Below are 115,343 nucleotides of genomic sequence, written 5' to 3'. Positions count from 1 at the left end.
GGACTTGCCCGGCGACGTGATCGCCACGGTGACGGAGCCGGTCTATGACACAGCCTCCGGGCGCTTCCTGCTGATTCCGCAGGGTTCGCGCATCCTGGGCAAATACAACAGCCAGGTCAGCTACGGGCAGAGCCGCGTTCAAGTCGTCTGGAACCGGATCATCCTGCCGGACACGTCTTCGCTCACGCTCGACAACCTGGCCGGCACCGACCCAGCCGGCTATGCCGGGCTGGAGGACGATGTGGACTACCACTGGGGCCGCATCTTTGCCGGTGCGGCACTCACCACGCTGCTGGGCGTCGGTGCCGAGCTGGCCGCGCCGGAGAACCGGCAGGATGGTGATCGCGTCATCATCGCTGGGCGCGACAGCGCGCAGGACAGCATCAATCAGGTCGGCCAGGAGATGACCCGGCGCAACCTCAACATCCAGCCGACCTTAACGCAACGGCCGGGCCTGCCGGTTCGCATCATCGTCAACCGGGATCTGGTGCTGCGGCGGTACCAGCCGCTGTTCTTCAACCGGGGGACTTCACGATGAGCACGACCAAGAAGCTGCGGCTCGGCCCGCTGCCGAAGACCGAGAGCACCAAGCTGACTTTCGTTTGCCCGACCAGCTTGAAAGCCGACCTCGACCGCTACGCCGCGCTACACGCGCAGGCGTATGGCGAGGCCGTTGATGCGGCGACGCTGATCCCGCATATGCTGGAAGCGTTCATGGCGGGGGATCGAGGATTCAGGAAGGGCACGGCGACCCGCAGCACACCACCGAAGCCGCCATGATTGCACCGCATGCTATTCAACGGCATCCATCGAACGCGCAGCCCAGGCTGCGCGTTCTTCATTCTGGATGCCGCCGAGCCTGTTGGGCTATGATGATGCGACAGGCCCGCCGTTCCTCGGCAATCCAGCACTACACAGTGCGATGCGGCTTTCTCTCCCAACGCTCCTATGTCGCTCCTAGCCGACAACGCCGCTCTTCTTCTAAGCGGCCCCGAAAGGAGCTAACCTACTGTCCCATATACGGTTTCAAGTCCTTCTTGATTTGCGCGAAAGACTTGACACCGGCACTTTTTTGTGCCTGCTATTTACCGCCCGAGGTGCGGCGCTGAAGCTGATCGCGCAGATTCGGCGGCGTACCTTTAATGGTCAGCGTATCGGTGGCCGGATCCCAGAAGATACGTTCCCCCAGCAGCATCGCATCAAAGTTGATGGTTAACCCGCCGCCGCTGCCGGCAAACTTGGTTAACTGACGCAGCGTGCTGCGATCCGCCGGGAAGCTCTCTTCAAGCTCATAGCCCTTCTCTGCGGTAAATTCCTGGAAGCTGACTTCGCTGACGCCCGCCAGCTCTTTTGACAGCGACTCCAGCTCAATCTCTTCCCCAGCCTGCAGCTGTTCGTTGCAGTAGCTGTAAACCTGCTGGCGCACCGTCTGGCGCTCAGATTTATCAAGCTGCGCTTCGGCTGTGAAATCGTCAACCGCCTGGAGCAGCCCTTTGTTCTGCGCTTTGGCGTTAAGCCCTTCACTGGCACCGAGGAAGTCCATGAAGAAATCCGCCACTTTGCGGCCCACGCGTCCCTTCAGGAAAGTCAGGTAGCGGGTCGACTCCGGGTTGGTTTCCCACTCGGTCAAATCAATACGCGCCACGATATCCGCATGGTTGATATCCAGATAATGCGTCGAGCTGATATCCAGCTGCTCGTTCACGCGCATGCTGCTTAAGTTATTCAGCACGGTAACCAGCAGGTACTCGACCGCCAGATAGCGGTAGTGGCAGAACAGCACGATCCCGCCGTCGGCGAACGGATATTTCGCCAGCTCATCGCGCAGACGCCCGGTTGCCGCACGGCTAAACGCCAGGAAATCCTCTTCACCCTGGCGCTGCAGGCGCAGGCTATCGGCCAGTTCACTCTCTTCGCTGAACAGCCCATAGGCTTTATTTTTGGCGCTGTAGACGCGATGCAGCTCTGCCATCATCTCCACAACGGTCGCCGTGGGTTCCAGTAACGAATCGCGCAGCACCACTTCAAGGGTTTGCTCATCGCGCTTGATAAGCTGGTGCAGGGCAATCTGGTTGATTTCCAGACTCATGATAAACTCTCCTTTTAGACCGGGCGGTATTCAACCACCACCAGGACATGTGTGCAACAACAGATAAAAAAGGGGAAAAAAAGCTGTTGCTACGGTAATATGTTGCCCTTTCATCAACAAACTGATTTTGATTTATGCCACAACATTCCCGCTACAGTGATGAACACGTTGAACAACTGCTCAGTGAGCTGGTCAACGTACTGGAAAAACATAAAACGCCGACCGATCTCTCCCTGATGGTTTTGGGAAATATGGTCACCAACCTGATTAACACCAGCGTTGCTCCGGCTCAGCGTCAGGCGATCGCAAAATCTTTCGCCCAGGCTTTACAGTCGTCCGTCAGCAACGACCCGGCCCATTAAGGGATACGAACAACAGTTTATGGTGACGAATCGTCAGCGCTACCGTGAAAAAGTCTCCCAGATGGTCAGCTGGGGGCACTGGTTTGCCCTGTTCAACATTCTGCTGGCGACGGTCATTGGCTGTCGTTATCTGTTTGTCGCAGACTGGCCAACAACGCTCACCGGGCGTATCTACTCCTGGATAAGCGTTGTCGGTCACTTTAGCTTTTTGGTTTTCGCCACCTATCTGCTGATCCTGTTCCCCCTGACGTTTATCGTCATGTCGCAGCGTCTGATGCGATTCTTGTCCGCCATCCTTGCGACGGTGGGGATGACGCTGCTGCTTATCGACAGTGAAGTGTTCACCCGCTTCCACCTGCATCTCAACCCCATCGTCTGGGAGCTGGTGATTAACCCCGACCAGAACGAAACGGCCCGCGACTGGCAGCTGATGTTTATCAGCGTCCCGGTGATCCTGTTGATTGAGATGCTGTTTGCCACCTGGAGCTGGCAAAAACTGCGTAGCCTGACCCGCCGACGCCACTACGCGAAGCCCGTCGCCGCGCTCTTCTTCGTCTCCTTTATCAGTTCGCACATCATGTATATCTGGGCGGATGCGAACTTCTATCGTCCTATTACTATGCAGCGCGCGAACCTGCCGCTCTCGTACCCGATGACGGCCCGTCGCTTCCTCGAGAAACATGGCCTGCTTGATGCGCAGGAATACCAGCGCCGCCTTATCGAGCAGGGTAACCCGGAAGCCGTCAGCGTGCAGTATCCGCTGAGCGACCTGCGCTATCGCGATATGGGCCGCGGGCAAAACGTCCTGCTCATCACCGTCGACGGCCTGAACTATTCCCGTTATGAGAAGCAGATGCCAGCTCTGGCCAATTTCGCGAGTCAAAACGTCACGTTTACTCAGCACATGAGCTCCGGTAACACAACCGACGCGGGCATCTTTGGCCTCTTCTATGGCATTTCAGCCGGATATATGGACGGCGTACTCTCTACCCGCACGCCTGCGGCGCTGATCACCGGGCTGAATCAGCAGGGCTATCAGTTAGGGTTGTTCTCATCCGATGGCTTTAACAGCCCGCTCTACCGCCAGGCGCTGCTGTCTGATTTCTCACTGCCGGCGGCACAGAATCAGTCCGATGCGCAGACCGCCAGCCAATGGATAAACTGGCTGCAGCGCTATGCCCAGGAAGATAACCGCTGGTTCTCATGGGTTGCCTTTAACGGCACAACGCTTGCTAACAGCAATAAGAGTGATTTCGCGCGCCGCTACGGCCGCGCGGCGGGTGATGTTGATGCGCAGATTGCACGCGTGCTTGACGCGCTACGTGAGTCCGGCAAGCTGGACAACACCGTGGTGATCGTGACGGCAGGCCATGGCGTCCCGTTAGGTGACGAGACGAAGAGCATGAGCTGGTCACGCCCTAACCTGCAGGTTCCGCTGGTCATTCACTGGCCGGGCACCCCGGCGCAGCGCATCACTATGCTTACCGAGCATAAAGATGTGATGACCACCCTGATGCAACGCCTGCTGCACGTCAGCACGCCAGCAAACGAGTATTCGCAGGGCCAGGATCTCTTCAGCGCCGCGCGCCGCCATAACTGGGTTACGGCGGCAGGGAATAATACGCTGGTGGTGACCACGCCGAAGCTGACGCTGGTGCTGAACAGCAACGGGAATTATCAGACGTATAACCTGCAGGGTGAGCGGCTGAAAGACCAGAAACCGCAGCTGAGCCTGCTGCTGCAGGTCCTGACGGATGAGAAGCGTTTTGTCGCTAACTGATTAATAATAAACCAGTTAGCGACGGATTTCCTTGCATTCAAAACGGAATCGAGTAGTATTCTTTCTATGCGTCGGCACGTAGCGCAGCCTGGTAGCGCACCGTCATGGGGTGTCGGGGGTCGGAGGTTCAAATCCTCTCGTGCCGACCAAAAACACATTGAAAACCAGCCTCTTATGGCTGGTTTTTTATTTCGCCTCGTCCGGCGTTTTGCGCAGGTATACAAGCGTTACCAGACAAATCACCGCCCCGGCATAAAACGTATATTCCGCCCCAAACGTTTCCCAGATGGCTCCTGCCCCCAGACTGGCGACTAACAATCCCACGCCGCTGACCAGACTAAAAATGCCGTAGGCGGTACCGCGCAGATCCGCAGGCGCCGTTTTTGCGATCATTGCCGCCAGCAGCCCCTGCGTCATACCCATATGCACTCCCCAAAGCGCAACGCCCAGAAGCATTCCAGCCCAGTGGGTGCTCAGCGCCAGCACAATATCTGCTCCAATCAGCATCACCAGACCCCACTGCAGTAGCCGGGTGTGGCTCATCCGGTCCGATAACTTGCCAAACGGATAGGCAGAGAGGAAATAGAGCAGATTCATGGCCACCATCACCAGCGGGATCAGCGCCAGCGGCACCCCCGACTGCTGTGCGCGCAGGACAAGAAAGGCTTCACTGAAGCGTGCGAGCGTAAAGATGGCCCCCAGACCAATCACCCACCAGCAGCCTTTCCCGAGACGCCTGAGGTTCTCTTTTTTGATGGGGTTCGTGCGTTTATGTTCGACGGGCGCTTTCGGCTCATGCAGGCCGAAGAAAAGCAGCGCCACGGCGAGCACGCCGGGGATCACCGCGATCCAGAAAATCGTGCGAAAATCATCGTTCCACAGCAGCATCAATCCTACTGCCAGCAGCGGCCCGAGAAATGCGCCGATGGTGTCCATCGACTGACGCAGCCCAAAGGCCGCGCCGCGAAGTTCCGGCGGCGTAACGTCAGCAACCAGCGCATCGCGCGGCGCTCCCCGGATCCCCTTCCCGACCCGGTCGATTAAGCGTGCCCCCAGAATCATGCCTGAAGAAGAGGCGATAGCGAACAACGGTTTACTCAACGCGCCAAGACCGTAGCCCAGAACCGCCAGCCCTTTACGCTTGCCCAGATAGTCACTGATGGCGCCGGAAAACACCTTGATAAACAGCGCAGTGGCCTCAGCCAGGCCTTCAATCAAACCAATGAAAATCACGCTGGCGCCCAGCGTCGTGACCATAAACAATGGCAGCAGGCTGTGAATGATCTCCGAAGAGATATCCATCAACATACTTACTCCACCGACCACCCAGACACCTTTTGGGATCTGGCGGAGCGTGGCAAACCGGGATTGCATTAAGCCTCTCCTGCTTTCTGTAAACAAAGGTGCTCTCAACAGAATATCCTGGAAAGGCGAATAAAAATTATCAGGCATAAAAAAAGCCACCCCGCAGGATGGCTCAGTTATCGCAAATCGGTGCTTAGTGCTTCTCACGTCCGCCCAGGAAAAAAATACCCAGCGGTATAGCCAGCAGAACGGTGAATACCAGGCTGTAGACAAAGATCATCGCCGATTGCAGGACATACATGCTGGTTGTCCAGGCAGAGAGAGGAATGTTGTACTGTTCGATGACGCCAACAATCGTGGCCCGCCCCACGCACGCGGCAGCAATCATAAACACGACCAGCAGCGCCAGGAGGAACTTGCGGCCTTCAGGCGTTTTCAGTTTTGCACGAACCATCTCTCTTCCCTTTTACAGATGAATAACATTATATAGCGTCTAAAATAACACAAACGCCTGCCAGACTCCACGCCAGTACAAACACCTGCATAAATAACAAATAGCTGGTTTATTACGCTGTATATATTGAAAATGTAAGTAAATAACACCAATCATTCACGGTCGCTATGTTAACCTGTGCAAGATCGTTTTGACATAAAGGAATGACAATGAAAAACGCACCTAAATTTGCCATCGCACTCATCGCCGCCGCGTGTGTCAGCACCAGCGCTTTCGCCAGCGAAACACCTAAAGAGCAGCCGCTGGAAAAAGTCGCCCCGTATCCGAAAGCGGATAAAGGGATGACGCGTCAGGTGATTCAGCTCCCGGTTCAGCAGGATGAAGCGAACTACAAAGTGGAGCTGTTGATTGGCAAGACGCTGGAAGTGGACTGCAACCAGCATCGTCTGGGTGGTCAGCTGGAAAGCAAAACGCTGGAAGGCTGGGGTTACGACTATTACGTCTTTGATAAAGTCACCTCTCCAGTCTCCACCATGATGGCCTGCCCGGATGGCAAGAAAGAGAAGAAATTTGTGACCGCCTATCTGGGCGACAACAGCCTGCTGCGCTACAACAGCAAGTTGCCGATCGTGGTCTATACGCCTGAAAATGTGGAAGTGAAGTATCGCGTGTGGAAGGCTGAAGAGAAGATTGAGCAGGCTGTCGTACGTTGAAATTAAGTCGGGTGGCGGCTTCGCCTTACCCGACCTACAAAACAACACCGAACATAGGCCGGGTAGGCGTCAGCGCCACCCGGCTTTTTTACCTTACAGCGCGATATCCGCAACCGGTTTGTTTTCCGGCTGAGGCTTCAGCTCCGCTTTTGGCGCAGCATCCGCAGCCTGCGGTTTGATGTACTGCAGCTGCAGTACGCGGCTGGTGTATTCCAGCTCCTGCTCCGTCGCGCTCACGTTACCGTTCAGCTTCGTGCCGTAGGATGGAATAATGGTCTTCAGCTTCGCCTGCCATTCCGGACTGGCGACTTTATCTTTAAACACTTTTTCCATCAGGTGCAGCATGATTGGCGCAGCGGTAGACGCACCCGGTGACGCACCCAGCAGCGCGGCGATGGTGCCGTCCTTATCGCTCACCACTTCGGTGCCCAGACGCAGCACGCCACCCTCTTTCGGATCGCGCTTGATGATCTGCACGCGCTGACCCGCCTGCCACAGACGCCAGTCTTCTTTCTTCGCCTCAGGATAGTACTCTTTCAGCGCTTCGAAACGGTCGTCGTCAGAGAGCATCACCTGGCTAATCAGGTATTTCACCAGATCGAAGTTATCCAGCCCCACGTCCATCATCGGCTTGACGTTAGAGGTGGTGGTTGCGCTCAGCAGATCCCACAGGGAGCCGTTTTTCAGGAATTTAGTGGAGAAGGTCGCGAACGGGCCAAACAGCACCACGCGTTTGCCGTCAAGCATACGGGTATCGATGTGCGGAACAGACATTGGCGGTGCGCCCACGGAAGCCTGACCGTACACTTTTGCCAGATGACGATTCACCACTTCCGGGTTATCGGACACCAGGAACTGACCGCCCACCGGGAAGCCCGCGTAGTCATCCGCTTCCGGAATACCGGACTCCTGCAGCAGTTTCAGCGCGGCACCGCCCGCACCGATAAAGACAAACTTCGCCTTGATGACGTGCTCGGCTTCGTTGTTTTTCAGATCGGCAACGGTCACGCTCCAGCTGTTATCCGCGTTGCGCTTGAAACCGCGCACTTCGGTGCTGAGCTGCAGGTTGAAGTTCTCTTTTTTCTTCAGTGACGTCACCAGCTGACGGGTAATTTCACCGTAGTTGACGTCGGTACCAATTTCGGTACGGGTCGCCGCCACTTTCTGGTTCGGGTCACGACCTTCCATGACCAGCGGAGCCCACTCTTTAATCTGCGCGTGGTCTTCAGAGTATTTCATCCCGCGGAACAGCGTGCTCTGCTGCAGTGCGGCGTAGCGCGCGCGCAGGAAGTTGACGTTCTGCTCGCCCCACACAAAGCTCATGTGCGGTACGGTGTTGATGAAAGAGTGCGGGTCGTGCAGTACGCCGCTGTTGACCTGGTGAGACCAGAACTGGCGAGAAACCTGGAACGCCTCGTTGATCTCTACCGCCTTCTCGATACTAATGGAACCGTCCTTTTTCTGCGGCGTATAGTTCAGTTCCATGAGTGCCGAATGGCCGGTACCGGCGTTGTTCCAGCCGTTCGAACTCTCCTGCGCCACGCCATCAAGGCGCTCGACCATGGTCATTGACCAGTCCGGCTGCAGTTCTTGCAGATAGGTTCCCAGCGTGGCGCTCATGATACCGCCACCGATTAAAAGGACGTCCGTTTCCTGCTCTTTTGGTGCTTCAGCTTTCGCCGCCATAGAGACGGTGTTAAGCCCCACGGCCAGAGAAAAGAGCATGGCAGTCATTTTTTTCATAATTTATGCCTTAGTGTAAAAGTGCTTGATGCGTGGAAATTGCAGGTGAAACAAGCTGCGGGGGCACGGTAACAACTTTTAAATATTGTTTAAAGGTTACGAAATTATTGTAATTGTGAAATTTAATAATGGATTGTTTGTGAGGAATTATCGAAGCGTCTGGTAAAGGGCGGTTTAACTGGCTAGTATGTTGCGTTTTGTGATCGCGCGCACGGAAGCCTGCCCTAACCAGCGAAACGTTATGTCCCTACCCCATTCTGCTGTCTCTCCTGAAAACCGTGTCGCCAGCGTGCTGCGTTCCCCTAAGCAGCTGACGCGTGAAACGCTGGCTGGCGTGATTACCGCCCTGGCGCTGATCCCCGAGGTCATCTCATTTTCGGTGGTGGCGGGCGTTGACCCGAAGGTCAGCCTGATCGCTTCCGTGGTGCTGTGTCTTGCCCTGTCTGTACTGGGTGGTCGCCCGGCGATGGTCACGGCCGCGGCCGGTTCCGTGGCGCTGGTTATTGGACCCATGGTGCATCAGCACGGCGTACAGTACATTCTTCCCGCCGTGCTCATGGCTGGCGTAATTCAGATTTTGTTTGGCCTCCTCGGCATGGCCAGACTGATGCGCTTTATTCCCCAGTCGGTCATGACCGGGTTTGTTAACGCCCTCGGGATATTGATTTTCTTTGCGCAGGTTCCGCATTTCTGGAGCCGAAGCCCGCTGATTGTAGGCCTGTTCGTGCTGACGGTGCTGATCGTGCTGTGGGTGCCGCGCTATATCAAAAGCATCCCTTCCCCGCTGATTGCGATTGTGCTGTTAACCTTGTTTACCGTTTCAACCGGGCAAAACCTGCCGACCGTGGGCGATGAAGGCGCCATGAGCGGCGGCTTGCCGGGTCTTAGCGAACTTCTGGTCCCCCTCAATTTACAGACGCTGAGCATAATCTGGCCGTGCGCGTTGAGCATCGCGTTTGTCGGCCTGCTGGAATCTCTGCTGACCGCAAAGCTGGTGGATGAGCTGACCGCGACGCCGTCAAGTAAACGCCGCGAAAGCATTGGATTAGGCGTCGGCAATATCCTGGCCGGATTTTACGGTGGTATTGCGGGCTGCGCGATGATCGGACAAACCATCGTTAACGTGGAGATGGGGAAAGGCCGAAGCCGCATTTCAACCTTCGCTGCGGGCATCGTGCTGCTGATCCTGGTGACGGCGCTCAGCGACGTGATGGCCAACATCCCGATGGCGGTGCTGGCGGGCATTATGGCCATCGTCGCCGTTAAAACCTTCAGCTGGCACAGCCTTCAGCCGGCCAGGCTGAAAACGGCCCCGATTGCAGAAACGGTCGTCATGCTGGTGACCGTTGCCGCCACGGTATCAACCGGCAATCTGGCGATTGGCGTGCTGGGCGGGATTATCGTCATGGTGCTGCTTCCCGCCCGCATTAAGCGTCGGCTTAAAGCAGAAAAATCGTCGCCAGCCCAAGAAAAATAAAGAAACCGCCGGTATCGGTGATGGCGGTGATCATCACGCTCGACCCCACCGCGGGGTCGCGCCCCAGTTTGGTCATGGTCAACGGGATAATAACGCCCATCATCGATGCCACGAGCAGATTCAGCACCATCGCCAGCATCATCACACCGCCTAGCGCCATATCGTCATACAGCCACCAGGTGATGCCGCCCATAATGCCGCCCCACACCAGGCCGTTGATCAGCGCCACGCCCATCTCTCTGAAGATCAGAAAGGCGAAGTTGCCGGGCTGAATATTTTCCAGCGCCAGCGCGCGGACGATCATGGTAATGGTCTGGTTTCCGGTGTTGCCGCCAATCCCGGCCACAATCGGCATCAGCGAGGCCAGCGCCACCAGCTGCGAAATGGTGTGTTCAAAGCCGTCAATCACGCGGGAGGCGATGAACGCGGTACAGAGGTTAATGGCCAGCCACGCCCAGCGCGTTTTCACCGCCTTGCCGACGGAAGCATGGACGTCATCTTCCGCGCTGATCCCCCCCAGCGCACGCAGATCGTTATCGGTTTCTTCATAAACGACGTCAAGGATCTCGTCGATGGTCAGACGCCCCATCAGTTTGCCGACGGAGTCCACGACGGCGGCACTCACGAGGTCATCACGTTCGAAGGTACGCGCCGCTTTTTCCGCATCGTCCTCCGGGGAGAAGACCATCGGCTCGTTTTCCATCACCTCGCTCACCTTCCGCTGGGTGCTGTTGAGCAGGATGGTTTTCAGCTCCAGTTCGCCGAGGAGGGTTTTATCCCGGGAGGTGACAAACAGCTTATCGGTGTTATCCGGCATTTTGCCCAGGCGGCGCAAATAGCGCTGCACGGTGCCGAGCGTCACGTCCGGGCGCACCGTGATAACGCCGAACTCCATAATCGCGCCGACGCTGTTTTTCTCGTAATGCATCACCTGACGCACGCGCGCGCGTTCATCGGCAGGCAGTGACGCCAGCAGGCGGCCGGTCAGGTTTCGCGGCAGGTGTTGAACCAGGTAAATCTGTTCGTCGATATCCAGCGTTTGCAGGGCGTCGAGGATGTCCCGATCGCTCATCTCGTCGATCAGGTCGTCCCAGACGTTTTCCGAGGCCTCAAGCAGCACCTGTCCGCGCTCGTGATCCTGCACCAGCCGCCACAGGGCGTGACGCTCTTCCGAGGGAAGCGCTTCCAGGGTGTCCGCCAGATCCGGCGGCGGGAGATGAGCAACCAGCGCACCTACCTCAGCAATATCGTCGGCTAACGTGCCGACATCATATTGCTCAGCCAGGGTCAGTTTGCCTAATAGCGTAGACGTGACCGCTTTATCGGTCGTGAGAAGCCAGATCAGTCGCGCACGTTCCTGGTCACGCTGCCTGGCGCTGTTTTTCTTTAATACCGACATCAATCATAAATCCATGAAATAAGTTGGTATTAAGCATAGCGCGAGGATATGTAAATAAGAATAAACAACGGGCCGGGAAGGAGAAAAAAGCGGCATATCGTGCAAATCATCGTGCCCGGCGGCGCTACGCTTGCACGGGCCTACAAAATCCCAGGCCGGGTAAGGCGAAGCCGCCACCCGGCACACGGGCATCAGGCCGTGCGCGCCACCGCGTCACGCGAGGCCGCATCGCGCGCTTCACCGGTCAGCTCGCTCAGCCTGCCGTCGCGCATCTCCAGCAAGCGGTCAGCGTGAATAAAGTAATGATCGTCGTGGCTGATGGCGAAAATGGTTTTGCCCATCTCCTGCATCAGCGGCAGCAGCACCTGATAAAACTCGCGGCGGAAGTGCGGGTCCTGATCCGCCGCCCACTCGTCGAGCAGAATGATGTCACGCTCTTCCGCCAGCGCCAGCAGCAGCGCCACGCGTTTTTTCTGCCCTTTGGAGAGTTTGAGGTTAAGGATCTTGCCGTCCTGAAGTTCCAGCTTGTGCGACATCTGCAGGTGCGCCAGCCATTTTTCCACCAGCGCAGGATTGGCCTGCTGCCCTTCCGGCCCCAGCAGCCGATCAAACAGCCAGACGTCGGTGAACACTGCCGAGAAAAGCTTGCGGTAATCCTCGGGCTTCTCCGCGCTCAGCGCTCTGCCATCCAGTAAAATCTCGCCCGACTGAGGCTGGTAAAGGCCAGTGAGCAGCATCGCCAGCGTCGATTTACCGCTGCCGTTGCCGCCAATCAGGAACAGCAGCTCGCCGCGGCGGATCGTCAGATTGAGCGGCCCCACGGAGAAGGCGCTGTCCTGATAACGGAACGTGACGTTACGCAGCTCGAGCGTCTGCCAGTTCGGGAAGGCCTGCGGGCGCGGGAATTCGGCCTTAAACGGCGCGAGATCGAATTTTTTGAGTTTATTAAAGGCCACCTGCGCACTCAGCAAGGTGGGCAATGCGCCGACCGCCGAGAGCAGCGGCGTGCGCAAAAACAGCAGCGTCAGTGAGTAGGTTGCCGCGACGTTGGTATCCGCCCAGCCCAGGCTGTTCGCCATCCAGAACACCAGGCCAATGGCGCCCAGCATCATAATGTTTGACCAGTTCACCGCGCTCAGGTGGAAGGTATCGGCGCGAATGATATGGTGCCGGTATTCGCGCGCGTCCGGAATATAGAGATGGTTAAAGATATACTCGGCGCGCTCGCGGTTCAGGGTGAGTTCTTTGCGCCCTTCCAGTACCGTCTGGTAATCGTTATAGAGCTTATCTTCAGTTTCGCGCAGGACCGCCATGTGTTTATAGACGCGGGACACCAGCACAAAACCGCCCCAGATGGTGATGGCAATCCACAGCGCAGTCACCGCCAGCATTTTGCTGGAGAGCCAGGCGAGATAGGCCGCCGAGCCGAAGGTCAGAATGATCCCCTGCACCAGCTCCGGCAGACGAACGAATGCGATAGTAATGGCGCGAACGTCGCTGGTCAGCCCCGCCAGCAGGGAGGCGCTGCCGAGCTGCTCGACGCGCTCGACCTGAGTGTCCAGGATGCGCTTGATAAACTCGCTGCGCAAGCGAAAAACGAAATGGTGGCCGAGCGCAGTCAGTGCCAGCTGGGAGCCGAGCGTAACCGCCATCAACAAAAGCAGCAGGCCGAGAAACTCCGGCAATACGGAGAGCGAGGTGTCGACCATTTCAATCAACCGCACGTTAATAAACGCGATCAGGCCAATACCCAGCGCGGCGCTGGCCAGGCTTAACGCCATGACGGCGATGAAGGGCCAGCGGTACTGACGCCAGACGAGGAGAAGTAGTTGCATGCAGGCAATCCGGACAATAAAAATCAGCCAGCAGTGTAAACTGCCCTGCGCGGACATCAAGAATAATTCTTATTTTAGTTTACGCATCCCCGCCTGACGGAAGGTCAGATTAAAGCGGTACTCGCCCGTGAGGGGGTGAACGCCGGGTTTCAGCGGCTGAATGCCGTGATAGTAAAGCCGCGATTCCCTGCCCCACACCACCACATCGCCATGTTCCAGCATGATGCGTTTGAGCGGATCGTTGCGGCGTAATCCTCCAAACTGAAAGACGGCGGGCAGGCCTAACGATACCGAAACGATAGGCGCGCGCAGATCGGGCTCATCCTTGTCCTGATGCAGCGAGAGCTTCGCCCCGACGGCGTAGCGGTTGATCAGACAGGCGTCAGGACGGAAGTCAGGATAATCCGCCGCCACGGCAGCCTCGTGACAAAGTGCCTGGAAAACCGCAGGCATGGGAGGCCACGGCCGACCTGTCGTGGGATCGTTCGGAGCATACACATACCCACGTTCGTTTGTCGCCCAGCCCAGTTCGCCGCAGTTGGTCATGGCCACCGACATGGTGTAGCCGCCCGGCGTCACCATATGGCGAAACGGTGAAGCCGCTGTGACCTCTTCAATACCGGCAAGCAGCGCCTCCGCACGGGAGAGAGCAAAGCGACGCAGGATCGCTGCCCCCGGCGCAAGCGGCTCCTGCCAGGGTTCAGCATCCGCAAAAAGATCGAGCATTATCCCTCCCGGCGTTTCGCCTCACGTTTTAGCAATAGCGCTTTTCGCGCCGCCCCCCAGCGATAGCCCGACAGTGCGCCGTCGTTGCGAACCACGCGATGACAGGGGATCACAATCGCCAGCGTGTTGGCCGCACAGGCTCCGGCGACGGCGCGTACCGCACTGGGCTGACCAATCGCCTGCGCCACCTGCTGGTAACTTGCCGTTTCACCGCAGGGAATTGCGCGAAGGGCCTGCCAGACGCGCTGCTGGAACGCGGTACCGCGAATATCCAGCGGCAGCGCAAGCGGTACGTCGCGGTTATCAATACTGGCAATGACCTGGTGGATCCGCTGTACGAAGGCGTCGTCCCGCGGCGCGTGCGTCGCTTTTGGAAATTGCGTGGCAAGCTCTGCGGTTAATTCAGCATCGGTGTCACCCAGCAGAATCGCGCAGATCCCCCGCTCGCTTTCGGCGACCAGACAGCGTCCTAACGAACAGTCATCGATGGCATACCGAACGGCCACCTCTCCTTTACGGTACTGCTTCGCCGTCATGCCCAACGCATCGTTGGCTTTACGATAATAGCTGCTGCTGTCGGGAAATCCCGCTGCCAGCACGGCATCGGTAATTTTGTCTCCCTGCGCAAGCGCGGTGCGCAGACGCTGACCCCGCGCCGCCTGCTGCCAGGCTTTTGGCGTCATGCCGGTCACGGATTTAAACAGGCGGTGGAAATGGAAAGGACTCATGGCAACCTGCTCCGCCAGCCTCTCCAGAGTTAGCGCAGGATCCTGCTCCAGAAGCCGGCAGGCGTGTTCCACTTTTGCCAGCTTCTGCGCCTGCGGATCGCGCTTGTCCGGCATGCAGCGCTTGCACGGACGAAAGCCCGCCTGAGCGGCGTGCCGGGCATCGGGATAAAAGCGGACATTTTTACGCAGCGCGTGGCGGGCGCGGCATGACGGACGGCAGAAAATACCGGTCGTCTGCACGGCGAAGACAAACTGATCGTCAGCGAGCGGATCGCGGGCCAGCACGGCCTGCCAGCGATCCTCATCGGTAGTGAAGGTTGGGTTTTTCATGATCGGCTCCTCGTATAAGCATACATAGAGCGTGCCTGAGCGCCACCGATAAAAAACCCGCAACCTTGCTTTTTAATTTTTGTCGCTGACCAGGAAACTGTTGAACTGCGGCGAGCTCCAGGTTTTAAACCCGTCGCCCTCTTTGGTGATCATATAAACCGCCAGCCCTTCCTGACGAACCACCTCTTTGGCTTTCTCCGGGCCAAGAACCATTAATCCGGTATCCCAGGCATCCGCTTCCAGCGCGGTGGGGGCAATGACCGTTACCGAGACCAGGTTATGCGTGATGGGGCGGCCGGTCTGCGGATCAATCACGTGCGAAATACGCTTCCCGTCAAGCTCATAATAGTTGCGATAGCTTCCGGAGGTGCTGATGCCATGTCCGTTGATATCCACTATCGCCTGCACGGCATTTTGCCGATCCGTCGGTTTTTGAATCGCCACGCGCCACGGTTTATCGCTGGCGTTCATGCCCCGACTGACCAACGCGCCGCCCACGGAGACCAGATAACGGGAAATCCCCTCCTGCGCCATCAGTGCAGCAAGATGATCCGCCGCATAGCCTTCCCCGACCGTCGACAGATCGACAAACAGATCGGGAATATCTTTCTGCAGGTACTGCTGCCCGTACTGGTTGATGACGGTCAGATGCTGTAGCCCGGTCCGGGCGCGGGCGTCATCAATGGCCGCCTGTTCGGGCGTCTTCACCGGCTGTTTATTCGGGCCAAATCCCCAGAGGTTCACCAGAGGGCCGACGGTGACATCCATCGCCCCGTTGGTTTTATAACCTACGCGCATTGCCTCGGTCACGATATCGGCCATCGCCTCGCTCACCGGCCACAGAGAGGTGCTGGTTGAGAGGTTAAAGCGCATCAGCGCCGAGTCATTTTTATAGGTCGACAGCAGCTGATCGTCGGCGTCCAGCTGTGCCTGGATTTTGCCGCGAAGCTCATCCGTGCGCGTTTTATCGAGGTTCATCACGCTGACGCGCCAGAAGGTGCCCATCGTTTTGCCTTCGAGCACCGTCGCGGCAGGTGCGTCGGTTTTCGCCACGGGCGCGGGATCGTTACACGCGGTCAGGAAAAAAAGCATAGCCAGAAAGCTGGCGCGTAAAAAAGTCATGTCCATTCATTATTATCCTCATGCCAGGGCGGCAAGAGTACACCAAAACGGGTGAGTTGTGAGAATCAGAAAGGCACAAAAAAGGGGCCATCAGGCCCCTTACGTCACACTATGGCGCGATTAGAACTGGTAAACCAGGCCCAGCGCGACGATATCGTCAGTACCGATACCCGCCTGACGGGTGAATTCATTTTCATCAACCAGGTTGATTTTGTAATCCACGTAGGTGGACATGTTTTTGTTGAAGTAGTAAGTCGCACCCACATCAACATATTTCAGCAGATCCTGATCGCCGAAGTTTTCGATGTCTTTGCCTTTAGACTGCAGGTAAGCCACGGATGGACGCAGGCCGAAGTCGAACTGGTACTGAGCAACCACTTCGAAGTTCTGCGCTTTGTTAGCAAAGCCGTAAGCGGTAGTTGGGTTGCTGCCGTTAGAGGTACCAAAACGGGTTGCGTTGTAGGTCTGAGAGTACTGTGCTGCCAGATAGATGTTGTTGGCATCGTACTTCAGGCCACCAGAATAGACTTCTGCGTGATCCCCTTTACCGTATACGCCCAGTGCGTTCTGATCGGCGGTACGTTTGGAGGAGGACATCGCACCACCCACGCTGAAACCTTCGCCCAGGTTATAGGTCACGGATGCACCGTAGCCATCGCCGTTCTGGTTCAGCAGGCTGCGACCGTCGGTGTTTTCACCGCTTACGCTGCCGTTTTTGCCCTGATACTGCAGAGCAAAGTTCAGGCCATCAACCAGACCAAAGAAGTCCTGGTTACGGTAGGTTGCCACGCCGTTAGCACGAGACTGGAGGAAGTTGTCGGCACCGTAGGTGTCACCGCCGAATTCTGGCAGAACGTCGGTCCAGGAGGTCACGTCGTAAATCACGCCGTAGTTACGACCGTAATCGAATGAACCTGCTTCCGCGAACTTCAGACCTGCAAACGCCACACGCGTCCAGGACTGGTTGTCGCCTTCGTCCTTGTTGCCCTGAATCTGGTATTCCCACTGGCCATAACCGGTCAGCTGATCGTTAACCTGAGTTTCACCTTTGAAGCCAAGACGCATGTAGGTCTTGTCGCCGTCGTTACCCTTGTCGTCAGAGAAATAATGCAGACCATCGACTTTGCCGTACAGATCTAATTTGTTGCCATCTTTGTTATAAATTTCGGCCGCATTTGCTGCGCCTGCCACCAGGAGTGCTGGTACCAGGAGGGACAGTACTTTAACTTTCATTTTATTAACCCTCTGTTATATGCCTTATAATTGCCACTGCTTACTGGTTAACCCTCATTAACCAGTCGGCAATTTCATTCTCCGCAAAATTACAGAATAATCCAATGCGAATATGATACGAAAACTTTGAAGATGTTTCATTTGTCCATCAAGATGTTTCAAAATGTAAATATCAAGGAACTTTTACAAAGCACAAATAGCTTATAAATTTAGCACTTATAATCAAAAGAAAAATCATACATATAGTAATCAATAACTTATAATAAAAATCGTTACAGCACTGAATGACAAAACAAGATCGCGGCTAATCTCTAAAATATCTCTCGCTATCATCATTAACTTTATTTATTACCGTCATTCAGTTTTGAATGTCTGTTTATCCCTAATTGAGCCGGATGCTTCGCATTCGGTTTTTTTTTACCTTTCTTTACGCAACGCCTCATTTTTTTGTGCTACCGCACCGAAATTGTAACGACTATTAACTAAATTCTCCCCGGCGATCGCTCGCTAACACACAATTGATGTAAAACTTAATTTCTTGTTAATTCGTGCTATTTGCTGGCGAGGCGCACTTTTTATTTATACGCGCAGGACGAGTTTGTACATGTTTACCGCGCCACCCGCCGCCGGTATTGTCCGTTGAAAAAGTCGCCTGTTCCCGGACGGTGGCGCTGGAAATTCAGTTATTACCCTTTATACTGCCCTATCGCCACAGAGCATGACCATGACGGGTTAAAGATATCAATGAGTCAGACTGAAACCACCGCCCCGAGCAAATTCTCCCTCCTCCCCGGGAGCATCACCCGTTTCTTTCTTCTTTTGATCGTTGTGCTGTTAGTGACCATGGGGGTGATGGTACAAAGCGCGGTTAACGCCTGGCTGAAGGATAAGAGCTATCAGGTCGTCGATATCACCCACGCCGTGCATAAGCGCATCGATACCTGGCGCTACGCCACCTGGCAGATTTACGACAATATTGCGGCCGCCCCGGCCTCCTCATCCGGAGATGGACTTCAGGAGACGCGGCTTAAGCAGGATGTCTATTACCTCGAAAAACCGCAGCGTAAGACTGAGGCGCTCATTTTTGGCTCTCACGACAGCGCAACGCTCGAGATGACACAGCGTATTTCGACCTATCTGGATACCCTCTGGGGGGCCGAAACGGTGCCGTGGTCGATGTACTATCTGAACGGTCAGGACAACAGTATGATCCTGATCTCAACGCTGCCGTTAAAAGATCTCTCTTCCGGGTTTAAAGAGACCACCGTGGGCAGCATCGTCGACTCCCGCCGGGCAGAGATGCTGCAGCAGGCGAATGCCCTTGATGAACGTGAGAGCTTCTCTTCCCTGCGTCGTCTGGCCTGGCAAAACGGTCATTATTTTACCCTGCGCACCACCTTCAACCAGCCAGGGCATCTGGCGACGGTAGTGGCCTTCGATTTACCGATTAACGATTTAATCCCGCCGGACATGCCGCTCGACAGCTTCCGTCTGGAGCCCGACAACAGCACCCAGAACATGCGTGCGGCGTCTGACAAAGAAGCCGCAGAGAGCGTCTCGATCTCCTTTAACGGCTCAAAAATCGAAATTGCCTCATCCCTGAACTCGACCGGTATGCGTCTGGTGTGGCAGGTGCCGTTTGGCACGCTGCTGCTCGACACGCTGCAAAATATCCTGCTGCCTCTGCTGCTGAATATCGGTCTGCTGGCGCTGGCGCTGTTTGGCTACAGCACCTTCCGTTTCCAGCCGGGGCGTCAGAGCGACGCCTCTGCGGTCCCGGCAGGCACCAGCAATGAACTGCGCGTGTTACGTGCGCTAAATGAAGAGATTATTTCCGTGCTGCCGCTTGGGGTCTTAGTTCACGATCAGGAAGCGAATCGTACGGTAATGAGCAATAAAATTGCCGACCATCTGCTGCCGCATCTTAACCTGCAGAACATCACCACCATGGCGGATCAGCACCAGGGGGTGATCCAGGCCACCATCAACAATGAGCTGTACGAGATCCGTCAGTTCCGCAGCCAGGTCGCCTCCCGCACGCAAATTTTCATCATTCGCGATCAGGATCGCGAGGTGCTGGTGAATAAAAAGCTCAAGCAGGCACAAAGGCTGTATGAGAAAAACCAGCAGGGGCGCGCCGCATTTATGCAGAACATTGGCGATGCCTTCAAGCAGCCGTTAAAAACGCTGGCGACCCAGGCGGCGGCGTTAAATACGTCAGAAAGCCACCAGCTTGCCTGTCAGGCCGACTCGCTGGTCAGAATGGTTGACGAGATCCAGCTGGCGAACATGCTGGAGAATGATTTCTGGAAAGGAACACCAACCCTCTTCTCTATTCAGGACCTGATCGATGAAGTCGTTCCGGAAGTCCTGCCCGTGATTAAGCGTAAAGGGTTGCAGCTGCTGATCAATAACAATCTTCCGGCAAATGACGAGCGCCACGGCGATCGTGAAGCGCTGCGCCGCATACTGTTGATGATCATTCAGTACGCGGTGACGACCACGCAGATCGGCAAGATCACCCTCGAAGTCAGTACGGAGGAGTCGGCAGAAGACCGCCTGACGTTCCGCATCCTCGACACCGGGGAAGGCGTCACCACGAGTGAAATTGATAATCTCCACTTCCCGTTCCTGAACGACACGCAAAGCGATCGCTACGGCAAGGCCAATGCCCTCACCTTCTGGCTGTGCGATCAGCTGGCGCGTAAGCTCGGCGGCCATCTGAATATCAAAGCCCGTGAATCCCTCGGCACCCGCTATTCTCTGCACGTGAAAATGGCGGCCAATCCGCAGGAAGAAGATGAAGAACGTCTGCTGGATGATGTCGTGGTGATGGTCGATGTGACCTCGAACGAGATCCGCAATATTGTCGTTCGTCAGTTAGAAAACTGGGGGGCGGCCTGCATCACGCCGGATGAAAGACTTGCAAGTCAAGAATTTGATCTGTTTTTAACTGATAATCCGTCTAATCTTACTGCCTCCGGCTTGCTTTTAAGCGATGATGAGTCAGGCGTGCGGAAAATCGGCCCTGGCCAGCTGCGCGTCAACTTTAATATAAGCAATGCGATGCAGGAAGCTGTACTACAACTAATAGAAGAGCAGCTGGCGCAGGAAGAGATAGCGGAATCCCCGCTTGGCGGTAATGAAAATGCCGAGCTTCACGCCAGCGGATACTATTCACTCTTTGTTGATACAGTACCAGATGATGTTAAGCGGTTGTATACTGAGTCCGCTGCGAATGATTTTGCAGCGCTGGCACAGACAGCACACCGGCTTAAAGGGGTGTTTGCCATGCTTAATCTGGTTCCCGGCAAGCAGTTATGTGAAACGCTGGAACATCTAATTCGTGAGAAAGATGCCTCTGGCATTGAAAAATACATCAGCGACATTGACGCCTACGTCAAAAGCTTGCTGTAGCAAGGTAGCCTTATACATGAACAATATGAACGTAATTATTGCCGATGACCATCCGATTGTACTGTTCGGTATTCGCAAATCACTTGAACAGATCGAGTGGGTGAATGTAGTCGGTGAATTTGAAGACTCTACAGCACTGATCAATAACCTCCCAAAGCTTGATGCACACGTGCTCATTACCGATCTCTCCATGCCCGGAGACAAATACGGTGATGGGATCACGCTCATCAAATATATTAAACGTCACTTCCCGGATATCTCGATCATTGTTCTGACCATGAACAACAACCCGGCGATCCTGAGCGCGGTACTGGATCTGGATATCGAAGGGATTGTGCTGAAACAGGGCGCACCGACCGATCTGCCTAAAGCGCTTGCGGCGCTGCAGAAAGGCAAGAAGTTCACGCCTGAAAGCGTTTCTCGTCTGCTGGAAAAAATCAGCGCGGGTGGCTACGGTGACAAACGTCTGTCGCCGAAAGAGAGTGAAGTTCTGCGCCTGTTCGCAGAAGGTTTCCTGGTGACCGAGATTGCCAAGAAGCTGAACCGCAGTATTAAAACCATCAGCAGCCAGAAGAAATCAGCGATGATGAAGCTGGGTGTGGACAACGATATTGCTCTGCTGAACTATCTCTCCTCCGTGACGCTGAGCGCAACGGATAAGGATTGATCTCCACTGTAAATGCCGGGTGGCGCTGGCGCTTACCCGGCCTACAAAACCCGTAGGCCCGCGCAAGCGCAGCGCCGCCGGGCAAATAAAAAGGCCCTTGCGGGCCTTTTTTATTGTCTCGTTTTCCTTACCCGATCCGCATAGACGGACAACGTCTGCTTCAGCACGTCCAGCGTCACCGGTTTCGACAGACAGCTGTCCATGCCTGACTCCAGACAGCGCTGCTTCTCTTCCGCCAGCGCGTTCGCCGTTACGCCCACCACCGGCAGCGTCAGGCCAAGCTGCCGGATGCGCTGCGTCAGACGGTAGCCGTCCATGTTAGGCATGTTGACGTCGCTCAGCACGATATCAATATGATTCTTACTCAGTACGTTCAGCGCATCCACGCCGTCATTGGCGGTTTTGCACTGGTAGCCCAGCGATCCAAGCTGGTCAGCCAGCAGGCGGCGGTTAATCGGATGGTCATCCACCACCAGAATCATCATATCGTCATTCACCGACGCCAGAGACTCCGGTGACGGCAATCCGCCCGCGCCGTCGCGCTCTTCCAGCTCCACTTTGTAGATGCGTGCCAGCAGGCTCAACAGCTCGTGCGGCGTCGCAACACTGTGTACCCATTCCCCAGGCGCTCGCTCGACGGGAATGCCGATGTGGCGACGGCAGAAGAGCACCGACCCTCTCCCCTGCCACGGCTGCTCCTGCATCTCGTCGGCGATCAGCACATCGTCAACGTCCGGTGTTTGACCTTCATAGCGGCACACCCTCACGCCGCAGTGGGTCAGCAGCGCCGTCAGATAGTCATTCAGCGAGGCGTTATGCACCGCCAGCCAGCAGCGCTTATCGCTCAGGCCGTCTACCGTGGTTTTTGCCGGATATTGCGCCGAATAAAGCGGAATGCGGATGGTGAACTGGCTGCCCATGCCGGGCTCGGTATCCACGGAGATATCGCCGTCCATCATGCTGACGAGCTTCTCACAAATCGCAAGCCCCAGTCCGGTGCCCTGGAAGTTACGCTGCACGCCGGTACCGACCTGGAAGAACGGATCGAACAGGCGAACCACCTCCTTCGCCGGGATGCCAACCCCCGTGTCGCGCACGCGAATGCTCAGGTAATCCCCTGCCCGGCAGACGTGCAGCACAATACAGCCGGTATCGGTAAATTTGATGGCGTTGCTGAGCAGGTTAGAGATGACCTGCTGCAGGCGCATCGGATCGCCGTGCAGCGTCAGCGGCACGTCCGGTTCGATAAAGCAGTAGAGCCCCAGCTGTTTACGCACCACCAGCGGCAGATAGTTGGCGCTAATGTGGTTCATCACCTCGCGCGGTGAAAACTCGCGCGGCTCGATTTTCAGCTGCTCGGACTCAATTTTAGAGAAGTCGAGAATATCGCTGATGATTTTCAGCAGCAGGCTGGAGGAGTTGTTCATCGCCGTCACCAGCCGGTCGACGCCTTTCGGCAGCTCTTTAGTCTGCAGCAGGTCGAGGTTACCGATGATCCCGTACAGCGGCGTACGCAGCTCGTGGCTGACGGTCGCAAGGAACATGGATTTTGACTGGCTGGCCTGCTCCGCCGCCTGCGCCATCTCCTGCAACGACTCTTCCATCTTCACGCGCGCGGAGACATCCACCAGCACGCAAATCGCCACGTTTTCATTGCGATAGCGGGAATGGACAAAGCTGATCTGCAGGTTGGTGTGCGTACTGGTGAGCACGTCAACGAAGTTAACCTGCTGACCGCAGATAATCTGCGTCAGCCTCTGCCGGTCTTCGTGCGTCAGCATGTTCAGGTAGTTATGCGCCAGTTCGTTACTCAGGATGTTGGTCCCGTCCTGGGTACGCAGGATACAGATCCCCACCGGCGCCGAGGCAACAATCTTGCGGTTAAACTGCTCGTGTTCCTCCAGGCGCTGGGCGTCGCTTTCGGCGGGAATAAAGATTTTCCGCTCATACATGCGTGCCAGCGTAAACAGCGCCCCCCCCGCCAGCAGGTTGAGCAGAATCGCATTCATGATAAGAATGCGTATCCGCTCAAGTACCATATCCACCGGCAGCGAATAGACGATACTCAGCGACGAAGGCGGCAGGCTCTTCTTCAGCACCAGCTCGCGGAAGCCCGATGTATAGCCAAACCACGACCGCTCCTGCATCCAGTGCGGTTCGACGTTCAGCCGGTTATCGGGCCCGGCAAGCGAGATCAGCTGATGGCCGTTTTCATCCAGAATGGTCACCCCCATGGGCAGGCTGCCAGGGGTGAAGAAGTTTTCCATGCGGATGGTCTGCTCAATCCCCATCAGCGCCTGCAGGCGATTACCGAGATAAACCGGCGTCAGGGCATAGAAATAGCCCACGCCGGGGCGCGGGCCCTGGCTCACCCAGAAGATGTTATTCCCGCGCTCGTCCTGTGGTGCATTGCGGTATTTCACAATACGTTCATGCAGGCTTTTCAGCGCATTGTCACGTTCAACGGGCACGTCGCGCAGGCCAAAGTCAGCCATGCAGAGATTTTCGCTGCCAATCAGGAAGACGCGGTTCAGGTCATAGGCGGCGGAGAAGTTGTCGCGCCAGTAGCGCATAAACCAGGCTAGCGATTCCAGCGACCCGCGCCAGGTATTGCTCATGGTGGAGCAATCGGAATCCGGGAACAGCGGCTGGAAGTCCGGAACTTCAGTTTTGTCGTTACGCCCGCGGAGCGCAAGAATACCGTTTTCCGCCGTCAGACGATTCTCGGCAATATACTTCAGCTCCTTCATGACGTCAGACGTTCGCTGAATGTAGCGCTGGGCCTGGTCGGAGCTTAAGTTAAACTCCTGGCGGATCTCCGCTTCTTTCTGATGCAGCGCATTAACGATGTAAAACACCGAGAACAAGGCCACCAGAAGCCAAAGCAGGAGCGCCAGCGCTCTAAACAGATAGCGAGAGACTTTCAGCGTAGTACGAAAGGAGACGAGGTATTTCAAGGGGGCGAGGCTCCGCCGTCGGGGTCAAAAGAATGTGGTTAAGGTAGCGGTAAACGCGCCAGGTCGCAACGTTGACTTATCTGCTTCTGCAAAAGAAAAGGGCCGGAATCCGGCCCTTTTTTGCATCAGGAGACATTACTCGTCAGCGTCATCCGCTACGTCATCGTCAGTGTCGGCTTCTGGCGCGATGTCCTCATCGCCTTCCGCGACGCTACCGTCGATGGAGTCGAGCTCTTCGTCATCCACCGGCTCGGCAACGCGCTGCAGACCCACCACGTTTTCATCTTCCGCTGTACGGATGAGGATCACGCCCTGGGTGTTACGACCCACCACGCTGATCTCAGACACGCGGGTACGCACCAGCGTACCGGCATCGGTGATCATCATGATCTGGTCGGCATCGTCTACCTGCACCGCGCCGACAACGGAACCGTTGCGCTCGGTCACCTTGATGGAGATAACGCCCTGCGTGCCGCGAGACTTGGTTGGGTATTCCCCTTCCGCCGTACGTTTACCGTAACCATTCTGCGTGACGGTCAGGATAGCCCCTTCACCGCGCGGAATAATCAGAGAAACAACGCTGTCTTCGCCAGCCAGTTTAATACCACGTACGCCCGTCGCGGTACGGCCCATTGCACGGACGGCGTCTTCTTTGAAGCGCACCACTTTACCGGCCGCAGAGAAGAGCATGACTTCATCGGAACCGGAGGTCAGATCCACGCCAATCAGCTCGTCGCCTTCGTTCAGGTTCACGGCGATAATACCGGCAGAACGCGGACGGCTGAATTCGGTCAGCGCGGTTTTCTTCACGGTACCGCTGGCGGTCGCCATAAAGACGTTCACGCCCTCTTCGTATTCGCGTACCGGCAGAATGGCGGTGATACGTTCGTTCGCTTCCAGCGGCAGCAGGTTAACGATTGGACGACCACGTGCGCCACGGCTTGCTTCCGGCAGCTGATAGACTTTCATCCAGTACAGACGACCGCGGCTGGAGAAGCAGAGGATCGTGTCATGGGTGTTCGCCACCAGCAGGCGGTCAATAAAGTCTTCTTCTTTAATACGTGCTGCAGATTTACCTTTACCGCCACGACGCTGTGCTTCGTAGTCCGTTAACGGCTGATACTTCACGTAGCCCTGGTGAGACAGGGTCACCACAACGTCTTCCTGGTTGATCAGGTCTTCGATGTTGATGTCCGCGCTGTTGGCGGTGATTTCGGTGCGGCGCTCGTCGCCGAACTGATCGCGGACCAGCTCCAGCTCTTCGCGGATCACTTCCATCAGGCGCTCTGCGCTGCCCAGGATATGCAGCAGCTCAGCAATCTGTTCCAGCAGCTCTTTGTATTCGTCGAGCAGTTTTTCATGCTCAAGGCCGGTCAGTTTCTGCAGACGCAGATCCAGAATCGCCTGGGCCTGCTGTTCAGTCAGGTAGTATTGACCGTCACGCACGCCGAACTCAGGTTCCAGCCATTCAGGACGCGCCGCGTCATCGCCCGCACGTTCCAGCATCGCGGCGACGTTGCCCAGATCCCACGGACGGGAAACCAGCGCGGTTTTCGCTTCCGCCGGGGTTGGCGCACGACGGATCAGCTCGATGATCGGGTCGATGTTGGCCAGCGCAACCGCCAGCGCTTCAAGGATGTGTGCACGGTCGCGCGCTTTGCGCAGTTCGAAGATGGTACGACGGGTCACCACTTCACGGCGGTGACGGACGAACGCGCTCAGGATCTCTTTCAGGTTCATGATCTTCGGCTGACCATGGTGCAGCGCAACCATGTTGATACCGAAGGAGACCTGAAGCTGCGTCTGGGAGTACAGGTTATTCAGGACAACCTCACCCACCGCGTCGCGTTTGATCTCAATCACGATGCGCATACCGTCTTTATCAGACTCGTCACGCAGCGCGCTGATGCCTTCAACGCGTTTTTCTTTTACCAGCTCGGCGATTTTTTCAATCAGACGCGCTTTGTTCACCTGATACGGGATCTCGTGAACAATAATGGTTTCACGGCCGGTTTTGGCGTCCGCTTCTACTTCAGCGCGGGCACGGATGTAAATCTTGCCGCGGCCGGTACGGTACGCTTCTTCAATGCCGCGACGACCGTTGATGATCGCCGCTGTCGGGAAGTCCGGGCCCGGGATGTGTGCCATCAGCCCTTCAATGCTGATATCTTCATCGTCGATATAAGCCAGACAGCCGTTGATCACCTCGGTGATATTGTGCGGCGGAATGTTGGTTGCCATACCGACCGCGATACCGGACGAACCGTTCACTAACAGGTTCGGGATCTTGGTGGGCATCACATCAGGGATGCGCTCGGTGCCGTCGTAGTTATCGACGAAATCAACGGTCTCTTTTTCCAGGTCGGCCATCAGCTCATGAGCGATTTTCGACATACGGATTTCCGTATAACGCATCGCCGCAGCGGAGTCGCCGTCGACTGAACCAAAGTTACCCTGACCATCTACCAGCATGTAGCGCAAGGAGAATGGCTGCGCCATACGAACGATGGTGTCATAAACGGCGATATCACCATGCGGGTGATATTTACCGATGACGTCACCGACGACGCGGGCAGATTTTTTATAGGCTTTATTCCAGTCATTGCCCAATACGTTCATGGCGTATAGTACGCGACGGTGTACCGGCTTAAGGCCATCGCGGACGTCCGGCAGCGCACGGCCAACAATGACCGACATCGCATAGTCCAGATAGGAGCTCTTCAGCTCTTCCTCGATGTTAACCGGTGTAATTTCTCTCGCAAGGTCGCTCATCTAACCGCTATCCCTCTACTGTATCCCGGATTCAAAGGTCGCAAATTATAACACAGCCGAGGTGATTGAGGTAAACCTATACGCTTTATTCACAGGGATTGCCTGATATACTCATTCGTCTTGCTAAATAAGGAGTAAAAGCGCCCATGAATGCCGAAAAATCCCCGGTGGCTCACAACGTTGACCACGAAGAGATTGCCAAATTTGAAGCGGTGGCGTCCCGCTGGTGGGATCTCGAAGGCGAGTTCAAACCGCTGCACCGTATTAACCCGCTGCGTCTGGGCTATATCGCGGAGCGTGCCGGCGGTCTGTTCGGTAAAAAAGTGCTCGATGTCGGCTGCGGTGGCGGTATCCTGGCGGAAAGCATGGCGCGCGAAGGGGCGAACGTCACGGGCCTGGATATGGGCTTTGAACCGCTGCAGGTTGCTCGTCTTCATGCGCTGGAGTCTGGCATACAGGTGGACTACGTGCAGGAAACCGTGGAAGAACACGCGGCAAAACATGCCCATCAGTACGATGTGGTAACCTGCATGGAGATGCTGGAACACGTTCCCGATCCGCAGTCCGTGGTGCACGCCTGTGCAAAACTGGTGAAACCGGGTGGACAGGTCTTCTTCTCGACCATCAACCGCAACGGTAAAGCCTGGCTGATGGCCGTCGTTGGCGCGGAGTATGTGCTGCGCATGGTGCCGAAAGGCACGCATGACGTGAAGAAATTCATCAAGCCTGCGGAACTGTTAGGCTGGGTCGACCAGACGTGGCTCAAGGAGCAGCACATCACCGGTCTGCACTACAATCCGCTGACCAATAAATTCAAACTCGCACCGGGCGTTGATGTTAACTATATGTTGCATACAACCGCCAAAAACGACTAACGTCATTCGTTATTCTTATAAAGATTGCGCGACATCATGTTGCGCAATTCTGACCGCCCGTTGAAGAAATCAGCACTCGATCAAATTTTGAATTTTTTTTCTTAATTATTGACATGTCTTCCAGGCCTTACGGTACGAGGACTTAGCCTTTTTTACCCTTTCACAACCTCAATTTAACGTCAAAATCAACCCTTGTACTGAAAAGAATCCTTACTAGAATACTCACCATATAGCGTTTTTCTTATCGCAAACCCCCTATATGTAGTATTTATCCACAGAGTTAGTCACAAGACGGTTCTGTGGATAAGCGGGGGATATTTTTTTATTTCACGGACAGGTAAACCCCACATGAATCAGAGTCTGCTGGTGACAAAGCGCGACGGTACTACCGAGCGTATCAATCTGGACAAAATCCATCGAGTTCTCGACTGGGCAGCAGAAGGACTGAACAACGTATCTATCTCCCAGGTTGAACTGCGTTCACACATCCAGTTCTACGACGGCATCAAAACGTCTGATATCCACGAAACGATCATTAAAGCGGCGGCGGACCTCATCTCCCGCGAAGCACCGGATTATCAGTACCTCGCTGCACGTCTGGCGATTTTCCACCTGCGTAAAAAAGCCTACGGCCAGTTTGAGCCGCCGAAGCTTTACGATCACGTGGTGAAAATGGTTGAGCTGGGCAAATACGACACGCATCTGCTGGAAGACTATACGGAAGAAGAGTTCGAGCAGATGAACGGGTTTATCGATCACTGGCGCGACATGAACTTCTCCTACGCGGCGGTGAAGCAGCTCGAAGGCAAATACCTGGTTCAGAACCGTGTAACCGGTGAGATCTACGAAAGCGCCCAGTTCCTCTATATTCTGGTGGCTGCCTGCCTGTTCTCTAACTATCCGCGTGACACCCGTCTGGATTACGTGAAGCGTTTCTACGATGCGGTATCGACGTTCAAGATTTCACTGCCGACGCCAATCATGTCTGGCGTGCGCACCCCAACCCGTCAGTTCAGCTCCTGCGTACTGATCGAGTGCGGTGATAGCCTGGACTCCATCAACGCCACGTCCAGCGCCATTGTGAAATACGTTTCCCAGCGCGCCGGTATCGGCATCAACGCCGGCCGCATTCGTGCGCTGGGCAGCCCGATTCGCGGCGGTGAAGCGTTCCACACCGGCTGTATCCCGTTCTATAAGCACTTCCAGACGGCCGTAAAATCCTGCTCTCAGGGCGGCGTGCGCGGCGGTGCTGCGACCCTGTTCTACCCTATGTGGCACCTGGAAGTGGAAAGCCTGCTGGTCCTGAAAAACAACCGTGGTGTTGAAGGCAACCGCGTGCGTCACATGGACTACGGCGTGCAGATCAACAAGCTGATGTACACCCGCCTGCTGAAGGGCGAAGAGATCACCCTGTTCAGCCCGTCCGACGTCCCGGGCCTGTACGACGCGTTCTTCGCCGATCAGGACGAATTCGAGCGTCTGTACACCAAATACGAAAAGGACGACAGCATCCGCAAGCAGCGCGTGAAGGCGGTGGACCTGTTCTCCCTGATGATGCAGGAACGTGCCTCTACCGGCCGTATCTACATCCAGAACGTTGACCATTGCAACACCCACAGCCCGTTTGATCCGGTGGTTGCACCAGTGCGCCAGTCTAACCTGTGCCTGGAGATCGCCCTGCCGACCAAACCGCTGGAAGACGTGAACGACGAAAACGGTGAAATTGCGCTGTGTACGCTGTCCGCGTTCAACCTGGGTGCCATCAAGAGCCTGGACGAGCTGGAAGAGCTGGCCGTGCTGGCGGTTCGTGCGCTCGACGCCCTGCTGGACTACCAGGATTACCCAATCCCGGCCGCGAAACGCGGTGCGATGGGACGTCGTACCCTGGGTATCGGCGTGATCAACTTCGCCTACTGGCTGGCGAAAAACGGCAAGCGTTACTCCGACGGCAGCGCCAACAACCTGACGCACCAGACGTTCGAAGCGATTCAGTACTACCTGATGAAAGCGTCCAACGAGCTGGCGAAAGAGCAAGGCGCGTGCCCGTGGTTCAACGAAACCACCTACGCGAAAGGCATTCTGCCAATCGACACTTACAAGAAAGACCTGGATGCGATCGTCAGCGAGCCGCTGCACCTCGACTGGGAAGGCCTGCGCGAGTCCATCAAGACTCACGGCCTGCGTAACTCCACGCTCTCTGCCCTGATGCCGTCCGAGACCTCTTCGCAGATCTCTAACGCCACCAACGGTATTGAGCCGCCGCGCGGCCACGTCAGCATCAAAGCCTCGAAAGATGGCGTGCTGCGTCAGGTGGTGCCGGATTACGAGACGCTGGGTGACAACTACGAGCTGCTGTGGGAAATGCCAAACAACGACGGCTACCTGCAGCTGGTGGGTATCATGCAGAAGTTTATCGACCAGTCGATCTCTGCCAATACCAACTATGACCCGACGCGCTTCCCGTCCGGCAAGGTGCCGATGCAGCAGCTGTTGAAAGACCTGCTGACCGCCTATAAATTTGGCGTGAAAACGCTGTACTATCACAACACCCGTGACGGTGCGGAAGACGCGCAGGACGACCTGGTTCCGTCAATTCAGGACGATGGCTGCGAAAGCGGCGCATGTAAGATCTAATGTAAATGCCGGGTGGCGCTACGCTTACCCGGCCTACGTTTTTAGGACACACTCATGGCATATACCACCTTTTCACAGACGAAAAACGACCAGCTCAAAGAGCCGATGTTCTTCGGCCAGCCGGTCAACGTGGCACGCTACGATCAGCAAAAATATGACATCTTCGAAAAGCTGATTGAAAAGCAACTCTCCTTCTTCTGGCGTCCGGAAGAAGTGGACGTCTCCCGCGACCGTATTGACTACCAGTCTCTGCCGGATCACGAAAAACATATCTTCATCAGCAACCTGAAGTACCAGACGCTGCTGGACTCCATTCAGGGCCGTAGCCCGAACGTGGCGCTGCTGCCGCTGATCTCGATTCCTGAGCTGGAAACCTGGGTGGAAACCTGGGCGTTCTCTGAGACGATCCACTCCCGCTCTTACACCCACATCATCCGCAACATCGTGAACGATCCGGCGGTGGTGTTTGACGATATCGTCACCAACGAGCAGATCCAGAAGCGCGCGGAAGGCATTGCCCATTACTACGACGAGCTGATCGAGATGACCAGCTACTGGCACCTGCTGGGCGAAGGCACTCACCATGTGAACGGTAAAACCATCACCGTTAACCTGCGCGCGCTGAAAAAACAGCTGTACCTGTGCCTGATGAGCGTTAACGCGCTGGAAGCGATCCGCTTTTACGTCAGCTTCGCCTGCTCCTTCGCCTTTGCCGAGCGCAAGCTGATGGAAGGCAACGCCAAAATCATCCGTCTGATTGCCCGCGATGAAGCCCTGCACCTGACCGGTACCCAGCACATGCTGAACCTGCTGCGCAGCGGCACGGACGATCCGGAGATGGCGGAAATCGCCGAAGAGTGCAAGCAGGAGTGCTACGACCTGTTCGTGCTGGCGGCTCAGCAGGAGAAAGAGTGGGCAGACTACCTGTTCCGCGACGGCTCCATGATTGGCCTGAACAAAGACATCCTGTGCCAGTACGTTGAGTACATCACCAACATCCGCATGCAGGCGGTCGGTCTCGACCTGCCGTTCCAGACGCGCTCTAACCCTATCCCGTGGATCAACACCTGGCTGGTGTCCGATAACGTGCAGGTTGCGCCGCAGGAAGTGGAAGTGAGTTCTTATCTGGTCGGTCAGATTGATTCTGAAGTCAACACCGACGACCTGAGCGACTTCCAGCTCTGATGTCACGCGTCACGTTAAGTCTTTCCGGCACTGAGGTACTGTGTCGGGAAGAGCACCCTTCTCTGCTGGTGGCGCTTGAGGCGCATCAGGTCGAAGTAGAGTACCAGTGTCGTTCCGGCTACTGCGGCTCTTGCCGCTGCCGTCTGGTCGCCGGCCAGGTGGACTGGCTGACCGAACCACTGGCCTTTATCAACGAAGGGGAAATTTTGCCCTGCTGCTGCCGGGCAAAAGGCGATATCGAGATCGAGATGTGATGGTGTCGGGTGGCGCTTCGCTTACCCGACCTACAAAACCGCAGTTCGTAGGCCGGGTAAGGCGCAGCCGCCACCCGGCAATTTCAGCGTTAATCCTTCAGGAAGCTGACCGCTTTATCCGGGAAATCCGTAAACAGTCCGTCCACGCCCGCCTGGTTATATAACACCTCATAAAGCTGATTCACATCCGTGGCATACGGCGGCAGCTGGTCTGCACGCACGGTGTACGGATGCACCTGCATCTTGCTGGCATGCGCCTCTTTCACCATCGCCGTCAGCTTCACGTGTCCCGGCGTTGAGCCTTCCGCCACCAGCATGTGGTAATCCGGCCCGATGCCGTCGGCGTACTGCGCAATCTGCTTCATCGCGCCCGGCTTAAACATCCAGTCGTAGCTGTAGTTCACCCACTTGCCGTCCGGCTGCTTCTCCTGGGTTTCATTCCAGTCGGTATAGGCAATCAGCTGCACCAGATTGAGATCCATCCCCATCTTCGGCTCCAGCTCGGTTTTGATGCGCTTCAGCTCGGCGGCGTCAAAACACTGCAGGTAGACTTTGTCCTGCTTGCTGGTGTAGCCGTACTGTTTGAGCACCTCCAGCGTCTTCGCGGCAATGTCTTTCCCTTCCTGATGGTGGAACCATGGGGCTTTGATTTCCGGGTAGATGCCGATGTTTTTACCGGTGGAGTGGTTCAGTCCCTGAACAAACTCAATCTCTTCCTGGAAGGTCTGGATCCGGAAGTCAGATTTGCCCATCGGGAAACGTCCCGGATAGACCTGCACCTTCTTGCCGTTTTCAATCTCGAAGCCTTCGGTGAACTTCAGGGAGCGGATCTCCGCCAGCGTGAAGTCAATGGCGTAGAAGCGGCCATCTTTGCGGGCGCGATCCGGGAAACGCTCTGCTACGTCCGTCACGCGGTCAAGATAATGGTCGTGCAGGACGACAAGCTGGTCGTCCTTCGTCATCACCAGATCCTGCTCCAGGTAATCCGCCCCCTGCGCATAGGCCATCGCTTTTGCCGGCAGCGTATGCTCTGGCAGATAGCCGCTCGCACCGCGGTGGGCAATAACGATTTTATCCACCGCCAGCGCGGAGCCTGTCATCAGGCCCGCCAGCAGCAGGCCGGTTGCTAACTGAGTTAATTTCATCGCAAAGCTCCTTATTGACGACGCGCCAGCACTTCCGCGTGGTGACGTTTTTCACCGATCATCACAACAACCAGCAGCAGTACCGCCAGCACGCTGCCGCCGATCATCACCATAAAGCCGCCGTCCCAGCCGAAGAAGTCAACGGTATAGCCCACGATGGCGCTCGCCGCGACCGAACCGCCGAGGTAGCCGAACAGGCCCGTAAAGCCCGCCGCCGTTCCCGCCGCTTTCTTCGGCGCCAGCTCCAGGGCGTGCAGACCGATCAGCATCACCGGACCGTAAATCAGGAAGCCGATGACGATCATACAGGCCATATCCACACCCGGATTTCCCGGCGGGTTGAGCCAGTACACTACCGTCGCGATGGTCACCAGGGTCATAAAGAAGACGCCCGTCGCACCGCGGTTGCCCTTAAACACCTTGTCCGACATCCAGCCGCAAATCAGGGTGCCCGGGATACCGGCGTATTCATACAGGAAGTATGCCCAGGAGGATTTATCCAGCGCGAAGTGCTTCACCTCTTTCAGGTAGGTCGGGGACCAGTCCAGAATGCCGTAGCGCAGGAGATAAACGAACACGTTGGCGACCGCGATGTACCACAGCAGCTTGTTCGGCAGGACGTACTTCATGAAGATTTGCTTCGCGGTCAGCTCTTCTTCGTGCTTCTCGCTGTAATCATCCGGATAGTCATTTTTGTACTCTTCAATCGGCGGCAGGCCGCAGGACTGCGGCGTATCGCGCATCAGGGCGAAAGCAATAATCGCCACCAGAATGGCACCAAAGGCAGGCATATAGAGCGCCGCGTGCCAGTCGTTGAACCAGGCCATCCCCAGCAGGAACAGCAGCGGCGGAATACCGCCGCCCACGTTATGGGCGCAGTTCCACACCGACACGATGCCGCCGCGCTCTTTCTGCGACCACCAGTGCACCATGGTGCGTCCGCACGGCGGCCACCCCATTCCCTGGAACCAGCCGCAGAGGAACAGCAGCACGAACATGATGGCAATGCTGGAGGTTGCCCATGGCACAAAGCCCATAAACAGCATCACCGCTGCCGCCAGGATCAGACCGGCAGGCAGGAACACGCGCGGATTCGAGCGATCCGACACGGAACCCATGATGAATTTGGAAAAACCGTAGGCGATGGATATCCCCGACAGCGCGAACCCCAGATCGCCGCGGGAGAAGCCCTGCTCCACCAGATACGGCATGGCGAGCGCGAAGTTTTTACGTACAAGGTAGTACGCCGCATACCCGAAGAAGATCCCCAGGAAGATTTGCCAACGCAGACGGCGATAGAGCGGATCTATTTCTGCCTCTGGCAGACGCGCCCTGTGGGGCGCAGGTTTGAAGATACTGAGCATAACAGCCTCCGTGGCCTTGAAATGAATGAGCAGGTGGCTCGCACCTGAATTCCAGAGGCGGGGATGTTAAAAATCACGGTGATTGTTACTGTGAATCAACGCACAGATTGTTACAGAAATATGACAGAATGCGCAAAAAAGCGCATGAAATCACGTTTCACTTTCGAATTCCGCGCGTTTATGTTCGAAATCAAACAAACCACAAAATTACTATGGCTAAATGATAAAAAACGAACATAGAGGGTAAACAATGACCAGTCACGATCCTCGTTATAGTGATGTGATAATCATTGGTGGTGGCGCAACCGGCGCCGGGATCGCGCGCGATTGCGCCCTTCGCGGCTTAAGCGTTACGCTTCTGGAACGCCATGATATCGCCACGGGCGCAACCGGACGGAACCACGGCCTGCTGCACAGCGGCGCCCGGTATGCGGTCACCGACGCGGAATCCGCGCGCGAATGTATTGCTGAAAACCAGATTCTCAAGCGTATCGCCCGCCACTGCATTGAGCCGACCGACGGCCTCTTTATTACCCTTCCCGAAGATGACCTCGCCTTTCAGGACACCTTTATTACCGCCTGCACTGCCGCGGGCATTCAGGCGGAGGCCATGGATCCGGCGCTGGCGCGGCGGCTGGAACCGTCGGTCAACCCGGCGCTTATCGGCGCGGTGAAAGTCCCTGACGGTACCGTCGATCCGTTCCGCCTGACCGCCGCCAACATGCTGGACGCCCGTGAGCATGGCGCACGCATTCTGACCGGACATGAAGTGACCGGGCTTATTCGCGAAGGTCATCGCATCTGTGGGGTGCGGGTGTTTGATACGCAGTACAACGAGCACGGCGAGCTGTATGCCGCCGTAGTGGTTAACGCGGCGGGGATCTGGGGCCAGCGTATAGCGGAATATGCGGACCTGTCGGTGCGCATGTTCCCGGCGAAAGGCTCGCTGCTGATCCTCGACCACCGCATCAATAACCACGTGATTAACCGCTGCCGCAAGCCGTCTGACGCCGATATCCTCGTTCCGGGCGACACCATTTCGTTAATCGGGACGACTTCAACGCACGTGGACTACAGCGAGATTGATTACAACCGCGTCACCGCTGAAGAGGTAGATATCCTGCTGCGGGAAGGGGAAAAACTGGCCCCGGTGATGGCGCAGACGCGGATTCTGCGCGCCTACGCGGGCGTGCGTCCGCTGGTCGCCAGCGACAACGACCCGAGCGGACGGAACGTCAGCCGGGGCATCGTGCTGCTCGATCACGCCGCGCGCGACGGCATGGACGGGTTTATCACCATCACCGGCGGCAAGCTGATGACCTATCGCCTGATGGCCGAGTGGGCGACCGATGCCGTCTGCCGCAAGCTCGGAAATACCGAGCCGTGCGTCACGGCAGAACAGCCGCTGCCGGGATCGCGTCAGTCCACCGAAAAAACGCTGCAGAAAATCATCTCCCTGCCCGCGCCGCTGCGCGGGTCCGCGGTATACCGCCACGGCGACAGAACGCCACCGTGGCTTGGTGAAGGAAGATTGAGCCGCAGCCTGGTGTGCGAGTGCGAAGCCGTGACGGCCGGTGAAGTGCAGTACGCGGTGGAGAACCTGACGGTCAACAGCCTGCTCGATCTCCGCCGCCGCACCCGCGTCGGAATGGGGACCTGTCAGGGCGAACTGTGCGCCTGCCGAGCTGCGGGGCTGTTGCAGCGTTTTCATACCACCACCGCCACCCAGTCGCTCGATCAGCTCAGCGCGTTTTTAAACGAGCGCTGGAAAGGCATTCAGCCTGTCGCCTGGGGCGATGCCCTGCGTGAAAGTGAATTTACCCGCTGGGTCTACCAGGGGCTTTGCGGTCTTGAGAAGGAGCAACACGATGAAATTTGATACCGTGATTGTCGGCGGCGGGCTGGCGGGCCTGCTCTGCGGCATTAAGCTCACGAAGCAGGGGCTGCGCTGCGCCATTATCACCCGGGGGCAGAGCGCCCTGCACTTCTCGTCGGGCTCGCTGGATCTGGTGGACGAAGCGTACCGCGATAAGCTGCCGCCGGAGCACCCGTATCACCTGGTTGGTGCACAGCATATTGACCGCTTTGCGCTGGAAACCGAAGCGCTGCTGGCGGAGTGCGGCGCGCGTCTGCAGGGCAGCGCCAGGTTCAATCACCAGCGCGTTACGCCGCTAGGCACCCTGCGTTCCGCCTGGCTCAGCCCGGAGGAAGTGCCCGTTGCCCCCATTCACGCGGGACGCGTGCGGGTGGTAGGGATTAGCGGCTTTCTGGATTTTCAGCCCCATCTCGCGGCGGCGTCACTTTGTCGCCAGGGCGTTAACGCCGAAACGGCAGAGATAGAGCTGCCTGAGCTTGATGTCCTGCGCGAGAACCCGAGCGAATTTCGCGCGGTGAATATCGCCCGTTTTCTGGATAACGAGGACAAATGGCCGCTGCTGTATGAGGCGCTCAGCCCGCTTGCGGAAGGATGCGATGCGCTATTGATGCCCGCGTGCTTTGGCCTGAACGATAACCGACTCTGGCGCTGGCTCTCAGACTGTCTGCCCTGCACGCTCGGTTTGTTGCCCACGCTGCCCCCGTCTGTCCCCGGTATTCGCCTGCATACCCAGCTCCAGCGTAAGTTTGTTGCGCAGGGTGGCGTCTGGATGGCCGGTGATGAAGTGAAAAAAATCACCCTGACAGACGGCGCGGTGAGCGAAATCTGGACGCGCAGCCACGACGATATTCCGCTTCGCGCCCGCTATACGGTGCTGGCAAGCGGCAGCTTCTTCAGCAACGGGCTGCTGAGCAGCCGGGAGGGCATCCGGGAAGCCATTATGGGGCTGGATGTTCGCCAGCGAGCCTCCCGCGCGGACTGGTATCAGAGTGATTTCTTCTCGCCGCAGCCCTGGCAGCAGTTCGGCGTGATTGTCGATAACCACCTGCATCCGCAGCTTGCCGGTAAGCCCGTCAGTAATCTCTTTGCCATCGGCTCGCTGCTGGGCGGGTACGATCCCATTACCCAGGGATGCGGTGGCGGAGTCTGCGCCGTCACGGCGCTGTATGTGGCAGAGCAGATTAGCCAGCGCACGGAGGCTGAACAATGAACGATACCCGTTTTGAAAGCTGCATCAAATGCACGGTGTGTACCACCGTCTGCCCGGTCAGCGGCGTGAACCCACGCTATCCCGGGCCAAAGCAGGCCGGGCCGGACGGCGAGCGTCTGCGCCTGAAGGACGGCAAGCTGTACGATGAAGCGCTGAAATACTGCATTAACTGCAAACGCTGCGAAGTCGCCTGCCCGTCGGATGTGAAAATCGGCGATATTATCCAGCGCGCCCGGGCGCGCTACAGCACGCAAAAGCCGTCTCTGCGGGACGCGATTCTGAGCCACACCGATCTGATGGGCAGCGTCTCGACGCCGTTTGCCCCGCTGGTGAATGCCGCGACCGCTCTCAAACCGGTGCGCCAGCTGCTGGATGCCACGCTGAAGATAGACCATCACCGCAGCCTGCCGAAATATTCTCACGGCACCTTCCGCCGCTGGTATAAATCCGTGGCGGCGGAGCAGGCGCAGTACGCCGAGCAGGTGGCTTTTTTCCACGGCTGCTACGTGAATTACAACCACCCGCAGCTGGGTAAAGATCTGCTGAAGGTGCTGAACGCCATGGGAACGGGCGTTCAGCTACTGAATAAAGAAAAGTGCTGCGGCGTGCCGCTGATTGCTAACGGGTTTACCGATAAAGCACGCAGGCAGGCTCAAAGCAATGTCACCTCCCTGCGCGAGGCGATTGTCGAGAAAGGCATACCGGTATTGGCGACCTCATCCACCTGTACCTTCACCCTGCGCGACGAGTATCCGCATCTGCTGGACGTGGACAACACCGGCCTGCGCGAGCACATCGAGCTGGCGACGCGCTTCCTGTGGCGCAAGCTGGACAGCGGACAGACGTTGCCGCTGGGGAAATTGCCGCTGAAAGTGGTGTACCACACGCCGTGTCATATGGAGAAAATGGGCTGGTCGCTCTATACGCTGGAGCTGCTGCGGTTAATTCCGGGGCTGGAGCTGACGGTGCTGGATTCACGCTGCTGCGGGATTGCGGGAACCTACGGCTTTAAGCGTGAAAACTATGACACGTCGCAGGCGATCGGCGCCCCGCTGTTCCGTCAGATTGAGGAGAGCGGCGCGGATATCGTGGTGACGGACTGCGAAACCTGCAAGTGGCAGATTGAGATGTCCACCAGCAAGCGCTGCGAGCATCCGATTACGCTGCTGGCAAAGGCGCTCGGGTGAACATGGCCGGGGCGAAAGGCCCCGGCACAGGCGTTACTCCACGAACAGCGATTCAACCACGTTAATCCAGCCGTGCTCGCTGGCCACCTCTTTGCCATTCAGCCAGCGGCGCAGCATGTTCAGCGCCATCATGGCGCACACCTCCTGACGCACCGCCAGGCTGTGGCGGGTAATGCTCATTTTTACCCGCAGGGCGTGGGTGCCCTCGGGCGTCGCCAGCGCGAAGTTGAGGTATTCCTCATCCAGCCCGCCGACAAACAGCGCCAGACCGGCAAAATGCTTCACCCTTCTCTCGGACGCCCAGCGGGCGGTTTGCGCGAGAGTCTCCTGCTGGAACGGCACCACTTCGCTGGCCAGCAGCGGCGCGTTGACGCGCGACAGCTGAAGTGCCAGCAGGCCACCGGTGAACTGCTCGCTTAAGGTCACGCTCAGCTGACGCGACTGCAGATGCTTCGCAATCTGCGCCGGTAGCCCTTCCGTGCCTTCAAAGATCAGGCTTTCACCCGCTACGCGCTGCACCTCAGGCCACAGCGCCAGCATCGCCTCTTTCTGGGTGGCCGGTCCGGTCAGCTTAAGCTCAATGATCGGCATGGAGGAGCGATAGCCCATAGACACGCCCGGCGGGAGTGAGAGGTGATCGAGGCTCTGAGCCAGATCGCTTTCCGAACGGCCAAAAGTGGTCAGACGCAGGCACAGCGGGGGTTCCGGCAGGGTAAAACGCTGGCGAAGGCGCGGCAGGATCTGCTGCTCGACCATCACTTTAAATTCTGAGGGCACGCCCGGCGTAAAGAACATCAGGCAGCGGTTCAGCTGCATGGCAAACCCGCACGCGGTACCGACCGGGTTATCGACCAGTTCAGCACTGGCGGGAATTTCAGCCTGTTTGCGGTTGCTGGGGGCCATGACGCGGCCACGTTCGGAGAAAAAGCGCGCCATCTGCGAGAGCCACGCCTCATGCAGCACCAGCCCTTCGCCTTTTGCGGTCGCGGCGGCCAGGGCACTGAGATCGTCACTGGTGGGGCCGAGCCCGCCGTTCACAATCAGCACGTCGCACTGTTCACTGCGCTCGCGCAGAACAGCGACCAGTGATTCAAGATTGTCGCCCACCGTATTGCGGCGCGTTAACGGTAATCCTTGCTCAAAGAAAAGATCGGCAAGCCAGGCAGCATTGGTATCAATAATTTGTCCATGCAGCACTTCGTCGCCGGTGGATAACATCTCCACGTTAATCATTGTGTTCTCCCGCTTATTTGGTCAAAACACTATAGCGCAAACGCGGGGTGGAGAAGAGGAGAAACTGGCGCGACAGCATGCCGCGCCGGAGAGATTAGAAGCCTGCGCTCACGCCCACGTACGGACCGTCGGCCAGCGCGTTGTCGCGGTTGCCGTCTTTACCGGCCAGGTTCAGATAGCGATAGCCTGCTTCGATGGTGATTGGACGCATGATGGTCCAGCGCGCGCCGGCGTTGGCTTCCTCATAGCTGTCGATACCGCTTGAGAGGGAATCAGGAGAGTAGTAGTACTCGCCAAACAGGCCGAAGCTGTCGCCAATTTTCCACTGCAGGCCGCCGCCCACTGCCGCCGCATATCCTTCGTCACCGTCATTTGGGTTGGTATAGATACCTTTACCGCCGACAGTCGCCAGGAACGGGCCCAGAGGAATGTTGAGGCCCAGGCCGAGGCTTGCCGCGTCGCCGTCGTCATCGTTATGCGTCCAGCCGCCGGTCATCGCCAGACCGGATGTCTCGGTCCCCATGCCGAAGCCCAGGTGGGTATAATCCTGACCCGCCGAGCCGTTAATGCTAATGGCGTTCGCCGCCGCAGATACAACCATCAGGCCGAAGCCCAGTAATGCCACTTTTTTCATTGTCGTGATCCCGCACAATTTTTATAGAGAAGTCCCAAAACCGCGAGATTTTAACCTGGGTCTTCCGGGGATCAAGCACTCTGCGTGCGGCAGGCCAGTAGATTGTAACTATTTGAAACGGCTATTATCCCTTCAGCGTTGCGTTCACCCACTCCTGCAGCGCGCGGCGCGAAACTTTAATGCCGCCATTTTTGAGTTCGGTCGGCAAAAGCAGCCAGCGGACGGGTTGCTCAAAACGCGCCACCTTGTCCCTGACCCAGTCGGGTAAAGTGGTGATATCCGTTCCCGGCTCGCACTCCACCACCGCCACCGGACGTTGCCCGAACTCAGCGTCGTCCAGCGGAACGATAAACACCTGGTTAACCTGCGGGTGCGTGGCGATAACGCGCTCGAGCGATTCCGGCTGGATCCCTTCTCCGCCGCTAAAAAAGAGGTTATCCATGCGGCCGAGGATCGTCAGACGGCCGTCATGCCATTCGCCGCGATCGCGGGTGGCGAACCATCCCTGCGCGTTGGTCAGCGGAATCAGTTCGCCATCCCGCCAGTAGCCTGAGGCCATGCTTTGCGCTCTGATCCAGACTTCACCGTTAACGACCTGCACCTCTCTGCCCGGCAGCGCACGGCCCACGTCCGGCTCGCCATCCGCCTCTTTCGCACAGACGGTAGAGGCAAACTCGGTCAGACCGTAGCCGCAGAAGGTGCGTATATCCTGCTCTCGCGCCTGTTCGGTCAATTCCACAGGGATGGCCGCCCCGCCCAGCAGCACCGCTTTCAGTGCGACAGGCTGGTGGGCATTAAGCAGACGCCAGAGCTGGGTTGGCACCAGCGAGGCGTGGGTGCAGCCGCACAGCGCCTGCTCCAGAGGCTGTTTCTCGCGCACGGTTAACCGCGCGCCAGCCTGCAGCCAGCGCCATAAAATCCCCTGGCCGGAAACGTGAAACAGCGGCAGCGAAAGCAGCCAGTCGTCATCTTCACCGTAGGGCATCAGCGCCAAAACGCCGCGCGCGCTGGCAAGATGGGCCTCGCAGGTATGGACCGCCGCTTTCGGCAGTCCTGTGGAGCCTGAGGTCAGCGTCATGGAGGCCAGCCGCGCCGGTTGCCACGCAGCGCAATACGCATCGGCGGTCTCGCGCATGCTCAGGGCAGGAAGGCCGTCGTAGCTGCCGTCCAGCACCAGCGCAAAGCGCAGCGTCATCTGCGGGAGCAGCACGTCCAGCAGCGGGCGCGGCAGCTGCGGATTAACGGGAAGAATACGCGCCCCGCACTGGAGCAGAGCCAGCCACGCCAGCAGGGTGTGCGGGTGGTTATGGGCCAGCAGCAGCACGCCGTCGCCCTCCTCCACGCCCTGACGGTGAAAGCCCGCCGCAAGGCTGTCGATGCGCGCGCACAGCTGTTGCCAGCTGAGCACCTCGTCGTTCAGCCTCAGAGCCGGTTTATCGGCAAATTGCGCACGCCAGTGCCGCCACGGCCAGTCGGTAAAACTCATCGCAACGGCTCCAGCGCCGCGACGTCGAGGCACGGCAGCGCGCTGTCCGGCCACGGGCGAAGAAGCTGAGCCTGCATCAGGTTCAGCGTGTCGAGGCCGGGGACCGTGTCAGGCGTTAACCAGGCGGCAATGCGCGCCAGCTGGGTTAGCCCAAGGCTGGACTCAATCGACGAGCTGATGACCGCCGTCAGCCCTAAGGCGTGCGCCGCCGCGACCTGCTCGCGCACTTTCGCCAGGCTGCCGGTCAACGTCGGTTTAATCACTACCGCGCTGACGCCGGGCTCTGCAGCAAATTCAAAATCGGCCTCGCGCAGGCTTTCATCCCAGGCGATGGCAATCCCCGTTTCGCGGGCGAACGCGCGCGAATCCTCGCGGGTTTTGCACGGCTCTTCGAGGAAGGCAATGCGGCTGCGGTACGCCGGATTGACGTACTTTGCAAACTGCTGCGCCTTAAGCGGCGTCCAGGCGCGGTTGGCGTCCAGACGCAGATGCAGATCGGGGATCGCCTCCAGCAGCAGGTTGGCGACCATGCCGTCACGCACCGCTTCATAAAGCCCGACTTTGATTTTCGCGACCTTCTCGCCCGGCATGGCGGAGAGCTGCGCGAACAGCTCGTCCGGATCGCCCGTACAGAGCGGCGCCGCGCGGTAATTCCCCGCTTCCGGCAGGCTGCCGTACAGCTCCGCCAGCGCACAGCTGATACCAAAGGCCGCGGAAGGGACGTCCGGCAGCGCCGGATCCGCCCCCTCGCGCCACGCGTCCGCCCACGCCAGCAAGGCCGCCCGCGCGTCATCCAGCGACTCGAGGCTAAAGCCCGGCAGAGGCGAAATCTCGCCCCAGCCTTCCCGCTCGTCCTGCTGCAGATGCACGAAGAAACCGTCACGGGTTTTTAACCGCCGTTCACGCAGCACCACGCCCGCGTCCATCGGTATCTGCCAGCGGTAAACCTGCGCGCGACGCATTACGGGTTCCGTTTGTATTTGCTGAAGTCTGGCTGGCGTTTTTCGTTAAACGCGTTGCGCCCTTCCTGACCCTCTTCGGTCATGTAGAACAGCATGGTGGCGTTACCCGCCAGCTCCTGCAGACCCGCCTGACCGTCGCAGTCGGCGTTGAGTGCCGCTTTCAGGCAGCGCAGCGCCATCGGGCTGTTTTGCAGCATTTCGCGACACCAGCGCACGGTCTCTTTTTCGAGATTGGCAAGCGGCACCACGGTATTCACCAGGCCCATATCCAGCGCTTCCTGCGCGTTGTACTGACGGCACAGGAACCAGATTTCACGGGCTTTTTTCTGCCCGACGATGCGCGCCATGTAGGAGGCACCCCAGCCGCCGTCGAAAGATCCCACTTTCGGGCCGGTCTGGCCGAAGATGGCGTTTTCAGCGGCAATGGTCAGGTCGCACATCATGTGCAGCACGTGGCCGCCACCGATGGAGTAGCCCGCCACCATCGCCACCACCGGTTTTGGACAGGTGCGGATCTGACGCTGGAAATCGAGGACGTTCAGGTGGTGCGTACCCGCATCGTCCTGGTATCCGCCGTAGTCGCCGCGCACTTTCTGATCGCCACCGGAGCAGAACGCTTTCTCGCCTTCGCCGGTCAGGACAATCACGCCGATATTGTCGTCATAGCGCGCATCCGCCAGGGCCTGAATCATCTCTTTCACGGTCAGCGGACGGAAGGCGTTACGCACCTGCGGGCGGTTGATGGTGATTTTGGCAATACCGTCGGTGGATTTGTGGTAACGAATGTCGGTGTAGCCTTCGGAGCAGTCCTGCCATTCAACCGGGGCGTAAAGCATGTGTTCATCAGGATAGATCATAGAGTGTCCTTTATTCGAAGACGCAGTATCTGAGCCAGACTCGCGGCAACCGCGTCGGGGTTTTCCCGGTGGGCGTTGTGTCCGGCGTTGGGAATTGCATGGCAGACGGCGCTCAGCTCCGCAGCAAGGGCCGCAAACTTCTCATCACGTTCGCCATAGAGATAATCAAAAGTGAAATCACGTGCGCTGAGCGCGGTACGCAGGTCGGGCTGCACGGCCAGCGACGTCGCCTCGAGCATCATCGCCAGCGCCGCGCCGTTGTTCTGGCTGCGCAGGGTAATCAGCGCGTCGCGCTGGGCGTCCGTCAGGGAGGCAAACACGGGCTGTTGGTACCAGTCAGCGAACACCTTTTCCAGCGGTTCGCTGCGAAAACGCGTCGCCCAGCGGCGGTCTGATGCCAGCCGCGCCTGTCGCGCATCGGCATCCTGCAGGCCCGGATGGCCGCCTTCTACCGTCACGCCCAACAGCCCCTTCGGCTGCTGGCAGGCATGGAACATCGCAATGCGGCCGCCGAGGGAGTACCCGACGAGCCAGAATTTCAGTATGTTGTAACTAATCAAAGTTCGGGTAAGCAACGCGCTCATCTCGTCGAAGCCCGTCACGCCCAGATTCCGGGATCCGCCGTGTCCCGGCAGATCCAGATACAGCCTGGGGTAATCGCAAAGCCGCTCACCAACACCCTGCCACTCGCGGCAATCGCCGGAAAAACCGTGCAAAAAGACCAGCCAGGGATAGCCTGGTTTTCCAGCCTGCTGCACGCCCGAGAGGATCACAGCTGGCTCACCTGCGCCAGCAGGCTTTGCAGGGCCTGCGCACCGTCAGCCTCGTTAACTACCAGCTCAATCAGCGTCGCGCCGGGCTGCTTCCAGGCGGAGCTTAGCGCCGCATCCAGCTGTTCCCAGCTTTCCGGGCGATGATATTTCAGGCTGAACATCGCCGCGGCGTGTTCGAACTGCACGTTCTGCGGCATCAGATAGAAGCGCTCGCGCTCGCTCTGCGGCGTGGGCAGCAGGGAGAAAATCTGCCCGCCGTTGTTGTTAACCACGATCAGCACAAACGGGGCAGACGCCTGACGCAGCAGCGCCAGCGCGTTGAGATCGTAAAGCGCGGAGAGATCCCCCACGATGGCCAGCGTCGATTTTGCGCTGGCGCGCTGCACGCCCGCCGCCGTAGAGATCAGCCCGTCGATGCCGCTGGCGCCACGGTTGCTGTACACCGGGTAGCCCGCTGGCAGCTGCGAAAAGGCGTCAATCAGCCGCACGACCAGGCTGTTGCCGACAAACAGCTGCCCCTGCTCGGGCAGGTACTGGCGAATACGGTGCGCCAGCCCGGCCTCGCTGAACGCTTCACAGCGCGCATGGGTCAATTCCCACGCCTGGCGCGACAGGTCCGGGAGGGTAGCCGCCCAGGGTTTGCGTTTTTCAGCCGGATGGAGCGCCAGCCAGGCGTCGATACGGCTGACCAGACGACGACCGCGGTGGTGCGCCGGATCAAGACGCCCTTCCAGCGCGTCCACCAGCCAGTATTCGTCCGGTGTGCAGGTGGCCTGCCACTGCAGTAACCGCTTGCCGGTTAAACTCGATCCAAGCTGGACCACAATCTGCGCCTGCGACAGCTCGGTGACCGCTTTGGCATTACCCAGCCAGAGATCCGCGCACGGCAGCGGCTGACCGGTCTGGGAAAGCACGTCGCCGATCAGCGGCCAGCCCAGGGTTTGCGCCCATTCGGCGACCAGCTTGCCTTCGGCAGGGCTCATGCGCCCGGCGATAACCACGCCGCGCTTCTGCCGCCAGAAGAACCAGTCGCGCTGTTTCGCGCTCTCAAGGTGCGTCTGCTCGCGCAGCCACGGTTTCTCACTCCCCCACCAGTCACCGAGAGACTGCTGCCAGTCAAGACCCGTGTCGTCCAGCTCGCCGTACAGCGGCTCGGCAAACGGGCAGTTGATATGCAGCGCCCCGCCGCGCAGCGTCTCCATGGCGTGATCGACGGTGGAGACCAGCCAGCTCGCCGGAATATCCTGGGTGGGACGCGACAGCGAAATCGTCTGCGAAGGATGCGAAGAAAAGAGCCCCGGCTGACGGATGGCCTGATTGGCGCCGCAGTCGATAAGCTCAGGGGGACGATCGGCCGTCAGCAGAATCAGCTTTTCACCGGTTAACCCGGCTTCAATCAGGGCCGGATAGAGGTTCGCCACGGCAGTACCGGAAGTGACAATCACCGCCACGGGTTCTTTGCTGACCTTCGCCAGACCCAGCGCGAGATGCCCGAGGCCACGCTCATCAAAGTGGGTGTGGTGAATCAACGCCCGGTTTTCGGCGGCCGCCAGCGTCAGCGGCGTTGAGCGAGAACCCGGTGCAATACACACGTGCCTGACGCCATGGCGCGTCAGGGCTTCAAGGATCACCGCCGCCCAGCGTCGGTTAAAAGAACTTACTGACATGAGATTGTCCGGTATCAAGAATGCGACACAGTATAAATAATAGAAAAAATTGGAATTTTGATGTGAATCGGGATTGCGCGATTCAGTATTAATCCCTTAGGAGCAGAGAGCGCAATCCGGCCGCTTTGTTTTCAATCTCCTGCCACTCCTGCTCCGGGTCAGATCCGCTGACAATACCGGCGCCGGCGTAGAGCCGCAGCGAGTCCTCATGGACGCGGGCTGAACGCAGCGCCACGCAGAACTCACTCTGGTCAGGCGATAAATATCCGGCCGAACCGGCGTACCACTCGCGGTTAAAGGGCTCAACCTTCTGGATAAACTCACGCGCTGGCTGTCGCGGCAAACCGGCAACGGCCGCCGTCGGCTGTAGCATATGCAGGCACTGCTCGTCGTCGGCCTGTTTGAGCTCAGTCCAGATACAGCGGCGCAAATGCTGCACTTTACGCAGGTGCACCACCTGGGCGGGCAGTACCTCAAGCGTCCGCGTGTAGTGCTGAAGACGCTGACAGATATCCTCCACGACCAGCATATTTTCGCGCTGGTTTTTATCGTCGTTCAGCAGCCACTCACCGAGACGCTGCGCCTTTTTATCATCAGTATGGCTGGCGACGGTGCCCGCCAGCGCTTCGGTGCGCAGCAGCGTGCCGCGTCGCCGCCAGAGACGCTCGGGCGTCGAGCCGAGAAACGCGTTGCTGGCGTCGAATACCATGCAGAAGTGATAGCAATGTAAATTGAGGGCGCGGCTGGCCGCCATCAGCGCGACGGGGTTAATGCGCTGTGTAAACTGAAGATCGGTGGCCCTCGCAAGGACAACCTTTTCAAAATCACCGCGCGCGATGGTTTCGGTCGCCCTGCGGACAAGTCTCAGCCATTCGGCCCGTTGAGGCTGATGGTTTTCGTGCTCAACCTGAACGGCCAGCGGACGGATAGGCCTGGCTGGCTGGAGCTGCTGTAAAAAATCCCGCGCGGCATGGGCATCTTCCTGAAGTGAATAATCGCTCCACAGCTGCAGGCGCAGCGTAGCGGTGCCGGCGGTACGTCGCCAGAGCAGTCGCGGTAAAAAGAGGCTGCCCTGCTCCGGATTAAAGGCGTTCAGGCCGCAGATGCGGGTATCACCTGCCGCGTTTTGCTCGCGTAAAAACTGCGTGGCTAACGCCAGAGAGGAAAAGGTGATAACCGCCCCCAGCGCGGCCAGCTCTTCATCGCCGTTACGCTGCTGCCAGTAAAACTGCGGATAGCACTGCTGCGCCCCAAGCCAGGCGAGAGGGTCGAAGGCGTCGTTTAACGGGAAAGAGACGTCGAAATGACGTATGCCGGGCGTTGCGGGTAACGCTTGCGAAAGCTGGGTACGCAATTGCTCCAGCGCGAGGAAAATCGAATTCACGCGAACCTCTCCCTGTTAAAACCTCGTATTATACGGGGTACTGACCATAAATAGCAGTACCCACGTATAGGGAGTGGTTAAGCGGCTTAACGACGGGCTAAGAGCAGCCCCAGCACCAGGCCTACGGCAGCACCTACTCCAATGCCCTGCCACGGTTTTTCATGCACGTAATCATCGGCACGATACACCGCTTTTTTGGCGCGGTAGTAGTAGGTATCAGACGCATGGCTGACGCGGTTTTTCACTTCATGCAGCGCCTGTTCGGCACGGGCTTTTAGCTCAATATATTTCTGATCGGCAGGGTCGCCCGAGGAACGTAACACCTCTTCCAGCGTTTCGCTCAGTAAGGCCAGGTCGTCGTCGATACGGGTATCCCAGGATTGAAATGACATATTTTTCTCCATGTTAGTACACCAGTTCGTTAACTATAGCCAACGACTCGCCATTACGCCTGCTTCGCTTCCCGCGCCATGCCGACGTGGGGAATGCCGTCTTCGTCGTATACTTCGGTGACCGGCACGAAACCAAAGTGGCCGTAGAAGGACTGCAGGTGCGCCTGTGCGCCCAGGTATAACGCCTTGTTTGGCCACTGTTTCTGGCATGCCTCCAGCGTTTTCTCCATCAGCTGATAGCCCAGTTTTTCACCGCGCGCTTTGCCGCTGATGATGACCCGACCAATCACGACAGGCTCGAATTCGTCCTCGCTTTTCAGAATCCTCGCATACGCCACCAGCTCGTTATCCCGCCAGCCAAGAATATGGCGGTTCTCGCCGACGAGATCGTCGCCGTCGATGTCCTGATACGGGCAGGTCTGTTCAACCACGAACACTTCGCAGCGCAGTTTCAGCAGGGCGTAAAGTGAATGAACGGTGAGGTCACTATGGTGTAAATCTTGCCACTGGATCATGTCAGTCTCCTTCCTGGGGTTCATCACGTTATACTAAACCCCTCCCCGTTCAGCAAAGGGCTGATTGCGTTATGGAACTGATTTTTCTGGGTACGTCCGCGGGCGTGCCAACCCGCTCACGAAATGTGACGGCGATACTGCTGGATCTTAAACACCCCACCCGCGGCGGGCTGTGGCTGTTTGACTGTGGTGAAGGGACGCAGCATCAGCTCCTACACACCGCTTATCACCCCGGCAAGCTGGATAAAATTTTTATCACCCATCTGCATGGCGACCATCTGTTTGGCCTTCCCGGCCTGCTGTGCAGCCGCTCGATGGCCGGTAACGCCAACCCGCTGACGATTTACGGGCCTGCGGGTATTCGTGAATTTGTTGAAACCACGCTGCGCCTGAGCGGGTCGTGGACCGATTATCCGCTGGAGGTCGTTGAAATTAGCGAAGGCCTGGTTTTCGATGACGGTGATTATAAGGTGAGCGCTCAGCCGCTGAATCATCCCGTTGAGTGCTATGGCTATCGCATTGAAGCGCATGACAAACCCGGCGCGCTGGATGCCGCCGCGCTGATGGCCGCTGGCGTAAAACCCGGGCCGCTGTTCCAGCGCCTGAAGCACGGCGAGACCGTCACGCTGGAGGACGGGCGCATCATCAATGGGCAGGATTATCTCGCCGCACCGCAGCCCGGCAAGAAGCTGGCGATCTTTGGCGACACGGCCCCGTGCCGGGCGGCGCTCACGCTTGCCCAGGACGTAGACGTGATGGTACATGAAGCGACGCTTGAAACGGCGATGGAAGAGAAAGCCAACGGCCGGGGTCATAGCTCCACGCGTCAGGCGGCGCAGCTAGCCCGTGACGCGGGCGTCGGGAGGCTCATCATCACCCACGTCAGCTCGCGCTACGACGCGCGGGGCTGTGAAAAGCTGCTGGAAGAGTGCCGCGCGCTGTTCCCGGAATGTGAGCTGGCCGAAGATTTCGCTCAGGTCAGCGTTTAGTCCTTCATTTTTCCCTCAGGATGCCGATAACGATTAAAAGGTCAGCATTTCTCTCGAGGGTAGAATGGATAATTTCCAGAAAGATATTGATGACAGGGCGAATCTGACCCTGTCGAACCGTTTTGAACTGTTGCTGTTCCGTCTTGGCACCTCTCTTAACGAAAATAAATCTGAGCTGTTTGGCATTAACGTCTTTAAGCTGCGTGAAATTGTGCCGATGCCGGAGTTCACGAAACCCGCCGGGATGAAATCACCGCTGATGGGAATGGTGAATATCCGCGATCAGGTGATCCCGGTGATTGACCTGGCCGCCGTGGCGGGCTGTAAGCCCACCACCGGGCTGAATATCCTGCTGATCACCGAATATGCACGCAGCGTGCAGGCGTTTGCCGTGGAGTCGGTTGAGAACATCATGCGTCTGGACTGGAAGCAGGTGCACGCGGCGGAAACCGCCGTCAGCGGTCGCTATATCACCAGCATTGCCTGCCTGGATGAGAAAACGGATACCAACGATCTGGCGATGGTGCTGGACGTTGAGCAGATCCTGTATGACATCACCCCGGCCAACCACGATCTGCACGCCACCAATCTGAAGACCACCAAATTCCATATCAAGCCGGGCGCGGTCGCGATTGTGGCGGAAGATTCCAAAGTGGCGCGTTCGATGCTGGAGAAAGGTCTGCAGGCGATGGAGATCCCAGCGCAGCTGCACATCACCGGCAAAGACGCGTGGGAAAAAATTGGCGTGCTGGCCGCACAGGCGCAGGCTGAGGGCGTGCCGATCACCGATAAGATCGCGCTGGTGCTGACCGACCTCGAAATGCCGGAGATGGACGGTTTTACGCTGACGCGCAAAATCAAAACCGACCCGGTTCTGAAGGATATTCCGGTAGTGATCCACTCCTCCCTTTCCGGCAACGCCAACGAAGACCACATTCGCAAGGTGAAGGCGGATGGCTACGTCGCGAAGTTTGAGCTGAACGAGCTGTCGTCGGTGATTGAGGAAGTGCTGGACCGCTCGATGAAGAAGATTGACGGGCCGTTGATTAGCCGTAAACAGCTGGCTTAGTCGGGTGGCGCTACGCTTACCCGACCTACAAAACCCGTAGGCCCTGCAAGCGTAGCGACGCTGGGCAATAAAAAACCCGCCGAGGCGGGTTTTTTGTTTTTACATCAGCGGCATTGCGCGCTGCACGATATCAATCAGCGGTTGCGGATAGATACCGAAGATCAGCACCAGCAGCGCGGAGATGAGTACCACGATGCCACCAGCGCTGTACTGCCAGTTGCCTGGAGCATCACGATTGAGCTGCTGAGGTGCGCTCAGGTACAGGCTCACGGCCACGCGCAGGTAGTAGTACAGACCAATCGCGGAGCCGATCACCACGCCCGCGGTCAGCCACCACAGGTGCGCCTGCACACCGACGGCCAGCACGTAGAACTTACCGATAAAGCCAAGCGTCATCGGAATACCGGCCAGAGAGAGCATCATCACGGTCATTACGGCGGACAGGATCGGACGGTGCCAGAACAGACCACGGTAAGAGAACAGTGAATCGGCATCCGGACCACGGTACGGGCTGGACATCAGGCTCACCACGCCGAAGGCGCCGAGGCTGCTGAACAGGTAACCGGCCAGATAGACGCCCACGGCTTCCATCGACATCTCACCGCTCTGCAGCGCAATCAGCGCCACCATCAGGTAGCCCAGATGAGAGATAGACGAGTAGCCCAGCAGACGCTTGATGTTGGTCTGGCTCAGCGCCATCAGGTTACCGAAGATGATGGAGACGAACGCGATGATGCCCAGCACCACGCGAACCGCTTCGCTGTCACCCACCGGCGCGTACAGGAACAGACGCATCACCACCCCGAAGATGGCGATTTTGCTCGCCGTCGCCAGGAAGGTCGACACCGGAGCCGGTGCCCCCTGGTAGACGTCTGGCGTCCACAGGTGGAACGGGACCAGAGAGAGTTTGAAGCCAAGGCCAACAATCATCATGCCCAGACCCGCCAGCAGCAGCGGCTCATGCAGCATGCCGTCACCGAGGCTCTTGCCGAGCGCCATAAAGGAGAGGTTACCGGACTGTGCGTACACCAGCGCAATACCAAACAGCAGGAACGAGGACGCTGCCGCAGACAGGATGGTGTACTTGATGCTTGCTTCCAGCGAGCGCTTCTGGCGGAAGGCGTAACCAATCAGACCGAACAGCGGCAGAGAGATCAGCTCAATGCCGAGGAACAGCGCGGCCAGGTGGTTCGCATTCGCCAGCAGAATGCCGCCCAGCGCGGCAATCAGAACCAGCAGGTAAAACTCTTCTTTGTTGTCGTTGTAGCCTTCGAGCCACGGGTACGCAAAGGTACAGGTTGCCAGGCTCGCCAGCAGCACCAGACCGGTATACAGCATGGCGTAACCGTCAACGCGCATCAGCGGGGTGACGTCCATCGCCCCACCCTGGCCAACAAACCAGAGTGAGACTAACGCGGCGTTCAGGCCGATGACCGACAGCGTGGCATTCAGGAAGTGATTGCGTCGCCACGCAATGGAGAGCATCACAACCACCACCGTCAATCCGACGATCAGCAGCGGTAGCAGCGCGATCAGTTGTTGTGGAGTTATTGTCATGGCGAATTACGGCCTTGTAGTAGAAACAGAATTAACAAACCACTGCTGGATATTGCCCATCGCGCTGTGCGAGGTATCCAGAATCGGCTGCGGGAAGAAGCCCAGCAGCACCAGCAGTACGACCAGCAGCAGGATGATGAACAGCTCACGCAGCGACATCCCCGGCAGTTCTTGTGCAGCAATTTCGCTCTTCGCTTTACCGAAGTAAGCGCGGTGCAGCATCGCCAGCGAGTAGACGGAAGCGAACACCAGACCAAAGGTGGAGATCACGGTAATCACCGGTACCACTTTGAAGCTGCCGAACAGAATCATAAATTCGCCGACGAAGTTACCGGTGCCCGGCATCCCCAGAGTCGCCACCGCGAAGAACATGGAGAGCGCTGGCAGCCACTTAATTTTGCTCCACAGACCGCCCATCATACGCATGTCGCGGGTGTGCAGACGTTCGTACAGCTGGCCGCACAGGATGAAGAGACCGGCTGCGGACAGACCGTGCGCAATCATCTGGATCACCGCCCCCTGGTACGCCAGCTGGCTACCGGTGTAGATAGCAATCAGCACGAAGCCCATGTGGGAAACGGAGGTGTAGGCAATCAGACGCTTGATGTCGTACTGGGTGAAGGCCATCCAGGCACCGTAGAAGATACCGATCACACCCAGCCACATGGCAATCGGTGCGAACTCTGCGGAGGCGTTCGGGAACAGCGGCAGTGCAAAGCGCAGCAGACCGTAGGCCGCGGTTTTCAGCAAGATGCCCGCCAGGTCCACGGAACCCGCCGTTGGCGCCTGAGAGTGCGCGTCTGGCAGCCAGCCGTGCAGCGGAACCACCGGCATTTTCACCGCGAAGGCGATGAAGAAGCCCAGCATCAGCAGGTATTCTACGCCGTGCGACATTGGGGTCTTCAGCAGGTCTTCATAGTTGAAGGTCCAGGTGCCGGTCGCGTTGTGGTGAACAAACACCAGCGCCAGAATGGCAATCAACATCACCAGACCACTCGCCTGGGTATAGATGAAGAACTTGGTTGCCGCCGTGATACGCGTTTTACCGTCGGACGCCTTGTGGCCCCACAGCGCGATCAGGAAGTACATCGGCACCAGCATCATCTCCCAGAAGAAGAAGAACAGGAACATGTCGATGGCAAGGAACACGCCGATTACGCCGCCCAGGATCCACATCAGGTTCAGGTGGAAGAAGCCCTGGTATTTTTCGATTTCTCGCCAGGAGCAAAGTACCGCCAGAACGCCGAGCAGGCCGGTCAGCACTACCATCAGCAGCGACAGGCCGTCAATCGCCAGGTGGATCGTAATGCCGAAACGTGGGATCCACGGCAGGATGAACTCAGACTGCCACTGCGGAATGCCCGCAGACTGGGTCAGTGAGTAACCGCCCTGCAACCACAGTTGCAGGCCAAGCGCGAGCGTCAATCCCATGGTGATCAGCGCGATCCAGCGCGGCATCTTCACGCCAAAGCGTTCAGTCTGCCAGCACAGGAAGCCGCCGATGAAGGGAATTAATATTAGCCAGGGTAGTAACATGGCGATTTACATTCCTTTTTAAGGCCCCCAGCAGGGGCCTGATTTTCAACGAATTCGAATAAAATTCACTTAACGATCAACGCAACACCATCAGCAGCGCCAGCACGACAACCGCACCGATGCTCATGGACGCCACATACCAGCGCAGGTAACCGTTCTCGCTGTACAGCAGGCCTTTGCCTGCAAAGCGGGAAAGGATCGCCGGGATATTCATCAGGCTGTTCAGCGGGTCGCGCTTCAGCAGCCACGCGATGCCCAGGAACGGCTTAACGAAGATCATGTCGTACAGCCAGTCGAAGCCCCACGCGTTGTACCACCAGGTGCCCAGCAGACGGCCCGGCGCACTGTTGGCCACGGCAGTGACCAGCGTACGTTTGCCCAGCCACAGCCATGCTGCGATCAGGATGCCCGCGATAGCGACCACACCGGAGGTGATTTCAAGCGTCAGAACGCGACCGTGCTCAAGCTCGGTTGTCGCCGGCAGCACGCCCTGCAGCGGAGGCACAATCATCGCGCCAACGAAGGTGGACAGTACCAGCAGCACAATCAGCGGCAGGTGATGGGTAATCCCCTTCCCTGCGTGAGCGTGAATTTGTTCTTTACCGTGGAATACGATGAAAATCATACGGAAGGTATACAGGGAGGTCATGAACGCACCGACCAGACCCGCAACCATCAGATTGATATGACCATTCGCCATGGCACCCGCAAGGATTTCGTCCTTACTGAAGAAGCCCGCGGTGATCAGCGGCAGTGCCGCCAGCGCCGCGCCGCCCACCAGGAAGCAGACATAGACCAGCGGGATGGACTTACGCAGTCCGCCCATTTTGAAGATGTTCTGCTCGTGATGGCAGGCCAGAATCACCGAACCGGATGAGAGGAACAGCAGCGCTTTAAAGAACGCGTGCGTCATCAGGTGGAAAATGGCCGCGTCCCACGCCTGAACGCCCAGCGCGAGGAACATGTAACCAATCTGACTCATGGTGGAATACGCAAGTACGCGCTTGATGTCGGTCTGCACCAGCGCGGCAAAGCCTGCCAGCACCAGCGTGACCGCACCGACGATACCCACCAGATGCAGAATTTCCGGGGTCATCAGGAACAGGCCATGGGTACGCGCAATCAGGTAGACACCGGCGGTGACCATGGTCGCAGCGTGGATCAGCGCGGAGACAGGGGTTGGACCCGCCATCGCGTCGGCCAGCCATGTCTGCAACGGCAGCTGCGCGGATTTACCCACGGCACCACCCAGCAGCATCAGCGTTGCCCACCACAGCATATTGTTTCCTGCGGCGAAGTGCGCTGGCGCCAGTTCCACCATTTCGCGGAAGTTCAGCGTGCCCAGTTCGTTGTAAAGAATGAACAGCGCGAAAGCGAGGAAGACGTCACCCACGCGGGTCACGACGAACGCTTTCATGGCCGCTGCGCCATTCTTCGGATCGGTATAGTAGAAACCGATCAGCAGGTAAGAACACAGACCCACGCCTTCCCAGCCCAGATACATCAGCAGCAGGTTATCGGCCAGGACCAGAACCACCATGCTGGCGATAAACAGGTTGGTGTAGGCGAAGAAGCGGGAGTAACCCTCTTCACCGCGCATATACCAGGAGGCGAACATGTGGATCAGGAAGCCGACGCCGGTGACCACGGAGAGCATAGTCAGGGAGAGACCATCCAGCACCAGGTTGAAACCGATGTTGAAATCACCGACCGACATCCAGGTCCACAGCGGCACGCTGAAAGGCTGACGCCCGTTGTTAAAGAAGTCGATACCCGCATACGCTGTCACCAGCGCGGCCAGGCCAACAGAGCCCATGCCGACGGTTGCAGACAGATTCTCAGACCAGCGGCCGCGAGAAAACGCCAGCAGCACGAAGCCAATCAGCGGAAAAATAATGGTTAAGGCAAGCATGTTCATCCACGCAACTCACTTACTGAATCGATGTTCAGATTCTGGCGGCGACGATGGAGCTGCAGCAACAGCGCCAGGCCAATACTCGCTTCGGCAGCCGCAAGGCTGATGGCGAGAATGTACATCACCTGACCATCGGTCTGGCCCCAGTAGCTTCCGGCGACCACGAAGGCCAGCGCGGAGGCGTTAATCATGATTTCCAGCCCGATCAGCATAAACAGCAGATTGCGGCGGATAACCAGACCAGTCAGACCCAGAACGAATAAAATCGCAGCGAGGATCAGTCCATGTGTTAAGGGGATCATGCGCGCTCCTCCGTTTTTCTTTTCGCGCGGTCGTCAGTGCGGTTGCTCAGCACCTCGCCAGCACGCTCTTCGCGGCCAACGTGGAAGGCCACAACCAGACCTGCCAGCAGCAGCATGGAGGCCAGTTCAACCGCCAGAACGTATGGGCCAAAGAGCGTAATACCAACCTCTTTAGCGCCGATCGGCGTGCCGTCGATGCCCTGATCGTTAACGCCCAGAATGGCGTACACGATCACCACCAGCATGATGGCCGACAAAATTGCCGGGCCGATCCACACCTGCGGTTTTAACCACTGACGTTCCTGCTCGATTTCAGAGCCGCCCAGGTTCAGCATCATCACGACGAACACGAACAGCACCATGATGGCCCCGGCGTAGACGATGATTTCCAGCGCACCGGCGAAGTGCGCGCCCAGTGCGAAGAACACCCCGGAAATGGCCAGCAGCGAGATGATTAAATACAGCAGCGCATGCACCGGATTGGTGTGCGTGATCACTCGCAGCGTAGCCAGGATGGCGATAAGGCCACAGATATAAAAAGCGAATTCCATTGCCCTCTCCTTACGGTAACAGGCTCTTGACGTCGATAGGCTTGGCTTCGTTCTCTGCTTCGCCCTTATCTTTGCCGTCGATTGCCATACCCGCCATCCGGTAGAAGTTATATTCCGGGTATTTGCCCGGACCGGAAATCAGCAGATCCTCTTTCTCGTACACCAGGTCCTGACGCTTGTACTCACCCAGCTCGAAGTCTGGAGTCAGCTGAATCGCCGTGGTTGGGCACGCTTCTTCACACAGACCGCAGAAAATGCAGCGTGAGAAGTTGATGCGGAAGAACTCAGGGTACCAGCGGCCGTCTACCGTCTCGGCTTTCTGCAGAGAGATACAGCCAACCGGACACGCAACCGCACACAGGTTACAGGCAACGCAGCGCTCGGAACCGTCCGGGTCGCGCGTCAGCACGATACGGCCACGGTAGCGCGGCGGCAGATATACCGGCTCTTCCGGGTACATCCGGGTTTCGCGTTTGGCAAACGCGTGCAGGCCGATCATCCAGATACTGCGTACCTGGGTCCCGAAGCCTACCAGTAATTCTTTTAAGGTCATGGTCTATAGCCCCTTATGGCTGCTGCCAGAGAATGACAGCGGCCGTTACCAACAAGTTGACGAGCGTCAGCGGCAGGCACACTTTCCAGCCGAAGGACATTACCTGGTCATAACGCGGACGCGGTAACGCTGCGCGAATCAAAATGAACATCATCATGAAGAACGCGGTTTTCAGCGCGAACCAGATGAACGGCGGTAAGAACGGGCCATGCCAGCCACCGAAGAACAGCGTTACCATCAACGCGGAAATGGTGACGATACCGATGTACTCGCCCACGAAGAACAGACCGAATTTCATACCGGAATATTCGATGTGGTAACCGTCGGCCAGTTCCTGTTCGGCTTCTGGCTGGTCAAACGGGTGACGGTGACACACCGCCACGCCCGCGATGGCAAAGGTAATAAACCCAAAGAACTGCGGAATCACGTTCCAGATGTCGGCCTGGTTGTTGACGATGTCGGTCATGTTAAATGAACCGGCCTGCGCCACCACGCCCATCAGGGAGAGACCCAGGAACACTTCGTAGCTTAGGGTCTGCGCGGAAGCACGCATCGCACCCAGCAGCGAGTATTTGTTGTTACTGGACCAGCCTGCGAACAGCACCGCGTAAACCGCGAGGCCTGCCATCATCAGGAAGAACAGAATGCCGATGTTCAGGTCAGCGACCACCCAGGTCGGGCTGACCGGAACGATAGCAAACGCCAGCAGCAGCGAGGTGAAGGCGATCATCGGTGCCAGAGTAAAGATCACGCGATCCGAGAAGCGCGGGATCCAGTCCTCTTTAAAGAACATCTTGATCATGTCCGCGACCAGCTGGAGTGAACCACCCCAGCCCACGCGGTTCGGTCCGTAACGGTTCTGGAACAGACCGAGCAGACGACGTTCACCAAAGCTCATGAACGCGCCGCAGGTGACCACCACCAGCAGGATAACAATCGCTTTCAGAATGCTCAGCAGGATGTCGATAAGATCCGGCGTTAACCAACTCATGCTTTTGCCTCCTGCAGATTATCAAGACGCGCACCCGCCAGAACCGGCGCGATGCCAGGCATACCCATCGGCAGACCGACCTGCCCTGCTGTCAGACTTTCAGAAATAATCAGCGGCAGGCTGATGGTCTGGCCGTCATAGCTAAAGGCAATGTTCGCGCCCGCGTTAACGCCAAGCTTCGCAGCGTCCGCCGGGTTGAGCTTGATGTACGGCTGCGGCATGCGGGTCTGGAAGACCGGTGAACGCTGGGACAGCTCGTCGCTACCGAACAGGTGGTAGTACGGGGCAATACGCCAGCTACCGTCCTGCGCCTGGAAACTCGCCGGTACGGTGGTGAAGAAGTCCAGACCGGTTTCGGAGGCTTCAATCAGACGCACGCCCGGATCGCCGTGGCGCAGGGAGCCGCCCACTTCAGCCTGGAACTTGTTCCATGCCTGCGGGGAGTTCCAGCCCGGTGCCCATGCGAACGGGATTTGCGAACGCGGCGCAGACGGCTGGTTGTTCCCTTCCATGGAGAAGGCGAACATGGTGTCTTTATCCTGCGGCTGGCGCGGTTCGTGCACGCTGATATTGGCGCGCATTGCGGTACGGCCACTGTAACGGTGCGGTTCACGCGCCAGTTTCTGGCCGCGAATACGGAAGCTCGCTTCAGGCGCGGCATCTTTAATGCCCGCCAGCTGAGGCAGTTTTTCGACTACCGCATCGATAACGTGGTCGAGCTGCGTCCAGTCCACTTCACGGCTCTGCACGGTGCTGTGCAGGGAGTGCAGCCAGCGCCAGCTTTCCAGCATCACGGTGTTGCTGTCGTAGTACGCCGGGTCATAAACCTGGAAGAAACGCTGTGCGCGGCCTTCGTTGTTGATAACCGTACCGTCGCTTTCTGCGAAGCTTGCCGCAGAGAGCACCAGGTGCGCTTTGTCCATAATCGCGGTGCGCTGATGGTCAATCACCATCACCAGCGGCGCTTTGGAGAGCGCGGCGTCAACGCGAGCGGCAGAAGCATGACGATGCAGGTCGTTTTCCAGCACCACCACGGCGTCAGCGGCACCGGATTCCAGTTCGCTTAACGCAGCTTCCAGCGAGCCGCCGCCGATCATGCCCAGACCAATGCTGTTCACCGCACGGGCAATCATGGTCACACCGACGTCAGCACCGCGGCCTTTCAGAGCTTTGGCCACGTTGGCTGCGGCCTGAATGATCTCTGCGCTACCGGCGTTAGTACCGGAAATAATCAGCGGTTTCTTCGCACCGGCCAGGGCCTGAACAATCACGTCAACCTTGTTTTGCAGGTCGCGATCCAGCTCAACGGCCGGTGAGTTGTTGTCCAGCGCGTGGGCAATGGCAAAGCCAAGACGCGCCTGATCTTCAACCGGCGCGCAGTAGGTCCACGCGGCGATATCGTCCAGACGGGTGTTGTCGACGTTGGTCACAAACAGAGGATGCTTCGCGCGCTGGCCGATGTTGAGGATTGCCGCAATCTGCCAGTCAGCCACTTTCTGTGCCGCTGCCATTTCACGTGCTTTACCCTTCACCGCCTGGCGAACCGCCAGAGCCGCGCGAGCGCCGGTCTGCGTCAGGTCTTCACCCAGCACCAGAACCGCATCATAGGATTCAATTTCGCGCAGCGCAGGGGTATGGATACCGCCTTCACGCAGCACTTTCAGTACCAGCTGCAGACGTTCCTGCTCGCCCTGGGCGATGCCGGTATAGAAGTTTTCCGCCCCGACCAGCTCGCGCAGCGCGAAGTTGCTTTCGATGCTGGCACGCGGGGAGCCAATACCAATCACTTTCTTCGACTGGCGCAGAATATCTGCCGCGCCCTGCATCGCCTGTTCAGCGTTCAGGGTAATGAAGTCGTCGCCACGGCGCTGAACCGGCTGACGCGGACGGTCCTTCAGGTTCACATAACCATAGCCGAAACGACCGCGGTCGCACAGGAAGTAGTGGTTAACGGTACCGTTGTAACGGTTTTCGATACGACGCAGTTCGCCGTAGCGCTCACCCGGGCTGGTGTTACAGCCGAGAGAACATTGCTGGCAGATGCTTGGCGCAAACTGCATGTCCCATTTACGGTTGTAACGCTCGGAGTGGGTTTTATCCGTGAAGACGCCGGTCGGGCAGATTTCTACCAGGTTACCGGAGAATTCGCTTTCCAGTACGCCGTCTTCTGGACGACCGAAGTAGACGTTGTCATGTGCGCCATACACGCCCAGATCCTGACCGTCTGCATAGTCTTTGTAGTAACGCACGCAGCGGTAGCAGGCGATGCAGCGGTTCATTTCGTGAGAGATGAACGGCCCCAGATCCTGGTTACGGTGGGTACGCTTGGTAAAGCGATAGCGACGGAAGCTGTGACCGGTCATCACGGTCATATCCTGAAGGTGGCAGTTACCGCCCTCTTCACAGACCGGACAGTCGTGCGGGTGGTTGGTCATCAACCACTCCACCACGCTTTCGCGGAACTGTTTCGCTTCTTCGTCATCAATCGAAATAAAGGTGCCTTCGGTGGCTGGCGTCATACAGGACATCACCAGGCGACCACGCGTGTCTTCCGCGTTTTGATATTGCTTCACCGCACACTGGCGGCAAGCACCGACGCTGCCCAGCGCCGGATGCCAGCAAAAGTACGGAATATCGAGGCCAAGAGACAGACAAGCTTCCAGCAGGTTGTCCGCCCCGTTGACTTCGTATTCTTTGCCGTCTACATGAATCGTAGCCATTAGCATGCTTCCAGTTGGCTCGGTCGAAACCGAGCGTTAATCAAAATTCTTGTCGTTACCAGCGCGCTTTAAGCAGGTTCGGCTGAATCCCATTAATCGCATGGGTATTGCTGAACGGCTGCTTGATGCCTGCTTCGAACTCGTCGCGGAAATATTTGATCGCGCTCTGCAGAGGTTCGACGGCACCCGGTGCGTGGGCACAGAAGGTTTTACCCGGGCCTAAGAATCGACACAGTTGCTCAAGTGTCTCGATATCGCCAGGCTGGCCTTCGCCACGTTCGATTGCACGCAGGATCTTCACGCTCCACGGCAGACCATCACGGCACGGTGTGCACCAGCCGCAGGACTCACGGGCGAAGAACTCTTCCAGGTTACGCACCAGCGAGACCATGCCGATCTCGTGGTCGACGGCCATCGCCAGCGCCGTCCCCAGACGGCTGCCTGCTTTACCAATGCTTTCGAATTCCATCGGCAGGTCAAGGTGGGCTTCGGTCAGGAAGTCTGTCCCTGCCCCACCCGGCTGCCAGGCTTTGAATTTCAGGCCATCGCGCATGCCGCCCGCGTAGTCTTCAAGAATTTCACGTGCGGTAGTACCGAACGGCAGTTCCCAGACGCCAGGATTTTTCACGCGACCGGAGAAGCCCATCAGCTTGGTACCGGCATCTTTGCTTGAGGAGATGCCCTGATACCACTCCACGCCGTTCGCGAGGATAGCCGGAACGTTGCACAGGGTCTCGACGTTGTTGACGCAGGTCGGTTTACCCCACACGCCGGAGCTTGCCGGGAACGGCGGCTTGGAACGCGGGTTCGCACGGCGGCCTTCCAGGGAGTTAATCAGCGCGGTCTCTTCACCGCAGATATAACGCCCGGCACCGGTGTGCACGAACAGCTCGAAGTCAAACCCGGTGCCGAGAATGTTTTTGCCCAGCAGGCCCGCTTCGGTGGCTTCTGCAATCGCGCGACGCAGGTTTTCTGCCGCTTCGATGTACTCACCGCGCAGGAAGATGTAGCCACGGTACGCTTTCAGCGCGAACGCGGAGATCAGCATGCCTTCCACCAGCAGGTGCGGCAGCTGTTCCATCAGCAGGCGGTCTTTATAGGTGCCCGGCTCCATTTCATCGGCGTTACACAGCAGGTAACGGATGTTCATGGATTCGTCTTTTGGCATCAGGCTCCACTTCAGACCGGTGGAGAAGCCCGCGCCGCCGCGGCCTTTCAGGCCAGACTCTTTTACCGCGTTAACGATGTCGTCCGGCGCCATGCCGCCAAGGGCTTTACGCGCACCGGCATAGCCGTTTTTGCTCTGATATTCGTCGAGCCATACCGGCTGTTTGTCATCACGCAGACGCCAGGTCAGTGGATGCGTCTCAGCAGTACGAATTACAGTTTTCATTTGTACTGCTCCAGCAGGTCAGGAATCGCTTCCGGCGTCAGATGGCTGTGAGTGTCCTCATCAATCATCATGGTCGGCCCCTTGTCGCAGTTACCCAGGCAGCAGGTTGGCAGCAGAGTAAAGCGCCCATCGAACGTGGTCTGGCCCGGCTTGATATTGAGCTTCTTCTCAATCGCAGCCTGAATGCCCTGATAACCGGTGATGTGGCAGACCACGCTGTCACAGTAGCGGATCACATGGCGGCCTACAGGCTGACGGAAGATCTGGCTGTAGAACGTGGCTACGCCTTCTACGTCACTTGCCGGAATACCCAGCACTTTCGCGATCGCATAGATCGCCCCGTCCGGCACCCAACCACGCTGTTTCTGTACGATTTTCAGCGCTTCAATGGACGCCGCACGCGGGTCTTCGTAGTGGTGCATCTCGTGCTCAATGGCGGCACGTTCTGCTTCACTCAGCTCAAAAGCCTCGGTTTGTGGTTGTTGATTCTCGTGCATAATTAGCGGTCCACATCTGACATAACAAAATCGATACTACCCAGATACACAATCAGGTCGGAGACCAGACTGCCGCGGATGGCGGACGGGATCTGCTGCAGGTGCGCAAAGCTCGGCGTACGCACGCGGGTACGGTAGCTCATGGTGCTGCCGTCACTAGTCAGGTAGTAACTGTTAATACCCTTGGTCGCTTCGATCATCTGGAAGGATTCTTGTGCCGGCATGACCGGGCCCCAGGAAACCTGCAGGAAGTGGGTGATCAGGGTTTCGATATGTTGCAGCGTGCGCTCTTTCGGTGGAGGCGTCGTCAGCGGGTGATCCGCCTTGAACGGGCCTTCCGGCATGTTGTTGAGGCACTGCTCAAGGATGCGCAGACTCTGGCGCAACTCTTCCACTTTCAGCATCACGCGGGTGTAGCAGTCGGAAACGCCGCCGCCCACCGGGACTTCAAAGTCGAAGTTCTCGTAGCCAGAGTAAGGACGGGCTTTACGCACGTCGAAATCAATACCGGTCGCGCGCAGACCTGCACCTGTTGTCCCCCACTCCAGCGCCTCTTTGGCGCCATAGGCAGCAACGCCCTGGGAACGCCCTTTCAGGATGGTGTTACGCAGCGCGGCTTTCTCGTAAGAGGCCAGACGTTTCGGCATCCAGTCGAGGAATTCACGCAGCAGACGGTCCCAGCCGCGCGGCAGATCGTGTGCCACACCGCCGATACGGAACCAGGCCGGGTGCATACGGAAACCGGTAATGGCTTCTACCAGATCGTAGATTTTCTGACGATCGGTAAAGGCGAAGAAGACCGGGGTCATTGCGCCGACGTCCTGAATGAACGTGGAGATATACAGCAGGTGGCTGTTGATACGGAACAGTTCTGACAGCATGACGCGAATCACGTTAACGCGATCCGGCACGGTAATGCCTGCCAGTTTCTCAACGGCCAGCACGTATGGCATTTCGTTGACGCAGCCGCCGAGGTACTCGATACGGTCAGTATACGGAATGTAGCTGTGCCAGGACTGACGCTCGCCCATCTTCTCAGCACCACGGTGGTGGTAGCCGATGTCTGGCACGCAGTCGACAATCTCTTCGCCGTCGAGCTGAAGAATAATACGGAAAGCACCGTGCGCAGACGGGTGGTTTGGACCGAGGTTGAGGAACATGAAGTCCTCGTTGTCGGTACCGCGCTTCATGCCCCAGTCTTCCGGTTTGAAGGTCAGCGCCTCCATCTCCAGATCCTGCTTGGCTTTGGTCAGCTCAAACGGATCGAATTCGGTAGCACGTGCCGGGTAGTCTTTACGCAGCGGGTGGCCGGTCCAGGTCTGCGGCATCATGATGCGCGTCAGGTGTGGGTGGCCGTCGAAGGTCATGCCGAACATTTCCCATGTCTCACGCTCGTACCAGTTGGCGTTCGGGAAAAGTTTGGTGATCGTCGGCAGATGCATGTCGTTTTCAGACAATGCTACCTTGAGCATGATATCCGTATTACGGTCTATTGAGATCAGGTGGTAGAAAACGGAAAAATCCGCAGCAGGGAGACCCTGGCGGTGCGTTCTGAGACGTTCGTCCATGCCGTGTAAGTCAAACAGCATGACGTATGGTTTTGGCAATTTCTTGAGGAAATCGACAACTTCCAGCAATTGTTCACGCTTCACCCAAACAACGGGTACCCCGGTGCGGGTAGCCTGAACAGTAAAGGCATCCGGCCCAAAACGGTTGCGCAGTTCGCCAATGACTGGGTCATCCAGATGATCCCGGGTCTGCCAGGCGGCTTCTTGCGCGGTTAAGTCGGTCATATTGTTCACCATTGCAAATGGTCCGTGGTGACTGTTGAGCCTGGCTTCGCGCTATTTGAGTAGTGATATGCGAAGGTGTTCTCCAGGCCTACAGGCGCAAATTAAATTTCGTCAGGCGTACGCAGATTGGTGACGGCAATACGTTCACCACGTTTACGCTCGCGCTCAGACTGCATGTTCGCGCGATACACACCCTGATCGCCAACGACCCACGACAGTGGGCGACGTTCTTTACCGATGGACTCCTGCAGCAGCATCAGCGCCTGCATGTAGGCTTCCGGACGAGGCGGACAACCCGGGATGTACACATCCACTGGGATAAATTTATCTACGCCCTGTACGACGGAATAGATGTCGTACATACCGCCAGAGTTAGCACATGCGCCCATGGAGATAACCCATTTTGGCTCCAGCATCTGGTCATAAAGACGCTGAATAACAGGTGCCATCTTGGTAAAGCAGGTACCGGCCACCACCATCAGGTCAGCCTGACGTGGGGAAGCACGCAGTACCTCTGCCCCAAAACGCGCAACGTCATGCACCGCAGTGAATGACGTCACCATTTCAACGTAGCAGCAAGAAAGGCCAAAGTTGTAAGGCCAGATGGAGTTCTTACGACCCCAGTTGACCATATCGTGCATGGCATGTTCGAGTTTGCCCATGTACACGCTTTTATTGACTTCTTGCTCCAGGGGGTCGGTTACGATCTCCTGTTTTTGCAGGGGGTAACGGTCATTCTCACCGTTAGGATCTATGCGGGTGAGCGTATAATCCATCTTATTGCCTCGCTGTTACTGCTGACGATTAGAGATACTGTTTTCCGGGTTGATGTGTTCACGACGTGAACGCGCAGGCGTCCAGTCAAGCGCGCCAATACGCACCAGATAAACCAGACCGGCCAGTAGCACTAAAATGAAAATTGCGGCCTCGACAAAGCCCACCCAACCACTTTCGCGAATGGAGGTAGACCACGCGAAGAGGTAAAGCGCTTCCACGTCGAAGATGACGAAGAACATGGCTACCAGGTAAAACTTGGCAGACAGGCGTAAGCGAGCGGTACCTACTGAATCAATACCTGATTCGAAAGGTGTGTTTTTGTGCCTTGCACGGGCGCGACCGCCCAGGAACCAGCCGCCGACTAACATCAGGCAGCACAGGCCAATGGCTACAATAAGAAAGATTGCGAATGCCCAGTGATGAGCGATGACTTCTGTGGATGTTGACATACTCATTGCTTACTCATCAAAAGTGATACCAACGACACTGCTCTTGCTGGCAGATGGGCATCACATCGATTCATGGGGAGGAACAAATAACCTTACACTAACTGTCAGAAATGAGACGTAGACAGCAAAATGATGGGGTTTTTTACTCCTTTCTATAACCTATTGTCAACTTTAACAAAGGTTTCTTCACATTAAATTACATCGAGCGATTCTCATTAACATTTGGTGCCCTTTAACCCTGGTGGGTACATGACTTTCCGTCAAATGTATGTTGTTGAATCGTGTCCGTTTCGGAAGTAAAAAAAATAACCCTCCTATTTTGACAGGATTTGCCAACGATTCCTCCCCCCAAATAGGAGTATTTTCTTGATCTGCGACACGCTTTTGTTAATTCAACTTGGAAAACGGCAACATATTTCCTGTTTTTTTAACATAGGGGGGATATGGATGAAGTTAGAACGGAAAACGGATGAGTTTTAATCAAAAGCATTTAGCTTATTGATAAATAGAGGATATCCCGGAAATCCACGCGGCATACACGGGTATTATTGCTAAAAAAAAGCCACTGCATGTGAAAATCACACGAGTGGCTTTTTTTTACACTTACATTTTGTTACCAGAATTTTGAGCTGGCGATCACTCAAAATCCCCTTCAACGATCAGGGAATCATCCCCCCCTTCGGAGGTAACGCGCTCGAACTGCCACGGGTTATGGTAGTTTTCCATCGCCTCGAACACCACCTTTGCCAGCTCGTTATGGCTGGACGAATTGTGGCAGAGCAGATATTCCGTATCCGGCAGCGCAGGCAGGCCATCAGATTTTCCCAGAACGCGCAGATCGGGGCTCATCATTTCTACCGGGCGGGCGGTGACACCCAGACCGGCTTTCACGGCGGCACGCACCGCTGGCAGCGTGGACGCCACATACGCCAGACGCCACGGAATATTGGCCTCATTCAGCGCCGTCAGCACCATATCGCGGAACGGGCTCGGGTCATCCAGTAACACCAGCGGCACCGGCTCGCCTTTTTGCAGCACGTATTCGGCCGCGCAATACCAGTGCGTAGGTGATGTACGCAGCGTCAGGCAATCAAACTGCCCGGGACGATGCGTGGTGACCACCAGGTCGACTTTATTCTCATTTAACATCTCAACCATAAAAGCATTACGCTTTACGCTAACGTCCAGCGCAAGCTTCGGATAAACCGAACTGATGCGATTGAGAAGAAACGGCAATATAGTATCCGCCGACTCATCAGATGCACCTAACGTTAGCACGCCCTGAAGGTTGCTAAACATTAATGACATACATGCTTCATCATTAAAGCGAAGAATTTTCCTGGCATAACCCAGAAGCTGAATACCGTGTTCCGTTAAGAGCTTATTACGCCCGTGACGGGCAAATAGCTCTTTACCAACCAGTTGCTCCAGCCGCTGCATTTGCTGGCTGACGGCGGACTGGGTTCGGCAAACGGCGGCAGCAGCTGCTGCAAAAGTGTTGAGATCGGCGACCGCAACAAACGTTCTCAGCAGATCGAGGTCGAGATTCATTATCGGACGATTTGCATTTATCATATCTATTCACTTTCAGGTTGCTCGTGCGGAGCTGCCCGGGTTGAAGCTGTGTGTGTACAGTTAAGCAATTCCCTCTGAAGATTTTCCCTCGCATCCCGGCCCGGCAGACTGCCTGACAGATAGTTATTGTGCTGCTTTATATCAACAGTCAGAAAGCACGTTTCATGACGTTATTTTTATTCTCTTAAACGTTCAGGATATTTAGATGTTCGCAGGTTTATGTAAATTACATTAAAGGTATAACACCTTTTCTGCCATCTGTATCGCAGCGCTGTCAACGTAGCAGGAGATGTGCGACACATTCCAGCCAGAGATAACTCTAACAATAACAATCAATTAATTCAGAAAACCAGTGTCAGATATACAAAAAACGTGCATCTGTCCTCTGCTTTCCTTGAAGACATCTTAACCCAAATCCACTTTATTTATAAGTCTTATTGCAATATTAAGGATTAAAGAAGAATGTTAAGCTTCTAAACTAATTTTATTAAAATTAACTAAAGTTGCATTTTATAGGTTAATAATAAATAAATTTTAATTTAGATTAAGACTATTCATTAATGGCACTTAACATTAATTTCACATGAGTAACTTTTATCCACAGTATGCTATTACAGAAACAGGTATCAAGCATTCAGGTTTTACGAAAAGTCACTCAGGGTGATTGCCACCTCTGTCCAGCTTACCACTTATTTTTAACAGCACATTATACAGTATTTTGGCAAATGGATAGCACATTTAACCTAACCTCTCGCTAAGCGCGCAACTTTAAGACAGTGAAAAAGCGTACGCGCAGCGAAAAAGATTCATCAATAATTTTCTCCGGGCACAAAATCTTCTCCTGCACACCCTTCAAAACGAAGCGAGGGGGGAGTACATTATTCCGTGCTGACTTCCACGGCAGGGAGCGGCAATAATAGCGAAAAGGTTAAAGGTTCATGTCCCCTATCGAAAAATCCAGCAAGCTAGATAACGTCTGTTATGACATCCGCGGCCCGGTTCTGAAAGAGGCAAAACGCCTTGAAGAAGAAGGCAACAAGGTTCTGAAACTCAACATTGGTAACCCTGCGCCATTTGGTTTTGAAGCGCCGGATGAAATTCTGGTTGATGTGATCCGCAACCTTCCGACTGCACAAGGCTATTGCGATTCAAAAGGACTTTACTCCGCACGTAAAGCCATTATGCAGCACTACCAGGCACGCGGTATGCGTGATGTTACCGTTGAAGATATCTATATCGGCAACGGCGTCTCCGAACTGATTGTGCAGGCAATGCAGGCCCTGCTGAACAGCGGGGACGAAATGCTGGTACCCGCGCCGGACTATCCGCTGTGGACGGCTGCCGTATCACTGTCCAGCGGTAAAGCAGTGCATTATCTGTGCGACGAATCCTCCGACTGGTTCCCGGACCTGGATGATATACGCGCAAAAATTACGCCCCGCACGCGCGGTATCGTCATTATTAACCCCAACAACCCGACGGGCGCGGTCTACTCAAAAGAGCTGCTGATGGAGATCGTCGAGCTGGCCCGCCAGCACAACCTGATCATCTTTGCAGACGAAATTTACGACAAGATCCTCTACGACGCTGCGCAGCACCATTCCATCGCCGCGCTGGCCCCGGACCTGCTGACCGTCACCTTTAACGGGCTATCCAAAACCTACCGCGTGGCCGGTTTCCGCCAGGGCTGGATGGTATTAAACGGTCCGAAAAAGCACGCCAAAGGCTATATTGAAGGGCTGGAGATGCTGGCCTCCATGCGTTTATGCGCCAACGTGCCGGCGCAGCACGCGATCCAGACCGCGCTCGGCGGCTATCAGAGCATCAGCGAGTTTATCGTGCCCGGCGGTCGCCTGTACGAACAGCGTAACCGCGCGTGGGAGCTGATCAACGATATCCCGGGCGTCTCCTGCGTGAAGCCGAACGGGGCGCTCTATATGTTCCCGAAAATTGACGCAAAGCGCTTCAATATTCACGACGACCAGAAAATGGTGCTCGATTTCCTGCTGCAGGAAAAAGTGCTGCTGGTCCAGGGCACGGCGTTTAACTGGCCGTGGCCGGATCACGTGCGTATCGTGACGCTGCCGCGCGAAGATGACCTGGAAATGGCCATCAGCCGTTTCGGCCGCTTCCTCTCCGGATACCATCAGTAACGTTGCCTTTCTGCCGGGTGGCGCTGCGCTCACCCGGCCTGCAAAATCCGCAAATTTGCATCTTGCCTCCCCTCCCCGCACAATGAACGCCTGTCGCAGTGAAGACAAAAGGTAACCTATGAGTCAGAGTCACTTCTTTGCCCACCTCTCCCGCCTGAAACTCATCAACCGCTGGCCGCTGATGCGCAATGTCCGCACGGAAAATGTGTCAGAGCACAGTCTGCAGGTTGCGATGGTCGCTCACGCGCTGGCCGCGATTAAAAATCGCAAATTCAACGGTCAGGTTAATCCAGAGCGCATCGCCCTGCTGGCGATGTACCACGATGCGTCAGAAGTGCTGACCGGCGATCTGCCTACGCCGGTGAAATATTTCAACTCGCAGATTGCGCAGGAATATAAGGCCATTGAGAAAATTGCCCAGCAGAAGCTGATTGAGATGGTGCCCGAAGAGCTTCGTGATATTTTCGAGCCGCTTATCAACGAGCATCAGTACACGGAAGAGGAGAAGTCGCTGGTTAAACAGGCCGACGCGCTGTGTGCCTATCTGAAGTGTCTCGAAGAGTTGTCCGCAGGGAATAACGAATTCTTGCTGGCGAAAACGCGCCTGGAAAAAACGCTGGAATCCCGCCGCAGCGAAGAGATGGATTACTTTATGCAGGTGTTTGTACCGAGCTTCCATTTATCGCTGGATGAGATCAGCCAGGACTCTCCCCTCTGATTTTCGCCCAGCGGCGCTGCGGTTGCAGGGCCTACGGGCTTGTAGGCCGGGTAAGGCGCAGCCGCCACCCGGCAAAATGCTCAGAACGGAAACAGGACCGGTATCAATACCACGCACACCACCATCACCAGCACGGTGAACGGCACGCCCAGCTTCACGAAATCGCTGAATCGATAGTTCCCCGGTCCCAGCACCAGCGTGTTTACCGGTGAAGAGACCGGCGTCATAAACGCCGCGGAAGCGGCCATCGCCACCATCATCGCAAACGGATACGGCGATACGCCCATGGACTTCGCCATCGCCAGGGCGATAGGTGCCATCAGTACCGCCGTCGCGGTGTTCGAGATAAACAGGCCGATGGTGGCGCACATGATAAACAGGCAGACCATCATCATGTACGGCCCATACCCGCCGCCCACGTCCATTAAGCCTTTAACGATCAGGTCTACCCCGCCGGTTTTTTGCAGCGCCAGGGCGAAGGGCATCATCCCGACAATGAGAATGATGCTCGGCCAGTGAATGGCCTTATAGGCGCTTTCGGCGTCAATGCAGCGGAATTTACCCATCAACAGGCAGGCGATGATTGCGGCGACCGGATTGGGGATCTCATCGGTCAGCATCAGCGCCACCATCAATACCAGGCAAAAAATCGCATGGGGCGCCTGGCTGTGGGCCGGGGAGGCGTCGCTCTCCTCAACGGGCATGTTGAGCACCACAAAATCACGCCCTTTTTGCCCGAGCTGGCTAATCAGCTTCCAGTTACCGACGACGAGAAAAATATCGCCCAGCAGGATCGGCTCATCCACCACCGCCCCTTCCATCGCCACGCCATCGCGCTTCAGCCCCACGACGTTCAGGCCATAGCGGGTACGGAACCCCATCTCCCGCACGGTTTTACCCAGCAGTTCCGATTCCGGGATCAGCGACACCTCGGCCATGCCGACATCCAGCGCCTGATCGGAGAAATACTCCCCGCGCAGCACCATCGGCTCCAGCAGCTGTTCGCTGCAGAACTCGCGCAGGTCCACATCCGCGGTGGACATATCAATCAGCAGGACGTCACGCGCGCGGAATTCCGACACCCCGTTGACGTTGACGATCACCCGGCGAAAACGTCGCCAGCGCTCTACGCCGATCACATTCGCGCCATAGCGCTCACGCAGCTTCAGGTCATCCAGCCGCTGCCCCACCATCGGCGAGCCGGGCCGGATCGCCAGACGGCGCGCGCGCCCGGTAAGGCGGTACTCCTTAATCAGATCGCGGAAGGTGCGTCGCTTCCATCCTTCTTTATTTTTGTCCTGTTTTTCACCTTTCAGGGCAAAACGGGTCAGCAGCATGTAGACCACGCCCATGACCAGAATGACCAGCCCAAGCGGGGTGACGCTGAAAAAGCTAAAGCCCTCAAATCCTTCCCGGATCAGTTCGCTGTTGACGACCAGATTCGGCGGCGTTGCCACCAGAGTCATCATGCCGCTGATAAGCCCGGCAAAGCTCAGGGGCATCATCAGGCGCGACGGCGAGCTCTGCATCCGCATGGAGACGCTCAGCACCACCGGGATAAAGATAGCGACCACGCCCGTGGAACTCATAAACGCCCCCAGCCCGGCGACGGTTACCATCAGGTAGATCAGCATCTTGGTTTCGCTGCTGCCCGCCACTTTTACCAGCCACGCCCCCATGATGGTCGCTACGCCGGTGCGCACCAGACCATCCCCGATGATAAACAGGGCGGCAATCAGGATAACGTTGGGATCGCTAAATCCGGAGAAGGCTTCCGGCAGCGTCAGCGTTCCGCTCAGCACAAACGCGACGATGACAAACAGGGCGACGGCGTCCATGCGAACCTTGCCCGTGGCAAAAAGAATGATGGCGATTAAAAGCAGGCTCAGGACCCAAATCAGTTCACCGTTCACAACCTATCCTTGTCAGTGGAAGATGAGAAATTTTGCCATAAAAAAGCCCCAGCAATGTGGGGCCATATCATGGGATTACATTTTTAGCGAGACGGTTACAACTCCGTCAGAGGCTTTTGAAACAGACAGTGCCGTCAGTGAATCCAGCACCAGGTCTGCCTCGTCCAGGCGGGGAGATTCCGCAGGAACGTTAACGGCAATGACGTGGCTTCCTGCGTTCAGCCCGGCCAGTACGCCAGCCGCCGCATCTTCGACCACCACGCACTCTGCGGGGTCCAGGCCCAGCAGTTCAGCGCCCAGTAAAAATGCGTCAGGCTCCGGTTTACCCCGCTTCACGCGCTCCGCCGTGATAAACACGTCCGGCGTTGGCAACCCTGCAGCCTTGTGCCGGGCGTGGGCCACCGGCACGGAACCGGAGGTGACGATAGCCCACGGGATCTGCGCCTCGTTCAGATGCTCAAGCAGTTCGCGCGCGCCAGGTAACGCGGTGATGCCGTCCGTATCGGTGGCTTCAATTTGTTCCAGGTACTTGAACTCCGCCTGAATGTCGTCCTCAGAGCGTCCGGCCAGGAAGTGCCGTAGCGAGGTGATGGCCTGTTTGCCATGGATAAAATTCAGCACGTCCTGATGGTTGATGCCATGTCTGTCAGCCCAATGGCACCAGGAACGTTCCACAACCGGCAGCGAGTCCACCAGCGTACCGTCCAGATCAAACAGAAAACCTCTACACTGCACACGCACCTCCGTCAGGCATTAATGATTTGTTGAATTTCGTTGCTGCTTAAATGGTACTGACGCGGGCAGGCGTGCCACGCGCTCAGCATACGCTGATATTTATCCCACATCGGGGTCTGCGCGTTGAAGCCGTGGGTACCCGCGTCAAAGTGGGTATAACGCCCTTCCGTATTCACCATAAAGCGAACATAGCTCAGATAACGCGCTTCCGTTGCGGCATCAAAGCCTAAGAAGGTGACGCGGCGCTCGTCAATGGACTGTTGATCTTTGAGATTCGTCCAGGAGACGTGCAGGGCGTGATACATCTCCATAATGTCGATCACGATGCGACAGGTTTCTTCTTTCAGCTCGCCAAACTCGCGGTCCAGTTCGCGCATTTGCAGACCAAAGCCGCGTTCGACGATGGTTTGCAGGCGGCTGTAGCGCGCAGCGTTATCGGGATCAAGCATAGTCATCATCTTGTACTGGTTAGACAAAATCAGACGTTGGGCATGGGTCATTTCCATCTTTCGACTCCTGTAGCGCATTGCACTTAAAAAAAAGACACGGTAACTGATTGTTACTGTGCCCTCTTTTCTTGGTCGTTTCGATGATCAATCACAAGTCATCGAGGAATGTTTTATCCAGTTGCTTAAATGCACGCTTTAACGTGTCCGCCAGCGCCTGGTAATCCGGCTTGCCTTCCACCGGGGCGAGCGCCTGCCCGGCCTCTTCCAGTTTACCGCGCACTTCATAAAACCAGTGTAAAATAGAAGGGGGAAGTGGCGTGATGGACCGTTTACCTAACCACCACAGGCCCTGCATTGGCAGGCTTAATGCGAAGAGCGCCGTGGCAACGGCAGGACCAAGCTGTCCACCCAACGCAATCTGCCAGCACAGCGTAAAGATAGCGACAGGCGGCATAAAGCGAATCGCATAGCGCGTGGCGCGGATGGTGCGATTCTCAATAAACATCGGCGCAAGGCGCTTTTCCATCGGCCACGTCTTTGCGTAATGCTGTCCCCGACGAAACAGGCTAAAGAAATTAACGGACGGGTTCTCTGGTGTCGACATGGCTGTACCTCAACTTCACATATAAAAATTAAAATTTTCGTGCAAAACCACAACAAGCTATGACAACGTTCAAAATATTTTGTCATCACTACCCCGTATCGGGTATCCTGTGCCAGCCTGATAGGGCCTTAGACGAGAATCATTAGCTCGTCAAATTATTGCATATTATGCCATTGGCTGAAAATTGTGCAAAATGGCATAAAATCATAGTTATTTCTTCCATCATGCCACAATGTTCGTTTGGCATGATGTTAATCATAAATGTCCGGGTCATCATGCGTTACGCTGTTAGACTCACTGACGTTTTTTTAGCCACGTATCAATAATAGGTACTTCCATGTCGAGTAAGTTAGTACTGGTTCTGAACTGCGGTAGCTCCTCACTGAAATTCGCCATCATCGATGCGCTCAACGGTGACGAATACCTCTCTGGTTTGGCCGAATGTTTCCATCTGCCTGAAGCACGTATCAAGTGGAAGATGGACGGCAGCAAACAAGAAGCGGCTTTAGGTGCAGGCGCCGCTCACAGTGAAGCGCTGAACTTTATCGTTAACACTATTCTGGCACAAAAACCAGAACTGTCTGCTCAGCTGACTGCGATTGGTCACCGTATCGTCCACGGCGGCGAAAAATACACCAGCTCCGTGGTGATCGACGACTCTGTGATCCAGGGCATCAAAGACTCTGCCTCTTTCGCACCGCTGCACAACCCGGCTCACCTGATCGGTATCGCTGAAGCGCTGAAATCCTTCCCAAATCTGAAAGACAAAAACGTGGCCGTATTCGACACCGCGTTCCATCAGACCATGCCGGAAGAGTCTTACCTCTATGCCCTGCCATACAGCCTGTACAAAGAGCACGGCGTACGTCGCTACGGCGCGCACGGCACCAGCCACTTCTATGTGACTCAGGAAGCGGCAAAAGTGCTGAACAAGCCGGTTGAAGAACTGAACATCATCACCTGCCACCTGGGCAACGGTGGTTCTGTTTCTGCTATCCGCAACGGTAAATGTGTTGATACGTCCATGGGTCTGACCCCGCTGGAAGGTCTGGTGATGGGTACCCGTTCCGGTGACATCGACCCGGCGATCATCTTCCACCTGCACGACACCCTGGGCATGAGCGTTGACCAGATCAACAAAATGCTGACCAAAGAGTCTGGCCTGCTGGGTCTGACCGAAGTCACCAGCGACTGCCGTTACGTTGAAGACAACTACGCAGAGAAAGAAGACGCTAAACGTGCAATGGACGTTTACTGCCACCGTCTGGCGAAATACATCGGCTCTTACACTGCGCTGATGGAAGGCCGTCTGGACGCGGTTATCTTCACCGGTGGTATCGGTGAGAACGCGGCAATGGTTCGTGAACTGTCCCTGGGCAAACTGGGCGTTCTGGGCTTCGACGTTGATCACGAGCGTAACCTGGCTGCCCGCTTCGGCAAGTCTGGCTTCATCAACAAAGAAGGCACCCGCCCTGCTCTCGTTATCCCAACTAACGAAGAACTGGTTATCGCGCAAGACGCGCACCGCCTGACTGCCTGATTCCACACCGCCAGCAATGCTGGCGGTGCTGTTTTGTAACCCGCCCGATTTGGGCGGTAACGAAAGAGGATAAACCGTGTCCCGTACTATTATGCTGATCCCTACCGGAACCAGCGTCGGCCTGACCAGCGTCAGCCTTGGCGTTATCCGTGCTATGGAACGCAAAGGCGTTCGTCTGAGCGTCTTTAAGCCAATCGCCCAGCCACGTGCCGGTGGCGATGCACCAGACCAGACCACCACCATCGTTCGCAAGAACTCCAATCTGCCGGCGGCTGAACCGCTGAAGATGAGCCACGTTGAGTCTCTGCTCTCCAGCAACCAGAAAGACGTGCTGATGGAAGAGATCATCGCCAACTACCATGCTAACGCGCAAGACGCAGAAGTGGTGCTGGTTGAAGGTCTGGTTCCAACCCGCAAACACCAGTTTGCCCAGTCTCTGAACTTCGAAATCGCGAAAACCCTGAACGCAGAGATCGTTTTCGTGATGTCTCAGGGCACTGACACCCCGGAACAGCTGAACGAGCGTATCGAACTGACGCGCAGCAGCTTCGGCGGCGCGAAAAATACCAACATCACCGGCGTGATCGTCAACAAGCTGAACGCGCCAGTGGATGAGCAGGGCCGTACTCGCCCTGACCTGTCCGAGATCTTCGACGACTCGTCCAAAGCGAAAGTCATCAAAGTTGACCCGGCTAAGCTGCAGGAATCCAGCCCGCTTCCGGTTCTGGGCGCGGTGCCATGGAGCTTCGATCTGATTGCCACCCGTGCAATCGACATGGCGCGTCACCTGAACGCGACCGTGATTAACGAAGGCGACATTAACACCCGTCGCGTGAAGTCCGTGACCTTCTGTGCGCGTAGCATTCCGCACATGCTGGAACACTTCCGCGCAGGTTCCCTGCTGGTGACCTCCGCAGACCGTCCTGACGTGCTGGTTGCAGCCTGCCTGGCCGCAATGAACGGCGTGGAAATCGGTGCGATCCTGCTGACCGGTGCCTACGAGATGGACCCACGCGTCAGCAAGCTGTGCGAACGCGCGTTCGCTACCGGCCTGCCGGTCTTTATGGTGAACACCAACACCTGGCAGACCTCCCTGAGCCTGCAGAGCTTCAACCTGGAAGTGCCGGTTGATGACCACGAGCGTATCGAGAAAGTTCAGGAATACGTTGCGGGCTACATCAACGCAGACTGGATCGAATCCCTGACCGCGACCTCCGAGCGCAGCCGCCGTCTGTCTCCGCCAGCCTTCCGTTACCAGCTGACCGAGCTGGCGCGTAAAGCGGGCAAACGCGTTGTTCTGCCAGAAGGCGACGAACCACGTACCGTTAAAGCGGCGGCTATCTGTGCAGAGCGCGGCATCGCGACCTGTGTGCTGCTGGGTAACCCGGATGAGATCAACCGCGTAGCGGCCTCTCAGGGCGTTGAGCTGGGCGCTGGCATCGAAATCGTTGACCCGGAAGTGGTTCGCGAAAGCTACGTTGCCCGTCTGGTTGAGCTGCGTAAGAACAAGGGCATGACCGAAGCCGTTGCGCGTGAGCAGCTGGAAGACAACGTGGTGCTGGGCACGCTGATGCTGGAGCAGGACGAAGTTGACGGCCTGGTTTCCGGTGCGGTTCACACCACGGCGAACACCATCCGTCCACCGCTGCAGCTGATCAAAACCGCGCCAGGCAGCTCTCTGGTGTCTTCCGTGTTCTTCATGCTGCTGCCTGAACAGGTTTACGTTTACGGCGACTGCGCGATCAACCCGGATCCAACCGCAGAGCAGCTGGCAGAGATCGCTATCCAGTCCGCAGACTCCGCGACCGCTTTCGGTATCGAGCCACGCGTGGCGATGCTCTCCTACTCCACCGGCACATCTGGTGCAGGTAGCGACGTAGAGAAAGTGCGTGAAGCGACCCGTATTGCGCAGGAAAAACGCCCTGATCTGATGATCGACGGCCCGCTGCAGTACGATGCCGCAGTCATGGCTGACGTTGCAAAATCCAAAGCGCCGAACTCGCCGGTTGCAGGTCGCGCTACCGTGTTCATCTTCCCGGATCTGAACACCGGTAACACCACCTACAAAGCGGTACAGCGTTCTGCCGACCTGATCTCCATCGGGCCAATGCTGCAGGGCATGCGCAAACCTGTGAACGACCTGTCTCGTGGCGCACTGGTAGACGATATCGTTTACACCATCGCGCTGACAGCGATCCAATCTTCGCAGCAGCAGTAATGTATTGCCGGATGGCGCTTCGCTTATCCGGCCTACAAAACCGTAGGCCCGGTAAGCGCTAGCGCCACCGGGCAACAAAAAGGCGACCACTTAACTGGTCGCCTTTTTTATTTACAGCAGCTCGCGCGCCGCCGATACAATCTCATGTGCCGTCAGGCCATACTCTTTCTGCAGGAAATCCTGCGTTCCCACCTGGCCGTAACGCTCCTTGACCCCGACCCGCCGCATCGGCACCGGACAGGTTTCCACCAGCACTTCTGCCACCGCCGACCCCAGCCCGTTGTGAATGCTGTGGTTTTCACAGGTCACGATGCGCCCGGTTTTCTCGGCGTAGTTTTTCACCAGCATCCGGTCGATGGGCTTCAGGGTAAACATGTCGATGACCGCCGCGCTGACGCCCTCCTGCTCAAGCTGCCGCGCCGCCTCAAGGGCTTCTGCAACCATGATGCCGTTGGCAATCAGCGTGATATCGCTCCCCTCGCGCAGCACGTTACCTTTTCCAATGGTGAAGGTGGAGCCCGGCGCATACACGCTCGGCGCCTGCTTGCGGATGGTCCGCACCCAGTAGAAGCCGTCGAGATCGATAAGCTGGCGCAGCACGTCCTCAAACATCACCGCGTCGGTCACCTCCAGCACCACCGAATGCGCCAGCCCGCGCACAATGCCCATATCCTCAAACGACATATGCGTTCCGCCGTTGTGGCAGGCCGTCACGCCCGCGTCTGAGGCAATCACCTTCACGTTGTTGCGCTGATAGTCCAGGGACATAAACAGCTGGTCAAAGCAGCGGCGGCTGGCAAAGGCGGTGAAGGTGTGAACGAACGGCTTGCGGCCGGTAAGCGACAGCCCGGCTGCCGTGCCGATGACGTTAGCTTCCATAATGCCGCAGTTAATCACGTGCTGCGGATAATCGCGCGCCACGCCGTCCATCGCCATCGAGCTCATCAGGTCGGCTTCAAGCGCAATGATGTCGCTTCCGGCCTCAATCTGCTTTGCCACGAAGCCCGCGTAAACTTTTCGCATCTCAACGGCGTCTTTCTGTCCTGCCGGTGCAACCTTAATCATGTGAAGCCTCCAGTTGGCGAATCGTCTCATTGAGGGCCGCTTTGCTCTCCGCGGTCAATCGCAGGTGGTGCGAGTTGCTGAGCTGTTCCAGGTACGGTACACCCTGCCCCTTAATGCTATCGAGGATGACGACTAACGGACGCGCATCGGCAGCCGGGACCCGCGACGTCACCGCCAGCAGCGCCGGAATGTCGTCCCCCTTGACCGTCACCACGTCAAAGCCAAAGGCGCGGAATTTGCCCTCGAGGTCGAACGCGCAGATGATCTCGTCCAGCTCGCCGTCGAGCTGCTGTTTGTTCCAGTCGACAAACACCGTCAGGTTGTTCAGGCGATGGTGGGCAATAAACTGGAACGCTTCCCAGCACTGACCTTCGTTCAGCTCGCCGTCGCCGACGATGCAGAAGACCCGATTCGGCCGCCCTGCCAGCCTGTGCGACAGCGCCATGCCGCCGGCGATGGAAATCCCCTGCCCCAGCGAACCGGTGGTAGCATCTACGCCGCGCGTTTTCAGGCGGTCCGGGTGGCTGGGCAGGCGCGTCCCGTTTTGGTTGAGCGTGCTCAGCTCTTCTATCGGGAAGTAGCCCTTGATCGCCAGGGTGCTGTAGAGCGCCGGGCCCGCATGGCCTTTTGACAGCACAAAGTAGTCTCGCTCTGGCCAGTCCGGGTCCGCCGGGTCGATTTTCATCACCGCGCCGTACAGCACGGCCAGGGTTTCAACCACCGACATGCTACCGCCGTAGTGGCCAAATCCCAGCTGCGTCAGGGATTTCAGCGTCTCAAGACGGATCTGACGCGCGAGTTCGGTTATCTCTTTCTCATTCATGATTTGGCTCCGGTGTTTTCCTGCGCGTTACCGCCCGCAGGTTTGTTTTTCGCGAAGACGTTGTACGCCACCAGCAGCGCGAACAGCGCCACGACCAGCCCGGTGATGGCCAGCGGCGACAGGAAGCGCGCCAGGTTGCCGAGCACAATCCCAACCGCGCCGAAGTCGGCGTCAGAGAAGGTGGTGTTGGCAAAGCCAATGGCGCCCAGTACCGGCAGCAGCAGGACCGGCAGGAAGGTAATCAGCAGGCCGTTGGCAAAGGCGCCAATCATCGCCCCGCGACGTCCGCCGGTGGCGTTACCGAACACGCCCGCGGTTGCGCCGGTGAAGAAGTGCGGCACCACGCCCGGGAGGATCAGCACCCAGCTAAACTGACCGCAGATGAACAACCCCACAATCCCGCCGAGGAAGCTGAACAGGAAGCCAATCAGCACCGCGTTAGGTGCATAGGGATACACCACCGGGCAGTCCAGCGCAGGACGCGCGTTCGGCACCAGTTTTTCCGAGAAGCCGGTAAAAGCCGGGACGATTTCCGCCAGAATCAGGCGTACGCCCTGAAGGATGATGAACACGCCCGCCGCGAAAGTGATAGCCATGATGATGGCGTACACGAGGTAGTTCTGACCGGCGCTGAAGGTGGCCTCGACGTACTCACGCCCGGCGCTCACCGCCAGGATGAGGTAGATAATCATCATGGTCAGGGAGATGGAGACTGAGCTGTCGCGCAGGAAGCTCAGGTTCTTCGGCAGGTTCATCTCTTCCGTTGAGCGGGAGCCCTTACCGACCTTGCTGCCAATCCAGCCGGACAGCACGTAGCCCAGCGTGCCGAAGTGGCCGAAGGCAATCTCATCGTTGCCGGTAATGCGCTTCATGTAGCGCTGCGCAATCGCCGGGAAGAAAGCCATGATCAGGCCGAGGATCAGCGACCCGGTAAAGACCAGCCCTACGCCTTCAAAGCCCGCCACCGTCAGGATCACGCCAATCATGCACGCCATATAAAACGTATGGTGTCCTGTCAGGAAGATATACTTCAGGCGGGTAAAGCGGGCGACGATAATATTCGCCACCATCCCGAAGGCCATAATCAACGCGGTCGCTGCACCGTATTTTTCGAGCGCAATGGACACAATGGCTTCATTATTTGGAATAATGCCCTGAATAGTAAAAGCGTGTTCAAACATGCCGCCTAACGGATTTAATGATCCCACCAGCACCGTGGCGCCGCCGCCCAGCACAATAAAGCCGAGAATGGTTTTAATCGTCCCTTTCACCACGTCCGAAAACGTTTTTTTCTGCGCAACCAGACCAATAAGCGCAATTAAGCCGACCAGCACCGAAGGGACTTTTAAAATATCAACAACGAAATTCAGCGTTTCAAGGATAAACATATCCACCTCGCCTTATCAGGGTTATTGTCTTTCGAACCAGGCGCGCAGCTGCGCTTCAAGTTCGTTGATGTCGATTATGTTGTTGATCACCACCAGCTGGCTCTCCGGCACGCTGGCGCTGGCCGCAATGTCTTTTGCCATCACGAACAGATCGGCCGCGCCCGGCGTCGCCGAGGAGAGATCGGAGTGTTCAACCTCAGCCTCAATCTCCAGCTTTTTGAGCACCTTTTTAATATTCATTTCGACCATAAAACTGCTGCCCAGGCCAGAACCGCAAATAGCCATGATTTTCATTGTTGTCCCCTTATTTTGAGTAGAGTACGCCTCATCACGCTGACGCGTAATGTAGTGAAAAACCGGATTACAGAATTAAATCAGAAGCGGTTAATAATTGTTTTAATTTCCTCCAGGGTATTCGCCTGATGCAGTTTCTCCATCTCCTCGTCGCTGGAAAATAATTCTGCGAGTGCGGATATCATTTCGATATGGCTATGTTTGTCCGGTGCCGCAAGCATGATAATCACATCGACAGGGTCAAACTCACCGGCACCAAACGAGACGCCCTGTTTTAGTTTTAATAACGACAACCCCAGTCCTTTGGCGCCTTCCTCCGGCCGCGCATGCGGCATCGCCAGCCCTGGTGCCAGCACATAATAAGGTCCTAACGCGTGGTGCTGCTTGATGATGGCCGTGACGTAGTCAGGCTCAATCACCTGCAAATCCAGCAGCGGCTTCGCGCACAGCTTCAGCGCCTGCGGCCAGTCTTTCACGCTCTCCTGCAGCGTGATGGTTGTATCATATATCCATTTTTTGAGCACTTTTCACTCCCGCCACATGTTTAAGATGAGCAAACTTTATTCAACGCATCGCGGATTGACTGCGATCGCGATCACAAAGATAGCGCTACCAATCGTTAACATGCAGAAATGTGATAGCGCTATCAAATTGCAATCACGTTGCTAAATCACAGCAAAAAAAGGGATTTAAGGCGTATACTGCCTGTCACGTGAAACGAAGGAAAAAAAGAACGCGTCTGGTCAGCAGGAAGGTGTATGTCTCTAACCCGAAAACGGCGCAGTACTGGTAAAGTGACACTCGCCGATGTCGCACAGCTTGCCGGTGTGGGCACGATGACCGTGTCCCGTGCGCTTCGCACGCCCGAACAGGTTTCCGATAAACTACGAGAAAAAATAGAAGCCGCGGTACAAGAGTTAGGCTATATGCCCAATCTTGCCGCCAGTGCCCTTGCCTCGGCCTCGTCATGGACAATAGCCATGGTGGTGCCCAACCTCTCCGAAGCCGGCTGCTCGGAGATGTTCGCCGGGCTACAGCAGGTGCTGCAGCCTGCCGGATATCAGATCATGCTGGCAGAATCCCAGCATCGTCTTGAGCAGGAGGAGAAGTTGCTGGAGACGCTGCTGGCGTCAAATATCGCCGCAGCGATTTTGCTCAGCGTTGAACATACCGACACCGTTCGCCACTGGCTGAAAAACGCCTCGATTCCGGTGATGGAGATGGGCGCCATGCGCGCCGATCCGATTGATATGAACATCGGGATTGATAACGTGGCGGCCATGTTTGAGCTCACGGAGATGGTCATTAAGCGCGGCTATCAAAACATTGGCCTGCTGTGCGCCAACCAGGAGCAGTGGATTTTCCAGCAGCATCTGCAGGGCTGGTATAAAGCCATGCTTCGCCACCATATGTCGCCTAACCGGGTCATTAACGCGGCGATGCCGCCGAGCTTCTCGACCGGCGCGGCGCAGCTGCCCGAATTCCTGCTGGCATGGCCTGAGCTGGATGCGCTGGTGTGCGTCTCTGACGAGCTGGCCTGCGGCGCGCTGTACGAGTGCCAGCGCAGGCGAATCAAAGTGCCGGACGATCTGGCAGTGGTAGGGTTTGGCGATAGCGACGTGAGCCGCGTCTGTCAGCCGCCGCTGACGACCATGGCGGTGCCGCATCGTAAGATTGGCATCGAAGCCGGGAAAGCGCTACTGGAGCGCCTGAATGGTGGAGACTGGCGCGATCAAAAGCCCATCGCGTCCAGCCTGTGTCTGAGAGAGAGCTGCTGACGCTTACTCAGCCTCTTCCTCTTTTTCTGATTTGGTCGATTCGTTTTTGGCGTTGCGGGTCATCCACAGCGCCAGCGCTTTTAACGAATCCGGCGTGAACTCGTCGCAGCGCGCGGTGATCTCTTCCGGCGTCATCCAGCTGACTTCACTCACTTCTTCTTCCTGCAGGGCGAACGGGCCGTGGGAGACGCAGCTAAACAGCCCGCCCCAGACGCGGCAGTTCTCGTCTTCGAAATAGAACTGACCGTGCTCGGCAAACGGCACGCCGGCGATGCCTAACTCCTCTTCCGCTTCACGACGCGCAGAATCCAGCAGCACTTCATCCGCCTGGACGACGCCGCCTGCAGTGGCATCCAGCATACCCGGGAGAAAATCTTTGGTGTCCGTGCGGCGCTGAACCAGAATTTTACCCATACCGTCATGCACAACGATATATGTCGCACGGTGACGCAGGCGCTCCGCACGCATTTGCTCGCGGCTGGCCTGCGCGATCACTTCATTCTCTTCGTTGACAATGTCAACCCACTCTGTACTTGCCAAATGACTCTGCTCCACCATCGGGAAACCTTCTTTTCTTAGCGCTCTTTCGGCGCGTTTGCAGTTGAGGTGTAACTTACGGATTAATCGCTACCTGCGCAATAACTTGCTGATCATTAAGTGCGATAACGCTCAGGGTATTTCCCTCCAGCATGCCGTAGCTCGCAGGATACCCGCCTTTTGGGATGCTGACCGAGCCCGGATTAAAGTGATAAATCTCACCGCGTTTTTCCGCAACCGGAATATGAGTATGACCGTAAACCAGGACATCGCCAGCCGCGAGGGCCGGGAGATTATCCGGGCCGAAAAGATGCCCGTGGGTCAGGAACAGACGGTGTTGTTCGAGCAGCACCTGCTGCCACGGCGCGGTAATGGGAAAATGCAGCAGCATCTGGTCCACTTCGCTGTCACAGTTGCCGCGAACGGCGATGATGCGCGAGGCATACGGGTTGAGTTTTTCCGCGACCTGCGCAGGGTCATAGCCTTCCGGCAGCGCGTTGCGTGGGCCGTGATTCAACACGTCACCCAGAATAATCAGCCACTTCGCACCGCTTTTCTCAAACAGAGAAAGGACACGCTCGGTCGCGGGCAGCGATCCATGGATATCCGACGCAAACATCAGTTTCATCAGTCACTCCTCGGGAAAACAGACTGCCCCCATCATACCTGAAGCGTCAGGGCTTATCAGCCCGCGCGCTTAGCCGAGAGTGCCACATAGCGCTGCACGGAGGCACGCTGCCACTGGAACGCGGCATAATCCACCAGCAGCTGCGGCACCTCGTCACCGTTGAGGATCAGGCGGTTTAGCATCAGCGCCAGATCGGCATCCGCAATGCACCACTCGCCGAACAGGTTTGGGTTGCCATGGGCGAGCAGTAAGGAGGCGGTTTCAATCAGCTTCTGCGCGCTTTCCTGCCCTTCTGCGCTGAGGGCGGGCTTTTTCACCCCGGCAAACACGACGTCCGTGGAGCGTTCAACGCGAATCGGCACCAGATCGCTGCGCAGCCACGCCTGGATCTGCCGCGCCCGGGCGCGCTTTTGCAGATCGTGAGGATAGATACGCTCCCACTCCGGGGGGGCGAACCGATCTTCCAGGTATTCATCGATCGCCGACGATTCGCTCAGGGCAAATCCGTCAATCTCCAGCACCGGCACGCGACGGGTCAGGTCGTAACCCTGCCACTGCGGCTTGAGATGTTCACCGCCGTCGAGATCAACGGTCTTCAGGGTAAAAGCGAGTCCTTTTTCGGCCAGCGCAACGTAAACGCTCATGACATAGGGAGAAAAGAAGTTCGCATCGGACCACAACGTGATGACGGGCTGGTTCATAACATCCTCATAGGCTGATCGGTTTTTACTCAACATATAATCTCTTGGCCTCGCTGTCACTTGATGAAAACTCACGATTTACAACAACCACCTATACTCATTTGTCATGGCACCACTATTCGCATGGACAGGAGTTGAGAATGATCGACCTTTATTATGCCCCTACCCCAAACGGCCATAAGATCACCCTCTTTCTTGAAGAAGCCGAGCTGGATTACAGGATCATTCGCGTGGATATCAGCAAAGGCGAGCAGTTCAGCCCTCTCTTTCTGGCTATCTCGCCGAATAATAAAATCCCGGCCATCATTGATAACCAGCCGGCGGACGGGGGCAGACCGTTGAGCCTGTTTGAATCCGGTGAAATTTTGCTCTACCTGGCGGAGAAAACCGGCAAGCTGCTGAGCGGCGAACTGCGCGAGCGCCACCATACGCTGCAATGGCTTTTCTGGCAGGCAAGCGGGCTGGGCCCCATGCTGGGACAAAATCATCATTTTACCGCTTACGCCCCGCAACCCATTCCTTATGCGATAGAGCGCTATCAGGTTGAGACGCAGCGGCTCTACGACGTTCTGAACCGTCGGCTGGAGAAAACGCCGTGGCTCGGGGGCGATCATTACAGTATTGCCGACATCGCCTGCTGGCCGTGGGTCAATACGCATGAAAAACACCGAATTGACCTGGCCGCTTACCCGGCGGTGAACAACTGGTTTGAGCGCATCCGGACCCGCCCGGCGACCGAGCGAGCGATGCAAAAAATCCAGCAAATTTAACCCGGTATGAGGCTGGGTGCCTGTGAGGCTCTCATGTATTATGGGCAGGAAATACTGACACGGAGAAGACCTGCAATGTCACAGCCAGACGCCATTATTCGTATAAAAAATTTACGCCTGCGTACCTTCATCGGTATCAAAGAGGAAGAGATCGCCAACCGTCAGGATATTGTTATTAATGTGGTGATTCACTACCCCGCAGACAAAGCGCGCGCCAGCGAAGACATCAATGACGCGCTGAACTACCGCACAATCACCAAGAACATTATCCAGTTTGTGGAGAATAACCGTTTCTCTCTGCTGGAAAAATTAACTCAGGATGTGCTCGATATCGCACGCGAACATCACTGGGTCACTTATGCTGAAGTTGAGATCGATAAACTTCACGCCCTGCGTTACGCCGACTCCGTCTCTATGACGTTAAGCTGGAAACGCCAGGCGTAAATCTGGAGGTTGTATGAAGATTTTGCTGACCGGCGGTACTGGCCTGATTGGTCGTCACCTCATTGCGCGTCTGCAGGCCTTGCACCACGACATCACCGTGGTCTCGCGCAGCCCGGAAAAAGCGCGTCAGGTGCTGGGGGCAGGTGTTGATATCTGGAAAAATCTGGCCGAGCAGCAAAATCTGGACGGTTTCGACGCCGTTATTAACCTCGCGGGAGAACCCATCGCCGATAAGCGCTGGACGGAAGAGCAAAAACAGCTGTTATGCAGCAGCCGGTGGAACATTACCGAAAAGCTGGTCGAGCTGATCCGCAACAGCCATACGCCGCCTTCCGTGCTGATTTCGGGTTCCGCAGTAGGCTATTACGGCGATCTTGGCGAGGTGGTGGTGACCGAGGAAGAGCCTCCCCATAACGAGTTCACCCATAAGCTCTGCGCCCAGTGGGAGCGTATCGCCTGCGCGGCGCAGAGCGATCGGACCCGCGTTTGCCTGCTGCGGACCGGTGTCGTCCTCGCGCCGAAAGGCGGCATTCTGGCGAAGATGCTTCCCCCTTTCAGGCTAGGACTCGGTGGCCCCATCGGCAATGGCCGTCAGTATATGGCGTGGATCCATATCGACGATATGGTCAACGGGATTCTCTGGCTGCTGGATAACGATCTGCGCGGGCCGTTTAACATGGTTGCGCCGTATCCGGTGCGAAATGAACAGTTTGCCCACGCGCTGGGACATGCCCTGCACCGCCCGGCGATATTGCGCGTTCCTGCGACGGCGATTCGGCTGCTGATGGGTGAAGCGTCTGTTCTGGTTCTGGGCGGACAGAGAGCGCTGCCAAAACGGCTGGAAGCGGCCGGGTTTGCGTTCCGCTGGTATGAATTAGAAGAGGCGCTGGGGGATGTGGTGCGGTGAATATGGTACAGTGACAGGCCATGTTCCGAAGAAATGGCGTAACAATGGCAACCATCACCACACCCCGGCTTCACCTCACCCCTTTTGAACCCGCTGACTGGGCCTTCTTTCGCTCGCTGCGTGAAGATCGCCGCATCATGCGCTATATGGCCGCCATCGCCCCGGAAAAAGAGACCCGACGCGTGTTTGCCGCGCGACTCGCTGCTGCTCATGTGTTTGTCATTCGCGCCCGGGATGATGATACGCCGCTGGGCGATATCGGCCTGCAGATTAGCGCTGAGAATCGTGAAGAGGCGGATATCGGCTATACGGTTGTGCCTGCCGCGCAGGGGAAAGGTATCGCCAGCGAAGCGCTGCGCGCGGTGTGTGATTACGCCTTTAACCAGACCGGCGTGAAGGCGATTAATGCGTACGTGCTGGCGGACAACGGCGGGTCGATACGGGTGCTGGAGAAAACCGGGTTTGTGCGTATGCAGGTACTGGAAAAGGCGTATGAGATTGACGGCGTGCGCTATGACGACTGGGTGTACCGGCTGGAGTGTAGTGCGGCCTGAATGCCGGGCGGCACTGCGTTTGCCCGGCCTACGGTTTTGTAGGCCCGGTAAGCGAAGCGCCACCGGGCGATTGGGCTGCACTGCGGTCTGATGCCCTCTTACTTCAGAGAGCCTTTAAGGAACTGCTGCAAACGCGGGCTTTGCGGGTTTGCCAGCACCTCATCCGGATGCCCCTGCTCTTCAATTTTCCCCTGATGCAGGAAAATCACGTGGTTCGAGACGTTACGGGCGAAGCCCATCTCGTGCGTCACGACCACCATCGTTTTGCCCTCTTCGGCCAGCTTCTGCATGATGCGCAGCACTTCGCCAACGAGTTCAGGGTCCAGCGCGGAGGTCGGTTCGTCGAACAGCAGCACCTCGGGCTCCATCGCCAGCGCGCGGGCGATAGAGACACGCTGCTGCTGACCGCCGGAGAGATGCACCGGGTATTTCATCTGCTGGCGTTCGTCGATGCCCACTTTCGCCAGGTATTTCACCGCGCGCTCGCGGGCTTCATGCTTGCTCAGGCCCAGCACCTGAACCGGTGCTTCCATCACGTTCTCCAGCACCGTCATGTGGCTCCAGAGGTTAAAGTGCTGGAATACCATCGTCAGGCGCGTACGCAGCAGGCGCAGCTGGTTCTTGTCTGCCACCTTCAGCTGGCCGTCTTTGTCACGCACCAGGTTGATATTCTGCCCGCTCACCACAATTGAGCCTTCACTCGGCTTTTCGAGGAAGTTGATGCAGCGCAGGAAGGTACTTTTTCCCGAGCCAGATGAGCCGATGATACTGATCACGTCGCCCGCATTCGCCTGCAGCGACACCCCTTTCAGCACTTCATGTTCGCCGTAGCGTTTGTGCAAATCAATTACGTTTAATTTGTTCTCAGCCATCATCTTTCTCAGTGCGTCGAAGAAGGTTTTATATGCTGCAACCAGCGTTTTTCAGCCTTACGGAACAGGCTAATCAGAACATAAGAGATAATTAAATAGAGCACCGCCGCAATGCCAAACGCGGTAAACGGCTGATAGGTTGCGGAGTTAATATCGCGCGCTATTTTGAGCAGGTCCGGCACCGTCGCGGTAAAGGCGAGCGCAGTCGAGTGCAGCATCAAAATCACTTCGTTACTGTAGGCCGGTAACGCGATACGCAGGGCCGATGGCAGAATGATGCAGCGGTAGAGTTTCACCGACGAGAAGCCGTAGGCCCGGGCAGCTTCAATTTCACCGTAAGGAACAGAACGAATCGCCCCCGCGAAAATCTCCGTGGTGTAGGCGCAGGTGTTGAGCGTCAACGCCAGCACCGTACAGTTCAGACCGCTGCGGAAGAACGCATTCAGCATCTCAGTGCCTTTTACGATCTCAAGCGTATACATTCCCGAGTAGAACACCAGCAGCTGCACGTACAGCGGCGTACCGCGAAAGACGTAGGTGAACAGCCAGATCGGGAACTGGATAAATTTATTGTTCGAGACGCGGCCAATGGCGAGAAACACCGCCAGAATACCGCCCATTACCACGGAGGAGATCAGCAGCCAGAGCGTAATCGCCACGCCGGTAAAGCGGTAGCCATCTGTCCACAGCAGCGATTTCCAGTATTCCTGAATAATCTCAATCACAGGTCAGCCCTCTTCACACCCACGGAGTAGCGACGCTCCAGCAGAAGCAGCACACCATTGGAGACGGTCGTAAAGACCAGATAAATCACGCCACAGACCACCGCAAAATAGAACGGCTCCCAGGTGCTCTTACCCGCCAGCTGAGTCGCTTTCACGACGTCTTCCAGACCGAGCAGCGAGACCAGCGCTGTCGCTTTGAGGATAACCTGCCAGTTGTTCCCGATGCCCGGCAGCGCGTAGCGCATCATGGCCGGGAACATAATTCGACGAAACGTTTGTGATGAGGTAAAACCAAATGCGGTTGCCGCCTCAATGTGACCTTTCGGCACGGCCATGTAAGCACCGCGGAAGGTTTCCGTGAAGTAGGCGCCGTAGATAAAACCGAGGGTAATAATACCGGCCACCATCGGGTCGATATCAATTTGTCCCATGCCCATCGCGTCTGTTATGCCGTTAAGCGCAATCTGCAGACCGTAAAAAATCAGCAGCATCAGCACCAGATCGGGAACGCCGCGAATGAGCGTGGTGTAGCCTTCAAAGATTAGCGCCAGCGGTTTGTTAGCTGAAAGCTTCGCCCCTGCGCCTGCCAGACCTATCAGCACCGCCAGCACCACGGAGCTGATAGCCAGCTCAAGGGTGACAAGCGCGCCCTGTAAAATAACGCCAGAAAATCCGTACAGCATACCGCGAGCCCTGTCGTATCGTGAGTGGTGGAACCGTGTCTTTTCCCCTCCCGCCGTGGGAGGGGCCGCACGTTATATGACGGGGCGATTAGCCGCCGTAAACATTAAAATCAAAGTACTTTTTCGCCAGCTTGTCGTACGTGCCGTCTGCGCGCATTTCAGCGAACGCCTTGTTCAGCGCCTCACGCAGTTCGTTGTCTTCTTTGCGCAGGCCCATACCGGTGCCCACACCAAACAGCTTAACGTCCTTAATAGACGGGCCGCCAAACTTGTAATCTTTACCTACCGGCGTTTTCAGGAAGCCTTCGCTAGCCGCGACTTCATCCTGGAATGCGGCATCAATACGGCCTGCCGTCAGGTCAGCGTAGATATTTTCCTGGCCCTGATAGGAGACAATTTCAATCCCCTTCGGTGCCCAGTGCTCGTTGCCGTAGGTTTCCTGAGTGGTGCCCTGCAGCACGCCCACGCGTTTGCCCTTCAGCGATTCCAGCGTTGGCTGAATATTAGACGATTTCGCCACCACCAGACGTGAATCGGCCGCGTAGAGTTTGTCGGTGAAGGCAATCTCCTGCTGGCGTTTTTCAGTGATGGAGAGGGAGGACATGATTACGTCGATTTTTTTCGCTTTCAGGGACGGGATCAGCGCATCCAACGGGTTCTCAACGTAGGTACACTGTGCTTTGATGCGTTTGCACAGCTCATTGGCCAGATCGATGTCAAAACCGACCAGTTCACCCTTTGAATTCTTCGATTCGAACGGCGCATAGGTAGGGTCGGTACCAATTCGAATTTTCTGCGGAATAGCTGCGAATGCCGCGGTGGCGCTGGAAAAGGCCAGTACCAGTGATAATGACAACACGAGTTTTTTCATATTTGTCCTCAACAAACTGTCTTCATACGGGATTTTTACGACGACGGGGTGGTGCTAATGTGCCATTAATCCCCTCAGTCAGGCAAAGATTAATGCCTTTCCAGCGGGAATTTTTGCATTATTAATGCGTAAGTATGCACACAGCGATCCAATACAGTGCATCAAATGCACCGTATTGGGTCAACCGCTCCCGTAACGCACCTTTCCGGTGCGTCACCGTCAGGTGTTATTCACCGTATACGTTGAAGTCGAAGTATTTCTTCGCCAGTTTGTCGTACGTACCGTCTTTACGCAGCTCTGCAAAGGCTTTGTCGAAGGCGGCTTTCAGCTCGGTATCATCCTTACGCAGGCCAATCCCGGTGCCGTCGCCAAAGTACTTTTTGTCTTTCACCGACGGGCCTGCAAACGCGTAGTCTTTACCCGCAGGCTGCTTCAGGAAGCCTTCGCTCGCGGCGACTTCATCCTGGAATGCCGCATCCAGACGGCCTGCCGCCAGGTCAGAGTAAATCAGATCCTGGTTCTGGTAAGCCACCACGTCTACGCCCTTCTCACGCCAGTTAGCATTGGCATAGCCTTCCTGAGTCGAACCCTGAAGCACGCCGACATGCTTGCCTTTCAGCGAGTCGATGGTGGGCTTAATCGGGGAGCCTTTAGGCGCAATCAGGCGAGAATCCGCGGCGTAGAGCTTGTCAGAGAAGGCAATCTCCTGCTGGCGTTTTTCAGTGATGGAAAGAGAAGAGATAATGGCGTCGATTTTCTTGGCTTTCAGCGACGGGATTAACGCGTCAAAGTCGCTGCCCACCCATGTGCATTTCACCGCAATGCGTTTGCACATTTCATTACCCAGATCGATATCAAACCCCACGAAATCGCCTTTCGCATCCTTGGAAGAGAATGGCGCGTAGGTTGCGTCTGTACCGATACGAACCGTCTGTGGAAGCGCTGCGTAGCTACCTGCTGCCGCACTTAACCCCACCAGCAAAGACAGAGCCAGAACCGTCTTCTTCATACATTTACCCTCAAGTACCGTGATTTTATTATGTATTGTGTTGTGTGTTGTGTTGCAGGCTTCATCTTGCAGGTCTTATGCCACATTGCCGTCTGGTTAAAACTTCGACGTTAAATATGTTAATAAAACGTTGCGATACTGCCTTAATGGTGAAAGATAGCAGGTCTGCCGAACGAACCGGAGAGAGAAAAAGGGAAAAAACGAATTAAATGTCGAGGATATGATCGCCGTTGCATAATTGCCCTGAAACAGGGCAACGTGTCTTTTCATGCACCGGCTATGTGCACAGATTCAGGCACCCTGCCAGCGGGTGAAGAGATCCTCGGGCAGGTCGATGTCGAACTGATCGAGTACGCGGTTAACGGTCTGGTTGATAATGTCGTCCAGCGTTTGTGGACGATGGTAGAACGCGGGCACCGGCGGCATGATCACAGCCCCCAGCTCAGCAGCCTGCGTCATTAAGCGCAGATGGCCCAGGTGCAGCGGCGTTTCCCGCACGCACAGCACCAGAGGACGCCGCTCCTTCAGCACCACATCCGCCGCACGCGTCACCAGGGTGTCGGTATAGCTGTTCACAATGCCGGAGAGCGTTTTGATTGAACAGGGCAGGATCACCATGCCGGCGGTTTTAAACGAGCCTGAGGAGATGCTGGCGGCGATATCACGGGCATCGTGAACGACATCCGCAAGCGCCTGAACATCGCGCAGGGAGAGATCGGTTTCCAGAGAGAGGGTCTGCCGCGCCGCCTGGCTCATCACCAGATGGGTTTCGACGTTCGCCACGTTACGCAGAACCTGTAGCAAACGTACGCCGTAAATCGCACCGCTGGCACCGCTGAGCCCAACTATGAGTCGTTTCATGATTTTCGCCCTTACTGATTTCAGGGCAGACTGTGCAGGATTTTGCAGGGAGTTGCAAGTGAGGGCATACGCCCTCACCTGCCGGAACATCAACCTTCGTTGTGCATCTCTAAGCTTTCAAGATCGTTCTGCAGCTGGACGGCTTTCGCATCGTCGTTGCGCAGCGAATCAAGATAGTCGAGATACTGCTGGTCAACGTCTTTGGTCACGTAAATACCGTTGAACACGGAGCATTCAAACTGCTGAATTTCCGGGTTCTCGGCACGCACCGCGTCGATGAGGTCGTTGAGGTCCTGGAAAATCAGGCCGTCAGCACCGATGATCTGGCGAATTTCATCCACTTCACGCCCGTGAGCGATCAGCTCGTTGGCGGTTGGCATATCAATACCGTACACGTTCGGGAAGCGAATCTCCGGCGCAGCAGAGGCCAGATAGACTTTCTTCGCACCCGCTTCGCGTGCCATCTCGATAATCTGCTCAGAGGTGGTACCGCGAACGATGGAGTCATCCACCAGCAGAACATTCTTGTCGCGGAATTCCGCGCGGTTAGCGTTCAGCTTGCGGCGCACGGACTTACGGCGCAGATGCTGCCCCGGCATGATAAAGGTGCGGCCAACGTAGCGGTTCTTCACGAAGCCCTGACGGTATGGCTTATCCAGAATGCGGGCGATCTCCAGCGCGATATCGCAGGAGGTTTCCGGGATAGGAATCACCACGTCGATGTCGAGATCGTCCCACTCGCGGGCAATCTTCTCGCCAAGCTTGGTGCCCATGTTGACGCGCGCGCTGTAGACGGAAATCTTGTCGATGAAGGAGTCCGGACGGGCAAAGTAAACGTATTCAAACAGGCACGGGTTGCTGACCGGGTTGTCGGCACACTGGCGGGTAAACAGCTGGCCCTTCTCGGTGATGTAGACCGCTTCGCCCGGCGCCACGTCGCGCAGGAATTCGAAGCCCAGGGTATCCAGCGCCACGCTTTCAGAGGCAACCATATATTCGGTACGGCCATCGCCGAGGTCGCGCTTGCCGAGTACCAGCGGACGAATGCCGTTTGGATCGCGGAAGGCCACCATGCCGTGACCGATGATCATCGCCACGCAGGCGTACGCACCGCGGATCTGACGGTTGGTCGCGGCAATCGCGGCAAAAATGTTGTCCGCTTCCAGCGGATAGTGACGGAAGTTATCCAGCTCGCTGGCGAACACGTTGAGCAGGATTTCAGAATCAGAGGTGGTGTTAATGTGGCGACGTTTCTCTTCGAACAGCTTTTTACGCAGCTCATGCGCGTTGGTCAGGTTGCCGTTATGGGCAAGGGTGATGCCATACGGTGAGTTGACGTAGAAAGGCTGTGCCTCAGAGGCGCTGGAACTGCCAGCGGTAGGATAACGAACGTGACCGATCCCCATATTACCTTGCAGACGCTGCATATGGCGGGCTTCAAACACATCGTTTACCAGGCCATTCGCCTTGCGTAAACGGAAGCAGTTGTTTGCATCAATGGTGATGATACCCGCAGCATCCTGCCCACGGTGCTGAAGCACCGTTAACGCGTCATAAATCGACTGGTTTACCGGCATGAAACCGGCGATACCGACAATACCGCACATTCGTCTTTTCCTCGTTAAGCCACATCTCAGGGTTTATGCCCTGGGCAAAAAACTCGACGAGCTTTGCAGATAGTCAAAGAACCATCTGATGATGAAGCTGAACTCTGGAATGAGCTGCGATTTCTGCCAGTCTTCACTTTTGGAGAACCCGGTAAAGGTATCCAGGAAGAACAGGATCGCGGCCACAATCAGCACGCCTCGCAACGCCCCGAAACAGATCCCGAGTACCCTGTCCGTTCCTGACAGACCGGTTTTCTCGACCAGCTGACCTATCACGTAATTGACGATAGCGCCGACAATCAGCGTCGCGATAAACAGCACCGCGATGGCGATTCCATTTCGGACCAGTTCATCTTCAAAGCCCGTGAACCAGACAGACAGGTAAGTGTAGTAATGACTGGCGACAAAGAAAGCACAACCCCAGGTCACCAGCGATAACGCTTCACGAACAAAGCCACGGATCAGGCTAACCAGACAGGAAAAACCAATCACCGCAATGATGGCGTAATCAATCCAGACCATATGTGTCCCACGATTAAACGCCCTGTCATCCAGTTCGGGGCGAATTCTAACAGAAAAAGAAAACGTTTGCGTAGGGATTTCCTTCCCGCGCGTAAATAAAAAAGGCGCTGAAAAAAATGTTCAACGCCGTGGCTTATCGCCTCTCTCTTACAGGAGCAGGTCGTACTTAGTTCGCGCTGTAGCCCATTACTACACCGCTCAGGCCGGAGATCTGCTTCAGCTCACCCAGCGACCCTTTCAGTTTGTCTTTAGACGCTTCTGGCCCCACGAGGATACGGGTAATTTTACCCTGCACCGGCGTGGAAGGTGAAGTGTAAACACGATATCCCGCACTGCGCAGTTTACCCACCACCTCATTCACCTTGTCCGCATTTTTCAGCGCACCGAGCTGCACCACGTAGGCTTTGCCCGTTGGGGCAGCAGCGTCCTGCTGCGTCGGTTTTGCTGGCGGAGGCGTCTCTGACGCTGCGGCGAGCTGTTCTGCCGCTTTATCACGCTGCGGTTTCGGCTGCGGCTTCTCAACCGGCTTCGGTTTTTCAACCGGTTTAGGCTGCTCGACCGGCACAGGATCGATATCGCTGTTGCTCGTGGCCGCCAGGCGAGACGGATCGAGCGACGGTGCGGCGGCATCGCCCGCGCGCACCTCTTCCGCCGCCCCTTCCGGAGGCTGAGCAGGCAGCGCCTGCGTCGCCGCGGGCAGCATATCCGGCTCATCGCGGTCGCCCGGTTTCGGCACCAGCGGAATCGCGGCAAACTCATCCTGATAATGCTTTTTCTGCCCGTCGAGCAGCCCGGGAAGAATAATCACCCCGAGCGCGACCAGCACAATGGTTCCTGTTAAACGGTTCTGAAACTTACTCGCCACCGGTTCTCCCCGCGTCCATCACTTCCATGACATGTGCCACCGTGTGGAATGAACCACACACCAGCACGGTATCTTCTGGTTTAGCCTCCGCCATCGCGGCATGCCAGGCCTGCGCCACGCTACTGTAGATTGCGCCTTTGCCGAGATGTTCCATCAGCTGCTCAGCCGTCGCGCCGCGCGGCCCCTCCAGAGGAGCACAATACCAGCTATCGACCACACTCTCCATGCAGGCCAGCGTCCCGCCGATATCTTTATCATGAAGCATACCGATAACCGCCAGCACGCGCCCGGTTTTTGGTAACGATTTGAGACGTCCCGCGAGATACGCCGCCGCGTGGGGGTTGTGCGCCACGTCCAGAATCAGGCGCGGTGACTCGCTCACAATCTGGAAACGTCCTGGCAGAATCGCGTTTTGTATACCCTCGCGGAACGCCTGTTCGCTGACCACGAGGCCGCTGGCGCGCAGTGCCGCCAGTGCGGTTGCCGCATTTGGCTGCGGGACCTGCGGCAGCGGCAGGTTATCCAGCGCCCCCTGCGCGTCGCTAAAGCGCCAGCCGTTGTCCTGAACCTCATACTGCCAGTCAACGCCGCGGCGCAGCAGCTGTGCGCCCTTTTCGTTCACCACGTCAGCAATGGTGTGCGGCATGTCCGGCTCGCCCACCACGGCAGGTTTATTTGCCCGGAAAATACCGGCCTTCTCGCGGCCAATGCTTTCACGATCGGGCCCCAGCCAGTCGATATGATCCAGCGCGATGCTGGTCACTACCGCCACGTCTGCATCGACGATATTGGTCGCATCAAGACGTCCGCCAAGACCAACCTCAAGGATCACCACGTCCAGCTGGGCCTGTTTGAACAGCCACAGGGCCGACAGAGTGCCGTATTCAAAATAGGTTAATGAGGTCTCTCCGCGCGCGGCTTCAATTTCCGCGAACGATGCCGTATGCGCCGACTCCGGCAGCTCGCTGTTCTGCACACGAACCCGCTCGGTGTAGCGTACCAGATGTGGCGAGCTGTACACGCCGACCCTATAGCCCGCCGCCATCAGGACGGATTCCAGCGTGCGGCAGGTGGTACCTTTGCCGTTGGTGCCTGCGACGGTGAACACGAAAGGCGCCGGTTTCAGCACATCAAGACGCGCGGCAACCTGGCTTACGCGCTCAAGCCCCATATCGATGGTTTTACTGTGCAGGTTTTCCAGATAAGAAAGCCACGCGGCCAGGGGCGACGTGGCTTGGGGAATGCTTTTATTTTCCATAATGCCCGGTTGTCATTAACAGATTAGAAAGCAAAAGGGCAGCGCCAACTGGCCCTGCCCTTTTCAGTTATCAGGCCTCGGGTTCCTGATCCGGTACCACCACGCCTTCACGCGGCTCATCCGGGTTCGGCGCTGGCAGATTCATCAGCTTCGCCAGGATGCGCGCCAGCTTCAGGCGCATTTCCGGACGGCGGACGATCATGTCGATGGCGCCTTTCTCAATGAGGAACTCACTGCGCTGGAATCCCGGCGGCAGTTTTTCACGAACGGTCTGCTCGATAACGCGAGGACCCGCAAAGCCGATCAGCGCTTTTGGCTCAGCGACGTTCAGGTCGCCCAGCATCGCGAAGCTCGCGGAGACGCCGCCCATGGTTGGGTCGGTCAGCACGGAGATGTACGGCAGACCGCGCTCCTGCATCTTCGCCAGCGCTGCAGAGGTTTTAGCCATCTGCATCAGGGACATCAGGGCTTCCTGCATACGTGCTCCACCGGAGGCAGAGAAGCAGATCAGCGGACAGTTGTCTTCCAGCGCCTGCTCAACGGCACGCACGAAGCGCGCACCGACCACGGAGCCCATTGAGCCGCCCATAAAGGAGAACTCAAACGCAGCGGCAACAACCGGCATCCCATGCAGGGTGCCTTTCATGACGACCAGCGCGTCTTTCTCGCCGGTCTCTTTCTGTGCGGAGGCCAGACGATCTTTATATTTTTTGGAGTCGCGGAACTTCAGCACGTCTTTTGGCTCAAGCTCGCTGCCCAGTTCTACCAGAGAACCTTCGTCCAGCAGGCTATGCAGGCGGTTGCGCGCCGACATACGCATATGGTGGTCACACTTCGGACACACCTCAAGGTTGCGCTCCAGCTCTGCGCGATACAGAACCTGGCCGCAGCTATCACACTTCGTCCATACCCCTTCAGGAATGCTCGCTTTACGCGTTGGGGTAATGTTGCTTTTAATTCGTTCAATCCAGCTCATTGATAACCTTTCTGCCTGAACCTGGTCGTATGCCAGTTTTGCTATAAGAGGCGAATAATGCCATTTTTGCCTCCAACAGACCATGAATGTTGCACATTAAAACATAACAGCCCGAAACTTTGGATAAAAAAGTGGTCGAACCGCCAGTGTGCATTTACTTCGCTTGCTTTGCCGCCGCACGTTTATGACGAATGATTTCGATAACGCCCGGCAGTACGGAAAGCACAATAATCGCTACAATCAGTAACTTAAGATTTTCCTGAACCACTGGGAGATCGCCAAACAGGTAGCCTGCATAGGTAAACAGCAGTACCCAAAGCAGCGCCCCCACGACGTTATACATGGCAAAATGACGATAGGACATATGTCCCATTCCCGCCACAAACGGTGCAAATGTGCGCACAATAGGCACAAAGCGCGCAAGGATAATGGTTTTTCCGCCATGGCGTTCATAAAACGCATGCGTTTTATCTAAATAGCTGCGACGGAAAATTTTTGAATCCGGATTGCTGAACAGCCGCTCACCGAATACGCGTCCAATCGTGTAGTTGACCGCATCACCGACGATGGCGGCAATCACCATCAGCACCACCATAAGATGCACATTCAGATCGTTGGTGGGCAGCGCCGATAACGCCCCGGCGACAAACAGCAGTGAATCGCCCGGCAGGAACGGCGTGACAACCAGCCCGGTTTCACAAAACAGAATGAGGAACAGAATGGCATAAACCCAGACGCCATACTGCGCGACCAGTTCTGCCAGGTGAACATCAATATGCAGGATGAAATCAATCAAAAAACGAATTACGTCCATATTGTCTAAGCCTTAATTGCACCTTTGTTTAGTCCGCTAAAAACAGCGGCCCCATTGGCGGTTTCGGCAGGTCAAACCGATCCGGATAGTCTACCGAGACCAGATACAGCCCTTCCGCTTTCGCCGTGGCTGCCGCAAGCGTTCTGTCCTTCGCTGCCAGCAGGTCTGCAATCCAGCTCTCCGGCTGGTGTCCGGCACCCACTTCCATCAGGCTGCCCACAATATTCCGCACCATATGATGTACAAAGGCATTGGCTTTGATATCCACCACCACATACGCGCCAAAACGGCTGACGTGAATGTGCATGACATTACGCCACGGCGTGCGGGACTGACACTGCACCGCACGAAACGAGGTAAAGTCATTTTCACCAATCAGACACTGCGCCGCGCGATGCATGCGTTCCGCATCGAGCGGTTCATAAAAATGCGTCACGCCCTGGCTTAACACCGCCGGACGCAGACGCTGGTTGTAGATGACATAACGGTAACGACGCGCGGTGGCGCTGAAACGCGCATGAAAATCATCCGGCACAGCTTTCACCCAACGCACCGCAATGTCACCAGGCAAATTCGCATTTACACCCAGCGTCCAGGCGGCATCCTTACGCACGGCAGTGGTCTCAAAGTGCACCACCTGCCCCGTGCCGTGAACGCCCGCGTCCGTCCGGCCTGCGCACAGGACGTTAATCGGCTCGTTTGCCACCTGAGAGAGCGCTTTCTCCAGTTTCTCCTGGACGCTGCGCACCTCATTCTGACGCTGCCAGCCATAATATTTACTGCCATCGTACTCAATACCGAGGGCAATTTTATGAACCGGCTTTTGTTCCACGTCTGACATCAGTACAGGTACTCCTGCACCAGTTTTTCAGCGATCTTGACCGCCATCAGCGCGCCGCCGAAACGAACGTTGTCGGCAACGGACCAGAACTGAACCTGCTCCGGCATACCGTAGTCGTTACGCACGCAGCCAACGGAAAGATGCGCGCTACCGGTGGCATCGCCCACCTGCGTCGGGAACTCGCTCTCTTCAGAGAGGACGATGTCTTCCCCGCGCCCAAACGCATCGCGCGCCTCTTCTGCCGCCAGGGGACGCAGCGCTTCAAAGCCGACCATCTGCGCGTGACCGTAGAAGACCGGGGACTGCACGACGCTTGCGGAGATCATCAAGCCATCGTCCTGCAGAATTTTACGCACCTCATCGACGATACGACGCTCTTCGCGCACGGAGCCCTCGCGGTCCGGCAATAGCGGCAGCATGTTGAACGCCAGCTGGCGGCCAAAGAAATCATCTTCATCAATCGGAATGCCGTTCAGCAGCTTCGCGCTCTGCCCGGCCAGCGCGTCAACGGCCTTTTTGCCGTTTGCGGACGCCGACAGCAGGCTGGTGACGGTAATGCGCGACAGGCCGCCGTCGTCGATCAGCGGTTTCAGTGCAGTCAGCAGCTGGCTGGTCAGGCTGTTCGGCACCGCAATGACGTTACGGTTGCGGTAGTCAGCCAGTACAAACGGGTTCACGTCCGGCACCACCAGCGGCACATCCGGCTCCATGGAGAACAGACCGCTCAGATCGATGACCAGGCAGCCTGCGTTGGTCGCCTCTTCAACGTACGCCGCAGTGGCTTCAGCGCCCGCGGCGAAAAACGCCAGCTGCGCCTGCGTCCAGTCGAACGCCGCCGCATCCTGAACCATGACGGATTTATTGTTAAAACGCAGATGCTCACCCGCGCTATCCGTTCGCGCCAGCGCATAGATATCGCCCACCGGGAACTGACGCTCAGCAAGCGTTTCGAGCAGGGCTTCGCCCACGGCACCCGTGGCACCTAAAATGGCAATGTTCCAGCCTTCAGACATGGTGGTTTACTCCAGAAATAAAAAAGCGTCCCTGTCGGAGTATCCGACAGGGAGCATTAAGAAGACATTAATGCGCCGGGTGATGAACGGCGTTAAACCCCAGCTTGTGCAGCAGCGTCGCCGCCGACGCGTCGTCGCACATCACATAGAGGGAAGACCACTCGCGGCGCTCAACGTAGTTCTTGCGCAGCTTATCAAACTCACCCGGGATCCCCGCCACTTTACGCAGCAGCGCATCATCGCGGCGCACATCATACACTAAATGCACTAGCCTTTTCAGCGTTGCCTGATCGAGCGGGCCGTGAAGAGTAATGCGGCCAAATTCAGGCGCGGGGAGTAAGGTATCCAGCGCCACCTGCTGCGGATGGCCGATGAAGGCGCTGTAGGCTTCGAAGACCTGCGTCGTACCGCGGGCTTTCCCTTCGAGGGTATAACCAGCGATATGCGCCGTGCCCACATCAACCTTATTTAGCAGCTCAACGTTGAGGTCCGGCTCCGGCTCCCAGACGTCCAGCACCACGCTGAGGTCTTGTCCTTCGTTCAGACACGTCAGCAGCGCGGCGTTATCGACTACCGGACCACGGCAGGCATTTATCAGAATAGTGCCAGCCTTCAGACGGCGAATTAACGCCTCATCGGCCAGATGCAGAGACTTATACGGCCCCTCTTTAAACAGCGGCGTGTGGAACGTCAGCACGTCGCACTGTTCAACCAGCTCGTCCAGCGAACGGAAATCCCCATCATCGCCGTTGTCTTTGCGCGGCGGATCGCACAGCAACGTGCGGATCCCTAACGCTTCCAGGCGCTTTTGCAGGCGTCCGCCGACGTTACCCACGCCGACAATCCCCACGGTGCGGTCTTTCAGCGCAAACCCGTCGCGCTCGGCCAGCATCAGCAGCGAGGAGAAAACGTATTCCACGACGGCAATCGCGTTACAGCCCGGCGCGGCGGAGAAACCGATTCCGGCCTGCTTCAGCCATTTATCATCCACATGATCGGTCCCTGCCGTTGCGGTCCCAACGAACTTAATCGCCTTACCGGCGAGCAACGCCTCATTTACTTTGGTCACCGAGCGCACCATCAGGGCGTCGGCATCGTCCAGTTCGTTGACCGGGATCGGGCGACCAGGAACAGCCTTAACGTTACCCAGGCGGCTAAACAGCTCACGGGCGTAAGGCATATTTTCATCAACGAGGATTTTCACGTCTGAGTACCTGTTTGAGAGGAAGAAAACCTGCCAAGTGTGCCATAATCTGGCCGCCAGGCATATACGTCTGCCAGGTTTACGCTGAGTTTTGACTTTAAGGATTTTTGACGATGCAGCCCATTTCAGGTACGCCGCCACGCCCTCCGGGTGAAGGCCCCGTCACGCCAAACGTTGCCGGTGAACAACCGCTATCCACGCAACAGCGCACCGTGCTGGAGCGACTGATCACGCGCCTGATTGCGCTGACTTCACAGCAAAACGCGGAAGTCTGGGCCGGGGTGAAGCATGATTTAGGCGTGAGGAACGACGCACCGCTGCAGTCGCGCCATTTCCCCGCTGCCGAGCAAAATCTGAACCAGCGTATTACGACCGCGCAGCAGAACCACACCACGCGCCAGATTGTTTCTCAGCTGACGGAGCTGCTGGGCCAGGGAAATAACCGCCAGGCGGTGAGTGATTTTATTCGCCAGCAGTATGGTCAGACCGCGCTGGGCCAACTGACGCCCGACCAGCTCAAAACCGTGCTGACGCTGCTGCAGAACAATGAGCTGTCGATTCCGCAGCCGCAGGTGCGCCCGGCGACCGAGCGTCCGCTGCTGCCCGCCGAGCACAATACGCTCAAGCAGATGGTGACGAAGCTGGCCGCGGCCACCGGCGAGCCGACGAAGCTTATCTGGCAATCCATGCTGGAGCTGTCGGGCGTGAAGGCAGGCGAGCTGATCCCGGCCAAACAGTTTACCCATCTGGTGACCTGGCTCCAGGCACGCCAGACGCTCAGCACCCAGAGCGCCCCTACCCTGCATACTGTGCAGGCCGCGCTGAAACAGCCGCTTGAGCCGCACGAGTTCGAGGTGATTCGGGATTATGCCCAGCAGAACTGGCAGGCCACGCCGCAAACGGTACTGACTACCGCGCAGGTGCAGGATCTGCTCAACCAGATCTTCGTTCGCCGCGCCGAGCGCGAAGGCGGCGTACCGGAGGTGAGAAATATTCAGCCGATCTACAGCCCGCTGTTTGCGCCGGTCGTGGAGACCTTCAGAACACTTTCTGCGCGTCCGGGATTGATGTTTATTGCATTACTGATTGCGCTGGCGATTTTCTGGCTGGTTGCCTGATATTTTGCCCGGTGGCGCTGCGCTTACCTAGCCTACAACGGCTCGAACCGTAGGCCGGGTAAGGCGCAGCCGCCACCCGGCAACAACGACTCACGTTCTGCGAAACGCCACCAGCGTCACCACGATCCCCACCACCGCGGAAACCGCACCGGCCAGGAAGACGGACGGATAGCCAAACGAGGTGGCTAACAGCCCGGCCAGCGGCCCGGTTACCCCGTATGAGATATCCTGAAACGCCGCATAGCCGCCGAGCGCCGTCCCGCGCACCTGCGGAGCCACGCGCTTCACCACTTCAACGCCCAGCGCCGGGAAGATCAGAGAACAGCCGCAGCCGGTCAGCGCCGCACCAAGCAGCGCAACGGATGCCACGGGTGCATTCCACAACAGCAGAAGACCGATGGTTTCAATGACCAGCGATGCCACCGCCACCTTTACGCCACCAAAGCGATCCGGCATCCAGCCAAAAAGCACGCGCATCAGAACAAACGCGCCGCCAAACGCGGTAAGCGTAAAACCGGCCATCGCCCAGCCGCGGCTCATAAAATAGAGCGAGACGAACGTCCCAATCACCGCAAAACCCACGCCCTGCAGCGCCAGGCCCAGGCCCGGCTGCCAGATTTGGCCGACCACGCTCCACAGGGAAGGACGCTCGCCTTTGTGCGCGGGCACCTTACGCACCGAGCCGTTAAACGCCCATGCCACCAGCGGCAGCGCCATGGTGGTGGCAGCCAGCGCCGCAAAACCGAACTGGCTGTTGATCAGCAGACCAAGCGGTGCCCCGGCGGCCAGCGCGCCGTAGATGGCCATGCCGTTCCAGGACATCACCTTGCCGGAACGTGCTGGCCCTACCAGCCCCATTCCCCAGGTCAGGGTGTCGGTCAGCAGCTGGCTTTCACCGAAGCCAAGAATTAAACGGCCCAGCACCAGCAGCGCAAATTTATACACGGCGTCTACCGGCAGGAGAGCCGCCAGCAGCCAGGCGCCGCCCGCCAGCCCGCAGGCAAACATCCCCTGCAGCGCCGAGCGTTTGGCACCGTGCTGATCCGCCAGACGTCCGGCGTAGCCGCGGGTTAAAACCGTCGCTAAAAACTGAATGCCCACGGCGATGCCGACCATGGTGTTGCCATAGCCCAGCTCCTGATGAACGAACAGCGGGATCACCGGCAGCGGCAGGCCAACGGTCATATAGGTCAGGAATACCGCAAAGGCGATACGGAACAGCGAGACGTTCGCTGAAGGGGTTGTTTCTGTTTGAGTTACTGCAGTCATGCTTTACTCCGAAATGAAGAGTAAGGCGGGGAAATGCCACGCCCCCTCTACCTGATTATCAGGATTAAGGTGCGTTGGTTGACGTTAAACGCTTACGCATTATCGTGAGGATAATGTTGAGTGGTGAAGTTTGCCTGTGAGATCAGCCGCTTGTCAATGCACAAAAAAGGGAGCCTTATGGCTCCCCTTTCGAATCAAACATAAAACTTATGCTTTCAGCTTACGCATGACCAGCGTGGCGTTGGTGCCGCCGAAACCGAAGCTGTTGGACATGACGGTAGTCAGCGTCGCGTCCGTTGGTTTGGTCACGATGTTCAGGCCAGCAGCCTGCTCGTCCATCTCTTCGATGTTGATGCTTGGCGCGATAAAGCCGTTTTCCAGCATCAGCAGAGAGTAGATCGCTTCCTGTACGCCAGCCGCACCCAGAGAGTGACCGGTCATGGCTTTGGTGGCAGAGATAGCCGGGCTGTTGTCGCCGAACACTTCGCGGATCGCACCCAGCTCTTTCACGTCACCTACCGGCGTAGAGGTACCGTGGGAGTTCAGGTAGTCGATTGGGGTATCAACACCGTGCATCGCCATCTTCATGCAGCGCACCGCGCCTTCGCCGGATGGCGCAACCATGTCGGCGCCGTCGGACGTTGCGCCGTAGCCCACGATCTCAGCATAGATGTGCGCGCCACGTGCCAGAGCGTGCTCCAGCTCTTCAACCACAACCATACCGCCGCCGCCCGCGATAACGAAACCGTCACGGTGCGCATCGTAGGTACGGGAGGCTTTGTCCGGGGTCTCATTGTACTTGGTGGACAGTGCGCCCATCGCGTCGAATTCACAGGCCATTTCCCAGCCCAGCTCTTCGCCGCCGCCAGCAAATACGATGTCCTGCTTACCCAGCTGGATCTGCTCAACAGCGTTACCGATACAGTGTGCGGAGGTCGCACACGCGGAGCTGATGGAGTAGTTCACACCGTGGATTTTGAACGGGGTCGCCAGGCACGCGGAAACCGCAGAACCCATGGCTTTCGTGACCACGTACGGACCTACCGCTTTCAGACCACGCGGGCTACGCATGGCGTCAGCACCGAATACCTGCGCTTTAGATGAGCCGCCGGAACCGGCGATCAGACCCACGCGCGGGTTGTTCTGATAAACCTCTTCACTCAGGCCAGAATCTTTGATCGCTTCCTGCATGGAGAGATAAGCATAAATAGAGGCATCGTTCATGAAACGAACCACTTTGCGGTCGATCAAACCGGTGGTGTCCAGTTTGACGTTACCCCATACGTGGCTACGCATACCTGAATCTTTAAACTCTTCAGAGAAAGTGATCCCGGAGCGTCCTTCACGCAGAGATGCCAGGACTTCCTGCTGGTTATTACCGATGCTGGAAACAATGCCCAGGCCAGTAATCACTGCACGTTTCATTCAATACCTCTGTAAGTCGCACTATAGTAAGTTTCGAGTCGCACAATAGCGTACACTTGTACGCCGAACAAGTCCGATCAGACATTTTCTGCGGAAATTTGCACCGATGGACTCACATCGTTAAGATCGTGCCACTGCCTGTCAGACGAGTAACTTACGTGAAACAAAACGCTATACAACCCGCCAACCTCGAATTCAACGCTGAGGGTACACCTGTTTCCCGAGATTTTGATGACGTCTATTTTTCTAATGATAACGGACTCGAAGAAACTCGCTATGTTTTCCTCGACGGAAACCAGCTCAGCACCCGCTTCCCGGCGCACCCGCGGAGCCTGTTTGTGGTCGCGGAAAGTGGATTCGGCACCGGTCTGAATTTTTTAACCCTCTGGCAGGCGTTTAATCAGTTCCACGCTGCTCACCCTGAGGCTACGCTACAAAGATTACATTTCATCAGTTTCGAAAAATTCCCGCTCACCGCGCACGATCTGCGGCTTGCCCACCAGCGCTGGCCGGAGCTTGCGCCTTGGGCAGAACAGCTTCAGGCGCAGTGGCCGCCCCACATTGGCGGCTGTCACCGTCTGATTTTGGACGGTGGACGCGTCACGCTGGACTTATGGCTCGGCGACATCAACGACCTGAACGACAGGCTCGATGATTCGATGAATCAGAAGGTCGACGCGTGGTTTCTGGACGGTTTTGCCCCTGCCAAAAACCCGGACATGTGGAGCCAGCATCTGTTTAACGCGATGGCGCGGCTGGCGCGCCCTGGGGCTACCCTTGCCACCTTCACCTCGGCGGGCTTTGTCCGCCGTGGGCTGCAGGAGGCGGGCTTTACCATGCAGAAGACCAAAGGCTTTGGCCGCAAGCGCGACATGCTGGTCGGCAGGATGGAGCAGACGCTGGAGATCCCCGCTCAGACGCCCTGGTTTGCGCGCCGCGCCAGCGCATCGCGCGACGTAGCGATCGTTGGCGGTGGGATCGCCAGCGCCCTGCTCTCGCTCGCCCTTCTCCAGCGTGGCTGGCAGGTCACGCTCTACTGCGCTGACGACGCGCCCGCCAGCGGCGCATCCGGCAACCGTCAGGGGGCGCTCTATCCGCTTTTAAGCGCACACGATCCGGCCCTGTTCCAGTTTTTCCCCGCGGCCTTTACCTTCGCCCGCCGCCTGTACGACGCGCTGCCAGTGGCATTCGACCACGACTGGTGTGGCGTGACGCAGCTCGGCTGGGATGAGAAGAGCCAGCAGAAGATCGCGCAGATGCTGTCGCTGGGCCTGCCGGAAGAAATTGCCCGCGCGGTAAGTGCCCAGGAGGTGGCGGACACCGCTGGCGTAGAAACCGGGTGTGGGGGCATTCAGTACCCGCTCGGCGGCTGGCTGTGCCCGGCCGAACTGACCGCGGCGGTCATAGCCCTGGCGCAGTCGCGCGGGCTGACGCTGCACTATGCCCACAAGGTGGAATCGCTCACCCGGACAGAACGCTGGGCTCTGCGTTTTGCTGATGGCAAGGAGGCGAGCCATGCCAGCGTTGTGCTGGCCAACGGGCATCACATCAGCCAGTTTATCCAGACAGCAGCGTTGCCGGTTTATCCGGTCGGCGGCCAGGTGAGCCACATCCCCACCGCGCCTGCGCTCGGCAAACTGCGCCAGGTGCTGTGCTATGACGGCTATCTGACGCCGCAAAATCCGTCTAACGGCCATCACTGCATCGGGGCCAGCTATCATCGTGGCGAAACGGATATGCGCTACAGCGAAGCGGATCAGGCGCAAAACCGCCAGCGCCTGATTGACTGTTTCCCGGATGCGGCGTGGGCGAAAGAGGTTGACGTCAGCGAGGGTGACGCGCGCTGCGGCGTGCGCTGCGCCACCCGCGATCATCTGCCGATGGCGGGCAACGTGCCGGACTATGACGCGACGCTTGCGGCCTATGAAGATCTGGCTGAAAACAAGGAAACGGCGGTGGCCGCACCGGTGTATCCGGAGCTGTTTATGCTGGGCGGGCTGGGTTCCCGTGGGCTGTGCTCTGCGCCGCTGCTGGCTGAAGTATTAGCCGCGCAAATGAGCGACGAGCCAATTCCGCTGGACAGGGTTACGCTTGCGGGACTGAATCCGAATCGCTTGTGGGTAAGGAAACTGCTGAAGGGGAAAATGGTTAAGTAAGGTGCGGCCTGGTGCCCTCACCCTAACCCTCTCCCACAGGGAGAGGGAAAATTAGTAGGCCCGGTAAGCGCAGCACCACCGGGCGAAAAACAATGACTTAGCGTTTAGCCTGCTGGAACAGGTTGTCCCACATGCCCAGCACCAGTGACTGGTCGCGCGGAGAGAGCTCCCCGGCCTGAATGGCTTTCTCCAGACTGCGGGTCACTTCCTCATGAACAGCGTCGGCAGAGTGATCGTCACCTGCTTCCAGCTCGGCTACCGCGAGCGTCAGGTGACCACGCAGATAACCGCTGGCGAACAGCTCATCATCGCTGGCGTGTTCCACCATGTCATCAATTAACGCCAGAATGCGTGATTCAAATTCTGCGATCATCTTCTTTCCTCTGTTAAAGATCTTCCGGCCAAGGGAAGCTTTCCGCCGCAATCGCCGGCGTGTGGTAATAATTCTGTAAGGCCTCGATCAGGCGCGCCGGACGTGCCGGGATGCCTTTCTCAAGGTATTCCATCACCTGCGCATGCACGCGGCGCTGGAAGACAATACGGTCTGGCTCGAAGTCGCCTTCGAGGTTGTCGCAGCTGACGTTGAACGGGAAACCCGCCGCCACGCAGAACAGCCATTCCAGCGCCTGCGGCTTCACTTCCACATCCTCAAACTGCCCCTGCGTCGCGGCGTCTCGCCCGTCCGGGCAATACCAGTAACCGAAGTCCACCAGCTCGCGACGCGCTTTTCCGGCGATGCACCAGTGCGAAATTTCATGCAAACCGCTGGCGTAAAAGCCGTGGGCAAAGACGATGCGGTTATACGGAACCTCGTCATCAGCAGGAAGATAGATCGGTTCGTCGTCGCCTTTAATCAGACGGGTATTAAAATCGTCAGCAAAACAGCCGTCAAAGATCTCAATCAGCTGTTCGTATTTATGCGTACTGTTCATTAGTGCATCCCCAACCAGGTGAGGATCTCCTGTCCATGGCTGTCATAAAGAAGTTTGGCGCTCATCACCGCCGAGACGATAACGATCATCGGACGGATCAGCTTTTGCCCTTTGCTTAATACCAGACGCGAGCCCGCGCGCGCGCCCAGGAACTGCCCTGCCATCATCACAAACCCGGTTGCCCAGATAACCTTGCCGCCAATGATAAACAGCAGCAGGCCGCCGACGTTCGAGGTCGCGTTGAGCACTTTGGCATGGGCGGTCGACTTGGCGAGGTTAAATCCGGCCAGCGTCACAAACGCCAGCGCATAAAACGAGCCTGCCCCCGGGCCGAAGAAACCGTCGTAAAAGCCGACGCAGCCCCCGGCAATCAGCGCAAACGGCAGGCCGTGCAGACGACGCTGACGGTCTTCCTCGCCGAGCTTCGGCATCAGCAGGAAATAAAGCCCGATGCAGATGACCAGAACCGGCAGGATCTGGCGCAAAATATCCGACTGCACGTGCTGAACCAGCAGCGCGCCCGACGTGGAACCGATAAAGGTCATCAGGATATTGAGCTTCTGGTCGGCCAGGTTCACCACCTTGCGGCGGATAAAATAGAGCGACGCCGAAAGCGAGCCGCCGCAGGCCTGTAGCTTGTTAGTGGCAAGCGCTTGCGCCGGGCTCATGCCCGCCGCCAGCAGCGCGGGTACGGTTAATAGCCCGCCGCCGCCCGCAAGGGCATCAATAAAACCGGCCAGCATAGCCACAAAGAACAGCACCACCAGCAGCAGCGGTGACACCATAAACAGATCGACGAAATTATCCATTAAAGTACATGCTCATCCAGTAGCGCCTGGCAGGAAGGCGGCAACGGAGGCGGTGTCTTCTTCTCAGGCTTAGAGGTTCCAGGTTTTGCCGGTTCAAACCAGCTTTGCAGTTCCGCACCACAGCCATCGCCTGGCGGCGGTAGCGGCTGATCTTCGCATTCAAGGCTATTCGCCGGGCAGCGCAGACGAACGTGCATGTGCGCACGATGCTGGAACCACGGGCGCACTTTGCGCAACCAGTCGCGATCGGTTCCCTCATCGAGGCAGAGCTGTTGCTTGATAGCCGGGTTGACGAAGATCCGCGTAACGTCGTTATCTTTTGCCGCCAGCTTAATCAGGCTGAAGATATCCGGCGTCCACAGTGAGGGCACAACGCGCTTACCGTCGCTCGACACCAGATCCAGCGCCTGCGGTTTCAGCAACTGGGCTGAACTCCAGCGCGCTTTAGGCAGCTGCAGGAAGATATCGACATCCAGTCCGGTCTGGTGACTGGCGTGTCCACCGTTAAAACGCCCGCCCGCAGGCATCCCCATATCGCCGATCAGCATCGTGCCCAGCCCCAGATTATGCACCTGGTTTCCCAGCCGTTGGATGAACAGCACCAGATCCGGGTGGCCGAAGTAACGACGCTGGTCGGTACGCATCACCTGATAGGTATCCGATTGCAGCGGAAGTTCCTGAGCCCCCACGATACAGCCGTTGGAAAAGGCGCCGATGGACTGCGCGCTCCCCGCCACCGGATGGGTGATTTTTTGCCACGGCGTGGCGGCCAGACTGGCTCCACTGGCAAGCAGCGCCAGCAGAGCAATTGCGGTTTTTTTCATGTTTACCAGCGTGGAATGGTGGTCGTCACATCCGCATTCTGCGCGCGCTGGCGCAGGAAGTGATCCATCAGCACGATCGCCAGCATCGCCTCTGCGATCGGCACCGCGCGGATCCCGACGCACGGATCGTGACGTCCTTTGGTGATCATTTCAACTTCTTCGCCATCGCGGTTAATCGTGTGGCCCGGCACGGTAATGCTTGAAGTTGGTTTCAGCGCGATGTTGGCAATAATCTGCTGCCCGCTGCTGATCCCGCCCAGAATGCCGCCCGCGTGGTTGCTCTGGAAGCCCGCTTTCGTGATTTCGTCGCGATTCTGGCTGCCGCGCAGGGATACCACGTCAAAACCGTCGCCAATTTCAACGCCCTTCACCGCGTTGATGCTCATCAGCGCATGCGCGATGTCGGCATCGAGACGGTCAAATACCGGCTCGCCCCAGCCTGGCGGGACGCCGTCGGCCACGACGGTGACTTTCGCCCCGATGGAGTCGCCCTCTTTTTTCAGACCGCGCATCAGTTCGTCCAGCGCGTCCAGCTTGTCGGCATCCGCACAGAAGAACGGGTTTTGCTCGACCTGATCCCAGTCTTTGATCGCCAGCGGAATGTCGCCCATCTGGGTCAGACAGCCGCGGATCACGATGCCAAATTTCTGCTGCAGGTATTTCTTAGCAATGGCGCCAGCCGCCACGCGCATCGCGGTTTCACGCGCGGAGGAACGTCCGCCGCCGCGATAGTCGCGGAAGCCGTACTTTTGTTCGTAGGTGTAGTCGGCATGGCCTGGACGGAACACGTCCTTGATGGTGCCGTAGTCCTGGGAGCGCTGATCGGTGTTTTCAATTAGCAGGCCAATGCTGGTGCCGGTGGTACGGCCTTCAAAGACGCCGGAGAGAATTTTGACCTGGTCCGGCTCGCGACGCTGCGTGGTGTAGCGAGAGGTGCCCGGACGACGACGGTCGAGGTCATGCTGCAAATCGGCTTCGGTCAGTTCGATGCCTGGCGGTACGCCATCAACGATACAGCCCAGCGCCAGCCCGTGCGACTCGCCAAAGGTGGTCACGCGGAATACCTGTCCAATACTGTTTCCTGCCATCACGGCTCCGATGTTGTTGTTTGTGTTTGAGCGTTGTGAAACGGGCCGAAGCCCGCTGGATTAATCTTTATAGATGCTGAAGTGTTCGCGCGCGTCGAGCAGCTGCGCTTTGGTCAGCATAAAGACGCCGTCACCGCCGTTGTCGAACTCAAGCCAAGTGAACGGCACATCCGGATACTGCTCTATCAGATGTACCATGCTGTTGCCCACTTCACAAATCAGAACGCCGTCGTCGGTCAGATAATCTGGCGCGCAGGCCAGAATGCGGCGGGTCAGCTTCAGGCCGTCAGAGCCTGACGCCAGACCCAGCTCCGGCTCGTGGCGGTATTCGTTCGGCAGATCGGACATGTCTTCCGCATCGACGTACGGCGGATTGGTGACGATCAGATCGTACTGCAGCGTCGGCAGATCGCGGAACAGGTCAGAGCGAATTGGCGTAACGTGATGGATCAGGCCGTGCTCTTCTATGTTGTGCTCGGTCACGGCCAGCGCGTCGGTGGAGATATCAACCGCGTCCACTTCCGCTTCCGGGAAGGCGTAAGCGCAGGCAATGGCGATACAACCGCTCCCGGTACACATATCCAGAATGTGCTGCGGCTGATGGTCGATCAGGCCGTCAAAGTGGTTGTTAATCAGCTCACCAATCGGCGAGCGCGGCACCAGCACGCGTTCATCGACATAGAACTCGTGGCCGCAGAACCAGGCTTTGTTGGTCAGGTAGGCGACCGGGATGCGTTCGTTGACGCGACGGATCACGCGCTCAACGATGCGGTGTTTTTCGCTGGAGGTCAGGCGCGCGGTGCGCATGTCTTCCGGAATATCCAGCGGCAGGTAGAGGGACGGCAGCACCAGCTGCACGGCTTCATCCCACGGGTTGTCGGTACCGTGTCCGTACCAGATATTGGCGGCGCTGAAGCGGCTAACCGACCAGCGCAACATGTCCTGTATGGTATGCAGCTCGTTTACTGCTTCATCGACAAATATTTTATCCACTCTTTCCTCCAGGGCATGCTCGCATAATTTTCGGCGGCTAGTTTGCCATGAAGACGGCGATAAATCAGCAATGACGCGTACCGCTTGAGGTTAAAAAATGCGTTTAGTCGGGTACACTATCGGAAATACGAGATGAGAATGACGAATGAAAAAGAAAACATCGCTCAGCGAGGAGGATCAGGCGCTCTTCCGCCAGCTGATGACCGGGACGCGGAAAATCGCGCAGGACACGATTGTTCATCGCCCGCAGCGTAAAAAAATCAGCGAAGTCCCGGTCAAACGGCTGCTGCAGGAGCAGGCCGATAATAGCCACTACTTTTCAGACGAGTTTCAGCCGCTGCTTAATACCCAGGGCGCGGTGAAATACGTGCGCGAGGACGTCAGCCATTTCGAACTGAAAAAGTTACGCCGGGGAGATTATTCGCCGGAGCTGTTTCTGGATCTGCACGGCTTAACGCAAATGCAGGCGAAACAGGAGCTGGGGGCGTTGATTGCCGCCTGTCGCCGCGAACATGTTTTTTGCGCCTGCGTGATGCATGGCCACGGGAAACATATCCTCAAGCAACAAACGCCGCTGTGGCTGGCTCAGCACCCACACGTAATGGCGTTTCATCAGGCACCGAAAGAGTACGGCGGAGATGCCGCCTTGCTGGTATTGATTGAAGTTGAGGAGTGGCAGCCGCCAGAGTTGCCCTGACAGAAGGGCGGGAAAGATATAGCACCCCGCCCTGTCACACGTCACGTCAGATCGCTTTTGCCATCTTCAGGTTGCACGGGCTCATTTGCCAGTTGAAGACCCCTTTGCCGGTTTCGTCGAGGGTGACGTTGGCAATCGCGGAAGTGGTGAACATAGGCGGCGTTTCGCCCGGGCACAGCTCAGATACCAGATAGCCGACCAGCGGCAGGTGGGAAATGACCAGTGCGGAAGCGACACCTTCATTGCACAGCGCCTGAAGATAAGCGCTGACAAGGCCGACATCACCGCATGGTGTCAGTTCGGGGAGAACATCCACACTGGACGGCAGGTTCATACACTCCCCCACCACATCCAGCGTCTGTTCTGCACGCAGGAACGGACTCACAAGAACGCGTTCAATGTCCACTTTTTGACCTTTAAGCCAGGTTGCCATCAGACGGGATTCGTCGCAGCCACAGACGGTTAAAGGACGTACTGAGTCACTGGCGGCATCGAGTGCCGCGTCGCCGTGACGCATGATGAAAACTTGCATATTGCACCGCTTTTGTTAACCAGAATCACCGGCGTTAACTACCCGCGATAAATGCTAAGAGGTAGAAAACCCGATGGCCGGGCATTGTGCCTGATCCATTCGATGAATGAAACGCTGTTTTTTACCTCAATGGCGTAAGTATAGTCAATCTCTGTTTACAAAATCGCCAGAACAGGTTCATTCACCTCAGGATTTACCCTTCTTTGACTTCAGTTTACGAAATCAGTTTCCCGTGCAGGCCAAAATGTCTGGCCCCGTTCCGCCATCTGCAATAATTCGTCACACGGTGTAAACCGTGGGCCATATTGCGAGGCCAGACGTTGCAAAATGGCAACCACTTCACCCGCGCCGAGTGTATCCATGTAGCGGAACGGGCCGCCAAGGAACGGCGGAAAACCAATACCAAATACCGCGCCGATGTCGCCATCGCGTGCGCTCTTGATCACCTGCTCACCAAAGCAGCGCGCCGCTTCATTGAGCATCATCATCACGCAACGTTCAGCGCACTGAACGGCAGACAGTTTTCCCTGACCGGTGGTCGAAATAAGCCCATAAACCGAAGGGTCGACCTGTTTCTTGCTTTTACGCCCTTTCGCGCCGTAAAGATAGAAACCGCGTTCATTTTTTCTGCCTTTGCGATCGTCCTTCAAAATTGCAGAAACAATGTTTGCAGGCGGGCTAAAACGATCGCCATAAGCTGCCTCCAGCACAGGTATAATTTTAGTGCCGGTGTCTATTCCCACCTCATCCAAAAGTTGGATTGGGCCAACGGGGAAACCAAACTTTACCAGCGCCTCGTCGACGTGCTCGATCTTCTCGCCTTCCGTCAGCAGCCGCATGGCTTCATTAATATAGGGTGCCAGAATACGGTTGACGTAGAACCCAGCTTTATCTGCGACCACGATCGGCGTTTTACCCTGCTTCTTCGCAAGTTTGACTACCGTGGCGATGGTTTGCGGACTGGTGGTCGCGTGTGGAATAACTTCCACCAGCGGCATTTTTTCTACCGGGCTAAAGAAGTGCAGCCCGATCACCTGCTCCGGACGCGCGGCTTTCGCCGCGATATCGCCAATCGGTAATGACGACGTGTTAGAGGCAAAAATGGTGTGCGGGGCGCAATGCTGCTCAACGTCTGCCACCATCTGCTGCTTAAGCGCCAGATCTTCAAACACGGCTTCAATCACCAGATCGCGGTGCGCAAAACCGCTGTAATCCGTCGTACCGGAGATCATTGCCAGGGTTTTATCACGCTCGCTTGCCTTGATATGGCGGCGTTTGACCTTTTGATCAAGGTTCTGCCAGCTGTACTGCAGCGCGTGGTTGATTCCCTTAGGGTTAATGTCTTTGATGCGTACCGGCAATTTGCCTTTGCTGGCGGTAACAAAAGCGATACCGCCGCCCATGAGCCCCCCACCCAGTACGCCAATGGCACGCAGCGGCGCAGGCGATGCCTCGCTGCCCGGGTCTTTTTTCACCTCTGTGCTGGCGAAGAAGATGCTGCGCAGCGCCTGTGACTGCGGCGTCATCGCCAGTTCACCAAAGGCTTTGGCCTCCGCGGCATAGCCGCTGCTGCTGCCCTGCGACAGCCCGGTTTCGATCACGTCGAGGATCCGCTTTGCCGCCGGGTAATTGCCTTTGGTTTTTTGTTCGGTCTTTTTGCCCACCATATTGAACAGGAGCGTTCTCCCCAGCGGACCGGCCAGCACGCGCTCGCGAACCGGCAGAGGACGTTTTGCCTGACGCCCTTTCAG

General features: G+C 57.0%; 104 protein-coding genes and 1 tRNA gene (2 of these 105 running past the window's edge). 30 read left to right on the top strand and 75 right to left on the bottom strand.

Annotated elements, in window-relative coordinates; all coding sequences use genetic code 11:
- Positions 1-538, top strand: the 3' end of a protein-coding gene (locus tag LLF79_RS01565; RefSeq protein WP_016487820.1) for a TrbI/VirB10 family protein. 746 nt of this gene lie to the left of the window's left edge; the window shows 538 of its 1,284 coding nt (coding positions 747-1,284); the start codon falls outside the window, past its left edge; the stop codon is at positions 536-538.
- A complete protein-coding gene (locus tag LLF79_RS01560; RefSeq protein WP_006378741.1) occupies positions 535-780 on the top strand; it encodes a DUF2274 domain-containing protein in 246 nt (81 codons plus the stop codon). The genes LLF79_RS01565 and LLF79_RS01560 overlap by 4 nt, the downstream gene beginning before the upstream one ends.
- Before the next feature lie 301 nt (positions 781-1,081).
- Here the strand turns inward: LLF79_RS01560 and yejK are convergent, their stop codons facing one another.
- Complete coding sequence (gene yejK, locus LLF79_RS01555; protein WP_008500957.1) at positions 1,082-2,089, bottom strand: nucleoid-associated protein YejK; 1,008 nt, start codon at positions 2,087-2,089, stop codon at positions 1,082-1,084.
- A 134-nt stretch (positions 2,090-2,223) separates the two neighbouring features.
- Between yejK and LLF79_RS01550 the strand changes: the two genes are divergently transcribed.
- The 3 genes from LLF79_RS01550 to LLF79_RS01540 all read left to right on the top strand — a co-directional run bounded on the left by LLF79_RS01550 (position 2,224) and on the right by LLF79_RS01540 (position 4,380).
- Positions 2,224-2,451: a YejL family protein gene (locus LLF79_RS01550; protein WP_008500958.1), complete on the top strand. Its 228-nt coding sequence runs from the start codon at positions 2,224-2,226 to the stop codon at positions 2,449-2,451.
- Positions 2,452-2,470: 19 nt separating this feature from the next.
- The gene (yejM, locus tag LLF79_RS01545; RefSeq protein ID WP_023294051.1) at positions 2,471-4,231 is read left to right on the top strand and encodes an LPS biosynthesis-modulating metalloenzyme YejM; all 1,761 of its coding nucleotides are present in this window, start codon (positions 2,471-2,473) and stop codon (positions 4,229-4,231) included.
- 72 nt (positions 4,232-4,303) lie between these two features.
- Positions 4,304-4,380, top strand: a tRNA-Pro gene (locus LLF79_RS01540).
- A gap of 37 nt (positions 4,381-4,417) precedes the next feature.
- On the opposite strand, the gene LLF79_RS01535 is transcribed toward LLF79_RS01540, so the two are convergent.
- On the bottom strand, positions 4,418-5,605 hold the full coding sequence (locus LLF79_RS01535; protein ID WP_048963228.1) for an MFS transporter: 1,188 nt from the start codon (positions 5,603-5,605) through the stop codon (positions 4,418-4,420).
- A gap of 124 nt (positions 5,606-5,729) precedes the next feature.
- Entirely contained in the window at positions 5,730-5,990 is a 261-nt protein-coding gene (locus LLF79_RS01530; protein WP_008500962.1) for a DUF2534 family protein, read from the bottom strand.
- 209 nt (positions 5,991-6,199) lie between these two features.
- On the opposite strand from LLF79_RS01530, the gene eco reads away from it, so the two are divergent.
- On the top strand, positions 6,200-6,703 hold the full coding sequence (gene eco, locus LLF79_RS01525; RefSeq protein WP_039024004.1) for a serine protease inhibitor ecotin: 504 nt from the start codon (positions 6,200-6,202) through the stop codon (positions 6,701-6,703).
- Between the two features lie 93 nt (positions 6,704-6,796).
- On the opposite strand, the gene mqo is transcribed toward eco, so the two are convergent.
- Positions 6,797-8,446, bottom strand: coding sequence for a malate dehydrogenase (quinone) (gene mqo, locus LLF79_RS01520; RefSeq protein ID WP_227879026.1), 1,650 nt, complete (start codon positions 8,444-8,446; stop codon positions 6,797-6,799).
- Positions 8,447-8,633: 187 nt separating this feature from the next.
- Between mqo and LLF79_RS01515 the strand changes: the two genes are divergently transcribed.
- Positions 8,634-9,923, top strand: a complete 1,290-nt coding sequence (locus LLF79_RS01515; protein WP_227879025.1) for a SulP family inorganic anion transporter — start codon at positions 8,634-8,636, stop codon at positions 9,921-9,923.
- Here the strand turns inward: LLF79_RS01515 and mgtE are convergent.
- From mgtE to LLF79_RS01485, 6 genes are all read right to left on the bottom strand, one after another.
- Complete coding sequence (gene mgtE, locus LLF79_RS01510; protein WP_039266771.1) at positions 9,886-11,322, bottom strand: magnesium transporter; 1,437 nt, start codon at positions 11,320-11,322, stop codon at positions 9,886-9,888. The genes LLF79_RS01515 and mgtE overlap by 38 nt on opposite strands.
- 191 nt (positions 11,323-11,513) lie before the next feature.
- Entirely contained in the window at positions 11,514-13,157 is a 1,644-nt protein-coding gene (locus LLF79_RS01505; protein WP_227879024.1) for a multidrug ABC transporter permease/ATP-binding protein, read from the bottom strand.
- A gap of 69 nt (positions 13,158-13,226) precedes the next feature.
- On the bottom strand, positions 13,227-13,883 hold the full coding sequence (alkB, locus tag LLF79_RS01500) for a DNA oxidative demethylase AlkB (protein WP_047748463.1): 657 nt from the start codon (positions 13,881-13,883) through the stop codon (positions 13,227-13,229).
- On the bottom strand, positions 13,883-14,941 hold the full coding sequence (gene ada, locus LLF79_RS01495; protein ID WP_008500244.1) for a bifunctional DNA-binding transcriptional regulator/O6-methylguanine-DNA methyltransferase Ada: 1,059 nt from the start codon (positions 14,939-14,941) through the stop codon (positions 13,883-13,885). Before ada ends, alkB begins: the two co-directional genes overlap by 1 nt.
- A gap of 72 nt (positions 14,942-15,013) precedes the next feature.
- Complete coding sequence (gene apbE / locus LLF79_RS01490; RefSeq protein WP_008500243.1) at positions 15,014-16,069, bottom strand: FAD:protein FMN transferase ApbE; 1,056 nt, start codon at positions 16,067-16,069, stop codon at positions 15,014-15,016.
- A gap of 114 nt (positions 16,070-16,183) precedes the next feature.
- A complete protein-coding gene (locus LLF79_RS01485) occupies positions 16,184-17,296 on the bottom strand; it encodes a porin OmpC (RefSeq protein ID WP_008500242.1) in 1,113 nt (370 codons plus the stop codon).
- A gap of 744 nt (positions 17,297-18,040) precedes the next feature.
- Between LLF79_RS01485 and rcsD the strand changes: the two genes are divergently transcribed.
- A complete protein-coding gene (gene rcsD / locus LLF79_RS01480) occupies positions 18,041-20,713 on the top strand; it encodes a phosphotransferase RcsD (RefSeq protein ID WP_021241536.1) in 2,673 nt (890 codons plus the stop codon).
- A 16-nt stretch (positions 20,714-20,729) separates the two neighbouring features.
- The gene (gene rcsB / locus LLF79_RS01475; protein ID WP_003859405.1) at positions 20,730-21,380 is read left to right on the top strand and encodes a response regulator transcription factor RcsB; all 651 of its coding nucleotides are present in this window, start codon (positions 20,730-20,732) and stop codon (positions 21,378-21,380) included.
- A gap of 110 nt (positions 21,381-21,490) precedes the next feature.
- Here the strand turns inward: rcsB and rcsC are convergent, their stop codons facing one another.
- Positions 21,491-24,337, bottom strand: a complete 2,847-nt coding sequence (rcsC, locus tag LLF79_RS01470) for a two-component system sensor histidine kinase RcsC (protein WP_039024002.1) — start codon at positions 24,335-24,337, stop codon at positions 21,491-21,493.
- Positions 24,338-24,472: 135 nt separating this feature from the next.
- The gene (gene gyrA / locus LLF79_RS01465; protein ID WP_021241538.1) at positions 24,473-27,109 is read right to left on the bottom strand and encodes a DNA topoisomerase (ATP-hydrolyzing) subunit A; all 2,637 of its coding nucleotides are present in this window, start codon (positions 27,107-27,109) and stop codon (positions 24,473-24,475) included.
- Positions 27,110-27,255: 146 nt separating this feature from the next.
- Here gyrA and ubiG point away from each other — a divergent pair, with 146 nt between their 5' ends.
- The 4 genes from ubiG to yfaE all read left to right on the top strand — a co-directional run bounded on the left by ubiG (position 27,256) and on the right by yfaE (position 32,057).
- The gene (gene ubiG, locus LLF79_RS01460) at positions 27,256-27,984 is read left to right on the top strand and encodes a bifunctional 2-polyprenyl-6-hydroxyphenol methylase/3-demethylubiquinol 3-O-methyltransferase UbiG (RefSeq protein ID WP_045414674.1); all 729 of its coding nucleotides are present in this window, start codon (positions 27,256-27,258) and stop codon (positions 27,982-27,984) included.
- Positions 27,985-28,332: 348 nt separating this feature from the next.
- Positions 28,333-30,618 (top strand): class 1a ribonucleoside-diphosphate reductase subunit alpha, encoded by a 2,286-nt coding sequence (gene nrdA / locus LLF79_RS01455; protein ID WP_008500237.1) that lies wholly within the window; start codon positions 28,333-28,335, stop codon positions 30,616-30,618.
- Positions 30,619-30,672: 54 nt separating this feature from the next.
- Positions 30,673-31,803, top strand: coding sequence for a class Ia ribonucleoside-diphosphate reductase subunit beta (gene nrdB / locus LLF79_RS01450; RefSeq protein ID WP_008500235.1), 1,131 nt, complete (start codon positions 30,673-30,675; stop codon positions 31,801-31,803).
- A complete protein-coding gene (gene yfaE, locus LLF79_RS01445) occupies positions 31,803-32,057 on the top strand; it encodes a class I ribonucleotide reductase maintenance protein YfaE (RefSeq protein ID WP_008500234.1) in 255 nt (84 codons plus the stop codon). The genes nrdB and yfaE overlap by 1 nt, the downstream gene beginning before the upstream one ends.
- 89 nt (positions 32,058-32,146) lie before the next feature.
- On the opposite strand, the gene glpQ is transcribed toward yfaE, so the two are convergent.
- Complete coding sequence (gene glpQ, locus LLF79_RS01440) at positions 32,147-33,202, bottom strand: glycerophosphodiester phosphodiesterase (protein WP_227879023.1); 1,056 nt, start codon at positions 33,200-33,202, stop codon at positions 32,147-32,149.
- A gap of 11 nt (positions 33,203-33,213) precedes the next feature.
- Positions 33,214-34,566 carry a glycerol-3-phosphate transporter gene (gene glpT / locus LLF79_RS01435; protein WP_021241541.1) on the bottom strand — a complete coding sequence of 451 codons (1,353 nt, stop codon included), beginning with the start codon at positions 34,564-34,566 and terminating at the stop codon, positions 33,214-33,216.
- Between the two features lie 250 nt (positions 34,567-34,816).
- On the opposite strand from glpT, the gene glpA reads away from it, so the two are divergent.
- From glpA to glpC, 3 genes are read left to right on the top strand one after another with little or no spacing between them, the layout of a single operon-like run.
- Complete coding sequence (gene glpA, locus LLF79_RS01430) at positions 34,817-36,445, top strand: anaerobic glycerol-3-phosphate dehydrogenase subunit A (RefSeq protein ID WP_039266773.1); 1,629 nt, start codon at positions 34,817-34,819, stop codon at positions 36,443-36,445.
- Positions 36,435-37,652 (top strand): glycerol-3-phosphate dehydrogenase subunit GlpB, encoded by a 1,218-nt coding sequence (glpB, locus tag LLF79_RS01425; protein ID WP_045414676.1) that lies wholly within the window; start codon positions 36,435-36,437, stop codon positions 37,650-37,652. The genes glpA and glpB overlap by 11 nt, the downstream gene beginning before the upstream one ends.
- Complete coding sequence (glpC, locus tag LLF79_RS01420) at positions 37,649-38,839, top strand: anaerobic glycerol-3-phosphate dehydrogenase subunit GlpC (protein ID WP_045414678.1); 1,191 nt, start codon at positions 37,649-37,651, stop codon at positions 38,837-38,839. Before glpB ends, glpC begins: the two co-directional genes overlap by 4 nt.
- Positions 38,840-38,872: 33 nt before the next feature.
- Here the strand turns inward: glpC and LLF79_RS01415 are convergent, their stop codons facing one another.
- From LLF79_RS01415 to LLF79_RS01370, 10 genes are all read right to left on the bottom strand, one after another.
- Positions 38,873-40,072 (bottom strand): nicotinamide mononucleotide deamidase-related protein YfaY, encoded by a 1,200-nt coding sequence (locus LLF79_RS01415; protein WP_021241545.1) that lies wholly within the window; start codon positions 40,070-40,072, stop codon positions 38,873-38,875.
- A 94-nt stretch (positions 40,073-40,166) separates the two neighbouring features.
- Positions 40,167-40,706, bottom strand: coding sequence for a YfaZ family outer membrane protein (locus LLF79_RS01410; RefSeq protein ID WP_023294110.1), 540 nt, complete (start codon positions 40,704-40,706; stop codon positions 40,167-40,169).
- Between the two features lie 124 nt (positions 40,707-40,830).
- The gene (gene menE, locus LLF79_RS01405) at positions 40,831-42,192 is read right to left on the bottom strand and encodes an o-succinylbenzoate--CoA ligase (protein WP_045414680.1); all 1,362 of its coding nucleotides are present in this window, start codon (positions 42,190-42,192) and stop codon (positions 40,831-40,833) included.
- Entirely contained in the window at positions 42,189-43,154 is a 966-nt protein-coding gene (menC, locus tag LLF79_RS01400) for an o-succinylbenzoate synthase (RefSeq protein ID WP_227879022.1), read from the bottom strand. Before menC ends, menE begins: the two co-directional genes overlap by 4 nt.
- Positions 43,154-44,011, bottom strand: a complete 858-nt coding sequence (menB, locus tag LLF79_RS01395) for a 1,4-dihydroxy-2-naphthoyl-CoA synthase (protein ID WP_045414682.1) — start codon at positions 44,009-44,011, stop codon at positions 43,154-43,156. Before menB ends, menC begins: the two co-directional genes overlap by 1 nt.
- Entirely contained in the window at positions 44,008-44,784 is a 777-nt protein-coding gene (gene menH / locus LLF79_RS01390) for a 2-succinyl-6-hydroxy-2,4-cyclohexadiene-1-carboxylate synthase (RefSeq protein ID WP_047747630.1), read from the bottom strand. The genes menB and menH overlap by 4 nt, the downstream gene beginning before the upstream one ends.
- Complete coding sequence (menD, locus tag LLF79_RS01385) at positions 44,781-46,451, bottom strand: 2-succinyl-5-enolpyruvyl-6-hydroxy-3-cyclohexene-1-carboxylic-acid synthase (protein ID WP_065102618.1); 1,671 nt, start codon at positions 46,449-46,451, stop codon at positions 44,781-44,783. The genes menH and menD overlap by 4 nt, the downstream gene beginning before the upstream one ends.
- Positions 46,452-46,539: 88 nt before the next feature.
- A complete protein-coding gene (gene menF / locus LLF79_RS01380; RefSeq protein ID WP_227879021.1) occupies positions 46,540-47,835 on the bottom strand; it encodes an isochorismate synthase MenF in 1,296 nt (431 codons plus the stop codon).
- Positions 47,836-47,921: 86 nt separating this feature from the next.
- Entirely contained in the window at positions 47,922-48,227 is a 306-nt protein-coding gene (gene elaB / locus LLF79_RS01375) for a stress response protein ElaB (protein WP_008500219.1), read from the bottom strand.
- Between the two features lie 53 nt (positions 48,228-48,280).
- Positions 48,281-48,742 (bottom strand): GNAT family N-acetyltransferase, encoded by a 462-nt coding sequence (locus tag LLF79_RS01370; RefSeq protein ID WP_032663163.1) that lies wholly within the window; start codon positions 48,740-48,742, stop codon positions 48,281-48,283.
- Positions 48,743-48,813: 71 nt separating this feature from the next.
- On the opposite strand from LLF79_RS01370, the gene rbn reads away from it, so the two are divergent.
- Together rbn and LLF79_RS01360 are read left to right on the top strand one after the other, a co-directional pair.
- Entirely contained in the window at positions 48,814-49,731 is a 918-nt protein-coding gene (gene rbn, locus LLF79_RS01365) for a ribonuclease BN (protein WP_206805256.1), read from the top strand.
- 64 nt (positions 49,732-49,795) lie between these two features.
- Positions 49,796-50,800, top strand: coding sequence for a chemotaxis protein (locus tag LLF79_RS01360; RefSeq protein WP_023312530.1), 1,005 nt, complete (start codon positions 49,796-49,798; stop codon positions 50,798-50,800).
- A 99-nt stretch (positions 50,801-50,899) separates the two neighbouring features.
- On the opposite strand, the gene nuoN is transcribed toward LLF79_RS01360, so the two are convergent.
- From nuoN to lrhA, 14 genes are all read right to left on the bottom strand, one after another.
- Positions 50,900-52,357, bottom strand: coding sequence for an NADH-quinone oxidoreductase subunit NuoN (gene nuoN / locus LLF79_RS01355; RefSeq protein ID WP_008500215.1), 1,458 nt, complete (start codon positions 52,355-52,357; stop codon positions 50,900-50,902).
- Between the two features lie 6 nt (positions 52,358-52,363).
- A complete protein-coding gene (gene nuoM, locus LLF79_RS01350; RefSeq protein WP_008500214.1) occupies positions 52,364-53,893 on the bottom strand; it encodes an NADH-quinone oxidoreductase subunit M in 1,530 nt (509 codons plus the stop codon).
- Positions 53,894-53,969: 76 nt separating this feature from the next.
- Entirely contained in the window at positions 53,970-55,811 is a 1,842-nt protein-coding gene (gene nuoL / locus LLF79_RS01345; protein WP_008500213.1) for an NADH-quinone oxidoreductase subunit L, read from the bottom strand.
- Positions 55,808-56,110: an NADH-quinone oxidoreductase subunit NuoK gene (nuoK, locus tag LLF79_RS01340; protein WP_003861496.1), complete on the bottom strand. Its 303-nt coding sequence runs from the start codon at positions 56,108-56,110 to the stop codon at positions 55,808-55,810. The genes nuoL and nuoK overlap by 4 nt, the downstream gene beginning before the upstream one ends.
- Entirely contained in the window at positions 56,107-56,661 is a 555-nt protein-coding gene (gene nuoJ, locus LLF79_RS01335) for an NADH-quinone oxidoreductase subunit J (protein WP_008500212.1), read from the bottom strand. The genes nuoK and nuoJ overlap by 4 nt, the downstream gene beginning before the upstream one ends.
- 10 nt (positions 56,662-56,671) lie before the next feature.
- Positions 56,672-57,214: an NADH-quinone oxidoreductase subunit NuoI gene (nuoI, locus tag LLF79_RS01330; protein ID WP_003861491.1), complete on the bottom strand. Its 543-nt coding sequence runs from the start codon at positions 57,212-57,214 to the stop codon at positions 56,672-56,674.
- A 13-nt stretch (positions 57,215-57,227) separates the two neighbouring features.
- Positions 57,228-58,205 carry an NADH-quinone oxidoreductase subunit NuoH gene (gene nuoH, locus LLF79_RS01325; RefSeq protein WP_008500211.1) on the bottom strand — a complete coding sequence of 326 codons (978 nt, stop codon included), beginning with the start codon at positions 58,203-58,205 and terminating at the stop codon, positions 57,228-57,230.
- On the bottom strand, positions 58,202-60,925 hold the full coding sequence (nuoG, locus tag LLF79_RS01320; RefSeq protein ID WP_025913145.1) for an NADH-quinone oxidoreductase subunit NuoG: 2,724 nt from the start codon (positions 60,923-60,925) through the stop codon (positions 58,202-58,204). The genes nuoH and nuoG overlap by 4 nt, the downstream gene beginning before the upstream one ends.
- A gap of 55 nt (positions 60,926-60,980) precedes the next feature.
- Positions 60,981-62,318 (bottom strand): NADH-quinone oxidoreductase subunit NuoF, encoded by a 1,338-nt coding sequence (gene nuoF / locus LLF79_RS01315; RefSeq protein WP_008500209.1) that lies wholly within the window; start codon positions 62,316-62,318, stop codon positions 60,981-60,983.
- A complete protein-coding gene (nuoE, locus tag LLF79_RS01310) occupies positions 62,315-62,815 on the bottom strand; it encodes an NADH-quinone oxidoreductase subunit NuoE (RefSeq protein ID WP_008500208.1) in 501 nt (166 codons plus the stop codon). The genes nuoF and nuoE overlap by 4 nt, the downstream gene beginning before the upstream one ends.
- Before the next feature lie 2 nt (positions 62,816-62,817).
- Positions 62,818-64,620, bottom strand: coding sequence for an NADH-quinone oxidoreductase subunit C/D (gene nuoC, locus LLF79_RS01305; protein WP_008500207.1), 1,803 nt, complete (start codon positions 64,618-64,620; stop codon positions 62,818-62,820).
- An 89-nt stretch (positions 64,621-64,709) separates the two neighbouring features.
- A complete protein-coding gene (nuoB, locus tag LLF79_RS01300) occupies positions 64,710-65,384 on the bottom strand; it encodes an NADH-quinone oxidoreductase subunit NuoB (RefSeq protein WP_003861482.1) in 675 nt (224 codons plus the stop codon).
- 15 nt (positions 65,385-65,399) lie between these two features.
- On the bottom strand, positions 65,400-65,840 hold the full coding sequence (gene nuoA, locus LLF79_RS01295; RefSeq protein WP_006176516.1) for an NADH-quinone oxidoreductase subunit NuoA: 441 nt from the start codon (positions 65,838-65,840) through the stop codon (positions 65,400-65,402).
- 630 nt (positions 65,841-66,470) lie between these two features.
- A complete protein-coding gene (lrhA, locus tag LLF79_RS01290) occupies positions 66,471-67,409 on the bottom strand; it encodes a transcriptional regulator LrhA (RefSeq protein WP_021241557.1) in 939 nt (312 codons plus the stop codon).
- Positions 67,410-68,347: 938 nt separating this feature from the next.
- Here lrhA and alaA point away from each other — a divergent pair.
- On the top strand, positions 68,348-69,562 hold the full coding sequence (alaA, locus tag LLF79_RS01285) for an alanine transaminase AlaA (protein ID WP_008500204.1): 1,215 nt from the start codon (positions 68,348-68,350) through the stop codon (positions 69,560-69,562).
- A 118-nt stretch (positions 69,563-69,680) separates the two neighbouring features.
- Positions 69,681-70,280 carry a 5'-deoxynucleotidase gene (yfbR, locus tag LLF79_RS01280; protein WP_021241558.1) on the top strand — a complete coding sequence of 200 codons (600 nt, stop codon included), beginning with the start codon at positions 69,681-69,683 and terminating at the stop codon, positions 70,278-70,280.
- 80 nt (positions 70,281-70,360) lie between these two features.
- On the opposite strand, the gene LLF79_RS01275 is transcribed toward yfbR, so the two are convergent.
- From LLF79_RS01275 to yfbV, 4 genes are all read right to left on the bottom strand, one after another.
- Positions 70,361-72,193 carry an SLC13 family permease gene (locus LLF79_RS01275; RefSeq protein ID WP_021241559.1) on the bottom strand — a complete coding sequence of 611 codons (1,833 nt, stop codon included), beginning with the start codon at positions 72,191-72,193 and terminating at the stop codon, positions 70,361-70,363.
- 75 nt (positions 72,194-72,268) lie between these two features.
- Complete coding sequence (locus tag LLF79_RS01270; RefSeq protein WP_227879020.1) at positions 72,269-72,928, bottom strand: sugar phosphatase; 660 nt, start codon at positions 72,926-72,928, stop codon at positions 72,269-72,271.
- An 11-nt stretch (positions 72,929-72,939) separates the two neighbouring features.
- On the bottom strand, positions 72,940-73,434 hold the full coding sequence (locus tag LLF79_RS01265; protein WP_008502874.1) for a YfbU family protein: 495 nt from the start codon (positions 73,432-73,434) through the stop codon (positions 72,940-72,942).
- A 91-nt stretch (positions 73,435-73,525) separates the two neighbouring features.
- Positions 73,526-73,981: a terminus macrodomain insulation protein YfbV gene (yfbV, locus tag LLF79_RS01260; protein ID WP_008502875.1), complete on the bottom strand. Its 456-nt coding sequence runs from the start codon at positions 73,979-73,981 to the stop codon at positions 73,526-73,528.
- 337 nt (positions 73,982-74,318) lie between these two features.
- On the opposite strand from yfbV, the gene ackA reads away from it, so the two are divergent.
- On the top strand, positions 74,319-75,521 hold the full coding sequence (gene ackA / locus LLF79_RS01255; protein ID WP_008502876.1) for an acetate kinase: 1,203 nt from the start codon (positions 74,319-74,321) through the stop codon (positions 75,519-75,521).
- A gap of 76 nt (positions 75,522-75,597) precedes the next feature.
- A complete protein-coding gene (pta, locus tag LLF79_RS01250; protein WP_023294122.1) occupies positions 75,598-77,739 on the top strand; it encodes a phosphate acetyltransferase in 2,142 nt (713 codons plus the stop codon).
- A 111-nt stretch (positions 77,740-77,850) separates the two neighbouring features.
- Here pta and LLF79_RS01245 read toward each other — a convergent pair whose 3' ends face one another.
- From LLF79_RS01245 to LLF79_RS01225, 5 genes are all read right to left on the bottom strand, one after another.
- Positions 77,851-78,804 carry a transketolase family protein gene (locus LLF79_RS01245; RefSeq protein ID WP_008502878.1) on the bottom strand — a complete coding sequence of 318 codons (954 nt, stop codon included), beginning with the start codon at positions 78,802-78,804 and terminating at the stop codon, positions 77,851-77,853.
- On the bottom strand, positions 78,797-79,627 hold the full coding sequence (locus tag LLF79_RS01240; RefSeq protein ID WP_032663153.1) for a transketolase: 831 nt from the start codon (positions 79,625-79,627) through the stop codon (positions 78,797-78,799). The genes LLF79_RS01245 and LLF79_RS01240 overlap by 8 nt, the downstream gene beginning before the upstream one ends.
- Entirely contained in the window at positions 79,624-81,015 is a 1,392-nt protein-coding gene (locus tag LLF79_RS01235) for a PTS ascorbate transporter subunit IIC (protein WP_227879019.1), read from the bottom strand. The genes LLF79_RS01240 and LLF79_RS01235 overlap by 4 nt, the downstream gene beginning before the upstream one ends.
- Positions 81,016-81,036: 21 nt before the next feature.
- On the bottom strand, positions 81,037-81,309 hold the full coding sequence (locus tag LLF79_RS01230) for a PTS sugar transporter subunit IIB (RefSeq protein ID WP_003861447.1): 273 nt from the start codon (positions 81,307-81,309) through the stop codon (positions 81,037-81,039).
- 80 nt (positions 81,310-81,389) lie between these two features.
- Positions 81,390-81,833, bottom strand: coding sequence for a PTS sugar transporter subunit IIA (locus LLF79_RS01225; RefSeq protein ID WP_044597875.1), 444 nt, complete (start codon positions 81,831-81,833; stop codon positions 81,390-81,392).
- Between the two features lie 234 nt (positions 81,834-82,067).
- Between LLF79_RS01225 and LLF79_RS01220 the strand changes: the two genes are divergently transcribed.
- Positions 82,068-83,087 carry a LacI family DNA-binding transcriptional regulator gene (locus LLF79_RS01220; RefSeq protein WP_021241565.1) on the top strand — a complete coding sequence of 340 codons (1,020 nt, stop codon included), beginning with the start codon at positions 82,068-82,070 and terminating at the stop codon, positions 83,085-83,087.
- A gap of 3 nt (positions 83,088-83,090) precedes the next feature.
- Here the strand turns inward: LLF79_RS01220 and yfcD are convergent, their stop codons facing one another.
- From yfcD to yfcF, 3 genes are read right to left on the bottom strand one after another with little or no spacing between them, the layout of a single operon-like run.
- Positions 83,091-83,645, bottom strand: a complete 555-nt coding sequence (gene yfcD, locus LLF79_RS01215; protein ID WP_008502582.1) for an NUDIX hydrolase YfcD — start codon at positions 83,643-83,645, stop codon at positions 83,091-83,093.
- 55 nt (positions 83,646-83,700) lie between these two features.
- Entirely contained in the window at positions 83,701-84,252 is a 552-nt protein-coding gene (gene yfcE / locus LLF79_RS01210; protein WP_065102614.1) for a phosphodiesterase, read from the bottom strand.
- 56 nt (positions 84,253-84,308) lie between these two features.
- Entirely contained in the window at positions 84,309-84,953 is a 645-nt protein-coding gene (yfcF, locus tag LLF79_RS01205) for a glutathione transferase (RefSeq protein ID WP_008502584.1), read from the bottom strand.
- 140 nt (positions 84,954-85,093) lie between these two features.
- Between yfcF and yfcG the strand changes: the two genes are divergently transcribed.
- The 4 genes from yfcG to LLF79_RS01185 all read left to right on the top strand — a co-directional run bounded on the left by yfcG (position 85,094) and on the right by LLF79_RS01185 (position 87,628).
- Complete coding sequence (gene yfcG, locus LLF79_RS01200; protein ID WP_008502585.1) at positions 85,094-85,723, top strand: GSH-dependent disulfide bond oxidoreductase; 630 nt, start codon at positions 85,094-85,096, stop codon at positions 85,721-85,723.
- A 75-nt stretch (positions 85,724-85,798) separates the two neighbouring features.
- Complete coding sequence (gene folX, locus LLF79_RS01195) at positions 85,799-86,167, top strand: dihydroneopterin triphosphate 2'-epimerase (protein WP_008502586.1); 369 nt, start codon at positions 85,799-85,801, stop codon at positions 86,165-86,167.
- A 13-nt stretch (positions 86,168-86,180) separates the two neighbouring features.
- A complete protein-coding gene (locus tag LLF79_RS01190; protein ID WP_021241567.1) occupies positions 86,181-87,074 on the top strand; it encodes a TIGR01777 family oxidoreductase in 894 nt (297 codons plus the stop codon).
- A 44-nt stretch (positions 87,075-87,118) separates the two neighbouring features.
- Positions 87,119-87,628 (top strand): GNAT family N-acetyltransferase, encoded by a 510-nt coding sequence (locus LLF79_RS01185; protein WP_032663146.1) that lies wholly within the window; start codon positions 87,119-87,121, stop codon positions 87,626-87,628.
- Between the two features lie 98 nt (positions 87,629-87,726).
- Here the strand turns inward: LLF79_RS01185 and hisP are convergent, their stop codons facing one another.
- The 15 genes from hisP to pdxB all read right to left on the bottom strand — a co-directional run bounded on the left by hisP (position 87,727) and on the right by pdxB (position 101,749).
- Positions 87,727-88,500 (bottom strand): histidine ABC transporter ATP-binding protein HisP, encoded by a 774-nt coding sequence (hisP, locus tag LLF79_RS01180; RefSeq protein ID WP_014832781.1) that lies wholly within the window; start codon positions 88,498-88,500, stop codon positions 87,727-87,729.
- Between the two features lie 8 nt (positions 88,501-88,508).
- The gene (locus LLF79_RS01175) at positions 88,509-89,225 is read right to left on the bottom strand and encodes an ABC transporter permease (protein WP_008502590.1); all 717 of its coding nucleotides are present in this window, start codon (positions 89,223-89,225) and stop codon (positions 88,509-88,511) included.
- The gene (locus tag LLF79_RS01170) at positions 89,222-89,908 is read right to left on the bottom strand and encodes a histidine ABC transporter permease HisQ (RefSeq protein ID WP_008502591.1); all 687 of its coding nucleotides are present in this window, start codon (positions 89,906-89,908) and stop codon (positions 89,222-89,224) included. Before LLF79_RS01170 ends, LLF79_RS01175 begins: the two co-directional genes overlap by 4 nt.
- Positions 89,909-89,996: 88 nt before the next feature.
- Entirely contained in the window at positions 89,997-90,779 is a 783-nt protein-coding gene (gene hisJ, locus LLF79_RS01165; protein ID WP_227879018.1) for a histidine ABC transporter substrate-binding protein HisJ, read from the bottom strand.
- Between the two features lie 226 nt (positions 90,780-91,005).
- Entirely contained in the window at positions 91,006-91,788 is a 783-nt protein-coding gene (gene argT / locus LLF79_RS01160; RefSeq protein WP_008502593.1) for a lysine/arginine/ornithine ABC transporter substrate-binding protein ArgT, read from the bottom strand.
- A gap of 291 nt (positions 91,789-92,079) precedes the next feature.
- The gene (locus LLF79_RS01155) at positions 92,080-92,649 is read right to left on the bottom strand and encodes a UbiX family flavin prenyltransferase (RefSeq protein WP_032663144.1); all 570 of its coding nucleotides are present in this window, start codon (positions 92,647-92,649) and stop codon (positions 92,080-92,082) included.
- 89 nt (positions 92,650-92,738) lie between these two features.
- Positions 92,739-94,256: an amidophosphoribosyltransferase gene (purF, locus tag LLF79_RS01150; protein WP_021241570.1), complete on the bottom strand. Its 1,518-nt coding sequence runs from the start codon at positions 94,254-94,256 to the stop codon at positions 92,739-92,741.
- Positions 94,257-94,289: 33 nt separating this feature from the next.
- Complete coding sequence (gene cvpA / locus LLF79_RS01145) at positions 94,290-94,778, bottom strand: colicin V production protein (RefSeq protein ID WP_000262116.1); 489 nt, start codon at positions 94,776-94,778, stop codon at positions 94,290-94,292.
- A 166-nt stretch (positions 94,779-94,944) separates the two neighbouring features.
- Positions 94,945-95,643 carry a cell division protein DedD gene (gene dedD / locus LLF79_RS01140; RefSeq protein ID WP_008502596.1) on the bottom strand — a complete coding sequence of 233 codons (699 nt, stop codon included), beginning with the start codon at positions 95,641-95,643 and terminating at the stop codon, positions 94,945-94,947.
- Positions 95,633-96,901 (bottom strand): bifunctional tetrahydrofolate synthase/dihydrofolate synthase, encoded by a 1,269-nt coding sequence (gene folC / locus LLF79_RS01135; RefSeq protein WP_227879017.1) that lies wholly within the window; start codon positions 96,899-96,901, stop codon positions 95,633-95,635. The genes dedD and folC overlap by 11 nt, the downstream gene beginning before the upstream one ends.
- Before the next feature lie 70 nt (positions 96,902-96,971).
- Complete coding sequence (gene accD / locus LLF79_RS01130; protein ID WP_008502598.1) at positions 96,972-97,877, bottom strand: acetyl-CoA carboxylase, carboxyltransferase subunit beta; 906 nt, start codon at positions 97,875-97,877, stop codon at positions 96,972-96,974.
- 154 nt (positions 97,878-98,031) lie between these two features.
- Positions 98,032-98,691, bottom strand: a complete 660-nt coding sequence (locus tag LLF79_RS01125; protein ID WP_008502599.1) for a DedA family protein — start codon at positions 98,689-98,691, stop codon at positions 98,032-98,034.
- A gap of 28 nt (positions 98,692-98,719) precedes the next feature.
- Positions 98,720-99,532 carry a tRNA pseudouridine(38-40) synthase TruA gene (gene truA, locus LLF79_RS01120; protein ID WP_021241572.1) on the bottom strand — a complete coding sequence of 271 codons (813 nt, stop codon included), beginning with the start codon at positions 99,530-99,532 and terminating at the stop codon, positions 98,720-98,722.
- Positions 99,532-100,545, bottom strand: coding sequence for an aspartate-semialdehyde dehydrogenase (locus tag LLF79_RS01115; RefSeq protein ID WP_023325776.1), 1,014 nt, complete (start codon positions 100,543-100,545; stop codon positions 99,532-99,534). Before LLF79_RS01115 ends, truA begins: the two co-directional genes overlap by 1 nt.
- Before the next feature lie 67 nt (positions 100,546-100,612).
- Entirely contained in the window at positions 100,613-101,749 is a 1,137-nt protein-coding gene (gene pdxB, locus LLF79_RS01110) for a 4-phosphoerythronate dehydrogenase PdxB (protein ID WP_023294134.1), read from the bottom strand.
- Positions 101,750-101,862: 113 nt separating this feature from the next.
- On the opposite strand from pdxB, the gene flk reads away from it, so the two are divergent.
- Positions 101,863-102,867 carry a flagella biosynthesis regulator Flk gene (flk, locus tag LLF79_RS01105; protein WP_008502603.1) on the top strand — a complete coding sequence of 335 codons (1,005 nt, stop codon included), beginning with the start codon at positions 101,863-101,865 and terminating at the stop codon, positions 102,865-102,867.
- A 90-nt stretch (positions 102,868-102,957) separates the two neighbouring features.
- Here flk and LLF79_RS01100 read toward each other — a convergent pair whose 3' ends face one another.
- Positions 102,958-104,136, bottom strand: a complete 1,179-nt coding sequence (locus tag LLF79_RS01100; RefSeq protein ID WP_227879016.1) for an MFS transporter — start codon at positions 104,134-104,136, stop codon at positions 102,958-102,960.
- A gap of 207 nt (positions 104,137-104,343) precedes the next feature.
- On the bottom strand, positions 104,344-105,561 hold the full coding sequence (gene fabB, locus LLF79_RS01095) for a beta-ketoacyl-ACP synthase I (protein WP_008502605.1): 1,218 nt from the start codon (positions 105,559-105,561) through the stop codon (positions 104,344-104,346).
- A 158-nt stretch (positions 105,562-105,719) separates the two neighbouring features.
- Here fabB and mnmC point away from each other — a divergent pair, with 158 nt between their 5' ends.
- Entirely contained in the window at positions 105,720-107,717 is a 1,998-nt protein-coding gene (gene mnmC / locus LLF79_RS01090; protein ID WP_227879015.1) for a bifunctional tRNA (5-methylaminomethyl-2-thiouridine)(34)-methyltransferase MnmD/FAD-dependent 5-carboxymethylaminomethyl-2-thiouridine(34) oxidoreductase MnmC, read from the top strand.
- Between the two features lie 97 nt (positions 107,718-107,814).
- On the opposite strand, the gene LLF79_RS01085 is transcribed toward mnmC, so the two are convergent.
- Genes LLF79_RS01085 through prmB form a run of 6 tightly spaced genes read right to left on the bottom strand, consistent with a single transcriptional unit; the run spans position 107,815 to position 112,363 of the window.
- Positions 107,815-108,090: a YfcL family protein gene (locus tag LLF79_RS01085; RefSeq protein ID WP_008502607.1), complete on the bottom strand. Its 276-nt coding sequence runs from the start codon at positions 108,088-108,090 to the stop codon at positions 107,815-107,817.
- Between the two features lie 13 nt (positions 108,091-108,103).
- Positions 108,104-108,649 (bottom strand): elongation factor P hydroxylase, encoded by a 546-nt coding sequence (locus LLF79_RS01080; RefSeq protein ID WP_008502608.1) that lies wholly within the window; start codon positions 108,647-108,649, stop codon positions 108,104-108,106.
- Entirely contained in the window at positions 108,649-109,458 is an 810-nt protein-coding gene (locus LLF79_RS01075) for a sulfite exporter TauE/SafE family protein (protein ID WP_021241577.1), read from the bottom strand. Before LLF79_RS01075 ends, LLF79_RS01080 begins: the two co-directional genes overlap by 1 nt.
- Positions 109,458-110,282 carry a penicillin-insensitive murein endopeptidase gene (gene mepA / locus LLF79_RS01070; protein ID WP_008502610.1) on the bottom strand — a complete coding sequence of 275 codons (825 nt, stop codon included), beginning with the start codon at positions 110,280-110,282 and terminating at the stop codon, positions 109,458-109,460. The genes LLF79_RS01075 and mepA overlap by 1 nt, the downstream gene beginning before the upstream one ends.
- A 2-nt stretch (positions 110,283-110,284) precedes the next feature.
- Positions 110,285-111,370: a chorismate synthase gene (gene aroC, locus LLF79_RS01065; protein WP_008502611.1), complete on the bottom strand. Its 1,086-nt coding sequence runs from the start codon at positions 111,368-111,370 to the stop codon at positions 110,285-110,287.
- Positions 111,371-111,430: 60 nt separating this feature from the next.
- A complete protein-coding gene (prmB, locus tag LLF79_RS01060; RefSeq protein ID WP_177317714.1) occupies positions 111,431-112,363 on the bottom strand; it encodes a 50S ribosomal protein L3 N(5)-glutamine methyltransferase in 933 nt (310 codons plus the stop codon).
- Between the two features lie 145 nt (positions 112,364-112,508).
- Here prmB and smrB point away from each other — a divergent pair, with 145 nt between their 5' ends.
- Positions 112,509-113,060, top strand: a complete 552-nt coding sequence (gene smrB / locus LLF79_RS01055; RefSeq protein WP_008502613.1) for an endonuclease SmrB — start codon at positions 112,509-112,511, stop codon at positions 113,058-113,060.
- 46 nt (positions 113,061-113,106) lie between these two features.
- Here the strand turns inward: smrB and sixA are convergent, their stop codons facing one another.
- Positions 113,107-113,592: a phosphohistidine phosphatase SixA gene (sixA, locus tag LLF79_RS01050; RefSeq protein WP_014884683.1), complete on the bottom strand. Its 486-nt coding sequence runs from the start codon at positions 113,590-113,592 to the stop codon at positions 113,107-113,109.
- Positions 113,593-113,801: 209 nt separating this feature from the next.
- Positions 113,802-115,343, bottom strand: partial view of a fatty acid oxidation complex subunit alpha FadJ gene (fadJ, locus tag LLF79_RS01045; protein WP_181367778.1) — the 3' portion only. The gene runs 606 nt beyond the window's last position; only the last 1,542 of its 2,148 coding nucleotides appear in the window; its start codon lies beyond the right edge, outside the window — the gene reads right to left on this strand; the stop codon is at positions 113,802-113,804.

Source organism: Enterobacter cloacae complex sp. 2021EL-01169 (genome assembly GCF_020733125.1).
GTDB classification, from domain to species: Bacteria; Pseudomonadota; Gammaproteobacteria; order Enterobacterales; family Enterobacteriaceae; genus Enterobacter; species Enterobacter roggenkampii.
The sequence above is the reverse complement of the archived record's forward strand: the minus strand, read 5'-3'. Positions and strand labels throughout refer to the sequence as shown.

Excerpts from the sequence above, each read along its gene's own strand:
- LLF79_RS01560 (WP_006378741.1), top strand. The coding sequence starts at position 535 with ATGAGCACGACCAAGAAGCTGCGGCTCGGCCCGCTGCCGAAGACCGAG.
- nuoI (WP_003861491.1), bottom strand. The coding sequence starts at position 57,214 with ATGACCTTAAAAGAATTACTGGTAGGCTTCGGGACCCAGGTACGCAGT.
- apbE (WP_008500243.1), bottom strand. The coding sequence starts at position 16,069 with ATGGACATGACTTTTTTACGCGCCAGCTTTCTGGCTATGCTTTTTTTC.
- LLF79_RS01170 (WP_008502591.1), bottom strand. The coding sequence starts at position 89,908 with ATGCTGTACGGATTTTCTGGCGTTATTTTACAGGGCGCGCTTGTCACC.
- flk (WP_008502603.1), top strand. The coding sequence starts at position 101,863 with ATGCAGCCCATTTCAGGTACGCCGCCACGCCCTCCGGGTGAAGGCCCC.
- elaB (WP_008500219.1), bottom strand. The coding sequence starts at position 48,227 with ATGTCATTTCAATCCTGGGATACCCGTATCGACGACGACCTGGCCTTA.
- nuoL (WP_008500213.1), bottom strand. The coding sequence starts at position 55,811 with ATGAACATGCTTGCCTTAACCATTATTTTTCCGCTGATTGGCTTCGTG.
- glpT (WP_021241541.1), bottom strand. The coding sequence starts at position 34,566 with ATGCTCAGTATCTTCAAACCTGCGCCCCACAGGGCGCGTCTGCCAGAG.
- hisP (WP_014832781.1), bottom strand. The coding sequence starts at position 88,500 with ATGGCTGAGAACAAATTAAACGTAATTGATTTGCACAAACGCTACGGC.
- glpB (WP_045414676.1), top strand. The coding sequence starts at position 36,435 with ATGAAATTTGATACCGTGATTGTCGGCGGCGGGCTGGCGGGCCTGCTC.
- yejM (WP_023294051.1), top strand. The coding sequence starts at position 2,471 with ATGGTGACGAATCGTCAGCGCTACCGTGAAAAAGTCTCCCAGATGGTC.
- nuoG (WP_025913145.1), bottom strand. The coding sequence starts at position 60,925 with ATGGCTACGATTCATGTAGACGGCAAAGAATACGAAGTCAACGGGGCG.
- LLF79_RS01370 (WP_032663163.1), bottom strand. The coding sequence starts at position 48,742 with ATGATCCAGTGGCAAGATTTACACCATAGTGACCTCACCGTTCATTCA.
- LLF79_RS01245 (WP_008502878.1), bottom strand. The coding sequence starts at position 78,804 with ATGATTAAGGTTGCACCGGCAGGACAGAAAGACGCCGTTGAGATGCGA.
- nuoH (WP_008500211.1), bottom strand. The coding sequence starts at position 58,205 with ATGAGTTGGTTAACGCCGGATCTTATCGACATCCTGCTGAGCATTCTG.
- LLF79_RS01240 (WP_032663153.1), bottom strand. The coding sequence starts at position 79,627 with ATGAATGAGAAAGAGATAACCGAACTCGCGCGTCAGATCCGTCTTGAG.
- gyrA (WP_021241538.1), bottom strand. The coding sequence starts at position 27,109 with ATGAGCGACCTTGCGAGAGAAATTACACCGGTTAACATCGAGGAAGAG.
- mgtE (WP_039266771.1), bottom strand. The coding sequence starts at position 11,322 with ATGTCGGTATTAAAGAAAAACAGCGCCAGGCAGCGTGACCAGGAACGT.
- LLF79_RS01125 (WP_008502599.1), bottom strand. The coding sequence starts at position 98,691 with ATGGACGTAATTCGTTTTTTGATTGATTTCATCCTGCATATTGATGTT.
- accD (WP_008502598.1), bottom strand. The coding sequence starts at position 97,877 with ATGAGCTGGATTGAACGAATTAAAAGCAACATTACCCCAACGCGTAAA.
- hisJ (WP_227879018.1), bottom strand. The coding sequence starts at position 90,779 with ATGAAAAAACTCGTGTTGTCATTATCACTGGTACTGGCCTTTTCCAGC.
- LLF79_RS01415 (WP_021241545.1), bottom strand. The coding sequence starts at position 40,072 with ATGATTAACGTGGAGATGTTATCCACCGGCGACGAAGTGCTGCATGGA.
- nuoE (WP_008500208.1), bottom strand. The coding sequence starts at position 62,815 with ATGCACGAGAATCAACAACCACAAACCGAGGCTTTTGAGCTGAGTGAA.
- mqo (WP_227879026.1), bottom strand. The coding sequence starts at position 8,446 with ATGAAAAAAATGACTGCCATGCTCTTTTCTCTGGCCGTGGGGCTTAAC.
- rbn (WP_206805256.1), top strand. The coding sequence starts at position 48,814 with ATGGAACTGATTTTTCTGGGTACGTCCGCGGGCGTGCCAACCCGCTCA.
- menE (WP_045414680.1), bottom strand. The coding sequence starts at position 42,192 with ATGAGTTTTACCGACTGGCCGTGGCGGCACTGGCGTGCGCAATTTGCC.
- LLF79_RS01230 (WP_003861447.1), bottom strand. The coding sequence starts at position 81,309 with ATGAAAATCATGGCTATTTGCGGTTCTGGCCTGGGCAGCAGTTTTATG.
- yfaE (WP_008500234.1), top strand. The coding sequence starts at position 31,803 with ATGTCACGCGTCACGTTAAGTCTTTCCGGCACTGAGGTACTGTGTCGG.
- LLF79_RS01265 (WP_008502874.1), bottom strand. The coding sequence starts at position 73,434 with ATGGAAATGACCCATGCCCAACGTCTGATTTTGTCTAACCAGTACAAG.
- LLF79_RS01220 (WP_021241565.1), top strand. The coding sequence starts at position 82,068 with ATGTCTCTAACCCGAAAACGGCGCAGTACTGGTAAAGTGACACTCGCC.
- LLF79_RS01155 (WP_032663144.1), bottom strand. The coding sequence starts at position 92,649 with ATGAAACGACTCATAGTTGGGCTCAGCGGTGCCAGCGGTGCGATTTAC.
- nuoJ (WP_008500212.1), bottom strand. The coding sequence starts at position 56,661 with ATGGAATTCGCTTTTTATATCTGTGGCCTTATCGCCATCCTGGCTACG.
- menB (WP_045414682.1), bottom strand. The coding sequence starts at position 44,011 with ATGATCTATCCTGATGAACACATGCTTTACGCCCCGGTTGAATGGCAG.
- smrB (WP_008502613.1), top strand. The coding sequence starts at position 112,509 with ATGAAAAAGAAAACATCGCTCAGCGAGGAGGATCAGGCGCTCTTCCGC.
- LLF79_RS01080 (WP_008502608.1), bottom strand. The coding sequence starts at position 108,649 with ATGAACAGTACGCATAAATACGAACAGCTGATTGAGATCTTTGACGGC.
- LLF79_RS01505 (WP_227879024.1), bottom strand. The coding sequence starts at position 13,157 with ATGCAACTACTTCTCCTCGTCTGGCGTCAGTACCGCTGGCCCTTCATC.
- rcsD (WP_021241536.1), top strand. The coding sequence starts at position 18,041 with ATGAGTCAGACTGAAACCACCGCCCCGAGCAAATTCTCCCTCCTCCCC.
- LLF79_RS01085 (WP_008502607.1), bottom strand. The coding sequence starts at position 108,090 with ATGATCGCAGAATTTGAATCACGCATTCTGGCGTTAATTGATGACATG.
- nuoC (WP_008500207.1), bottom strand. The coding sequence starts at position 64,620 with ATGGTGAACAATATGACCGACTTAACCGCGCAAGAAGCCGCCTGGCAG.
- cvpA (WP_000262116.1), bottom strand. The coding sequence starts at position 94,778 with ATGGTCTGGATTGATTACGCCATCATTGCGGTGATTGGTTTTTCCTGT.
- nuoK (WP_003861496.1), bottom strand. The coding sequence starts at position 56,110 with ATGATCCCCTTAACACATGGACTGATCCTCGCTGCGATTTTATTCGTT.
- truA (WP_021241572.1), bottom strand. The coding sequence starts at position 99,532 with ATGTCAGACGTGGAACAAAAGCCGGTTCATAAAATTGCCCTCGGTATT.
- LLF79_RS01485 (WP_008500242.1), bottom strand. The coding sequence starts at position 17,296 with ATGAAAGTTAAAGTACTGTCCCTCCTGGTACCAGCACTCCTGGTGGCA.
- menC (WP_227879022.1), bottom strand. The coding sequence starts at position 43,154 with ATGCGTCGCGCGCAGGTTTACCGCTGGCAGATACCGATGGACGCGGGC.
- aroC (WP_008502611.1), bottom strand. The coding sequence starts at position 111,370 with ATGGCAGGAAACAGTATTGGACAGGTATTCCGCGTGACCACCTTTGGC.
- menD (WP_065102618.1), bottom strand. The coding sequence starts at position 46,451 with ATGTCAGTAAGTTCTTTTAACCGACGCTGGGCGGCGGTGATCCTTGAA.
- fabB (WP_008502605.1), bottom strand. The coding sequence starts at position 105,561 with ATGAAACGTGCAGTGATTACTGGCCTGGGCATTGTTTCCAGCATCGGT.
- yfcF (WP_008502584.1), bottom strand. The coding sequence starts at position 84,953 with ATGAACCAGCCCGTCATCACGTTGTGGTCCGATGCGAACTTCTTTTCT.
- LLF79_RS01535 (WP_048963228.1), bottom strand. The coding sequence starts at position 5,605 with ATGCAATCCCGGTTTGCCACGCTCCGCCAGATCCCAAAAGGTGTCTGG.
- yfcE (WP_065102614.1), bottom strand. The coding sequence starts at position 84,252 with ATGAAACTGATGTTTGCGTCGGATATCCATGGATCGCTGCCCGCGACC.
- glpQ (WP_227879023.1), bottom strand. The coding sequence starts at position 33,202 with ATGAAATTAACTCAGTTAGCAACCGGCCTGCTGCTGGCGGGCCTGATG.
- nuoA (WP_006176516.1), bottom strand. The coding sequence starts at position 65,840 with ATGAGTATGTCAACATCCACAGAAGTCATCGCTCATCACTGGGCATTC.
- LLF79_RS01075 (WP_021241577.1), bottom strand. The coding sequence starts at position 109,458 with ATGGATAATTTCGTCGATCTGTTTATGGTGTCACCGCTGCTGCTGGTG.
- mepA (WP_008502610.1), bottom strand. The coding sequence starts at position 110,282 with ATGAAAAAAACCGCAATTGCTCTGCTGGCGCTGCTTGCCAGTGGAGCC.
- alkB (WP_047748463.1), bottom strand. The coding sequence starts at position 13,883 with ATGCTCGATCTTTTTGCGGATGCTGAACCCTGGCAGGAGCCGCTTGCG.
- LLF79_RS01100 (WP_227879016.1), bottom strand. The coding sequence starts at position 104,136 with ATGACTGCAGTAACTCAAACAGAAACAACCCCTTCAGCGAACGTCTCG.
- folC (WP_227879017.1), bottom strand. The coding sequence starts at position 96,901 with ATGGAAAATAAAAGCATTCCCCAAGCCACGTCGCCCCTGGCCGCGTGG.
- glpC (WP_045414678.1), top strand. The coding sequence starts at position 37,649 with ATGAACGATACCCGTTTTGAAAGCTGCATCAAATGCACGGTGTGTACC.
- nrdB (WP_008500235.1), top strand. The coding sequence starts at position 30,673 with ATGGCATATACCACCTTTTCACAGACGAAAAACGACCAGCTCAAAGAG.
- lrhA (WP_021241557.1), bottom strand. The coding sequence starts at position 67,409 with ATGATAAATGCAAATCGTCCGATAATGAATCTCGACCTCGATCTGCTG.
- alaA (WP_008500204.1), top strand. The coding sequence starts at position 68,348 with ATGTCCCCTATCGAAAAATCCAGCAAGCTAGATAACGTCTGTTATGAC.
- ubiG (WP_045414674.1), top strand. The coding sequence starts at position 27,256 with ATGAATGCCGAAAAATCCCCGGTGGCTCACAACGTTGACCACGAAGAG.
- argT (WP_008502593.1), bottom strand. The coding sequence starts at position 91,788 with ATGAAGAAGACGGTTCTGGCTCTGTCTTTGCTGGTGGGGTTAAGTGCG.
- nuoF (WP_008500209.1), bottom strand. The coding sequence starts at position 62,318 with ATGAAAACTGTAATTCGTACTGCTGAGACGCATCCACTGACCTGGCGT.
- yfbR (WP_021241558.1), top strand. The coding sequence starts at position 69,681 with ATGAGTCAGAGTCACTTCTTTGCCCACCTCTCCCGCCTGAAACTCATC.
- LLF79_RS01410 (WP_023294110.1), bottom strand. The coding sequence starts at position 40,706 with ATGAAAAAAGTGGCATTACTGGGCTTCGGCCTGATGGTTGTATCTGCG.
- nuoN (WP_008500215.1), bottom strand. The coding sequence starts at position 52,357 with ATGACAATAACTCCACAACAACTGATCGCGCTGCTACCGCTGCTGATC.
- LLF79_RS01190 (WP_021241567.1), top strand. The coding sequence starts at position 86,181 with ATGAAGATTTTGCTGACCGGCGGTACTGGCCTGATTGGTCGTCACCTC.
- yejK (WP_008500957.1), bottom strand. The coding sequence starts at position 2,089 with ATGAGTCTGGAAATCAACCAGATTGCCCTGCACCAGCTTATCAAGCGC.
- LLF79_RS01360 (WP_023312530.1), top strand. The coding sequence starts at position 49,796 with ATGGATAATTTCCAGAAAGATATTGATGACAGGGCGAATCTGACCCTG.
- sixA (WP_014884683.1), bottom strand. The coding sequence starts at position 113,592 with ATGCAAGTTTTCATCATGCGTCACGGCGACGCGGCACTCGATGCCGCC.
- glpA (WP_039266773.1), top strand. The coding sequence starts at position 34,817 with ATGACCAGTCACGATCCTCGTTATAGTGATGTGATAATCATTGGTGGT.
- eco (WP_039024004.1), top strand. The coding sequence starts at position 6,200 with ATGAAAAACGCACCTAAATTTGCCATCGCACTCATCGCCGCCGCGTGT.
- LLF79_RS01235 (WP_227879019.1), bottom strand. The coding sequence starts at position 81,015 with ATGTTTATCCTTGAAACGCTGAATTTCGTTGTTGATATTTTAAAAGTC.
- LLF79_RS01530 (WP_008500962.1), bottom strand. The coding sequence starts at position 5,990 with ATGGTTCGTGCAAAACTGAAAACGCCTGAAGGCCGCAAGTTCCTCCTG.
- nuoB (WP_003861482.1), bottom strand. The coding sequence starts at position 65,384 with ATGGATTATACGCTCACCCGCATAGATCCTAACGGTGAGAATGACCGT.
- ackA (WP_008502876.1), top strand. The coding sequence starts at position 74,319 with ATGTCGAGTAAGTTAGTACTGGTTCTGAACTGCGGTAGCTCCTCACTG.
- yfbV (WP_008502875.1), bottom strand. The coding sequence starts at position 73,981 with ATGTCGACACCAGAGAACCCGTCCGTTAATTTCTTTAGCCTGTTTCGT.
- ada (WP_008500244.1), bottom strand. The coding sequence starts at position 14,941 with ATGAAAAACCCAACCTTCACTACCGATGAGGATCGCTGGCAGGCCGTG.
- LLF79_RS01515 (WP_227879025.1), top strand. The coding sequence starts at position 8,634 with ATGTTGCGTTTTGTGATCGCGCGCACGGAAGCCTGCCCTAACCAGCGA.
- LLF79_RS01115 (WP_023325776.1), bottom strand. The coding sequence starts at position 100,545 with ATGTCTGAAGGCTGGAACATTGCCATTTTAGGTGCCACGGGTGCCGTG.
- purF (WP_021241570.1), bottom strand. The coding sequence starts at position 94,256 with ATGTGCGGTATTGTCGGTATCGCCGGTTTCATGCCGGTAAACCAGTCG.
- LLF79_RS01185 (WP_032663146.1), top strand. The coding sequence starts at position 87,119 with ATGGCAACCATCACCACACCCCGGCTTCACCTCACCCCTTTTGAACCC.
- yfcD (WP_008502582.1), bottom strand. The coding sequence starts at position 83,645 with ATGGTGGAGCAGAGTCATTTGGCAAGTACAGAGTGGGTTGACATTGTC.
- rcsB (WP_003859405.1), top strand. The coding sequence starts at position 20,730 with ATGAACAATATGAACGTAATTATTGCCGATGACCATCCGATTGTACTG.
- yfcG (WP_008502585.1), top strand. The coding sequence starts at position 85,094 with ATGATCGACCTTTATTATGCCCCTACCCCAAACGGCCATAAGATCACC.
- nuoM (WP_008500214.1), bottom strand. The coding sequence starts at position 53,893 with ATGTTACTACCCTGGCTAATATTAATTCCCTTCATCGGCGGCTTCCTG.
- nrdA (WP_008500237.1), top strand. The coding sequence starts at position 28,333 with ATGAATCAGAGTCTGCTGGTGACAAAGCGCGACGGTACTACCGAGCGT.
- LLF79_RS01550 (WP_008500958.1), top strand. The coding sequence starts at position 2,224 with ATGCCACAACATTCCCGCTACAGTGATGAACACGTTGAACAACTGCTC.
- folX (WP_008502586.1), top strand. The coding sequence starts at position 85,799 with ATGTCACAGCCAGACGCCATTATTCGTATAAAAAATTTACGCCTGCGT.